122 protein-coding genes and 7 tRNA genes (1 of these 129 cut by a window edge) are annotated in these 111,121 nt (G+C 56.7%); 84 read left to right on the forward strand and 45 right to left on the reverse strand.

Annotation, left to right across the window (positions count from 1 at the left end; translation table 11 throughout):
• Positions 1-323: 323 nt before the first annotated feature.
• The 4 genes from JHC09_RS13530 to JHC09_RS13545 form a co-directional block, all read right to left on the reverse strand.
• Positions 324-806, reverse strand: a complete 483-nt coding sequence (locus tag JHC09_RS13530; RefSeq protein ID WP_199532342.1) for a GNAT family N-acetyltransferase — start codon at positions 804-806, stop codon at positions 324-326.
• 1 nt (position 807) lies between these two features.
• Entirely contained in the window at positions 808-2,121 is a 1,314-nt protein-coding gene (locus JHC09_RS13535) for an MFS transporter (protein WP_199532343.1), read from the reverse strand.
• 84 nt (positions 2,122-2,205) lie between these two features.
• On the reverse strand, positions 2,206-3,378 hold the full coding sequence (locus JHC09_RS13540; protein ID WP_199532344.1) for an FAD-dependent monooxygenase: 1,173 nt from the start codon (positions 3,376-3,378) through the stop codon (positions 2,206-2,208).
• An 8-nt stretch (positions 3,379-3,386) separates the two neighbouring features.
• Complete coding sequence (locus JHC09_RS13545) at positions 3,387-3,632, reverse strand: zinc-finger domain-containing protein (protein ID WP_199532494.1); 246 nt, start codon at positions 3,630-3,632, stop codon at positions 3,387-3,389.
• A gap of 144 nt (positions 3,633-3,776) precedes the next feature.
• On the opposite strand from JHC09_RS13545, the gene JHC09_RS13550 reads away from it, so the two are divergent.
• From JHC09_RS13550 to JHC09_RS13560, 3 genes are all read left to right on the forward strand, one after another.
• The gene (locus JHC09_RS13550; protein WP_199532345.1) at positions 3,777-4,544 is read left to right on the forward strand and encodes an alpha/beta hydrolase; all 768 of its coding nucleotides are present in this window, start codon (positions 3,777-3,779) and stop codon (positions 4,542-4,544) included.
• An 83-nt stretch (positions 4,545-4,627) separates the two neighbouring features.
• Entirely contained in the window at positions 4,628-5,455 is an 828-nt protein-coding gene (cysE, locus tag JHC09_RS13555) for a serine O-acetyltransferase (protein WP_169195022.1), read from the forward strand.
• Positions 5,456-5,569: 114 nt separating this feature from the next.
• On the forward strand, positions 5,570-5,782 hold the full coding sequence (locus JHC09_RS13560; RefSeq protein ID WP_169195021.1) for a DUF3126 family protein: 213 nt from the start codon (positions 5,570-5,572) through the stop codon (positions 5,780-5,782).
• A gap of 3 nt (positions 5,783-5,785) precedes the next feature.
• On the opposite strand, the gene JHC09_RS13565 is transcribed toward JHC09_RS13560, so the two are convergent.
• Positions 5,786-6,379: a hypothetical protein gene (locus JHC09_RS13565; protein ID WP_199532346.1), complete on the reverse strand. Its 594-nt coding sequence runs from the start codon at positions 6,377-6,379 to the stop codon at positions 5,786-5,788.
• 176 nt (positions 6,380-6,555) lie between these two features.
• Here JHC09_RS13565 and JHC09_RS13570 point away from each other — a divergent pair, with 176 nt between their 5' ends.
• Entirely contained in the window at positions 6,556-6,876 is a 321-nt protein-coding gene (locus tag JHC09_RS13570; RefSeq protein ID WP_169195019.1) for a hypothetical protein, read from the forward strand.
• 68 nt (positions 6,877-6,944) lie between these two features.
• Here the strand turns inward: JHC09_RS13570 and JHC09_RS13575 are convergent, their stop codons facing one another.
• From JHC09_RS13575 to JHC09_RS13585, 3 genes are all read right to left on the reverse strand, one after another.
• Complete coding sequence (locus JHC09_RS13575) at positions 6,945-7,562, reverse strand: transglutaminase-like cysteine peptidase (RefSeq protein WP_199532347.1); 618 nt, start codon at positions 7,560-7,562, stop codon at positions 6,945-6,947.
• Between the two features lie 128 nt (positions 7,563-7,690).
• A complete protein-coding gene (locus JHC09_RS13580) occupies positions 7,691-8,323 on the reverse strand; it encodes a PilZ domain-containing protein (RefSeq protein ID WP_169195017.1) in 633 nt (210 codons plus the stop codon).
• A 103-nt stretch (positions 8,324-8,426) separates the two neighbouring features.
• Positions 8,427-9,080, reverse strand: a complete 654-nt coding sequence (locus tag JHC09_RS13585; protein WP_169195016.1) for a PAS domain-containing protein — start codon at positions 9,078-9,080, stop codon at positions 8,427-8,429.
• 179 nt (positions 9,081-9,259) lie between these two features.
• On the opposite strand from JHC09_RS13585, the gene JHC09_RS13590 reads away from it, so the two are divergent.
• Complete coding sequence (locus JHC09_RS13590; RefSeq protein ID WP_199532348.1) at positions 9,260-9,994, forward strand: rhomboid family intramembrane serine protease; 735 nt, start codon at positions 9,260-9,262, stop codon at positions 9,992-9,994.
• Positions 9,995-10,103: 109 nt separating this feature from the next.
• Here the strand turns inward: JHC09_RS13590 and hisI are convergent, their stop codons facing one another.
• Positions 10,104-10,556, reverse strand: coding sequence for a phosphoribosyl-AMP cyclohydrolase (hisI, locus tag JHC09_RS13595; protein ID WP_199532351.1), 453 nt, complete (start codon positions 10,554-10,556; stop codon positions 10,104-10,106).
• Positions 10,557-10,783: 227 nt separating this feature from the next.
• The gene (folE, locus tag JHC09_RS13600; protein WP_199532353.1) at positions 10,784-11,404 is read right to left on the reverse strand and encodes a GTP cyclohydrolase I FolE; all 621 of its coding nucleotides are present in this window, start codon (positions 11,402-11,404) and stop codon (positions 10,784-10,786) included.
• Positions 11,405-11,522: 118 nt separating this feature from the next.
• Here folE and JHC09_RS13605 point away from each other — a divergent pair, with 118 nt between their 5' ends.
• Together JHC09_RS13605 and yidD are read left to right on the forward strand one after the other, a co-directional pair.
• Positions 11,523-11,999 carry an iron-sulfur cluster assembly scaffold protein gene (locus tag JHC09_RS13605; protein ID WP_248309026.1) on the forward strand — a complete coding sequence of 159 codons (477 nt, stop codon included), beginning with the start codon at positions 11,523-11,525 and terminating at the stop codon, positions 11,997-11,999.
• Entirely contained in the window at positions 11,999-12,307 is a 309-nt protein-coding gene (gene yidD, locus JHC09_RS13610) for a membrane protein insertion efficiency factor YidD (protein WP_199532355.1), read from the forward strand. The genes JHC09_RS13605 and yidD overlap by 1 nt, the downstream gene beginning before the upstream one ends.
• Before the next feature lie 24 nt (positions 12,308-12,331).
• Here the strand turns inward: yidD and JHC09_RS13615 are convergent, their stop codons facing one another.
• Positions 12,332-12,640, reverse strand: a complete 309-nt coding sequence (locus tag JHC09_RS13615) for a hypothetical protein (RefSeq protein WP_199532357.1) — start codon at positions 12,638-12,640, stop codon at positions 12,332-12,334.
• Between the two features lie 110 nt (positions 12,641-12,750).
• Here JHC09_RS13615 and thrS point away from each other — a divergent pair, with 110 nt between their 5' ends.
• The 5 genes from thrS (at position 12,751) to JHC09_RS13640 (ending at position 18,319) form a co-directional block, all read left to right on the forward strand.
• The gene (gene thrS, locus JHC09_RS13620) at positions 12,751-14,745 is read left to right on the forward strand and encodes a threonine--tRNA ligase (protein WP_199532364.1); all 1,995 of its coding nucleotides are present in this window, start codon (positions 12,751-12,753) and stop codon (positions 14,743-14,745) included.
• Positions 14,745-14,969, forward strand: a complete 225-nt coding sequence (locus JHC09_RS13625; RefSeq protein WP_199532366.1) for a hypothetical protein — start codon at positions 14,745-14,747, stop codon at positions 14,967-14,969. Before thrS ends, JHC09_RS13625 begins: the two co-directional genes overlap by 1 nt.
• Before the next feature lie 136 nt (positions 14,970-15,105).
• Complete coding sequence (arfB, locus tag JHC09_RS13630; RefSeq protein WP_199532368.1) at positions 15,106-15,537, forward strand: alternative ribosome rescue aminoacyl-tRNA hydrolase ArfB; 432 nt, start codon at positions 15,106-15,108, stop codon at positions 15,535-15,537.
• Positions 15,538-15,548: 11 nt separating this feature from the next.
• Positions 15,549-16,865 (forward strand): UDP-glucose/GDP-mannose dehydrogenase family protein, encoded by a 1,317-nt coding sequence (locus JHC09_RS13635; protein WP_199532370.1) that lies wholly within the window; start codon positions 15,549-15,551, stop codon positions 16,863-16,865.
• A gap of 44 nt (positions 16,866-16,909) precedes the next feature.
• Positions 16,910-18,319 carry a phosphomannomutase gene (locus JHC09_RS13640; RefSeq protein ID WP_199532372.1) on the forward strand — a complete coding sequence of 470 codons (1,410 nt, stop codon included), beginning with the start codon at positions 16,910-16,912 and terminating at the stop codon, positions 18,317-18,319.
• Positions 18,320-18,357: 38 nt separating this feature from the next.
• Here JHC09_RS13640 and JHC09_RS13645 read toward each other — a convergent pair whose 3' ends face one another.
• Together JHC09_RS13645 and JHC09_RS13650 are read right to left on the reverse strand one after the other, a co-directional pair.
• A complete protein-coding gene (locus JHC09_RS13645) occupies positions 18,358-20,127 on the reverse strand; it encodes a hypothetical protein (RefSeq protein WP_199532374.1) in 1,770 nt (589 codons plus the stop codon).
• Positions 20,128-20,229: 102 nt separating this feature from the next.
• Positions 20,230-21,201, reverse strand: coding sequence for a hypothetical protein (locus JHC09_RS13650; RefSeq protein ID WP_199532376.1), 972 nt, complete (start codon positions 21,199-21,201; stop codon positions 20,230-20,232).
• A 187-nt stretch (positions 21,202-21,388) separates the two neighbouring features.
• Here JHC09_RS13650 and JHC09_RS13655 point away from each other — a divergent pair, with 187 nt between their 5' ends.
• The 3 genes from JHC09_RS13655 (at position 21,389) to JHC09_RS13665 (ending at position 24,184) form a co-directional block, all read left to right on the forward strand.
• Positions 21,389-21,967, forward strand: coding sequence for a nitroreductase (locus tag JHC09_RS13655; RefSeq protein ID WP_199532378.1), 579 nt, complete (start codon positions 21,389-21,391; stop codon positions 21,965-21,967).
• Positions 21,968-22,067: 100 nt separating this feature from the next.
• On the forward strand, positions 22,068-22,868 hold the full coding sequence (locus JHC09_RS13660; RefSeq protein ID WP_199532381.1) for a transglycosylase SLT domain-containing protein: 801 nt from the start codon (positions 22,068-22,070) through the stop codon (positions 22,866-22,868).
• 119 nt (positions 22,869-22,987) lie between these two features.
• Positions 22,988-24,184 carry a DUF2336 domain-containing protein gene (locus JHC09_RS13665; RefSeq protein WP_199532382.1) on the forward strand — a complete coding sequence of 399 codons (1,197 nt, stop codon included), beginning with the start codon at positions 22,988-22,990 and terminating at the stop codon, positions 24,182-24,184.
• Here the strand turns inward: JHC09_RS13665 and JHC09_RS13670 are convergent.
• Both JHC09_RS13670 and JHC09_RS13675 read right to left on the reverse strand, forming a co-directional pair.
• Positions 24,181-24,957 (reverse strand): NAD kinase, encoded by a 777-nt coding sequence (locus JHC09_RS13670; RefSeq protein WP_248305947.1) that lies wholly within the window; start codon positions 24,955-24,957, stop codon positions 24,181-24,183. The two genes, JHC09_RS13665 and JHC09_RS13670, sit on opposite strands and share 4 nt — an antisense overlap.
• Positions 24,958-25,081: 124 nt before the next feature.
• Entirely contained in the window at positions 25,082-26,860 is a 1,779-nt protein-coding gene (locus tag JHC09_RS13675; protein ID WP_199532384.1) for a Wzz/FepE/Etk N-terminal domain-containing protein, read from the reverse strand.
• A 356-nt stretch (positions 26,861-27,216) separates the two neighbouring features.
• On the opposite strand from JHC09_RS13675, the gene JHC09_RS13680 reads away from it, so the two are divergent.
• Complete coding sequence (locus JHC09_RS13680; protein WP_199532386.1) at positions 27,217-27,690, forward strand: oxidoreductase; 474 nt, start codon at positions 27,217-27,219, stop codon at positions 27,688-27,690.
• A 32-nt stretch (positions 27,691-27,722) separates the two neighbouring features.
• A complete protein-coding gene (locus tag JHC09_RS13685; RefSeq protein ID WP_199532388.1) occupies positions 27,723-30,053 on the forward strand; it encodes an EAL domain-containing protein in 2,331 nt (776 codons plus the stop codon).
• 218 nt (positions 30,054-30,271) lie between these two features.
• On the opposite strand, the gene JHC09_RS13690 is transcribed toward JHC09_RS13685, so the two are convergent.
• A tRNA-Thr gene (locus JHC09_RS13690) sits at positions 30,272-30,347 on the reverse strand.
• A gap of 307 nt (positions 30,348-30,654) precedes the next feature.
• On the opposite strand from JHC09_RS13690, the gene cysD reads away from it, so the two are divergent.
• Both cysD and cysN read left to right on the forward strand, forming a co-directional pair.
• Positions 30,655-31,563 (forward strand): sulfate adenylyltransferase subunit CysD, encoded by a 909-nt coding sequence (cysD, locus tag JHC09_RS13695; protein ID WP_199532394.1) that lies wholly within the window; start codon positions 30,655-30,657, stop codon positions 31,561-31,563.
• Positions 31,563-33,449, forward strand: a complete 1,887-nt coding sequence (gene cysN, locus JHC09_RS13700) for a sulfate adenylyltransferase subunit CysN (protein ID WP_199532396.1) — start codon at positions 31,563-31,565, stop codon at positions 33,447-33,449. The genes cysD and cysN overlap by 1 nt, the downstream gene beginning before the upstream one ends.
• A 32-nt stretch (positions 33,450-33,481) precedes the next feature.
• Here the strand turns inward: cysN and JHC09_RS13705 are convergent, their stop codons facing one another.
• Both JHC09_RS13705 and JHC09_RS13710 read right to left on the reverse strand, forming a co-directional pair.
• A complete protein-coding gene (locus tag JHC09_RS13705; protein WP_199532398.1) occupies positions 33,482-34,909 on the reverse strand; it encodes a mannose-1-phosphate guanylyltransferase/mannose-6-phosphate isomerase in 1,428 nt (475 codons plus the stop codon).
• A 64-nt stretch (positions 34,910-34,973) separates the two neighbouring features.
• Entirely contained in the window at positions 34,974-36,215 is a 1,242-nt protein-coding gene (locus JHC09_RS13710; protein WP_199532400.1) for an ROK family protein, read from the reverse strand.
• Positions 36,216-36,435: 220 nt separating this feature from the next.
• Between JHC09_RS13710 and xylF the strand changes: the two genes are divergently transcribed.
• From xylF to JHC09_RS13745, 7 genes are all read left to right on the forward strand, one after another.
• Positions 36,436-37,467 carry a D-xylose ABC transporter substrate-binding protein gene (gene xylF / locus JHC09_RS13715; RefSeq protein ID WP_199532402.1) on the forward strand — a complete coding sequence of 344 codons (1,032 nt, stop codon included), beginning with the start codon at positions 36,436-36,438 and terminating at the stop codon, positions 37,465-37,467.
• Positions 37,468-37,566: 99 nt separating this feature from the next.
• Positions 37,567-38,886: a sugar ABC transporter permease gene (locus tag JHC09_RS13720; protein WP_199532403.1), complete on the forward strand. Its 1,320-nt coding sequence runs from the start codon at positions 37,567-37,569 to the stop codon at positions 38,884-38,886.
• An 11-nt stretch (positions 38,887-38,897) separates the two neighbouring features.
• Positions 38,898-39,680, forward strand: coding sequence for an ATP-binding cassette domain-containing protein (locus JHC09_RS13725; RefSeq protein ID WP_199532404.1), 783 nt, complete (start codon positions 38,898-38,900; stop codon positions 39,678-39,680).
• 64 nt (positions 39,681-39,744) lie between these two features.
• Positions 39,745-40,410 carry a DUF1345 domain-containing protein gene (locus tag JHC09_RS13730; RefSeq protein ID WP_169194988.1) on the forward strand — a complete coding sequence of 222 codons (666 nt, stop codon included), beginning with the start codon at positions 39,745-39,747 and terminating at the stop codon, positions 40,408-40,410.
• Between the two features lie 169 nt (positions 40,411-40,579).
• Positions 40,580-41,707, forward strand: a complete 1,128-nt coding sequence (locus tag JHC09_RS13735; protein ID WP_199532405.1) for an S-(hydroxymethyl)glutathione dehydrogenase/class III alcohol dehydrogenase — start codon at positions 40,580-40,582, stop codon at positions 41,705-41,707.
• A gap of 120 nt (positions 41,708-41,827) precedes the next feature.
• Entirely contained in the window at positions 41,828-42,292 is a 465-nt protein-coding gene (locus JHC09_RS13740) for a YaiI/YqxD family protein (protein WP_199532407.1), read from the forward strand.
• 116 nt (positions 42,293-42,408) lie between these two features.
• Positions 42,409-43,257 carry a polysaccharide deacetylase family protein gene (locus JHC09_RS13745; RefSeq protein ID WP_199532409.1) on the forward strand — a complete coding sequence of 283 codons (849 nt, stop codon included), beginning with the start codon at positions 42,409-42,411 and terminating at the stop codon, positions 43,255-43,257.
• A gap of 66 nt (positions 43,258-43,323) precedes the next feature.
• Here JHC09_RS13745 and JHC09_RS13750 read toward each other — a convergent pair whose 3' ends face one another.
• The 5 genes from JHC09_RS13750 to JHC09_RS13770 form a co-directional block, all read right to left on the reverse strand.
• Positions 43,324-44,559, reverse strand: a complete 1,236-nt coding sequence (locus JHC09_RS13750) for an FAD-binding protein (RefSeq protein ID WP_199532415.1) — start codon at positions 44,557-44,559, stop codon at positions 43,324-43,326.
• A 24-nt stretch (positions 44,560-44,583) separates the two neighbouring features.
• Positions 44,584-44,973, reverse strand: coding sequence for a hypothetical protein (locus JHC09_RS13755; protein WP_182393922.1), 390 nt, complete (start codon positions 44,971-44,973; stop codon positions 44,584-44,586).
• Positions 44,973-45,725 carry a 23S rRNA (guanosine(2251)-2'-O)-methyltransferase RlmB gene (gene rlmB / locus JHC09_RS13760; RefSeq protein WP_199532417.1) on the reverse strand — a complete coding sequence of 251 codons (753 nt, stop codon included), beginning with the start codon at positions 45,723-45,725 and terminating at the stop codon, positions 44,973-44,975. The genes JHC09_RS13755 and rlmB overlap by 1 nt, the downstream gene beginning before the upstream one ends.
• A gap of 116 nt (positions 45,726-45,841) precedes the next feature.
• Positions 45,842-45,926, reverse strand: a tRNA-Tyr gene (locus tag JHC09_RS13765).
• A 109-nt stretch (positions 45,927-46,035) separates the two neighbouring features.
• Positions 46,036-46,120 (reverse strand) — tRNA-Tyr (locus JHC09_RS13770).
• Between the two features lie 193 nt (positions 46,121-46,313).
• Here JHC09_RS13770 and JHC09_RS13775 point away from each other — a divergent pair.
• Positions 46,314-46,387 (forward strand) — tRNA-Gly (locus JHC09_RS13775).
• Positions 46,388-46,803: 416 nt separating this feature from the next.
• Here the strand turns inward: JHC09_RS13775 and JHC09_RS13780 are convergent.
• Complete coding sequence (locus JHC09_RS13780) at positions 46,804-48,171, reverse strand: GGDEF domain-containing protein (protein WP_199532419.1); 1,368 nt, start codon at positions 48,169-48,171, stop codon at positions 46,804-46,806.
• Between the two features lie 65 nt (positions 48,172-48,236).
• On the reverse strand, positions 48,237-48,749 hold the full coding sequence (locus JHC09_RS13785) for a hypothetical protein (RefSeq protein WP_199532420.1): 513 nt from the start codon (positions 48,747-48,749) through the stop codon (positions 48,237-48,239).
• 155 nt (positions 48,750-48,904) lie between these two features.
• Between JHC09_RS13785 and JHC09_RS13790 the strand changes: the two genes are divergently transcribed.
• Together JHC09_RS13790 and JHC09_RS13795 are read left to right on the forward strand one after the other, a co-directional pair.
• Positions 48,905-48,980 (forward strand) — tRNA-Trp (locus JHC09_RS13790).
• A 128-nt stretch (positions 48,981-49,108) separates the two neighbouring features.
• The gene (locus JHC09_RS13795; RefSeq protein ID WP_199532422.1) at positions 49,109-49,927 is read left to right on the forward strand and encodes a glycosyltransferase family 25 protein; all 819 of its coding nucleotides are present in this window, start codon (positions 49,109-49,111) and stop codon (positions 49,925-49,927) included.
• A 3-nt stretch (positions 49,928-49,930) separates the two neighbouring features.
• Here the strand turns inward: JHC09_RS13795 and JHC09_RS13800 are convergent, their stop codons facing one another.
• On the reverse strand, positions 49,931-50,197 hold the full coding sequence (locus JHC09_RS13800; RefSeq protein WP_169194916.1) for a hypothetical protein: 267 nt from the start codon (positions 50,195-50,197) through the stop codon (positions 49,931-49,933).
• 266 nt (positions 50,198-50,463) lie between these two features.
• On the opposite strand from JHC09_RS13800, the gene secE reads away from it, so the two are divergent.
• The 8 genes from secE to rpoC all read left to right on the forward strand — a co-directional run bounded on the left by secE (position 50,464) and on the right by rpoC (position 62,509).
• Positions 50,464-50,658: a preprotein translocase subunit SecE gene (gene secE, locus JHC09_RS13805; RefSeq protein WP_169194915.1), complete on the forward strand. Its 195-nt coding sequence runs from the start codon at positions 50,464-50,466 to the stop codon at positions 50,656-50,658.
• Positions 50,659-50,697: 39 nt separating this feature from the next.
• Positions 50,698-51,228, forward strand: a complete 531-nt coding sequence (nusG, locus tag JHC09_RS13810; protein ID WP_169194914.1) for a transcription termination/antitermination protein NusG — start codon at positions 50,698-50,700, stop codon at positions 51,226-51,228.
• A 98-nt stretch (positions 51,229-51,326) separates the two neighbouring features.
• Positions 51,327-51,755: a 50S ribosomal protein L11 gene (rplK, locus tag JHC09_RS13815; protein WP_169194913.1), complete on the forward strand. Its 429-nt coding sequence runs from the start codon at positions 51,327-51,329 to the stop codon at positions 51,753-51,755.
• A 5-nt stretch (positions 51,756-51,760) separates the two neighbouring features.
• Positions 51,761-52,456: a 50S ribosomal protein L1 gene (rplA, locus tag JHC09_RS13820; protein WP_169194912.1), complete on the forward strand. Its 696-nt coding sequence runs from the start codon at positions 51,761-51,763 to the stop codon at positions 52,454-52,456.
• A 292-nt stretch (positions 52,457-52,748) separates the two neighbouring features.
• Complete coding sequence (rplJ, locus tag JHC09_RS13825; RefSeq protein WP_169194911.1) at positions 52,749-53,270, forward strand: 50S ribosomal protein L10; 522 nt, start codon at positions 52,749-52,751, stop codon at positions 53,268-53,270.
• Positions 53,271-53,328: 58 nt separating this feature from the next.
• On the forward strand, positions 53,329-53,700 hold the full coding sequence (gene rplL, locus JHC09_RS13830) for a 50S ribosomal protein L7/L12 (protein WP_169194910.1): 372 nt from the start codon (positions 53,329-53,331) through the stop codon (positions 53,698-53,700).
• 411 nt (positions 53,701-54,111) lie between these two features.
• The gene (rpoB, locus tag JHC09_RS13835; protein WP_169194909.1) at positions 54,112-58,251 is read left to right on the forward strand and encodes a DNA-directed RNA polymerase subunit beta; all 4,140 of its coding nucleotides are present in this window, start codon (positions 54,112-54,114) and stop codon (positions 58,249-58,251) included.
• A gap of 76 nt (positions 58,252-58,327) precedes the next feature.
• A complete protein-coding gene (gene rpoC / locus JHC09_RS13840) occupies positions 58,328-62,509 on the forward strand; it encodes a DNA-directed RNA polymerase subunit beta' (RefSeq protein WP_199532424.1) in 4,182 nt (1,393 codons plus the stop codon).
• A 64-nt stretch (positions 62,510-62,573) separates the two neighbouring features.
• On the opposite strand, the gene JHC09_RS13845 is transcribed toward rpoC, so the two are convergent.
• Positions 62,574-63,683 carry an NAD(P)-binding domain-containing protein gene (locus JHC09_RS13845; protein ID WP_199532426.1) on the reverse strand — a complete coding sequence of 370 codons (1,110 nt, stop codon included), beginning with the start codon at positions 63,681-63,683 and terminating at the stop codon, positions 62,574-62,576.
• 555 nt (positions 63,684-64,238) lie between these two features.
• Between JHC09_RS13845 and rpsL the strand changes: the two genes are divergently transcribed.
• The 31 genes from rpsL to rplQ all read left to right on the forward strand — a co-directional run bounded on the left by rpsL (position 64,239) and on the right by rplQ (position 82,623).
• Complete coding sequence (gene rpsL / locus JHC09_RS13850; protein WP_035080811.1) at positions 64,239-64,610, forward strand: 30S ribosomal protein S12; 372 nt, start codon at positions 64,239-64,241, stop codon at positions 64,608-64,610.
• A 14-nt stretch (positions 64,611-64,624) separates the two neighbouring features.
• Positions 64,625-65,095: a 30S ribosomal protein S7 gene (gene rpsG / locus JHC09_RS13855; protein WP_169194906.1), complete on the forward strand. Its 471-nt coding sequence runs from the start codon at positions 64,625-64,627 to the stop codon at positions 65,093-65,095.
• Between the two features lie 12 nt (positions 65,096-65,107).
• Positions 65,108-67,198: an elongation factor G gene (gene fusA, locus JHC09_RS13860; protein WP_199532428.1), complete on the forward strand. Its 2,091-nt coding sequence runs from the start codon at positions 65,108-65,110 to the stop codon at positions 67,196-67,198.
• 67 nt (positions 67,199-67,265) lie between these two features.
• Positions 67,266-68,456 (forward strand): elongation factor Tu, encoded by a 1,191-nt coding sequence (gene tuf / locus JHC09_RS13865; RefSeq protein ID WP_169194904.1) that lies wholly within the window; start codon positions 67,266-67,268, stop codon positions 68,454-68,456.
• 67 nt (positions 68,457-68,523) lie between these two features.
• Entirely contained in the window at positions 68,524-68,832 is a 309-nt protein-coding gene (gene rpsJ / locus JHC09_RS13870; RefSeq protein WP_169194903.1) for a 30S ribosomal protein S10, read from the forward strand.
• An 84-nt stretch (positions 68,833-68,916) separates the two neighbouring features.
• Complete coding sequence (gene rplC, locus JHC09_RS13875) at positions 68,917-69,612, forward strand: 50S ribosomal protein L3 (protein WP_169194902.1); 696 nt, start codon at positions 68,917-68,919, stop codon at positions 69,610-69,612.
• A complete protein-coding gene (rplD, locus tag JHC09_RS13880; protein WP_169194901.1) occupies positions 69,613-70,233 on the forward strand; it encodes a 50S ribosomal protein L4 in 621 nt (206 codons plus the stop codon).
• Positions 70,230-70,523 carry a 50S ribosomal protein L23 gene (locus JHC09_RS13885; protein ID WP_169194900.1) on the forward strand — a complete coding sequence of 98 codons (294 nt, stop codon included), beginning with the start codon at positions 70,230-70,232 and terminating at the stop codon, positions 70,521-70,523. Before rplD ends, JHC09_RS13885 begins: the two co-directional genes overlap by 4 nt.
• Before the next feature lie 16 nt (positions 70,524-70,539).
• Positions 70,540-71,379, forward strand: a complete 840-nt coding sequence (rplB, locus tag JHC09_RS13890) for a 50S ribosomal protein L2 (RefSeq protein ID WP_169194899.1) — start codon at positions 70,540-70,542, stop codon at positions 71,377-71,379.
• A 4-nt stretch (positions 71,380-71,383) separates the two neighbouring features.
• On the forward strand, positions 71,384-71,662 hold the full coding sequence (rpsS, locus tag JHC09_RS13895; RefSeq protein WP_169194898.1) for a 30S ribosomal protein S19: 279 nt from the start codon (positions 71,384-71,386) through the stop codon (positions 71,660-71,662).
• Between the two features lies 1 nt (position 71,663).
• Positions 71,664-72,044 carry a 50S ribosomal protein L22 gene (rplV, locus tag JHC09_RS13900; protein ID WP_169194897.1) on the forward strand — a complete coding sequence of 127 codons (381 nt, stop codon included), beginning with the start codon at positions 71,664-71,666 and terminating at the stop codon, positions 72,042-72,044.
• Positions 72,044-72,775 (forward strand): 30S ribosomal protein S3, encoded by a 732-nt coding sequence (rpsC, locus tag JHC09_RS13905; RefSeq protein ID WP_169194896.1) that lies wholly within the window; start codon positions 72,044-72,046, stop codon positions 72,773-72,775. The genes rplV and rpsC overlap by 1 nt, the downstream gene beginning before the upstream one ends.
• Before the next feature lie 15 nt (positions 72,776-72,790).
• Positions 72,791-73,204: a 50S ribosomal protein L16 gene (gene rplP, locus JHC09_RS13910; RefSeq protein ID WP_169194895.1), complete on the forward strand. Its 414-nt coding sequence runs from the start codon at positions 72,791-72,793 to the stop codon at positions 73,202-73,204.
• 12 nt (positions 73,205-73,216) lie between these two features.
• Entirely contained in the window at positions 73,217-73,411 is a 195-nt protein-coding gene (gene rpmC, locus JHC09_RS13915) for a 50S ribosomal protein L29 (RefSeq protein ID WP_169194894.1), read from the forward strand.
• A gap of 12 nt (positions 73,412-73,423) precedes the next feature.
• Positions 73,424-73,678, forward strand: a complete 255-nt coding sequence (gene rpsQ, locus JHC09_RS13920) for a 30S ribosomal protein S17 (protein WP_169194893.1) — start codon at positions 73,424-73,426, stop codon at positions 73,676-73,678.
• A 62-nt stretch (positions 73,679-73,740) separates the two neighbouring features.
• Positions 73,741-74,109, forward strand: a complete 369-nt coding sequence (rplN, locus tag JHC09_RS13925) for a 50S ribosomal protein L14 (RefSeq protein WP_169194892.1) — start codon at positions 73,741-73,743, stop codon at positions 74,107-74,109.
• Positions 74,109-74,420 carry a 50S ribosomal protein L24 gene (gene rplX / locus JHC09_RS13930; protein WP_169194891.1) on the forward strand — a complete coding sequence of 104 codons (312 nt, stop codon included), beginning with the start codon at positions 74,109-74,111 and terminating at the stop codon, positions 74,418-74,420. Before rplN ends, rplX begins: the two co-directional genes overlap by 1 nt.
• Complete coding sequence (gene rplE, locus JHC09_RS13935) at positions 74,413-74,970, forward strand: 50S ribosomal protein L5 (protein WP_169194890.1); 558 nt, start codon at positions 74,413-74,415, stop codon at positions 74,968-74,970. The genes rplX and rplE overlap by 8 nt, the downstream gene beginning before the upstream one ends.
• Before the next feature lie 30 nt (positions 74,971-75,000).
• Positions 75,001-75,306, forward strand: coding sequence for a 30S ribosomal protein S14 (gene rpsN / locus JHC09_RS13940; RefSeq protein ID WP_169194889.1), 306 nt, complete (start codon positions 75,001-75,003; stop codon positions 75,304-75,306).
• 12 nt (positions 75,307-75,318) lie between these two features.
• Complete coding sequence (gene rpsH / locus JHC09_RS13945) at positions 75,319-75,717, forward strand: 30S ribosomal protein S8 (RefSeq protein ID WP_169194888.1); 399 nt, start codon at positions 75,319-75,321, stop codon at positions 75,715-75,717.
• A 47-nt stretch (positions 75,718-75,764) separates the two neighbouring features.
• Complete coding sequence (rplF, locus tag JHC09_RS13950; RefSeq protein ID WP_169194887.1) at positions 75,765-76,298, forward strand: 50S ribosomal protein L6; 534 nt, start codon at positions 75,765-75,767, stop codon at positions 76,296-76,298.
• 12 nt (positions 76,299-76,310) lie between these two features.
• On the forward strand, positions 76,311-76,673 hold the full coding sequence (gene rplR, locus JHC09_RS13955; RefSeq protein WP_169194886.1) for a 50S ribosomal protein L18: 363 nt from the start codon (positions 76,311-76,313) through the stop codon (positions 76,671-76,673).
• Between the two features lie 21 nt (positions 76,674-76,694).
• On the forward strand, positions 76,695-77,228 hold the full coding sequence (gene rpsE / locus JHC09_RS13960; protein ID WP_169194885.1) for a 30S ribosomal protein S5: 534 nt from the start codon (positions 76,695-76,697) through the stop codon (positions 77,226-77,228).
• A 21-nt stretch (positions 77,229-77,249) separates the two neighbouring features.
• Positions 77,250-77,438 carry a 50S ribosomal protein L30 gene (rpmD, locus tag JHC09_RS13965; RefSeq protein WP_169194884.1) on the forward strand — a complete coding sequence of 63 codons (189 nt, stop codon included), beginning with the start codon at positions 77,250-77,252 and terminating at the stop codon, positions 77,436-77,438.
• 18 nt (positions 77,439-77,456) lie between these two features.
• Positions 77,457-77,957 (forward strand): 50S ribosomal protein L15, encoded by a 501-nt coding sequence (gene rplO / locus JHC09_RS13970; RefSeq protein ID WP_169194883.1) that lies wholly within the window; start codon positions 77,457-77,459, stop codon positions 77,955-77,957.
• A gap of 128 nt (positions 77,958-78,085) precedes the next feature.
• Positions 78,086-79,420: a preprotein translocase subunit SecY gene (gene secY, locus JHC09_RS13975; RefSeq protein WP_169194882.1), complete on the forward strand. Its 1,335-nt coding sequence runs from the start codon at positions 78,086-78,088 to the stop codon at positions 79,418-79,420.
• Positions 79,417-79,986 carry an adenylate kinase gene (locus JHC09_RS13980; RefSeq protein ID WP_169194881.1) on the forward strand — a complete coding sequence of 190 codons (570 nt, stop codon included), beginning with the start codon at positions 79,417-79,419 and terminating at the stop codon, positions 79,984-79,986. Before secY ends, JHC09_RS13980 begins: the two co-directional genes overlap by 4 nt.
• A 177-nt stretch (positions 79,987-80,163) precedes the next feature.
• Positions 80,164-80,532 (forward strand): 30S ribosomal protein S13, encoded by a 369-nt coding sequence (gene rpsM / locus JHC09_RS13985; protein ID WP_169194880.1) that lies wholly within the window; start codon positions 80,164-80,166, stop codon positions 80,530-80,532.
• A gap of 128 nt (positions 80,533-80,660) precedes the next feature.
• Positions 80,661-81,053 (forward strand): 30S ribosomal protein S11, encoded by a 393-nt coding sequence (gene rpsK, locus JHC09_RS13990; RefSeq protein ID WP_169194879.1) that lies wholly within the window; start codon positions 80,661-80,663, stop codon positions 81,051-81,053.
• A gap of 98 nt (positions 81,054-81,151) precedes the next feature.
• Complete coding sequence (locus JHC09_RS13995; protein ID WP_169194878.1) at positions 81,152-82,171, forward strand: DNA-directed RNA polymerase subunit alpha; 1,020 nt, start codon at positions 81,152-81,154, stop codon at positions 82,169-82,171.
• Between the two features lie 32 nt (positions 82,172-82,203).
• On the forward strand, positions 82,204-82,623 hold the full coding sequence (rplQ, locus tag JHC09_RS14000) for a 50S ribosomal protein L17 (protein WP_169194877.1): 420 nt from the start codon (positions 82,204-82,206) through the stop codon (positions 82,621-82,623).
• A 176-nt stretch (positions 82,624-82,799) separates the two neighbouring features.
• On the opposite strand, the gene JHC09_RS14005 is transcribed toward rplQ, so the two are convergent.
• From JHC09_RS14005 to JHC09_RS14020, 4 genes are all read right to left on the reverse strand, one after another.
• Entirely contained in the window at positions 82,800-83,246 is a 447-nt protein-coding gene (locus JHC09_RS14005) for an isopentenyl transferase family protein (RefSeq protein WP_199532430.1), read from the reverse strand.
• Between the two features lie 209 nt (positions 83,247-83,455).
• Positions 83,456-83,611, reverse strand: a complete 156-nt coding sequence (locus JHC09_RS14010; RefSeq protein WP_199532432.1) for a hypothetical protein — start codon at positions 83,609-83,611, stop codon at positions 83,456-83,458.
• A gap of 91 nt (positions 83,612-83,702) precedes the next feature.
• A complete protein-coding gene (locus tag JHC09_RS14015) occupies positions 83,703-84,248 on the reverse strand; it encodes an AAA family ATPase (RefSeq protein ID WP_199532434.1) in 546 nt (181 codons plus the stop codon).
• A gap of 70 nt (positions 84,249-84,318) precedes the next feature.
• Positions 84,319-85,500 (reverse strand): type III PLP-dependent enzyme, encoded by a 1,182-nt coding sequence (locus tag JHC09_RS14020; RefSeq protein WP_169194875.1) that lies wholly within the window; start codon positions 85,498-85,500, stop codon positions 84,319-84,321.
• Positions 85,501-85,756: 256 nt separating this feature from the next.
• On the opposite strand from JHC09_RS14020, the gene JHC09_RS14025 reads away from it, so the two are divergent.
• From JHC09_RS14025 to JHC09_RS14050, 6 genes are read left to right on the forward strand one after another with little or no spacing between them, the layout of a single operon-like run.
• Positions 85,757-87,214 (forward strand): Do family serine endopeptidase, encoded by a 1,458-nt coding sequence (locus JHC09_RS14025; RefSeq protein WP_248309027.1) that lies wholly within the window; start codon positions 85,757-85,759, stop codon positions 87,212-87,214.
• Between the two features lie 34 nt (positions 87,215-87,248).
• On the forward strand, positions 87,249-88,571 hold the full coding sequence (locus JHC09_RS14030; RefSeq protein ID WP_169194874.1) for a replication-associated recombination protein A: 1,323 nt from the start codon (positions 87,249-87,251) through the stop codon (positions 88,569-88,571).
• Entirely contained in the window at positions 88,568-88,954 is a 387-nt protein-coding gene (gene crcB / locus JHC09_RS14035) for a fluoride efflux transporter CrcB (RefSeq protein WP_199532436.1), read from the forward strand. The genes JHC09_RS14030 and crcB overlap by 4 nt, the downstream gene beginning before the upstream one ends.
• Positions 88,951-89,940, forward strand: coding sequence for an RluA family pseudouridine synthase (locus JHC09_RS14040; RefSeq protein ID WP_169194873.1), 990 nt, complete (start codon positions 88,951-88,953; stop codon positions 89,938-89,940). The genes crcB and JHC09_RS14040 overlap by 4 nt, the downstream gene beginning before the upstream one ends.
• Before the next feature lie 8 nt (positions 89,941-89,948).
• On the forward strand, positions 89,949-90,602 hold the full coding sequence (locus tag JHC09_RS14045) for an HAD-IA family hydrolase (RefSeq protein ID WP_199532437.1): 654 nt from the start codon (positions 89,949-89,951) through the stop codon (positions 90,600-90,602).
• A gap of 1 nt (position 90,603) precedes the next feature.
• On the forward strand, positions 90,604-91,380 hold the full coding sequence (locus JHC09_RS14050) for an ATP12 family protein (RefSeq protein WP_199532439.1): 777 nt from the start codon (positions 90,604-90,606) through the stop codon (positions 91,378-91,380).
• On the opposite strand, the gene folK is transcribed toward JHC09_RS14050, so the two are convergent.
• From folK to rimO, 8 genes are all read right to left on the reverse strand, one after another.
• On the reverse strand, positions 91,377-91,811 hold the full coding sequence (folK, locus tag JHC09_RS14055) for a 2-amino-4-hydroxy-6-hydroxymethyldihydropteridine diphosphokinase (RefSeq protein WP_199532441.1): 435 nt from the start codon (positions 91,809-91,811) through the stop codon (positions 91,377-91,379). The two genes, JHC09_RS14050 and folK, sit on opposite strands and share 4 nt — an antisense overlap.
• The gene (gene folB / locus JHC09_RS14060; protein ID WP_199532442.1) at positions 91,811-92,194 is read right to left on the reverse strand and encodes a dihydroneopterin aldolase; all 384 of its coding nucleotides are present in this window, start codon (positions 92,192-92,194) and stop codon (positions 91,811-91,813) included. Before folB ends, folK begins: the two co-directional genes overlap by 1 nt.
• Positions 92,191-93,048, reverse strand: coding sequence for a dihydropteroate synthase (gene folP, locus JHC09_RS14065; RefSeq protein ID WP_199532444.1), 858 nt, complete (start codon positions 93,046-93,048; stop codon positions 92,191-92,193). Before folP ends, folB begins: the two co-directional genes overlap by 4 nt.
• 84 nt (positions 93,049-93,132) lie before the next feature.
• On the reverse strand, positions 93,133-93,921 hold the full coding sequence (gene cysW / locus JHC09_RS14070; protein WP_248309028.1) for a sulfate ABC transporter permease subunit CysW: 789 nt from the start codon (positions 93,919-93,921) through the stop codon (positions 93,133-93,135).
• A gap of 28 nt (positions 93,922-93,949) precedes the next feature.
• Entirely contained in the window at positions 93,950-94,786 is an 837-nt protein-coding gene (cysT, locus tag JHC09_RS14075; protein ID WP_199532448.1) for a sulfate ABC transporter permease subunit CysT, read from the reverse strand.
• 71 nt (positions 94,787-94,857) lie between these two features.
• Positions 94,858-95,841 (reverse strand): sulfate ABC transporter substrate-binding protein, encoded by a 984-nt coding sequence (locus JHC09_RS14080; RefSeq protein ID WP_199532450.1) that lies wholly within the window; start codon positions 95,839-95,841, stop codon positions 94,858-94,860.
• Positions 95,842-96,036: 195 nt separating this feature from the next.
• A complete protein-coding gene (locus JHC09_RS14085) occupies positions 96,037-96,288 on the reverse strand; it encodes a GlsB/YeaQ/YmgE family stress response membrane protein (protein ID WP_169194864.1) in 252 nt (83 codons plus the stop codon).
• 154 nt (positions 96,289-96,442) lie between these two features.
• Positions 96,443-97,768: a 30S ribosomal protein S12 methylthiotransferase RimO gene (gene rimO / locus JHC09_RS14090; protein ID WP_199532452.1), complete on the reverse strand. Its 1,326-nt coding sequence runs from the start codon at positions 97,766-97,768 to the stop codon at positions 96,443-96,445.
• A 242-nt stretch (positions 97,769-98,010) separates the two neighbouring features.
• Between rimO and JHC09_RS14095 the strand changes: the two genes are divergently transcribed.
• On the forward strand, positions 98,011-98,388 hold the full coding sequence (locus JHC09_RS14095) for a DoxX family protein (protein ID WP_169194862.1): 378 nt from the start codon (positions 98,011-98,013) through the stop codon (positions 98,386-98,388).
• 146 nt (positions 98,389-98,534) lie between these two features.
• Here the strand turns inward: JHC09_RS14095 and JHC09_RS14100 are convergent, their stop codons facing one another.
• Both JHC09_RS14100 and lipB read right to left on the reverse strand, forming a co-directional pair.
• On the reverse strand, positions 98,535-99,044 hold the full coding sequence (locus JHC09_RS14100) for a DUF4282 domain-containing protein (RefSeq protein ID WP_169194861.1): 510 nt from the start codon (positions 99,042-99,044) through the stop codon (positions 98,535-98,537).
• Between the two features lie 63 nt (positions 99,045-99,107).
• On the reverse strand, positions 99,108-99,821 hold the full coding sequence (gene lipB / locus JHC09_RS14105) for a lipoyl(octanoyl) transferase LipB (RefSeq protein WP_199532454.1): 714 nt from the start codon (positions 99,819-99,821) through the stop codon (positions 99,108-99,110).
• 67 nt (positions 99,822-99,888) lie between these two features.
• Between lipB and JHC09_RS14110 the strand changes: the two genes are divergently transcribed.
• The 3 genes from JHC09_RS14110 (at position 99,889) to JHC09_RS14120 (ending at position 100,619) form a co-directional block, all read left to right on the forward strand.
• Entirely contained in the window at positions 99,889-100,122 is a 234-nt protein-coding gene (locus JHC09_RS14110; protein ID WP_169194859.1) for a FliM/FliN family flagellar motor switch protein, read from the forward strand.
• 115 nt (positions 100,123-100,237) lie between these two features.
• Positions 100,238-100,324 (forward strand) — tRNA-Leu (locus tag JHC09_RS14115).
• A gap of 208 nt (positions 100,325-100,532) precedes the next feature.
• Positions 100,533-100,619: transfer RNA gene (locus tag JHC09_RS14120), tRNA-Leu, on the forward strand.
• Between the two features lie 72 nt (positions 100,620-100,691).
• Here the strand turns inward: JHC09_RS14120 and JHC09_RS14125 are convergent.
• Positions 100,692-101,582, reverse strand: coding sequence for a LysR family transcriptional regulator ArgP (locus JHC09_RS14125; RefSeq protein WP_199532455.1), 891 nt, complete (start codon positions 101,580-101,582; stop codon positions 100,692-100,694).
• A 97-nt stretch (positions 101,583-101,679) separates the two neighbouring features.
• Between JHC09_RS14125 and JHC09_RS14130 the strand changes: the two genes are divergently transcribed.
• Positions 101,680-102,294 carry a LysE/ArgO family amino acid transporter gene (locus JHC09_RS14130; protein ID WP_182395996.1) on the forward strand — a complete coding sequence of 205 codons (615 nt, stop codon included), beginning with the start codon at positions 101,680-101,682 and terminating at the stop codon, positions 102,292-102,294.
• Here the strand turns inward: JHC09_RS14130 and JHC09_RS14135 are convergent.
• Both JHC09_RS14135 and JHC09_RS14140 read right to left on the reverse strand, forming a co-directional pair.
• A complete protein-coding gene (locus tag JHC09_RS14135) occupies positions 102,233-102,826 on the reverse strand; it encodes a hypothetical protein (RefSeq protein ID WP_199532456.1) in 594 nt (197 codons plus the stop codon). The genes JHC09_RS14130 and JHC09_RS14135 overlap by 62 nt on opposite strands.
• A gap of 48 nt (positions 102,827-102,874) precedes the next feature.
• On the reverse strand, positions 102,875-103,222 hold the full coding sequence (locus tag JHC09_RS14140) for a hypothetical protein (RefSeq protein WP_199532458.1): 348 nt from the start codon (positions 103,220-103,222) through the stop codon (positions 102,875-102,877).
• Between the two features lie 118 nt (positions 103,223-103,340).
• On the opposite strand from JHC09_RS14140, the gene mgtE reads away from it, so the two are divergent.
• From mgtE to JHC09_RS14155, 3 genes are all read left to right on the forward strand, one after another.
• A complete protein-coding gene (gene mgtE, locus JHC09_RS14145) occupies positions 103,341-104,756 on the forward strand; it encodes a magnesium transporter (RefSeq protein ID WP_248305943.1) in 1,416 nt (471 codons plus the stop codon).
• 324 nt (positions 104,757-105,080) lie between these two features.
• Positions 105,081-105,758, forward strand: coding sequence for a glutathione S-transferase family protein (locus tag JHC09_RS14150; protein WP_199532460.1), 678 nt, complete (start codon positions 105,081-105,083; stop codon positions 105,756-105,758).
• Positions 105,755-106,189, forward strand: a complete 435-nt coding sequence (locus JHC09_RS14155; RefSeq protein ID WP_199532462.1) for a DUF1489 domain-containing protein — start codon at positions 105,755-105,757, stop codon at positions 106,187-106,189. Before JHC09_RS14150 ends, JHC09_RS14155 begins: the two co-directional genes overlap by 4 nt.
• Before the next feature lie 177 nt (positions 106,190-106,366).
• On the opposite strand, the gene uvrA is transcribed toward JHC09_RS14155, so the two are convergent.
• Positions 106,367-109,261 carry an excinuclease ABC subunit UvrA gene (gene uvrA, locus JHC09_RS14160; protein WP_199532468.1) on the reverse strand — a complete coding sequence of 965 codons (2,895 nt, stop codon included), beginning with the start codon at positions 109,259-109,261 and terminating at the stop codon, positions 106,367-106,369.
• Positions 109,262-109,715: 454 nt separating this feature from the next.
• Between uvrA and ssb the strand changes: the two genes are divergently transcribed.
• Positions 109,716-110,258: a single-stranded DNA-binding protein gene (ssb, locus tag JHC09_RS14165; protein WP_182393905.1), complete on the forward strand. Its 543-nt coding sequence runs from the start codon at positions 109,716-109,718 to the stop codon at positions 110,256-110,258.
• A gap of 197 nt (positions 110,259-110,455) precedes the next feature.
• On the forward strand, positions 110,456-111,121 hold the 5' portion of the coding sequence (locus JHC09_RS14170) for an MBL fold metallo-hydrolase (RefSeq protein ID WP_199532469.1). Its footprint extends 87 nt past the window's final position; the window shows 666 of its 753 coding nt (coding positions 1-666); its start codon is at positions 110,456-110,458; the stop codon falls past the right edge of the window.

The following is a 111,121-nucleotide window of genomic DNA, read 5'->3' on the forward strand; positions in this document are numbered from 1 at the left end:
GCTGGGGAGGCCGAAAGGACGCGCCCAATGGCCCGAATGCCGGTGCCGTTGAGATACATCTGAACGGCCTGCGCTTTTGTCTGAGCGCTGAATTTAGGGGCGCGATCAGTAAAGTACCGACCACACTCCTTACAGCTAAATCGCTGGTAACCCGCCTTGAGACCGCGCTTGACCGTGGCAGTGCTAGAACAATCTGGACAATCCATCTCAAACCCTCCGGCAAATCACCCCCAAGCAGTCAAACTAGAATCCCAAATGAGCAAGTTGTAAACAGTCCCCTACCAGGGGGAGGGAGGCGAAGGGCCATGGCGCATCGTTTTGGCTTAAAGCTCGCGGAACATCACATAGCTATCGACGTAGCCGTGTTGTGGGTGGTTGAAGGCTTTTGGAAGCGTGCCGACGATAGCGAAGCCGAGCGACTGCCAGAGGGCGACGGCGCGGGTGTTGGTCGACACGACGTGGTTGAACTGCATCGCCCTAAAACCGAGCTCCTTGGCCAGCTCTAGGCTGTGGAGGCACATTGCCTTGGCGATACCTCGCCCCTGCGCCGCCGGCGAGACCATATAGCCGCAATTGGCTACGTGAGCACCGTTGCCGCGCTGATTGGCCATTATGTAGTAGGTGCCGACCACCCGACCGTTCTCTTCGGCGACGTAGACGCTGTGGCTGGGCAAGAACCAATAGGCGAGCGTCCCTTCATCATCGAGGTCGGTGTCGATGGTATAGGTCTCGCCTGAAGCGAGGACTGGCTTGACGATGGAGAGAACCGCCTCGCGGTCCTCTAGGGTTGCGGGGCGGATCTGCATATCAATCGTTTTCGTCTAATGGTGGCACACGAACCTGGCCGGGTGGGGCGATTTCGGGTGCATGAGGGTGGTTTGCAATAGAGGGGCGACGTCCCAGCTCAAAGCGCCATGCGGCCACGGCGAAAATGATCAGGGCGATAGCGACGGCCACGCTGGCAGCGATAAATGGTGCGCCGGGGAAGTAACCCGCCGAGCCTGGGGTCGTGGTGTAATAGGAAAAGATCTGCGTGGCGGCGAGAGGGCCGATAATGGTCGCGAGCGAGCTCGCGGCATTGACCGCACCTTGCAGTTCACCTTGCGAATTGTCCGGCACCTGACGCGACAACACGCCGTTGATGGCTGGTGGGGCGAGGCCCGAGACGCAACCAACGCCGATGGCGATATAGAGCATGTATACATCGGTGCTCATACCGACCGCAGCGAAGGCCGCAATGGCAGCGATAAGGCCGATCATGGCGACAGCTGGCTCGCCCATGCCGCGCGACATGGGGCCCGCCAGCACAGCTTGGGCAATCGCGAAGCCAAGGCCGAAAGCGCCGAGCGTGCGGCCAATGTTGGACGAGCTAAAATTGAACATTTCCACGGTGAAATAGGAGAAAACCGTGGGTAGAGACTGCGCCGAGAGCTGGAAGAAGAAGAGTACGGCCAAGAGCCAGAGCACTGACGGGTACTTCTTAAGAGAATGGACGGCGCCGAGCGGGTTGGCGCGACGAATGTCGAAGCGGCGGCGGCGGGTCTTTGGCAAGCTTTCTGGCAGCACGAAGAGGCCAAAGAGGAAGTTTGCAAACGCGAGAGCGGCTGCGGCGTAGAAGGGTACGCGCGGGCCGAGTTCACCCAATTCACCGCCGATAACGGGGCCAATGATGAAACCTAGGCCAAAGGCCGCACCAATCAGGCCGAAGCTCTGCGTGCGTTTCTCGGGCGGGGTAATATCGGCCATATAGGCGGTGGCTGTCGCAAGGGCTGCGCCAGCGATGCCAGCAATGATGCGGCCGATGAAAAGATACCAAACGAAGGGGGCAATCGACATCATGAGATAGTCGAAGGTAAGGCCCAATAGGGAGAAGAGCAGAACCGGGCGACGACCGAATCTATCTGATAGATTGCCCAGAACAGGCGAAAAGACGAACTGCATGAAGGCGTAGGCGAAGACCAGATAGCCGCCAATAACTGCCGCGTTTGCAACGCTGCCGCCTGTCAATTCCTCTAATAATTCGGGTAATACCGGGGTGATAATGCCCACACCGATCATGTCGATCAGGATGGTTATGAGGATACAGGAGAGGGTCAGTTTTGAGCGTGTCGCTGCTTGCATGCGGTACTTGAAACCTTCCTGTAGTCACCCGCTAGGGCATGTCGCAAATGACACGCACGCCAGCGGGAAAGCAAGAGGCGCCTGTTAGTGTGGCGGCGCCTCAGCATCATAGCTGTATATCCAGCCCAAGCGCTTGAGATGAGCGCGAGTGCCTTGTTTGGCCATCACCACATTACGCGCCCAGCTGAACGGCCAGGCCATGTGAAAAATGCGTCCGTTTTGCGCGGAGAGCGCTGCAACAGCGTGAAGTCGCTTCTGGCGCCGTTTTGCATAATGAGAGAAAGCCGCTTCAGGCTGTTCTGTTCCCATTAAAAGTGGCGCAAGCACGGCGGCGTCTTCAATTCCCATCGCTGCGCCTTGTGCCTGGAAGGGCACTAGGGCGTGGGCGGCGTCACCAATGAGGCCAATACGACCTCGGCTCCACACATTGGTGGAGACGGTGTTTAGAGCCCAAGGGGTCCATTGATCGCGCGCGGCGCTAAGGATCGCGCTCACTTTAGCACCGGGCTTTTTGAGGGTTGGTTGACCCAAGGCCTTGATGTCTTCGCCGGGCGTAAAGAGCGCTAGGTTGAACTGTTTGCGATGCGGCAGAGGGTAACACACGAGGTGGAAGCCTCGCGCGAAAAATACGGAAACCCGGTTTGGCGATATGATGCCGTCGAGCTTTTCCATGGGAATAAGTGCACGCCACGCGATGCGCTTACCAAATACGGCCTGCGGACCGCGAATGGCGCTCAGGCGCGTTTGGGAATGCACACCATCGGCACCGATCAGGGCTTCGCCGCGGAGGGCGCGCTTTTCGCGTCCTGCGGTGAAGTGCACGGTGACGCCGCCGACGTCGTCTTGCATCTGCCAATCGGTAACGCCGAAGTGGATTTCAATGTTAGCAAAGCGGCGGCAGGCAGCGTGCAGAACTCCGGCAAGATCGGCCCGATGCAGAATGGCGTAAGACGAACCAAATTTTTCGCGCATCAACGGGCCAAGCTCCATCGTTGCGATGGGGCCCTTGCTGGAGAGGGTGTAGGAATCGAGGGCTTCAGGCTCAAAACTGACTTCGGAAAGCGCCTCGGCTAGGCCAAGACGATCCAAGATAAGACGAGCGTTCGGGCTGAGCTGAATTCCTGCACCAAACTCTTCAATGTCGGTTTGGCGTTCGATGATGCTCACTTTGGCCCCGAATTTAGCGAGGCCAAGGGCGAGCGTCATGCCAGCGATGCCGGCACCTATGATGATAAAATGACGGCCCGTGGCGGCCATGGCATTACTCAGGCGGCGTTGACCAAGAAGATAGACGAGGCCGGATTGGCCTGGCCTGCACCGAGCTCATGTTTGAACACATAGAGCGTCGAGCAATATGGGCAGACGATCTCTTCATCCTTACCCATGTCTAGGTATACGTGTGGATGATCGAAAGGTGGCAGCGCGCCAACACACTGGAATTCCTTCGAGCCAATCTCGATGCGGGCAAGGCCGGAGGTGTTGTGGAAATGCGGGGTTACGCCGTGCGCCATAATACCAACCTGAATGGTTTGATGAATTGGCGCGACCATAGCCAAACAGCAATGCCAAGAAAAGGAGAAAGCGTGTTTTGCTTTTTGCCTTGCATTTACCGCTGTGAGCCGCAAAACCCACTTAAGTTCTTATGAGGAATGTTGATGCCAACTTTCACCCATTCGGGTTTGACCCTTGCTTATGACGTTTATGGAGAGGGCGCGCCAGTGCTCTGCGTGCATGGGTTTGCCTCGAGTGGCAAGGTCAATTGGCTCGATACAGGTTGGGTCGAGACATTGGTGGAGGCCGGGTATCAAGCCATTACGCTCGACAATCGGGGTCACGGAGGATCCGACAAACCGCATGATCCAGACCTCTATTATCCGAGTTTGATGGCCGAGGACGCACTGGCGCTCTTAGACCATCTTGGGATCAGCCGAGTTGCGGTGTTGGGTTATTCCATGGGCGCTCGCATTGCCGCGTTCATGGCCTATCAAGCCCCAGAAACGGTGGCATCGGTAATCTTCGGTGGGATGGGGCTCAACCTCATCAGCGGGTTGAGTGATGGGAATGATATTATTGCCGGGCTGCGCGCGCCGAGCCTCGCGAGTCTAACCCATCCGACGGCACGGCAGTTTCGGATTTTCGCCGATCATACGGGGTCGGACCGAGAAGCGTTGGCCGCCTGCATGGAAACATCGCGCGAGGCTATGGCGCGCGCTGATGTTCGTCGCATTGACGTGCCGGTGTTGGTCGCCGTTGGCGAGGCCGACGAAATGGCTGGGAGCCCACAGCCCCTCGCAGAATTACTCCCACAGGGTGAGTCGGTGGTGATCCCCAAGCGGGACCATATGCGGGCCACAGGCGATAAGGTGTTTAAGTCTGCAGCGCTTGAGTTTCTCAGTAGAACATACTCGGGCGGTGCTGTTTGATGAACCAATCTCGCTGCTTTGACTTTGAATAGAGAACAATCTGGCTTATATCGTCGGGAAGCGATGAAACGGAGTGCGGCGCCATGAACGGCAATGCTCAACAGTCGATCCAGATCAAATCAGTCGATCCCGTCTGGGAAGCGGTGCGTGCGAGCGCGCAGCAGATCGTTGATTCTGAACCCGCACTGGCGAATATGGCGCTTAGCAATATTCTCAATCATGCGCGGTTCGAAGACGCGCTGGCGCACCGTCTGGCATTGCGCTTGGGGGACGAGGATGTGTCGGCGGACATGATCCGCCAGGCGTTCGAAGAAACTTTGCGGGATGCGCCACATATTGGTGAAGCCGCACGCACTGATCTCGTCGCGACAATGGAACGTGATCCTGCCTGTGATCGTGCTGTAGAGCCGCTGCTCTATTTTAAGGGCTACCAGGCGATCCAAACGCACCGTTTCGCTCATGCAATGCTCAATGCTGGACGGCGCGATTTTGCGCTCTATTTGCAGAGCCGATCCAGCCAAGTGTTTCAGGTTGATATCAACCCGGCCGTGAAGATGGGTAAGGGTATTATGCTCGACCATGGCACTGGCTTGGTGATTGGTGAGACGGCTGTCGTCGGCGACAATGTCTCCATGCTTCAGAATGTTACGCTCGGTGGGACCGGTAAATCCGATCAGGATCGTCACCCAAAAATCGGCAATGGTGTTTTGATCGGCGCTGGTGCCAAGGTGCTTGGCAATATCCGCGTGGGGGATTGCTCGCGCGTGGGGGCAGGCTCTGTTGTGCTCAAGGAAGTGCCGCCGCGCGTGACCGTCGCAGGTGTTCCCGCAAAGGTGATTGGCGAGGCGGGTTGCGCCCAGCCAGCGCTGGTAATGGACCAGGTTGTGCTGGTTTACGACAAAACCTCGTAGGGCGCGTGCAAGAGCTTCACACGGCTTGTTCCCGCTAAAATGGTTGGCATAGGGGTTGCCAGCGAGCGGCTAGGGTCTAGATTGCGCGCTTAACCCAAGTACAGGACATTTGCTGTGAACCAGCCAGAAATCATCAAACTGCAGGGCTTCCTGCAGCGCACCTTTGGCAACAAGAACATCGACGTTCGTCCACGCCACAAGCTGAACGACTCTGTCGAAGTGTTCATCGGCGATGAATCCATCGGCCTCATCCACGCCGACGACGAAGACGGCGATAAGTCCTACATGTTCTCCATGTCGATCCTCGATATCGATCTGGAAGACTAAATTTTAGAGTGCGCCGATTTGCTCCAGCCATGGGGCCATTTGGCTATCAAACTCTCGCCAGTGGGTCAGTGCTGCCTCGTTAAAGCTAACGATGGCGGCCAACCCGCTGGATAGATGTATAGTGCGTACGCATCGACTAGGCCGCGCCGGCGTTGGCGCTGTTGAGCATTTGGCCACAAATGGCCTAGACGCCAAGGCGTCGTACCAAACCACTTCCCCCGCATATCCGTCTGCTTGTTTCAGCGTTTTGCCGACAAGGCCCGGAACGGTCTGCAGCAGTGCGCCCTGAAATTGATGCACGTAAACTGTATCCAGTAGTGCGCTGCTCGCCCGGGCGCGGGTGAGAGGGAGTAGTGTGACATCAATGAGTGTAGCGCTCTTGGTGCGTTCGAAATTTAGCGCAAACTTCAAATCGACCTGCTGAACGAATCCCTCGCGAGTGTCCTGAGCTGTGCGGAACCATGTCTGGGGTATAGCGAGCTCGCGACCTCCAACGGTCTGGATAATGCGGGAGCTGTCCGCGCGATCTGGTGTCTGCGGCGCGTCATTTCTGCCCATTTGATCAAGGGCATAGGCCAAGCCTAGTGCGGCGACCAAAATGATCAATCCTATCGCTGCAAGATTGTAAGCGACCCCCGCATGGGATGGTCCAGACCTAGTCGATGCTGTGTGCATGAGCGGTGTTAACCAAATTATCCAGCAGGAGGTGACAGTTCATAGAGTAGATCATATGCTTAACAAATCATTAATACAGCCAGGTATGGGCGAAGAAGATGAGCAGGGAACTACTACTCGCCGCCTTTATTATGGGCGTTGGACTGAGCGTGGCGGGGGCAGGGACGTATCTTTATCAGTGGCTGACGCGGGAAGAAGCGGCGCTGCGGGTAGATGGTAATACCTTGGGCCAGTCGTTTCTTCGGTTTGTTGTTAGCGTCGTGTGTGGGCCCTACATCATGCTCCAGTATGGCTGGAAGCAGGAAGATGACGGCACGCTCTCGATGCCATCGATGTTGATTTCCTCACTCGTGGCTTTTGGCTGGTCTTTCGTGACCGGCCTCCTGATCATGAGCGTTTACGTCTTGGTGCTGTACTAAGCGCTTCGCTGGTTAAACGAAAAGGGCCCCGCATTGCGGGGCCCTTTTCGTATGCCTTGGCAGGCGAATTAGCTGTTGGAGGCAACCACAATGGTGCGGGCGTCAATCATATCTACCCAATGTCCGGAGTGGGTTTGTGACTGGCGCTTGAGGAAGGTGTACGGGGTGTCGCTCCAAAGCTTGATGGAGCCTTCTTGGTTGTCCAGCACCATGTCGCCTCGATCGGTGCGTGCCATCAGTACGGCGTGACCATTGCCGTTAGGCTCACGCACAACAGCAATCATCAGCGTCGATGGGTTCCAACCAGCTTCAATGAGGTCCCGACGCTTGGCCAGCGCGAAGTCTTCGCAATCGCCGTAGCCGTTCGGATAGGTCCAGAATTCATCAACCTGATAGAGGTCGCGATCTTCCACCGGTACGACAGTTTGATTGTAGTGGGAGTTTACTGCGACCAGCTCTTCCCAGCGCTGCGCGTCAAGCGGCATGGCGGCGATTGGGCTTGGGTTGGAGCGGCATTCAGCAGGGCGCGACTTGCAGAACTCCAAATGTCCAACCGGGATGGAGCTGTTCTTTTCGGCAGTCTGGATAAAGGCAACGTGGGTAAGGTCCAACGCAGACACGGGTGCGGACATCAAAGCGATGGCGCTCAGAACTCCAGCGATAAGCGTCTTTGCTGTGGTGGCCATGTCCCCGATCTCCCAGTTGGAGATCATTCTAGGTAACGGCCATTAGCTCGATAAGAAAACTACCACGTAGTTTTTATGTGAGTTTTATCCACCGCATTCATGCTTCATTAACCATAATTATCAGTGGACTAGCTCATGCGCAGGTTTTGCTGGACGACATTGAGCATTTCCTGGGAGGCGACGAACTCGACCGCAACGCCGTTTTGGAGATGACGAACAACCCGTGCGCGCATGCGTCCGAGGGCGATGGGTGTGCCCATTGCAGGACGAACGTCCAATTCGATGGCTGCGCCCGAGAGCGAGATGTCGATGATCTTGCAATTGTAACGGCGACCGTCGTCCAAGACGACGGTGGAATGGCGAATGTCCGGTACGACACGTTCGTGGCGTCGGTCTTCGGGCAGGTTGAGAAGATCCTTGCTCGCCAGCCATGTCAGCTGCGCAGCCATTTTATCGCGCTTGCGCGGGGAGGCGTCGATGCTCATGCAAAATCCGCCATCGACCTGCGCTTCCAGCGTGCCCTCTATGCGGCCCAAGTGATCGAGATAGGCAATGATCCTCTCGCCGATAACACCCGCGACCGGAGCGATGACAACAGCATCACCAGGAGACATTGCAAGAACCTGACAGGGGAACTCACGGCGGTCGGCCAGCATGTAGCGCCCTAGAATAGAGACGTTAACGCGTTGAAAACGTTGCTCAGTTCTTGGTGGGGGCGCTGCAAAACTGTCTCGAGCGGAGATGTTGCCATCATCAAGCATCGACAACCTGCTCCTAGGTCAAAGTATTCTCAATGAAAACTTAGAGCAGCTTGGTTAACTTAGTATGGATTGTTAGTTCCGAAGGTGCTTTAAAAGGCGGTCTTTAGTTTCGACCGCCGTCAATCACTGCCAAGTGTGCATAGCGGCGGGCAGTTATGCCGTAAACTGTTGTGGGCAGTGCGGTTGATGCCGCTGTATGGGTGTAAGGGACGTCGTTGACGACGCTCGATACTTCCTGCGCCATGGGTTCGTCCGCTGGCATATCATCCGGCCACAAGAGGCGGAGGCCAGTGATGCGCTGTTCGATGACAGGCTGTACGCCAAGCCAGTAGGGCTCATCAAAAGCCGTCATAGCACCCAGAATGCGGGCGTGGGTGGAGCCGTTATGACGCAATGGCATCAAAATGGCCTCAAAGGTCACCTTGGTCTGCAGGGCGGTGGTCCCTTGGAAGGTGACAAGCGCGACGGCGTGATCTTCGGTGACAGCGCGAATGAGTGTTTCAATCGCGTCGTGATCGCGGTCATGCCAAAGGGCATTGAATGAGCGGCCTTTGAGCTCGCGGCAGTAGCTGGTGCACAGGTGTGATCCGGCAAGGCGGAACGAGAACTCTTCGTTGTCGTCGACCTCAAGGATAAACGTGTTGGCAAGTGCCTCACGGATGCGAGTCGGATCAATATCTCGACGGTCGGGAGCGCTGCGCGAACCCCGAATCGTGTTCCAATAGGTATAGAGCGTCTTGGTGCTCGGCATCTTCATGGTTCAGCGTTCCGCATCGTTGGCGTCCGGGTAGCTCCAACAGCCACTCTTCAGCCCGCTGAACATTGCAAAATGTAGATCAAATTGCCCGCTTAAAGATTGATTAAGGTTAATGCCGGGGCAGGCATTGTGGAAAAGTTAACAAGAACGATCGCTGTTACGCGGCGAGGGGGCAGGGCATGACGGGCCACGATCAACACTCTCAAAGCGAACAAAAACAAGGGCGTGAGCCCATTTTCTTGCTGCCCACGACGGTCGCCGTGCTTGCCGGCGTGATGATTGTTGTCCACATCGCTTCGACCCTGGTTCTTAACCAGTCCGGGCTTTTGCAACTCTACTACTGGTTCGCCTATTTGCCCGCGCGTTTCATCGCTGCAGGCGAGGATTTGATCTATGCCGCGCCACTGTTGTGGACCCCGATCACCCATGCCTTTTTGCACGGGGGCTGGGATCACCTTGTGCTCAATACGGCTTGGCTCTTGATTTTCGGAACACCTGTGGCGCGCCGTTACGGTGGCATGGGCATGATTGCGATTTTTGTCGTCTCTGCGATCGCAGGGGCGGCGCTGTTCACCGTGGTGACGCTCTATGACGGGGTCTTTTTGATTGGGGCTTCGGGGGGCGTTGCGGGTCTGACCGGTGCGGCGATCCGATTTATGTTCCAGCCAGTCGTTGTGGCGAACGACCCTGAAACAGGGGAGAGGATCATCTTGGGGCGTCGGCTGGCCTCAATCAAAGAAGTGATGTTGCACCCGCGCGCGCGGTTTTTCACTTTGCTTTGGTTGATCCTGAACGCCGCTGTGCCGCTCCTACCATTGTTTTTAGGCGTGAACCTGACCATTGCCTGGCAGGCTCATCTGGGCGGGTTTCTTGCAGGCTTCTTTATGGTGCAGCTGTTCGAGCGCCGGGCGTAATTTTAACCCAAGGCTTTTGCGCTATTCGAGCATAGCTCTGATGGCCCTCGCTCCTAAAATCTTCCAAGTGGAGGGATTTTAGGAGCCGAGCTGTCAAGGCGGAGCCGTACTATTTCCCGTAGACGGCTTTAGGGTCGAAGAGACGCGGAATACCGGTGTCGGCAAGTTTGGCTTCGCCATTATCGACTGTTACCTGCCGATAGAAGCAGGTCTTGCGACCGGTGTGGCAGGCGGCGCCACGTCCGGTTTGGTGAACGCTCATGACAATGCAGTCTTGATCGCAATCGGTGCGAAGGGAAACGACCTGCTGGAGTTCTCCGGAGGTCTCGCCTTTCTTCCAGATCGACTGACGGGAGCGCGAGTAATAATGCGCAATGCCGGTTTCGATGGTCAGGCTGAGCGTTTCTGCATTCATATAGGCGACCATGAGGACGTCTTTGGTCTCGTCATCGACCGTCACCACGGTGAGCAAGCCATGCGCGTCAAAGCGCGGCGCAAACTCTGTGCCGTCTTCAAGGGCGTGGTGATCGAGAGATTTGGGATCGACGAAAGTAAAGCTCATGGTCTGCGCCCTGTGAGGGAAGAGCTAAACGCTCTAGCGCGGTCGGCAGACGATGTCACGTTCTATGGGGGGTGCTCTCAAGAGCACCTGCACTGCTGAGCCAATCTTTGTAATCACCGGACTTGGCCCGGTGATCTTGTCCGTATCAGCATCGTACTGAATTGCCGGGGTGCCCCCGGCAATGAGAGCGTGAAGAAACTGGGGGCCTAATGGCCCCCACATAATCTTTAGCGCGTGACCATGGCAAAGAAGCGGTCCTGCTCAACGCGGTCTTCAGCGAAAACGCCGGTGAAGCGGTGAGTGACGGTCGAGACATCGTGGGCCTTTACGCCGCGCATGGTCATGCACATGTGCTCCGCTTCGAGCATAACAGCTGCGCCGCGCGGGTTCAGGTTTTCGTTGATCGCGTCGATGATCTGAGCGGTCATCGTTTCCTGCGTCTGCAGGCGGCGCGCGAAAACTTCCACCAGACGAGCAAGCTTAGAGAGGCCAACAACGCCATCGTGCGGCAGGTATGCGATATGGGCCTTGCCGTAGAAGGGGACCATGTGGTGTTCGCAGTGTGCGTAGAACGGGATGCCCTTCACGAGGACAAGATCGTCGTATCCACCGACCTCTTTGAAGGTCTTAGAGAGAACGGACTTTTCGTCCTGCGCATAGCCAGAAAACAGCTCGCCATAGGCTTTGGTGACGCGAGCAGGAGTTTCGAGTAGGCCTTCACGCGTTGGGTCGTCGCCAGCCCATGCGATCAAAGTGCGGACTGCCGCCTCTGCTTCTTCGCGCGTTGGGCGCGTGGTCGCCGAGCGTGTGTCATCATTCGCCTTGAGCGCGTTAATTTGAGCGTCCATAATTGGGCATCCCCAGCAATACGTTCGTAAATCGCCCAAGGGCGCATTACGGTGTGTGAGTTTATTAATTACCGCACTGACACCGCATTTATCCCACCTATATAAGGTGCAGACGCTATTGGAACAAGAAACTGCCTCGCTGATGGAATTGAACGATCTTTATTCAGAAAAGATCCTTGATCTGGCGGCAAACGCGCCAAATCCGGGGCGATTGGCAGCGCCCGATGGCACAGCTCGGAAGGTGGCGAAGGTCTGTGGGTCTTTAATCGAAGTGGACCTATCCATACAGAATGGCGTGATCACTGGTTATGGCCATAAAGTCTCCGCCTGCGCTCTTGGGCAGACTTCAGCATCGGTTGTGGCCAGAGAGATCGTTGGAACTTCGGTGGCGGAGTTCTCAGTATTGCGCGATGTGATGTTGGCTATGCTGACCGTTGACGGGCCTGTGCCAGCTGGGAAGTGGGCTGACTTGGCATATCTTGAGCCGGTACGTGCATTCCCCCATCGGCACGCTTCCACCATGTTGGTATTTGAGGCAGTGTTGGCTGCGGTTGAGAATGCTGAGTCAAAACAAGCTCATGGCGCGCAAAGCTGATGCATCGATTCATCGACATTATGTGGCGCGTGATCGATCTGCCGTTCAAGTTTGCGGCGGTTTTTCTCATTACGCTTTATCGCTATACGGTCTCGGCATTTACCGGCCGGACGTGTCGGCACCTTCCAACATGCTCGGAGTTTACCCGGGATAGTATTTGGCGCTTCGGCTTTTGGCCGGGAGGCTGGATGGGGGCGGCGCGGCTGTGGCGTTGTCGCCCGGGCGGCTCGCATGGTTATGATCCAGTGCCGGAGGCGTTGCCTGAGGGGCAGTGGTATGCGCCCTGGCGCTATGGGCGCTGGAAATAGGGACGGAAGTGATGTTGCGGCGAGCTACCCTTTAGGGTGGGTGAGCGGGTCGCGAAACTCGTTTATAATACGATCCGTCCGGGCTTCGATCCTGCTTTCCACATTGGCCATGCGGCCTGCTATCTCAGATTTGATGGTAAGCTCTAAATCTGCCTGCATGTCGGTCAGGTGTCGGTCTAGCCGACGACTCTGATCGGAAACGGCGAGCACAAGCGAGCGAACGTCGCCCACTTCTTGGCGCAGGCTGCGCTGTTCGTCGATGACGCGTTCAAGTTGACGCGCAATGAACTGCAGGTCGACCGGGTGCTCTTTCATAGGGTGAATATAGTTCACTTATGCACGATTGCCTATACTGGGCTGGCAGAAACGAAAAACCGTGCTATTCAGGCCGCCTTGCAGCCCAGTGGAGGCTGCTTCAAACCAAAAATTTCTGGAGACTTCAAATGTCGATCAAGGTGACATTCCCCGATGGTGCAGCTCGCGAATTTCCGCGCGGCACTACCGGCACCGAGATCGTGGAAGGGATCTCCAAGTCGCTGGCAAAGAAGACTGTCGCGATGAAGTGGAACGGCGCTCTTGCCGATCTCTCTGACGCGCTCGACGCTGACGGCAAGATCGAGTTTGTGACGCGCGAATCCGGTTCGGCGGACGTGCTCGAACTCATCCGCCACGACGCCGCTCACGTGCTGGCTGAAGCTGTGCAGGAACTTTGGCCTGATACTCAGGTGACTATTGGTCCGGTGATTGAGAACGGCTTCTACTACGATTTCTATCGTCCGGCAGGTCCGTTCACTGAAGACGATCTGCGCGTCATCGAAAAGAAGATGGCTGAGATCGTCGATCGTGGCGCGGCCTTCACCAAGGAAATCTGGACCCGCGATCAGGCCAAGGATTTCTTCCGCGCTAAGGGCGAGCATTTTAAGGTTGAACTGGTTGACGCTATTCCGGCTGATCAGTCGCTGAAGATGTATAAGCAGGGTCAGTGGATCGACCTCTGTCGCGGTCCGCACATGCGTTCGGTCAAGGATGTTGGTACGGCCTTCAAGCTGACCAAGGTGGCTGGCGCTTACTGGCGTGGTGACAGCAATCGTGAAGTGTTGAGCCGTATCTACGGCACCGCTTTTGCGACCAAGGAAGACCTCGAAGCTTACGTCACCATGATGGAAGAAGCCGAGAAGCGCGACCACCGTAAGATCGGCCGCGACCTTGACCTATTCCACTTCCAGGAAGAAGCGCAGGGTTCGGTGTTCTGGCACCCACGTGGCTTTGTCATCTACAACCAGATGGAAGCCTATATCCGCCGCCGTCTGGACAAGTCGGGCTATGTTGAGGTGAAGACGCCTCAGCTGATGCACGCCAAGTTCTGGGAGCAGTCCGGCCACTGGGGCAAGTATCGCGAAAACATGTTCGTTGTGCCCGATCAGGTACCGAACACTGAAGACGATCAGCCGATTTTTGAATCCGGTGCTGACCTGTTGGCGCTCAAGCCAATGAATTGCCCAGCGCACGTTCAGATCTTCAACCAGGGTATTAAGTCCTACCGTGATCTGCCGCTGCGCATGGCGGAATTTGGTTGCTGCCACCGCAATGAAGCGCATGGCGCGCTGCATGGTCTGATGCGTGTGCGTCAGATGACGCAGGACGACGCGCACATCTTCTGCCGTGAAGACCAGATCCAGAGCGAAACCGAGCACTTCGTTCACCTGCTGTACTCCGTCTACAAGGACATGGAGTTCAGCAATGTTGTCATTAAGCTAGCAACGCGTCCGGAAAAGTTCGGTGGCACCATCGAGCGTTGGGATGCGGCTGAAAAGGCGCTGGGCGATGCTCTGCGCGCCACGGGCTATGACTTTGAAATCGCTGAAGGCGAAGGCGCATTCTACGCGCCCAAGCTCGAGTTCCACCTCAAGGACGCCATCGGTCGCTCCTGGCAGGTTGGTACGCTGCAGCTCGACTATGTTCTGCCCGAACGCCTCAACGCTACCTATGTGGCAGAGGATGGTTCGCGTCAGTATGCCGTGATGCTGCACCGCGCGATCCTTGGTTCTCTCGAGCGCTTCATCGGTATTCTGATCGAAAACTACGCTGGCAAGATGCCAATGTGGCTGGCCCCGACCCAGGTTGTGGTCGCGACCATTGTGTCGGAAGCGGACGACTACGCTGAGAAGCTGGTCCGTCAGCTGCGCGATGCCGGCATTCGTGCCGAAATCGACGCTCGTAACGAAAAGATCAACTACAAGGTCCGCGAGCACTCGGTGAACAAGGTGCCGCTGATGTTTGTGGTTGGCCGTCGTGAAGCGGAAGAAGGCAATGTTTCGGTGCGCCGTCTTGGTACTGAAGGTCAGCAGGTCCGTCCGTTCATGGAAGCGTTGGTTGATCTGATGGCTGAGGCTACCGCGCCGGATTTGAAGGCTGCTGCTGCGGCGAAGGCTGAATAATGCCACTTCGTCCGTCTAATCGCGAAATGAAAGCTCTCTACCATATGGGGGAGAGCAATGTGATGGGCCCCGACGACTTCAAGGATGTCGGCGAAAAGACATTCGCCGTTATGCTCAAGAAGGAGTGGATTGAAGAGGTCGAGCCGGGCAAGTTCCGGACCACCGAAAAGGGCCGTATCATCCACGACGAGGAAGTGTATTTCTCAGGTCGTTGGAAGCGGTAGGTTTTCGCGGGGTTTATAACCCACTCCCGACCTCCCCCTAGTAGGGGGAGGCGTAGAACGGTTTGATGGCGTGGTCTTGCCAATCGGCAGGATGTGTTCCTCCCCCGCAAGCGGGGGAGGCTAGGAGGGGGTAATCATGGCTGAGCCTATTCAGATTACCCGCACCCTTCGGATTGATCCTTCGGAAATTGACGAGACTTTTGTTCGCGGCTCGGGGCCGGGCGGGCAAAATGTCAATAAGGTGGCGAGCGCCGTACAGCTGCGCTTTGATCTTCTCAATTCCCCGTCCTTGCCTGACCCGGTGAAACGCAGGGTCGCCGATCTGGCGGGCAGTCGCCTGACCAAAGATGGCGTCATCGTCATCACCTCTAATTCCCACCGCGATCAACCGCTGAACCGAGCAGAAGCAGTGGCACGGCTGGTTGCGCTTATCCGCGAGGGCGCTTATCCGCCGAAACCGCGTATCGCCACCCGACCGACCCTTGCGTCCAAGAGGCGACGCGTGGAAGGTAAAGCTGTGCGGTCAGGCATTAAGCAGATGCGCGGACGGCCGAATGTTGACGATTGAGGGACTAGTCAATGAAGATCACGGTCATCGGTTCGGGCTATGTGGGATTGGTGTCCGGCGTGTGCTTTGCAGACTTCGGCCATTCGGTAACTTGCGTCGATAAAGACGCGGCCAAGATTGCCGCGTTACAAAGCGGCATTATCCCGATTTACGAACCCGGTCTCGATCAGATTGTCCTTGCCAATGTGGAAGCAGGACGCTTGCAGTTCACGACAGCGCTGGCCAATGCTGTAGCCGAAGTGGACGTGATTTTTATCGCGGTTGGCACTCCGGCGCGCCGTGGTGACGGACATGCTGACTTGACCTATGTCTACGATGTCGCTCGGGAAATCGCGCCGCTGATCACACGCTTCACGGTGGTTGTCACCAAGTCCACCGTGCCCGTGGGTACGGGTGACGAAGTCGAGCGGTTGATCCGCTCGGTCAATCCCGAGGCCGATGTTGCTGTCGTTTCCAATCCAGAATTCCTGCGTGAGGGTGCGGCGATTGCCGATTTTAAACACCCCGACCGTGTTGTCGTCGGCTTGCAAGATGAACGCGCGCGTTCTGTGATGGCAGAGGTTTATCGGCCGCTCAATCTCAACTCGTCGCCGCTCCTGTTCACGTCTCGTCGTTCGGCTGAGTTGATCAAGTATGGGGCCAATGCCTTTTTGGCGATGAAGATCACCTTTATCAACGAAATGGCCTCGCTGTGCGAAGTGGCCGGCGGGGATGTGCAAGAAGTTGCAAGGGGCATGGGGCTGGATCGTCGGATTGGCGAGAAGTTCCTCAATGCCGGACCGGGCTTTGGCGGATCGTGCTTCCCCAAAGATACGCAGGCCCTGGTGCAAATGGGCCGAGAGCATGCGAGCCCGATGCGGTTGGTTGAGGCGACTGTCGACGTCAATGTGGCGCGCAAGGGTGCTATGGCGAAACGCGTTATTGCGGCCTGTGGTGGTTCGGTGGCAGGGCGCACCATTGGTGTATTGGGCCTGACCTTTAAACCTGAAACAGACGACATGCGCGATGCGCCTTCCCTCGACATTATTGCAGGACTGGAAGCGGCTGGTGCTCATGTGCGGGCCTATGATCCCAAGGGGATGGCTGCGGCACGACCTCTCCTGCCTAACGTCACACTTGTCGATACGGCATATGAGGTTGCAGACGGCGCGTCCGCGGTTGTTTTGGTCACCGAGTGGAACGAATTTCGTGCGCTAGACCTTGCACAGTTGAAATCTCGTATGTCGGACGGTCTGTTGGTTGATCTGCGGAATGTTTATCGCGAAGCGGACGTGACCAAGCATGGTTTGGGCTATCTCGGCCTTGGTAAACCCCGCCGGCTGCCATAAGTCTCTGTATCTGCATCCATAACTGATTTGAGCAGGAACTCTCTATGACCTCGCCAGCCAATAGCTTGAAGTTCGGAACCAGTGGGCTACGGGGGCTGGTAACGGATCTGCAGGGCAATGCTGCAAGGCGGTATACGGCCGCCTTCCTGCGTTACCTCAAAGAGGCGGGGACTGCGACGAGTGGGAAAGTCTATCTGGCGCGCGACTTCCGCACGTCCAGCCCAGACATTTTGGCGGACTGCGCCGCTGCTGTCACCGCTGCGGGGATGACGCCGGTCGATTGTGGAGCGGTTCCAACGCCAGCGCTGGCGCTGCATGCGATGAGCGATGCTTCGCCAGCGATCATGGTGACTGGTAGTCATATTCCGGCGGATCGAAACGGGCTCAAATTCTACGTTCCGACCGGCGAGATTTCGAAGGCAGACGAGGCGGGTATTCTCGCGGCGCTGCAGGACGATGATATCGACGGCGCTGGCTATGGTGCTGCAAATGAGTTTGGCGCGGCGACAGAGCGCTATATTGCTCGGTTTGAGCCTATTCTGCCGATAGGTGCCCTCAACGGGCTGCGTGTGGGTGTCTATGAACACTCGACAGTTGCGCGCGATATTCTCCACCGGGTCTTGCGCCATCATGGGGCGGAAACGCTGAGCCTTGGACGCAGGACCGACTTTGTCCCGGTGGATACGGAAGCCTTTGGCGACGCCATTTTTGCGCCCCTTAAGGCGTGGCTTGATGAACATGAGCTCGATGCCATTGTGTCGGCAGACGGAGACGGGGATCGTCCTCTTCTTATGGACAATACCGGCACGTTCGTACGCGGTGACGTCTTGGGCCTGCTTACGGCCAAGTTTTGCGCGGCCAAAACTGTTGTGACCCCAGTGACCTCGAACTCTGCCATTGAGCGGACAGGCTTGTTTGAAAGCGTTGTTCGGACGCGAGTGGGCTCGCCTTATGTGGTGGCCGAACTTGAGGGCGCCGAAGGGCCTGCAATCGGCTTTGAGGCCAACGGCGGGACATTTGTGGGGCAGGGCGTGCTTGTGAACGGTAAGCGCTTAGCGCCTCTTGAAACACGTGATGCCGTTCTGCCTATTCTTGCTGTGCTTGGGTTGGCCGCAGCTGCGAAACAATCCGTGGCAGAAATCGTCGCTGATCTGCCATTGCAGCATGCTGTTGCCGATCGGTTACAAGACGTGCCCAGCGAGAAGAGCGGCGCGTTTCTGAAGCGCCTAGGCGAAGATCGCGCCTATGCGGAGCAGGTTTTCGCGCCGCATGGTATCTCCGGGTTTTCTGATATTGACGGACTACAGTTCCGCACAAGTTCTGCCGACATGGTGCATTTCCGGGCCTCGGGGAATGCTCCGGAACTGCGTGTTTATGTTGAGGGTTCGACGAGAGAGCGGGCAGACGAACTGCTTGCGTGGGGGCTGCAAATCGCGGCGCAAGCTGTAGCGTAACCAAAAAAAAGGGGCCGGTTGACCGGCCCCTTTTTGTCTTATTGCGCGTTGGCAGTGACGTTGATCTTGGCCAGAATGGCCATTGGATCGTCTTCCGCCGCTTCAAATTCCTCAAGCGAAATGCCGTTTTCTGATCTGGCCGAGATGCCAATTTTCAGCGTCTTGGCTGTGCCAGCAACGAATTTGCTGACAGCATCGCCGAGATCCGCTGCGTCTGCGAGGTCGGCGAGATAGGCGATAATCGTACCCTTCACCAAATCCGCGTAAACCGGGCGCATGGCGTTGGCGTCGGCGCCCATTTCGCCGCTGACGGCTGCGAGAACCACTTCGCCAATGCCGTTGTCGACCGTGGAGAGATTGAGGGTGCTGAGGGCGAGAGCACGGCTGGCGGCGAGTGCCTTGATGTAGTCGACGTCAAAGAGCGTTGGCGAGGCGTTGACGAGCAGGCCATCAAGTTTCACGGAACCCATATCCTTGAGGTCGAAGGAAATCTCTTCAAGGGTGATCGCTTCGTCCGCTTCGCTCCATTCTCCGGCAACACGGAAGCTGCCGTTGATTTCGGTGAGACCGGCCAAGAGCATCATCGATAGAAGTTCGTCGCTCTCGTTCTCAGGAATGTTGACGATGATATTGTTGGCAGAGACGTCGGCTTTCGACGGAATTCCGTTGATGTAATTGGCCAGCGTGAGGTCGAAATCTGCGACGGTGAGCTTAAAGGGTTCGTCGTCCACGAAGTCGAGTTCCAAGCCCGTAAACGACAGGCCTGCAAAGTTCGGCGACAGTAGGCGCTGGTTGGTGTCCATCCATTCTTCGGTGATCGGCTGCGGAGCCGCTTCGATCGCTGCGATGATGTCGGTGAAGTCAGAAGGCTTGGAGGAGATTTCAGTGATCGAGAGGTGGTTCTCGTCTTCGAAGGTGCCGCGAATGTTTTGTGCCGTCACGGCCGGGGAGAAGCCCGGCTCGATCGCGGCGATCGAAATCGTTTCGATATCGACGCGGTCGTTGAACTTGTTTTCGTCGTCACCGGACACTTCGCGGCAGTAGAAATCTTCGATTTCCGACGGGCCGGATTTTACAGAGGTTACCAGATGCGCGTAGCTGGTGAGCAGGGGCGCCAATAGCGCTAGATCGTCGCTTCCGTCCCAAATGTCGCTATCGGCATGCTTGATGAAATTGGCGACGGCTTCTCCTACTGGGCGCATCTGCACGTCTGCACCCGATATGGAGCCTATGGCGCATTCGGTGTCGTCGGCATTCAGGCTTGCTCCGGCGATACTGAAGTTGCCGTAAAGCGGATAAAATGTGTCTTCCGCTGCTACGCTTGGCGTGGTGGTGTGGGCGATATTAGCGAGGCTAATATTATCGAAAGTTAGGCTGTCGACCTGGATCGCGCCGTGCTTGTTTGAGGTTGCAATCGCGCCAATGGTCATCGTCTCCGCGGTACCAGCGCGCACATTGGTCAGGACGACATCGCTATAGGTGATCGTGGTCGACTTTGCCTTTTTGGTCTTAGGCGCGATTGTGACTAGGATCTCGGGGATCGTCAGAGAATCTGCGTTCCACTCACGCAGCTCGTTTTCATGACCGATGAGTGCATCACTAATTGCCGCACGAAGGCTGTCATCGTCTAGGGAGGAGTTGACCGCCACAAGAGACGTCAGGGCAATGGTCGTGTCGGCGGACTTGTCGGTGGGTGCCGTTGTCTCGGTGGACTGGTCTTGCGCTAATGTGGGTTGCACTGAAACGCAAAGCGCAAGTGTTGCTAAGGAAACGGCCACATATTTGGGCGCCGTTTTCAGCTTGGGCATGCCATATCTCCTCACAGTGGATCAGCTCGATCCTATCTCTGATTGGACTATATGACACTAAAGACAAAAATGCGGCCTGAGAGGCCGCATTCTTTCGCATAGTTAAATCGAGGTAAGGACTTCGATCTCGTTCGAGTTTCCGGGGATGATCTGGAAATCTCGATTGAACACCCGATCGCCTAATTTGGCGAGGACGCTGTAATCTCCCTCAGCGAGAACGGTGCTCGGAAAGGCTCCGCGATCTGTAAAGAGCGTGGCGCCGGTGGCGTCTTTAACGGTCCACTCGACGTCGGCAATAGCCTCGCCACCTGTTTCAGAAACGAGCTTGAAGCCGACCTCGCTTGCGTGATGGTAGAGCGTAGCGTCTGTCATCTGACCGGGCTCAACGCGCAGGTCTGCACGCACTTCGGCGTTGATCGTGCCGAAATGGGAGACAATCTGATAGGTTCCCGCATTGAGGGTGACGATCTCGTTCGCGCGGATACCGTCAGCGATCAGCGCGCGATTGGCGCCGTCTCCAGTGGTGTAAATTTCAAATGTCAAAAGCTGCGGCGATATGGGGATGTCACCGGTAACGGCAGAATGCAGACGCAGTCCGCCAACATTCAGAATGACGTCCTTCTGCATACCACCGGGCAGGATTGTTATGGATTCGCTGTATTGAGCACGTCCATAGGCGACATGAAGCATGTATTCGCCGGGACGGAGTTCGATGCGAGCATTGGCGGTGTCCGCCTTGGCGACCAATGCCATCTCGCCGCTTTCATCGGGGTTGCCCTCAAAAACGCGCCAGATAAGGCCTTCGGTGATCGGGGTGCCGCCTTCAATTATCCGAGCGCTAAGCGTCACGGGCTGAGGGATGTCGGCCGCAGCTTCAATTGCGGCCTGTGCCTCAACTGCAGCGCGTTCCTGCTCGGGGCTCAGTTCCTCCGGCTGCGCGTTCCGGTCCGGGCGTGGACGCGGTAGGGGCGGGATTTCGGCGCTAGCTTGGGCATAGCTGGCGACGGGAGCCATAGCTGTTGGAACGGCAGTCAGCAGGACGGCCAATATCGCTAGGAGTGGAGCAAAACGCATAAGGTCTCCCAAGGAACGCAGGGCAGGCGACTCTCAGGTCGCCTCTAACCAATCATTGCGGAAAAGCTGTGTCATACCCTAAGCCATTTTGGAACAGGGCGCAGCGCTTTGCCCAAGATTGCCGCAGGAAAGACTTGGCGCGCAGGCAGTGGGGGACTATTGCACGAGCATTGGGAAAGGAACCATCATGGCCGTCAACACTGCGCTGCGCGATTATCTCCTCACTCGTCGTTCGGTCGGCCTTGGGTTTCTGAATGAACCTGGCCCAAGCCAAGCTGAGCTGGAGACTATTCTGACCATCGCAACGCGCGTCCCTGATCACGGTAAGATCACGCCTTGGAGGCTGGTCGTTTACGCGGGTGAGGCCCGTGCGCTTGTCGGCGAGCGTTTGGCTGCGATCGCTCAGAAGCGCTTTCCCACCTATGACGACGCTTCATTGGACGTCGAGCGGAAGCGTTTCCTGCCTGCGCCGCTCACCATTGGTGTGATCTCGCGTCCGCAAGAGCACCCCAAGGTGCCAGAACTCGAACAGGTGCTCTCTGCGGGGAATGTTGCCTTCAATCTCATTCACGCAGCGTATGCCCATGGCTATGCAGCGTCGTGGATCACCCGCTGGTTTGCCTTCGATCAGGAGGCCGCGAGCATGCTTGGCGCGAAAGAGGGCGAGCAATTTGTTGGCTTCGTTCACATCGGAACGCCGAGTGTTACCCCTGAAGAGCGCCCGCGTCCGGATTTGACATCGGTCGTTTCGTATTACGAGGGCTAAAACCCGCACAGTTTTGCGGCGTGTCCTTAAGTTAACGAAATATTGCTGTGTGTCTTGTGGTAGGCTTGGGAAAGCTGATTCACAGGACACGCGCGATCGAATGGGCATCAAACCCGTTTCAATTCCCCAGAATTTGGTCAACGCGCTTACTGCTGCGGGGGAAAAAAGCGGTGTGGATTTCAGCTACTTGCTGCAGACCGCAGTACGTGAGAGCAGTCTCAATCCTAGTGCCAAGGCCACAACATCGTCTGCTGTTGGTCTATTCCAGTTTTTGGAAGGGACTTGGCTGCAGGTGATGAAAACCGACGGCCCGCGGCTTGGCTATCAGCGGTACGCCGACGAAATCACACGCACGTCGGATGGCGATTACTTCGTTAGAGATCCCCGGAAGAAAGCCGAGATTCTTGCTTTGCGCGAGAACCCACAAATTGCAGCTGATCTGGCCGCAGCCTTCACGCGTTCAAATGGCGATTTTCTGAAGACCGCGTTTGGGCGTATGCCTAGCGCTGGCGAACTCTATATCGCGCATTTTCTGGGTGCACAGGGCGCGGAGCGCATGTTCCAGGCAGGATTGCAAAATCCCGAGCAAGTTGCGGTCAACCTGTTCCCGAAGCAGGCGAATGCCAACCAAACGATATTTTATGACGGCTCAGGTAAACCACGTACTATTCGTGAAGTTTATCAGGTGCTTGTAGCAAAGCATAATGCCGAGCCCAATGCTGGTTTTGCAGCACAGCAGATCAGTTCGTCCACGCCAACGAAACCGATTGAGCCTGCGGTTCCTTCGCGGTTTTCTCCGGCGAATATGTCTTTCACTGGCCTGTTTCGGACAGAGCCAGAAGCAACGACCGATGAGGGAAACGGCAACGCCGCATTCTTCACGCAGCTCTACAGCCAGTAAGTTTTAGCGATCAGGCAAAGCGCATAAGTATTTTATAGTATCCGCGCTGCCGTCGTTTATGGTGAACGCTTCCTTAAACTTCTGACAGTACTTTCATTTCCTAGTGCTGGAGGAAGTGTATGGTCGGATACCAAGCCTTTGCTGAGCTGTGTCAATCGGCAGACAGTGATGCGCGTGGTCATGCCGCTCATCTGGCCGCTTTGGCCTATCTCGACCATCGTGGGCATGCCGAAGAACACGCCGCGCTTTATGCGGCCCTGATTGGCTTCCTCGATGATCCATCGGTTAAAGTTCGGGCGGCATTGGCCTATGGGCTGCTGCACGCTGACACTGCACCGCGTCCTGTCATCTTGTCGTTGTTGGGCGATAGCCCGGTTATCTCGCGGGCAGTGCTGCAGTATTCGCCCGTTCTAGTCGATGCGGATCTTGCTCCGTTAATCCGGCGAGGCGAAATTTCTGACCTGGTTGCGATTGCGCAGCGTCGGTCTATTAGCGCCCGGTTAGCGGGAATGATGTTAGAGGCCGAACAGCGCGAAGTCTCTTTGTTGCTGTTGCGGCGGTTAGAGGTCGCTGCGCCTGCTGAGGTGCTTCTGGCGTTGGCGATGCGCCATTCTGGTGATCCGCAGGTCCGCGGTGCATTGTTGGCGAGACAAGACTTGCCGGCACAAGGGCGACTAATTCTCATTCGCGCTGTGGCTGAGGGGCTGAAGTCTTGTCGGGTCGTGAAGGGCTCGTTGACGAGTGGGCGTCTCAATAAGATTCTTCGCGACAGTCTGGATACGGCTATTTCAGTGATCGGCGAGGCCAATGACGGCGACACGCGTTATGTGGATGACCTTGCCGTTAGCGAGAACCTCAACACGCGCACTCTGCTCCACGCGCTGGTCAATGGCCGCGTGCTCTTCTTCTCTGATTGTATAGGGCATTTGGCAGGCGTGCGGACTGAGAAGGTGTTCTCCGTGCTCAACTCCGGTGGACGTGCAACGGTCGCGGCACTGTTTGCGCGGGCTGGGCTGGCACCATCTGTCGTCGGGCTGATGGTGCGGTTCATTCAACACGCCCGCATGACCGATCTTTCTGACGATGTGTCGGCGCGCCACTATGTGGTTACCGCGCTGACTGAAGAGCTGTTGGCCGAATATTCGAACGACATCCCATTCGAGCTTGAAGAAGCATTCGGGTATCTGAGTGAGCAAAATATCACCTTAGCGCGACAGGCCGCGCGAGGTGTGGTTTCAGCTTTTGCAGAACACCGCATAGGTGCGTTCGCGCTATCCGCGCCAGCCGAGGAGCGCATTGCGCTGCCGGCGGCCTAGAAGCGGAACTGTTCCGTTAGGACCCGCTCTTCCAGACTGGTGCCGGGATCGAACATCAACGCGACGGCGTGTGTTCGATCTTCGCGTACGCTCACAGATGCAACATTATGAAATTCCACATTGTCTGCCACAGCGCTTACAGGTCGCTTGTCGCTTTCACGCGTGAGGAACGTGACTTCTGCGCGGTTCGACAAAATGGCCCCGCGCCAGCGTCGTGGGCGGAACGGCGAGATTGGGGTAAGGGCCAGCAGCGGAGCCTCAATGGGCAGGATCGGACCATGCGCAGAGAGGTTATATGCGGTGGACCCGGCCGGCGTTGCGAGGAGGGCGCCATCGCAAATCAATTCTTCCAGACGCACTTCGCCATCGACCAAAATCTGCAGCTTCGCGGCTTGGTAGGTTGAGCGGAACAGGGACACTTCATTGATGGCGAGTGCCGAACGCGTCTCGCCGGACTGATCCGTGACGGTCATCGACAGTGGATAGATATGCGTCCGCTGCGCGTCGTTGAGGCGTTCGAGAAGGTTCTCTTCGTTGTATGGGTTCATCATGAACCCAACCGAGCCGAAGTTCATGCCATAGACTGGGATGTTCTGGCCCATCACCTGGTGCAATGTCTGCAACATCAAGCCATCGCCGCCGAGAGCAACAACGACGTCAGCGTCAGCCAGTTCATGGGCGCCATAAGCGAGGCGTAGCCTTGCAGCGGCTTCATCAGCAGCTGAGGTGTTGTTCGATACGAAACATATCCGCGACAAAGATAGGTCGGACAAGTGCGGCTCCATTGAAGTCGCTCTTGCCTAGCATGCTAGGGTGCGGCGGACCATCCTGCACAAGGCGTAGACCTCCCCCAATTCAGTACTTGCTGAAAGAGCAGGCCGCGAGTGTTCTGTTCGATCAGATTTCAGCACCGTAGCGCCGAAAGTGAAGCTTAGGCTTTTGCCTGCGTTCTTTTTGTTGAGCGAGAACAGGGATGACGAGCAGCGATAGGTTGCCTGCACTGCGGAGAGCTCGCAGTGTCTTCTTGACCGTGTGCTGAGGCGTGGTTGCCCAATGGGAAACGAGCAGCGCGACTTGAACTAAGGGCGTCACATAGAGGGTATCAGCGAGCTCACCCATGGCGGCGGTGTCGATAATGACGATGTCGAAGTGGCTGCGCGCCTTTGTAATCAAATGTTCAAAGCCTCTTCCACCAAGCAAGTCAGTCGGTGAAATGTCTTCCCTTTCTGCCCCGACGACGACCCTGAGCGGGCTCAAAGGATCCGTTGTGACGAGGGTGTCGAAATTTGTGTCAGTGATTGGCCTAACAAGGTGGTCGACAAGAGCCAGCGACGGCCCGATTTTGAGGTTGCGATGAACGCCGGGATCACGGAGATCCCCATCGATCAGTAGGGTACTGGCGCCGGAACGAGCAAAACACCGCGCTAGCGCAACAGCCAACGTGGTCTTTCCCTCACCAATGGTTGTCGAGCACACCATAATGACCAAGCCACCATCGGTTACAGACTTTGATGGTGAGACTGCGAAGCCGATTGAGGCCCGCAATCTGCGTACGGCTTCGGAGTAGGCAGAACTCGGGTCATCGACGATCAATTCTGCAACAGAATCTGCGTCTGTTCGAGATCGGGCACGGGGCAACACGCTGGCCTCGTCCAGTTTAAGCGCGCTGGCCATTTGCTCGTCGGTCATAAAGCCACCGATCAGGTGCTCATATAGCAGTGCCAGTGCGATACCGGCCATCAGGCCTGCTATCGCCGATAGAGTGAGTGTAAGGCCGTAATTTGGGCTGGAAGGGTAGAGCGGCACAATGGCTGCCGATATGATTTGGCTGTCCGCTACTTGGAGATCGGTTTGTGCGGTTAGATCCCGCAACCGCTCGAGAAGTGAATGGTATTGTGCGGTGGCGACATCGGCATTGCGTAAGAGCTCGTTTTGGCTCTCAACGATGTCTGGCCTGAAAATGGGGCGATGAAATGCTGCTTGGTTTGCTTGGTGGGCGGGTAGGGGCTGGCTCATCTCGAAGCTGCGATCTCGCTCAGCAGCTGCATCGGCGATATCGATTTTTGCATCTTCTATGTGGCGAGCAAGGATCGCCCGATGATTTTCGAGGTTGGAAATCTTGTGGCGAAGCTGCGCGCCGATATAAGTTTCGGCAAGGCTATTGGCGACATTTGCAGCACGCTCGGGACTGGCAGAATGCGCCGTAATGGCAATGATGTAGGTCTCGCCACGTCGTTTCACAGTGGTTGATGTGCGCATTTTTGTGAGCGCGCTATGCAATGCTTCTGCGGTGCTTGGTTTGGTGTGGCTCACCAGGCCCAGAGTCGCGAGCGCCCTTTGCGCCAGTCCTGCTGAGGCCGGAGTATCCGCTAACATTGCCCCTATTGGTGTCCGTCGGATTGTTTCGAGGAGTACGGCGTCTGACCGGATGAATTCGACTTCACTATCGATCCTTGCACTGGCTTCGCCACCCGCGTCTGAGATCGAGATTGGATCTAATAAATTTTTGTCGCTCGGATCGAATAGGATAAGCGCTGTGGCAGTGTATGTCGGCGTGGATAGGAGTAGGTAGGTTGTGGCGATTGTAGTAAATAGAATTGCCACTCCTGTAATTAGGAGTGATCTTCGGTGTATTGATGATAGTATTTGCCGAATATCTATTTCGGCTCGTTCCATTTGGACCTTCTTTGTTGCTCTCCGTGTTTTATATTATCAAGTGGAAATTGTTTTGGATATGGGATTTCCAGCTGCGGTGGCCGGAGTTGGGAATAATTTATAGCGCATCAATTATTTGCGCCTGACTGCCACCTTTTTCTGGGTGGCGCGTTGATCGCGTAGGGTGCAAGATCGTTATCAAGAATTTTTAGAAGTTTGCGGTTCTTGCTCGCTTAGAAATGGTCCGCGGTTTTTCAGTGTGCTGATATTATCAAGAGCCGAGGATTGATCGTATTACGTGTTTAAACGTAAGAGTGCTCAGAGACTTCTGTGAAAAATTGGATGTCATAAATTCCAGCCCATACGGGATGAACGCGATGCGACGCAGAACTGTAATTTTACAAATTCTTGTAGCTGGTGCTCTGAGCCTTCAGCCGGCGTTAGCCACTGATCTACCAACTCTCACGCTGTCTGCTGGTTCCACAACAGTCGTGTATGATCGCGATGCGCTAGAGGCTATGCCTCAGACGGAGATCAACACGACAAGCCCGTGGACTGAAGGCGTTGTCCATTACGAGGGTGTGGCGCTGAGCCATCTTCTCGAAGTGAGTGCGGCCGATGGCGCCATGGCTATTGTGACAGCTCTAAACGATTACAGCGTGGACATTCCCACAAGTGATTTTGCCGAGTTCGGTCCGATCCTAGCCATCAAAAGGGATGGCGAATATATGCCAGTATCAGATAAGGGACCGTTCTTCATCGTCTATCCCTTTGATGAAAATCCGGAATTGCGCCAGCAACCCTATCACGGACGGGCCGTGTGGCAGGTGAAGGCCATTGCCATCCCGTAGCCTGACGCTCATGAAAGGGCACGGGACGTAAAATGCACCCATTGCGGATAATATTGGCGGTTCTGGTCGTCGGTTTTGTGACTGCCGCCAGTTACATTTCGTTCCTTCTGTATGATCGATATGCTGCGCTGGACCAAGCCGGTCTCTGGAACGTCACGTGGATGTTTACGCAAGCTCCAAGCGAATTTTCTCGCCTAGAGCATAGGGTGAGCGGGTATGCGGCTGGATTGCCTGGAGTAGACGAGAATGAAGTCCGCCTAAGGTTTGACATTGTCGTCAGTCGGTTAAGTACCCTCAACGGAAGGGAAGCCTCCGTATTTCTCGGTCAGTCACCACTGAGCGTCGCGACATTGCAAGAGCTCGGGGCGGCATTGGTTCAGGTTGAGCCAATGCTGGATGACCTCGGGGAGCCAGGAAAACCTGCTGAAATCCTGAGTGTACTGGAGCCAATATTTCCAAAATTGGCGCGGCTGTCCGTCGATGCAAACACGTGGAACTCTGCAAATCTCAATCGTGATCGGCGCGCCCTATTCGATCTTCAATGGGCATTCACAGGCGTAGCATTCGGCTTGATTGGAGGCGGCTGCTTGCTCGTTGGCATGTTGCTGTTCCACAATCGGCTCTTGGGTCGCGCGCAGGATGTGTTGCGTCAGAAAGAGCAATCGCTTGTCATCCAAAACGCTCGTTTTGATGCTGCGCTACAGGCGATGTCAGTGGGGCTGTGTCTGCTCGATCATGAAGACACTCTGATTGTCTATAACGCTCGTTTTCTCGAGCTCTTTTCGCTCGATGCTTCACGCGACTGGGAAGGGACCCATATCAGCGACGCTCTGGAGGGTCATTTATCGGGCGGCGACATATTTGCCGATACGGCGGCAGACGGCGAAAGCAGCGACGACATCACCATTCTCAGTAGCCGGGTTCAGCATATGCCGAATGGTGTTGTGCTTCGCGTCTCGCGCGAAAAGACCATTGAGGGTGGCTGGGTCTGTACATTTGAGGATATTACCGAGCGCCAACGCGCGCAGGATCGCGTCGTCCAGATGGCACGGCACGATGCACTGACAGGCATGGCCAATCGCCTCTATTTCTGGGAGCGCACTGCGCAAGCTCTGCGGCAAAACAAGGACGCGGGCCGCGGTTTGGCTGTGCTGTACTTGGATCTCGATCGCTTCAAAGAGGTTAACGATACGCTTGGGCACCAGGTTGGCGACGAGCTGCTGCGCGATGTTGCTGCTCGGATTATGTCCACGGTCGATCCTCGTGACATCGTTGCGCGCCTAGGTGGCGACGAATTTGCCATTTTGCATGTCAGTAAGGGCGATGCCGAAGAGAGTTGCCGGCGCCTGGCGGCGCGGCTGCTGACCGTCATTGGTGAGCCTTACCTCATTTTTGGGCACGAAGTGTCTGTGAGCACCAGCATCGGCATTGCACTCGCATTCGACACCGACCTGCATCCAGATACTCTTATGAAGAACGCCGATTTGGCGCTCTATAATGTCAAAGCAGAAGGGCGTGCAGCCTATCGCTTCTTCTCGATGCGGATGCTTGAGGATCTGCAACATAGGCGCAACCTCGACATCGACATGCGTCAGGGGATCGAGCTTGGACAATTCGAGGTCCACTATCAGCCACTAGTTCTGCTAAAGACGGGCAAGATCGTTGCTGGTGAAGCATTGCTGCGCTGGCGTCACCCGGAGAGGGGCCTCGTGCCTCCGGGCGAGTTCATTCACATTGCCGAAGAGACCGGTTTCATCAATAAGCTTGGCGAGTGGGTCTTGCAGCGCGCGTGTCGCGATGCGCTTCAATGGCCTGACGACATTAGCGTGTCCGTGAATCTCTCGCCTATGCAGTTCCGGGACAGCAATCTCGTCAAGAGCGTTGCTGCTGCCCTTGTCCAGAGCGGGCTCAATCCATCACGTCTTGAGCTTGAAATCACTGAATCTGTATTGCTGCAGAAGAATGACGCAAATCTCGAGGCGCTGCGCCAACTCAAGAGTTTGGGCCTGACGATTGCCCTAGACGACTTTGGGACGGGATATTCGTCGCTGAGTTATCTACAGCGCTTCCCATTTGATAAGATCAAGATCGACCAAAGTTTTGTGCGAGATGTCGATCGCTGGCCGGACAGTCTTCCAATTTTGCAGTCCATCGCGAGCTTGGGGAAGAATCTAGGGATGAAGACGACAGCTGAAGGCGTGGAAACCGCAGCTCAGCTCGAGATTATTACCAATGCCGGTTTCATTGAAGCGCAGGGCTATTATTTCAGCCGACCTGTGCCATTCACTGACTTCGTTGCGCTGATTGAGGTACCTGAGACTGATACTGCTTCGCGGATAACAGCATTCCCGAGGCCCGCGTAGGCTGCGAAATATCAAAAGCGGTGCGACGCGTCTCACGCAAAGCATGTGGGGGTCTGTGCGTGGTCAGGCCTGCGTCCGCACTTGCGACGGAGGCAGCGGCGTTACGCGCAGCTGTGCCCCCCGCCGAGTGGCCTACTGGAGCCAGGTACCATCGCGTCGCGAGTCTATGAGACTGCGAGTGGATACCGGGCATTGGGTTTTGCTTTGGGGAGATTAACTGGTGCCGGCAACAGGGTTCGAACCCGTGACCCCCTGATTACAAATCAGGTGCTCTACCAACTGAGCTATACCGGCACACAGGCAGCGAATTAGCACCTCGCTTTGGTGAGGGCAATAGCATGTGCGCATTGTCCTCGTTTTTGCTGGGTAGAACTTTTTTTTCGTTCGCCGGGCCTATCGCGCATCAAGAGTAATCTAACTGTGGCGCCGTCCGCACTGGATTGTTGTGGCTTGAGTAAGTGTTGCACAAATTTGCTCCAACTCATTGTAATGAAAGGGTTTGGGCGAGTTGATGGCTTGTCTATGGAGGTGTTTCGGCACTAGTTTCCGGCCAAGTTTACTGCCTTGGAGTGGGCAGTAATTAGTTTGGAGTGGATGCGACGTGACGACGACACGACTAACCCATCTGCAGGCCTTGGAAGCCGAAAGTATTGAGATCCTGCGGGAGGTTGCGGCGAGCTTTGAGCGTCCCGTGATGATGTATTCCATCGGAAAGGATTCTAGCGTGCTGCTGCATTTGGCGCGCAAGGCTTTCTATCCAAGCAAGATTCCTTTCCCGCTCCTACACGTCGATACGACTTTCAAATTCCGCGAAATGATCGCGTTTCGAGATCAGACGGCTGAGGACCATGGCTTTGATCTCATCCGCCACACCAATCATGATGGCGTCCGGGATGGGATCAATCCCTTCGATCACGGTTCGTCGCGCTACACTGACATTATGAAAACCGCGGCGCTGCGTCAGGCGCTCACTGCCGGGCAGTATGATGCGGCGATTGGCGGGGCGCGGCGCGATGAAGAAAAATCGCGGGCCAAGGAGCGTGTGTTCTCGCATCGAAATGCTTCCCATGCTTGGGATCCGAAGAACCAGCGACCGGAGCTGTGGCGGACGTTTAATACGCGGCTCAATCCCGGTGAGAGCATGCGCGTCTTCCCCATCTCCAATTGGACCGAATTGGACGTGTGGACCTATATCTACGCTGAGAACATTCCGATCGTGCCGCTTTATTTTGCCAAGCCGCGACCAGTGGTGGAACGCTCCGGAACGCTGATCATGGTCGATGATGAGCGTCTGCCATTGTTGCCTGGTGAGACGCCGAAAGAAGAAGTGGTGCGGTTCCGGACGCTCGGTTGCTATCCGCTCACCGGCGCAATTCGATCTTCGGCTTCCGACCTCCCCAGCATCATCATGGAAATGCAAGCAAGCCGGACATCGGAGCGTGAAGGTCGGCTGATCGACAGCGACTCTGTGGGGTCGATGGAGAAGAAAAAGCAGGAAGGGTACTTCTGATGTCTGCGGTTATGGCTCTTGCGGAGAATGATCTCGATATCTGGCTCGGTCAGCAGAAGGAAAAGTCGCTGCTGCGCTTCCTCACCTGTGGGAGCGTTGATGACGGTAAATCGACACTGATTGGGCGGTTGCTCTATGACAGCCAGCAGATCTTGGACGATCAGTTGGCGAGCTTAAAGAAAGAGTCGCGCAATCGCAGCGTTGGTGATGAGGGAATTGATTTTTCGCTGCTGGTCGATGGGCTGAGTGCCGAGCGGGAGCAAGGCATTACTATTGACGTGGCCTATCGGTTTTTCTCGACCGACAAGCGCAAGTTCATTGTCGCCGATACGCCGGGGCACGAACAATATACCCGCAATATGGCGACGGGGGCTTCGAACGCGGATCTGGCGCTGGTGCTGATCGATGCGCGCAAGGGCGTGCTGACTCAGACGCGCCGCCATAGTTTTATTCTCTCGCTCATCGGCGTGAAGCACGTGGTGCTTGTGGTCAATAAGATCGACTTGGTTGATTACGACCAAGGGGTGTTTGATCGGATTGTTGCAGAGTATGCGGCCTTCGCCGAAACGCTCGGCTTCAAGACGCTTGCGGCAATTCCTGTTTCGGCGCTGCGTGGGGATAATATCGTGGCCCCGAGTGGGCAGACGCCTTGGTATTCGGGCCTGCCGCTGGTGCCGTATCTGGAGGCGATTAATGTTTCGTCGGACCGGAGTGCGGACGAGTTTCGATTTCCCGTCCAATGGGTGAACCGGCCTAATCTCGACTTTCGCGGGTTCTCCGGCACGATAGCGACGGGCAGTATCGCGGTAGGCGATGAGGTTTTGGTGGCCTCATCGCGTAAACCAGCAGTAATCAACCGGATTGTCACTATGGATGGCGACCTGTCTCAGGCAGGCGCCGGACAGGCGGTGACCCTGGTGCTGGATCGTGAAGTAGAGGTGTCGCGTGGCGAGGTCTTGTCTCGGCCCGGGGAAACACCGGAGTTTTCTAATCAGTTTCAGGCGCGGCTGGTCTGGATGCATGAAGAACCCGCTTTTTCGGGGCGTTCCTATTTGCTGAAAATCGGTGGGCAGCTGGTCCCTGCGACGATTACCGACATAAAATACCGCACCAACGTCAATACGCTGGAGCATGCCGCAGCGACCAAGGTTGATCTCAACGAAGTCGCGACGGTGACGTTGGCGACGGATAAGGCGATTGCGTTTGATCCGTATGGGACCAACGCGGTGACGGGCGGGTTTATTCTGATTGATCGTTTGAGCAATGCGACGCTGGCCGCGGGGACGATCGACTTTGGCCTTCGCCGAGCCCAAAACCTGACGTATCAAAGTTTTGACGTTAACCGGGAGGTGCGGGCGCGTCTAAAGGGCCAGGAGCCGCGGATCATCTGGTTCACCGGGCTATCCGGCTCTGGAAAGTCGTCCATTGCCAATTTGCTGGAGAAACGCCTGACGGCCGAAGGCCGACACGCCTATATCTTGGACGGTGACAATGTTCGCCACGGGCTCAACAAGGACCTTGGGTTCACTGAGGCGGCGCGAGTAGAAAACATCCGACGTGTGTCGGAAGTGGCTAAGCTTATGGCGGACGCCGGGCTGATTGTACTCGTGTCGTTTATCTCACCCTTTGAGAATGAACGGCGGTTGGCGCGTGAGATAGCGGGCGATATCGAGTTTACCGAAGTCTATGTCGATACGCCGATTGAGGTCTGTGAGGCACGGGACCCGAAGGGTCTCTACAAGAAGGCGCGGGCTGGGGAGATCAAGAATTTTACCGGCATAGACTCGCCATTTGAAGTGCCGAGGCAGCCAGAATTGGTATTGCACGGAGCGGAAGGGGAGACAGTCGAGCTGGCGGATCAGCTTCACAGCTTCCTCAAGCTCTAAAATAAGGGGCACCTCCTGGGCGCCCCTTATTTTTAGCTACGACCGAATTCGTCTTCGAGGCGGATGATGTCATCCTCGCCTAAATAAGAGCCCGTTTGAACTTCGATCAACTCCAATAGAATCTTGCCGGGGTTCGCCAGGCGATGGACGCAACCGAGGGGCAAGTAGATCGACTGGTTTTCCGAAATTTCCGTGACTGTGCCGTCGATGGTGACGAGCGCAGTTCCGCGCACCACAATCCAATGTTCAGCGCGGTGGTGATGCTTCTGCAAGCTCAGCTTTTTACCCGGCTTAACGAACAGGCGCTTCACTTGGAAACGGTCGCCGCTAAGGATCGACGAATATCCACCCCAAGGCCGGTATGCCGTTCGGTGGATTTCAGTGAGCGGAGCAGTGGCCTCGTCCTTGCGGAGGCGTTTAACGATGTCGCCGACCTTTTGCGCCTCGGATAGTTTTCCGACATAGACGGCGTCGTTTGTCGCGATTACAGCGACATTGTCGAGGCCGTTGACCGCAACGTGGGCGTGGTCGGAAATAACGAGGGACTGCGATACGTTTTCGAGCGTCGCTTTTCCTTGCACAAGGTTTCCAGACGCGTCACGAGAACTGTTCTTCCAGACGGCGTCCCAGCTGCCGAGATCTGACCATGCGAAATCTACGGCTATGACCGCCGCTTTTTTGGTTTTCTCGAAGATAGCGTAGTCTATGGAAATGTTCGGCGCTTGGGCGAAGCTAGCCTCATCGAGACGAACAAAATCGAGATCGCTCTTGGCAGAAGCCACGGCGTCTGTGGCCGCTCTATAGGTCTCAGGAGCTAGCGCTTCACACTCCTCAAGGATTGCTTGAGCGGCCAGCATGAACATTCCGGAGTTCCAAAGATATCCGCCTGTTGCCAGCATTACCGTTGCACGATCTAGGTTTGGCTTTTCAACAAAGCGGTCAACCGGCTGCGCTTCCGCACCGACACTCGCTGCTGATTGGATATAGCCATAGCCCGCTTCAGGATGTGTGGGGGCAATGCCAAAGGTGACGAGCTTGCCCGCACGCGCAGCATTGGCCGCGCGCGTCACGGCGCTATAGTAGTCGGCCGATGCGTCGATGTCGTGATCTGATGCCAGAATGTGAAGGATTGCATCCTCACCGAACTTCTGTCGTGCATAAACGGCGGCGCTCGCGATAGCGACAGCTGTGTTTCGGGCCACTGGTTCGAGCAAAATTGCGGCAAGCGACTGATCACATTCCGCGGCCTGCTCGGCCACGATGAAGCGATACTCGCTATTGGTGATGACAATCGGCGCTGCGTACACGTCGGGGCGAGCAACGCGCTCAAGCGTGAGTTGATAGAGGCTTTTCTCTCCGGTGAGCGGCAGAAACTGCTTTGGGCGTGCCGCGCGGGACATCGGCCATAGACGTGTGCCCTGACCGCCAGCGAGAATGACAGGAATAACAGGATGGTTCACCAGTTTCGCCTCAGTTTTTTCTGCGCTATGGCAGTGATTTGTTCGTTTTAGTCGCAAGCCTGAACTATTTGCCCACTATTTTATCGGGAGTCGAGAGTGTGGCAAAGTCGAGGTGATCGATGTCGCGGAGCGTTTTCATTTGCAGACCGCGGAAGATGGGTTCTTTTTCGTCCATGTGGACGATCAGCTCAGGAATGCCATTTATGCGGCAGACGAGGGCGCTTTGTAGGGCGTTTTCTATCTCATGTTGCATCAAGGGCAAGGCGCGTGCGCCCGGGCCGACGATGACGATGTGGCTAGGGTCGTGCATGGAAAGCATGCGAGCGAGCCCGTAGCCAATGGCGCGACCGGCGACGGCAAATGCGTGTATGGCTTCACGATCACCGTGTTGCGCCCGAGAAATCAGCGCCTCGTATTGAGCCGTAGGCACAGAGTGGGCCGGGGGCGTAGTGTCGGGGACCGAGAAAGCCGAGCGCAGTACGCCATAGTCGGCGGCATAGGCCTCAATGCACCCACGGGCACCACAGCGGCAAAGGGCACCGCCAGGGCTGTGGTTCATATGGCCGAACTCGGTGGCGCCGTTACTGCTTTGTCCTGTGGCATGGGGATCTAGGCTGAGCCCCATGGCAACGGTGGAGCCGATGAATACCGTTGCGATGCTTGCGTCCTGTAGACGCTCATCAACCCAACGTGTGCCTTCGGCCAGCAGGCTACCGCGCTTGTGTAGCGACACTGGCAGGCCGGTTAAGCCAGTGAGTTCAGTGGTGATATCAATGCCAGTGAAGTGCTTTATCGGTGACCATTTAAGTCCAGTCCCATCGCGGACCAGAATACCTTGGACCGATATGGCTATCCGGCGTAGCGCGGCATAGGCGCTTGGATTGCGTTTTTCGAGTGCGGCCAACCGTTCTGCGATAAACTGTACTGGCGGGGCGTCCTTGAAACTGGCGGGGCCAAGTTCGGTCTCGATCCGATCAACGAGTACGCCACTATAGTCAACGAGCGACAGGCGGCAGCGATTGACGTCAATCTCAAAGAGCGCGCCATAGGCTGCATCGCGCTTAAAACCGACTAGTGTCGAAGGGCGACCACGCGAGCGGCTGTCATTGCTGCTCGGGCTGACCAATTCGGTAACAATCTTCTGCGCTAGCAGATCCTGCATGATGGCGGTGACGCTGGCGTGGCTGAGGCCAGTAGTGGTCGCTAGGACCGTGCGGGATTGAGGGCCGCGATCGCGCAGTGCGCCAAGCAGCAGGCTGCGGTTCTGTCGACGCAGGCTATCGCTATCGCTGACGGTCCGCGCCACGCACAGTTCTCCCTGTTTATTCTTTCTGACATACCCCGATTCGTTGTTTGACCGGGGAAAGGTGTCGTCCTCCGATTCCAGATTGACACGTCACGTTGTCGCATGCGACAGGTTTTTTCGAGCAGTAAAAATATTGCTCATGGCGCAGGGAGCGGCGCCTGGTTGGGGTTATGCCGCCAGCCTGCAGACGGGCAGAAAACTGCCCATTGGGAGGACAGATATGAACAAGTTTGCAGCAATTTTGCTTGCATCAACTGTGCTTGCCGGACCGGCCATTGCGCAGGATCAGATCACTGTCGGCGTGTCTTGGAATAACTTCCAAGAAGAACGCTGGAAAACCGACGAAGCCGCTATCAAAGGTATCTTGGATGCCGCTGGTGCGAAGTACATCTCTGCTGACGCGCAGTCGTCGGCTTCGAAGCAGCTCACTGACATCGAAAGCCTGATCAGCCAAGGCGCAGACGCAATCATCGTTTTGGCTCAGGACAGCGAAGCTGTTGGTCCTGCGGTGGCTGCAGCTGTGGCGGAAGGTATTCCGGTTGTTGGTTATGACCGTTTGGTCGAAAATCCAGACGCTTTCTACCTCACCTTCGATAACAAGGAAGTGGGGCGCCTGCAGGCTTCAGGTGTTGCCGCTGTTGTTGCGGAAGGCAATTTTGTCTTCATCAAGGGCAATTCGGCTGACCCCAACGCGGACTTCCTGTTCGAAGGCCAGATGGAAGTGCTCAAGGCCGGTATCGACGCTGGCAAGATCAAGAACGTTGGCGAAGCCTATACCGACAACTGGAACCCAGAAGTTGCTCAGGCGAACATGGAACAGTTCCTGACCGCCAATAACAACGAAGTCGACGCTGTTGTCGCCTCGAACGACGGTACCGCCGGTGGCGCTATTGCAGCTTTGGCTGCGCAGGGTCTCGCTGGTTCTGTGCCAGTGTCCGGGCAGGACGGCGATCATGCTGCGCTCAATCGTATCGCGCTCGGCACTCAGACCGTTTCGGTTTGGAAAGACGCACGTGAGCTGGGCAAAAAAGCCGCTGAAGTGGCGCTCGAGTTGGCTGGCGGCAAGGCCCTGAATGAAGTGACTGGCGTTGTGCCGTTCTCCGGCGGTCCGAAGGGCGTCGAAATGAACGCGTTCTTCATCGCGCCGGTCGCCATCACCAAGGACAATCTCAACGTTGTGATCGACGCTGGCTGGGTCTCTAAGGACGTCGTTTGTCAGGGTGTGACTGCCGGTTCGGTAGCTGCGTGCTGATCTGCTGACATTTGGAAATTGAGGGCGAGGTGCAGTCGCCTTCAATCACCGTCGTGTTGCGCCCCGGTCCGCCGGGGCGCATCTTAATGGGGGAAGTTGATGGCCGTTTTACCAGCCACATCGAATATTTCACATCCGAGTAGAAATGTGCAGAACCCGCTTCAGCGGTTCTTGCTGGCTACGGAGATCGATACGCGTCTGCTGGGCATGGTCGGCGCTTTGGCGATCATTTGGATCGGCTTTCATATTTTCTCAGGTGGTCTGTTTCTGACCCCGCGCAATCTTTGGAATCTCTCAGTCCAAACTGCGTCTGTGGCAGTGATGGTCACTGGCATGGTGCTGGTGATTGTGACGCGCAATATTGACCTGTCCGTCGGCTCCATACTTGGTGTGGTCGGCATGATTATGGGCGTGACGCAAACCCAGTTGCTTCCGATCAATCTCGGACTAGGGCTTGGCCATCCGATGATTTGGTCGCTGTCTCTAGCTATTGGGCTAGCCTGCGGTGTCGGCATCGGCGCAGTACAGGGCGCTATTATCGCTTATCTGCGTGTGCCCGCCTTTATTGTCACATTGGGTGGCTATCTCGTCTGGCGGGGCGCTGCATGGTGGGTCACAGCGGGGCGCACTGTGGCCCCGATGGATTCCACTTTCCAGCTCATCGGCGGCGGCCCTTCTGGGTCCGTCGGGGCGTTTTGGAGCTGGGTGATCGGTCTTGCAGCCTGTGCGGCGATTGTCGGTGGGCTTTATCTTGGGCGCCGTCAGCGCCATCGGTTCCAATTCCCGCAGCGGCCAATTTGGGCTGAGGTTGCCTTGGCAGTCATCGGTTGTGGCCTAACGATTGGTGCAGTTTTGGTGGCTAATGGCTATCCTTGGCCGACACGCATCGCCGCCAATTATGCGCAGGCGAATGGCATTACTGTACCAGAAGGCGGGTTGTTCATTTCCCATGGCATCGCCATTCCAGTGCTGATCGCTTTGGGTGTGGGCGTGGTGATGACATTTCTGGCCACTCGCACGCGCTTTGGTCGCTACGTCTATGCCATGGGCGGCAATCCGGAAGCGGCGGAACTCGCTGGGATTAATACCCGTTGGGTGACGGTGAAAATTTTCATGCTGATGGGTGGCCTGTGCGCCATTGCAGCGGCCATCTCGTCGGCCCGACTGAACGCTGCAACCAATGCTCTTGGCACGCTCGATGAGCTCTATGTCATTGCGGCTGCAGTAATTGGCGGAACGTCGCTCGCAGGTGGGGTGGGCACGATTGCCGGTGCTTTGTTGGGTGCATTGGTAATGCAGTCGTTACAGTCCGGCATGGTGCTTATGGGCATGGATAGCCCACTGCAATCCATCGTTGTTGGTATCGTTTTGGTGTTCGCAGTGTGGCTCGACACGCTGTACCGCCAGAACAAGCTTTAGGAGTTGCGATCATGTTGGATGCAAAAACTCCACTGGTCGAAATGACCGATATCTCTATCTCCTTCGGCGGTATTCGCGCTGTTGATCAGGCCTCTGTGACGCTCCACGAAGGCGAAGTTGTTGGGCTACTTGGTCACAACGGGGCGGGCAAGTCGACGCTGATCAAGATCTTGTCCGGCGCCTATAAGCGCGACAGCGGCGAGATTAAGATCAAAGGCCAAAGCGCTAGCATCAACAATCCTCGCGATGCAAAGGCTTATGGGATCGAAACGATCTACCAGCAGCTAGCGGTGGCAGATAACGTTGATGCTGCGGCCAATCTTTTCCTCGGTCGTGAGATTACCACTCCGCTCGGTACGCTTGACGATGCGGCGATGGAGTCCAAAGCACGTGAAGTGATGGGGCGGCTCAATCCGAATTTCCGTCGCTTTAAAGAGCCAGTGAAGGCGCTGTCCGGTGGTCAGCGTCAATCGGTGGCCATTGCTCGCGCTATTCTGTTTAACGCCCGCATTCTGATCATGGACGAGCCGACAGCCGCCCTTGGTCCGCAAGAAACGGCACAGGTGGGGGAGCTGATTAAACAGCTGAAATCGGACGGGATCGGGATTTTCCTCATTAGTCATGACATTCACGACGTATTCGATTTGGCGGATCGTCTGGTGGTCATGAAGAATGGTCAGGTGGTCGGGGAAGCACGGACTGAAGATGTGACCAAGGACGAAGTCCTGGGCATGATCATCATGGGCAAGGTGCCCCCCGGAGCGACGCCGGGGCCGGGAGCCTTAAAGAGCTAAGCGCGTTATACAAGGGCGTCGACACAGGTCGGCGCCCTCTCATTTTGTGGGACTGTATTTGCCAATGCCACAGCGCGCGGCCAAACCCTTTATTGAGCGGATCATGCCGCGCCATATGGCGTTCAGTGTGAGCCTTTTGGTTGGCATAGGTGTTCTTGTTGTTACGCTTTTTCTGATGCCGTCATTTGCCTTTAGCTTGGCGGCGATCGCCATGTTCTCAGTGTTTCTGCTGCTGACCTTGTTGCGCATTCCGCATCTCACGGGGCACTATTTGCGGACGCACGCGAGCGCTGAGGATACCCCTGTTGCTGGTATCTTCTTGGTTACGCTTATCGTCGTTGTCGCGTCAGTCGTGTCGATTTTTCTGGCGCTGCACGGTGGCGACGAGCCGGACATTTGGGGTGTCGCGGCGAGCGTGAGTTCTGTCGTTTTGGGGTGGTTCACCATCCACACTATGGCGGCGCTGCATTATGCCTATGAATATTATCGGCCGAATGATGATGGAGAAGGTGAGCGGCATATGCAGGTGCCCGGCGATGATGAGCCGGACATTTCAACCTTTCTCTATTTCTCGTATGTGCTGGCTACGGCCTTCGCGGTCTCGGACATAAAGGTGACGTCCAACGGGATGCGGCGGATGGTGATGCGTCATTCTGTTTTTTCTTATTTCTTCAACACCACGCTGTTTGCCGCCACAGTCAATATCGTCATCGCCCTCGGAAAAATCTAAGCAGCACGTGCCTTGTGCTGAATGTGCGTAACGTTTTGGTTGCGGACGTTTGTGGTATTTGCCTGTTGGTCTGGGAGCGCTTTTGTTCTGCTTGAACTTGTTGCTGGGGGCGGTCGCTGCTAGCTATGCGGTTCTTATATGTGCCGAACGATTTTTGGAGGCCCTTCACATGAAGACGCGTGCAGCCGTTGCCTTTGCCGCTGGCAAACCCTTGGAAATTGTCGAAGTTGACCTTGAAGGCCCTAAGGCCGGTGAAGTTCTCATCGAAATTAAGGCGACTGGCCTTTGCCATACTGATGATTTCACGCTGAGCGGCGCTGATCCAGAAGGCATTTTCCCGTCGATCCTTGGCCATGAAGGTGCAGGCGTTGTTGTTGACGTTGGTCCGGGTGTGACCTCGCTCAAGAAGGGCGACCACGTCATCCCGCTTTACACGCCAGAATGCCGTGAGTGCTATGCTTGCCGTTCGGGTAAGACCAATCTCTGCACCTCGATCCGTTCGACACAGGGTCAGGGCTTGATGCCAGATGGTACCTCGCGCTTCTCCTTCGAAGGCAAGCCGATCTATCACTACATGGGGTGTTCGACGTTCTCGAACTACACCGTCATGCCAGAAATCGCGGTGGCGAAAATCGACTCCTCGGCGGCCTTCGATAAGGTTTGCTACGTCGGTTGCGGTGTAACCACGGGCATTGGTGCGGTGATCAATACCGCTAAGGTTGAGATCGGCGCGACGGCTGTTGTGTTCGGTCTCGGCGGTATCGGCCTCAATGTGATCCAGGGTCTGCGTCTTGCTGGTGCGGATATGATCATTGGCGTCGATATCAACAATTCCAAGCAGGAATGGGGTGAGCGCTTCGGCATGACCCACTTCGTCAATCCGCTTGAGATTGGCGAAGATGTTGTTCCCTACATCACCAATTTGACCAAGCGCCGTGGCGATCTCATCGGTGGCGCTGACTACACGTTTGACTGCACGGGTAACACCAAGGTTATGCGACAGGCGCTCGAGTGCAGCCATCGTGGTTGGGGTAAGTCGGTCGTTATCGGTGTGGCTGGCGCAGGTCAGGAAATTTCCACCCGTCCATTCCAGCTGGTCACAGGCCGTACATGGATGGGCACTGCCTTTGGTGGTGCAAAGGGCCGCACGGATGTGCCGAAGATTGTTGATTGGTACCTCGACGGCAAGATCGAGATCGATCCGATGATTACCCACACGCTGCGTCTCGAAGACATCAACAAGGGCTTTGAGTTGATGCATAAGGGCGAAAGCATTCGCTCTGTGGTCGTCTACTAAGGCGGCGTGATGCAATTGGAAGGCCGGGAGCTAAACCTCCCGGCCTTCCTGCTTTAAAGAAGAGTGAATCCAACGCGTTGCGCTGCAAATGCGTAATGAATGTGTTTCGGGTGATGTGATTTGGCTAATCCAAAAATCTTCGTTGATGCTGATGCGTGTCCAGTCAAGGAAGAGGCGAAGCGTGTCGCTGAGCGCCTTGAATTGGTCGTGGTCTATGTTTCGAACGGCGGAGTGCGTCCGTCGCGTGATCCGATGGTGCAGGTGGTTATCGTGCCCTCTGGCGCTGATGCGGCAGATGATTGGATTGTCGAAAATGCCACCTCGAATGACATCGTTTTGACCGCCGATATTCCTCTGGCCAGTCGCGCAATCGACAAGGGTTGTCATGTGCTGGGCTTCACCGGCAAAGAGTTCACCCCAGCGTCTATTGGCATGGCATTGGCGATGCGCGATTTGCGGGCGCATTTGCGCGAAACCGGGGAGATGCAGAGCTTTAATGCAAGCTTCCGGGCAGCCGACCGCTCTGCTTTTTTGAGTGCTCTCGACACTTTAGCGCGTAAAGCGAAGTCGCGGTCGATACAATAATTCTGCGCGCTGAGTAGAACAATATTAACCATAATCGCCAAGTGTAGGGCTAAGTTGAAAGCTTTGCGTCGGGTGTTGTGGTGCGGTTGCTGGGTGCGCTTTGTGTTACCGGAATTATGGCAAGTGCGCTTGCTGGCTGCGCCAAGCCGCCTAAGCAGACGGACCTGATCTCACGGTCGATCCCTACTGTGGAAACCACGGCCAGTGTGAGTGCTTATCTTCCAGCTGATATTCGTTTGGAGCAGGCCATGCCGCCGCGTATTTTTGCCGCCAGCAACATTGCGGGGCGTGTGCTGACCGTTGCGGCGACCACCGACATCATTCTGAACCCCGGTGAAGTGATCATCACCTTTGATGATGGTCCACGCCCGGGCAAGACACCGGCCATTCTTGACACGCTAGACCAGTTCGGCGTGAAAGCAACATTCTTGATGCTTGGTGCCTCAGCGCAGGCGCATCCGGAGATTGCGCGGATGGTTGCAAAGCGCGGCCATAGTGTCGGTAGCCACACCTTTGAGCATGTCGATTTGACGACGTTGAGCCGCCAGGCTGCCTACGCGGAAATTGCGAGGGGCGAGCAGGCGGTGTCTGATGCGCTGCGTGGCGCGGGCAATGGTCTAGCCCCATTCTTCCGCTTCCCGTATCTGGCCCAAGACGGGTTCCTGCGCACAGCTCTGATGGGTGGCGATATGGTCGTTCTAGACGTCGATATCGACTCCAAGGACTACTACAAGGATACGCCAGCGGTCGTGGCTCAGCGGACACTCGATCGCCTCGATGCCCGGGGCAGTGGTGTGATCCTGTTCCATGATATTCACCAGCGCACGGTAGATATGCTGCCGGGGTTCCTGTCGGAACTGGCGGCGCGTGGGTACTCCGTGGTCCATCTTGAGCCGAGCAAGCCTGGCGTATTTGGGCGTCCGGTGATCACCGCGGACCGCGAAACGAACGCCAATCAGATTTAGCCGCTATCGCCCAAGGCGCAAAGAAATTGCCCGGCAAGAGATGCTCTTGCCGGGCTTTTTGCTGTCTTAGAAGAGGAGCTTAGTCAGGTAGGAATTACGGAACTTTCCGTCTGGATCGAAGCGATTGGCGAGCTGCTTAAACTCGGCAAGCTTCTGGTAGCGCGATTGCACCACGGTTGGGGCCATGTTGAACACTTTTGCCCAGTGCGGGCGTGGCTCGAACGGCGCAAGAGTTGCCTCGATGATGTCTACGGCGGTTGAGACGGCTGCGGCGTCCGGCTTCCATGTGAAGTGGAAACCGACAGTGTTGCGGCCGTAGGCGCCGCTCATCCAGAGCGTGTCTGCCGCCATGGTGCGGATTTCGGACACGTAAAGCGTGTGGTTGAATTGCTCTTGGATGGCGTAAAGCGCGGCAAAGGCGGCGACCGCGTTTTTCCGGTCGACGTAAAACTCCGACTGCAGTTCATTGCCTGCAGATGGTGTGGCGGAGGCGGGGAAGTGGAAGATCCGCTCGCCCCATGATCCGGCGATGCCGCCTTGTTGGGTGCAGGTTGTTCCGTCAAATTCGGCAATAGGATGCAGTGCTTGCGATGCTAGCGAAGCTCCGAAAGCGCGCTGCGCAGGTGTGTAGGTGGCGCTCAGCGCCTTCTGCCAGAGCTGGTCGACATTGGTGCTGTTCCAGCGCGTGAACATGCTTACGCTATAGGCGGAGCTGGTGATCGCATCGAACTCGGCCAGCGCGGTGCGTACGGGCAGGCCGGTGAACACGGTCTGAGCAATGTCATAGGATGGAACTGTGTCGAGGGTGATATCGACGACCACGCCGAGCGCGCCAAGATTGGCAACTGCGCCATCAAAATTCGCATCGCCCCGCTGGAGCTTTACCATCTCACCGTCTGCGCGAACAAAGGTGAGGGCGCTGACGGCTGCGGATAGGTTTTGATTGGCGTCGCCAGAGCCGTGCGTAGACGTGGCTGTGGCGCCCGCAATGGTGATGTGGGGCAGGGATGCCCCAGTGGCGAGGCCAAGGCCGCTCTCTGCCAGCGCTGGCAGGATTTGCGCGTAGGTGGTGCCGCCGCTGGTCGTGATGGTTTTGGTGGTTGGGTCAACTCGAATGGCGCGAGGCATATCTGCCAGCGTGATCAGTGTGCCGGTTGTGTCGGCAATCGTATTGAACGAGTGACCAGAGCCGACGACGCGCAGTTTGTCTGCGCGTCGTATGATGTCTTGGATCTCTTCCACGCGTGTTGGCCGTTCAATCTTGGCCGCGTTGAAAGTGATGTTTCCTGCCCAGTTCTTCATGGCTCTCCCCCTGCCATTTAGAATTTACTCTTCGTCGTCTTCCACGTCTGTGAGGTAGACAGAAATTTCGATGTCAATTCCGTGGCTTGCGATCGCTGCCGCTGCATGCGCAGGCAGGCGGGCCGACATGGCTTCGCCTTCTGGCGGATAGTCGAAAGCGATATCAAGCACGGCCTTGCCGATACGACGATCATCCAGCATGGCGGCAATAGCCGCGCCGGAGGTCTCTGCCAGATCGAGAATCGCGCGAACCGGATTGGTCACATCCAAGTCGATCTGCGCGTAGTGGCTGGTGTCAGCGTCTTCAGGCTCAAAGCGTGTGGACGATTGTTTCAGCGCCGCGTCGAGATCTTTTTGCGAAACCGCTACGCCAGACAGGCGTAGGGCTGCTGCGAATGGCTCAAAAGTGCTCATTAAGCGCGACCGGCTGTAGCTGCGAACAGAGCAATAGCTGCGGCGTTGGACACGTTCAGCGACTTGATTGGGCCCGGCATGTCGAGGCGGACCATTTCATCGCAGAGTTCGCGTGTGCGCTGGCGCAGGCCCTTGCCTTCGGCGCCCATGACAACCGCAAGCGGGGTGTCGTCGGTGCGTGGCTTCAGCTGTGTTTCTGCATCAGAATCAAAGCCAAGCACGGTTAGGCCGCGTTCTTTGAGGGTTTCGAGCGTGTCGGCCAGATTGCGGACTTCGATCATCGGCACTAGGTCGAGTGCGCCTGAGGCAGCTTTGGCCATGACGCCAGTTTCGCGTGGCGAATGGCGTGCCGTGGTGATGACCGCGTCTGCGCCAAAAGCACAGGCTGTACGCAGAATCGCGCCGACATTGTGTGGGTCGGTCAGCTGATCGAGCACGACGACGAGGCGTAGGTTCTTGATATCATTGAGGCCGAAGCGGCTGACGGGGTCAACTTCAAGCGCCACGCCTTGGTGGACGGCTTCGCCACCGAGAAGGCGGTCGAGGTCCTTTGGGGTGGTTTCAGTGACCTTCACATTGCCGATCTCACCCGTCTCTTTGAGTCGGTTGAGGGCGTTAGGCGTTGCAAGCAAAGCCTTTTTAATGCGGCCGGGATTCTCCAATGCGGCGCGCACGGTGTGCAGGCCATAAAGGTATACCGGGCCGGTATCTGGATCGTATTTTGGCTTAGGCGGAAATTTATTGCGGCTCATGGCTGAGCGGTATCGCTTCGCAGGCCAAGGAGCAAGCGCAGACTGGTGGGCGGGATGGTTTCCGCTAACACATTTGCGAAGATGGATGAGAAACAGTGCGCTTTCGCGCGTCCCGATGGTGGAGGGGACTGGATTCGAACCAGTGTAGCCTGAGGCGTCAGATTTACAGTCTGATGGATTTAACCACTCTCCCACCCCTCCACATAACGGGTAGGCATCGTGCGAGGATCTCGCTCCGAACTTTTTCCTAATCAGCTAAGTCTTTGGAACTTAGGCCCTAACAAGAGAACTTGCGTTCTCTGAGAGGGGGTGGTGGAGGGAACTGGATTCGAACCAGTGTAGCCTGAGGCGTCAGATTTACAGTCTGATGGATTTAACCACTCTCCCATCCCTCCACATTTCTGAGATGGAAGCGAACCGCTTTCGCGCTTCGTTGTGTGGCTTATCGTCAAAAGTGGTTTTGGTGTCAACAGGCTAGGAATAGAGGCTGTGGAAGAAATTCTAATTGCAGGAAATTCTGGGCATTGTGTTTGAGAACTCTTGCGCTGATTGGGTCCTTCGCGCTAATCGAATGCCACATGCCTTCGGGCGGGTATAGCTCAATGGTAGAGCAGCAGCCTTCCAAGCTGAATACACGGGTTCGATTCCCGTTACCCGCTCCAATCCTCCCCAAAAACTGGCGTTTTATTGGCTTTTGGCTGGCACTTTTTGGCCGCTGGATGGGCGCAGCGTGGGCTTTTTGGGGCGAGCCGAAGCTAGGTGCCCTATGCCCAGGCTCGGTGCGTCGTTCCAATAGATGGAGAATTTGCCGCCTTAGCTGGTGTTGCAGCCGTCGTGAATGACTCTGCAAATATCATTGTCAGGGACGATCAGTGCGGCGCTGCGCAGTCCTGAATATGAGTGGCCATTTGAAAGGCGCGACTAACGAGAAAACCGTAATGGCCAAGGCCATGCAAATGAGTGGGTTCGGAAATCCAAAAGATGGAGAGCCGGACACGGACAGATGCGGTTATCTGGTGCGTACACGCCTTTCTAGAGGTCTTTGTGCCCAATGGGATTGATCAGCTTTTTAGGCTGATCAAGGATTAGGCGCGGATGGCGCAAGACTTATACGATTGCGGCCAGAGTTTTTGGCAGTGTAGAGTGCGCGGTCGGCACTGTTGATAAGATATTCGTAATCCGGATGCCCCCCGTGGGTCGCGACGCCAATCGAGACACTGGTGAGCAGGGGGCCATGACCCGGGACATTGACCGCATGGGACTGAATGTCGTTGCGAATACGCTCGGCGATCAGTGCGGCTTCCTCGGCGCCAGTTTCCACCAGCACAATCAAGAATTCTTCCCCACCGTAGCGGAACACAAAATCGCTCGAGCGAACGGAGCTCAATAGGGTCTCGGCGGTGTGGCTGAGGACCAAGTCGCCGATAGAGTGGCTGTATTGGTCGTTGATCGTCTTGAAATGGTCGATGTCGACCATGAGCACTGAGAGCGGTGTTTGGTCTTGCTGCGCCATCGACAGTTCTCGGCTCAGGACCGAGGGCAAGAAGCGTCGGTTGAGCGTGCGCGTTAGCGGATCGCGGCCGTTTTCAACCGAAGAGGCGGACTGGAAAAGGTCATTGATGAGGTATTTGATCTCGTCCACGCGCCGCTGAAGATCTGCGACGGTGTTGGGATCGGCAGCGTTGAGGCGGGGCAGGGCGATTTTATCGACGGCCAGCATCAATTCTTCAATTGTCGGCAGGATGGGCGAGCCGTGGAACAGCACGCCGGCTCTGTGACGAATCCAGAGGCCGAATGTGGAGGAGCTCAGGGTGCCTGCTGCCTCGCTGCCACGGTTGCCGAACAGGCCAAAGAGGACAGTCTGGCTCCATTCCATCAATGCGGCGCGCTGCGTTTCACGCTCCAGATTGATGTCCTGACCAAGTGAAAACAGGCGGAATGCCTCGTCGTTGCGAACGTGGCGCTTGGTGTCTTTGAAATAGGCCGCGCTCATGAGGCGCATGGCATAGTCGATAAGATCATCGACCATCATGATGGCGTTGGTGGCTGTGCGTTCGGGATAACCCGCCTCGATCAACTTGAAGCCGATTTCCGTTTTAAGAACGCTACCGCCAGCGAGGACCAGTTGTACTGGAATTTTCAGGCGGGCATGGATTTCGCCGATCTTGATCTGGCGCGCATTGAAGGCAGTCAAATCGCCTGTCGGCTGTGCCGACATCAAATCGAGCATCCACGCGCGCAGCGATGGGCTAAGCCTTTGCTGAACAACGCCGTGCGACAGGAACGCTGACGCGACCTCGTCCTCCAGGAAGATGTCGTAGAAGATGGAAACAAGGCGATCTGTGTTCGCCTTGATAATTGTCGTGAGCGCGGCGCGTGCAGCATCTTGATCTTCGGTGGTTGTCACTTCCCAGAAAAATCGGGTGCGACGCGTCGTGGTGCTCAAAATTCAATTCCTCGGAACTTCTTCGTGGTCCCGATACTTCTTTGGCACCATTCCGGCAAGTATGCTTATTGTCTTGAAACTGAACCAGAATAAAGCACTGTGGTTGGCACGCCATAGGTGTTCCAAGTGGCGCAGGAGGCCAGTTGGGCAATAGCGCGGCCTGAGCCCTTGAGGCTCAGATTGGTCGTGCCGATAGCGAGTGCGTTCTGGCGTGCGCCGGTGCCATGCACATAAAGATCGAAGCGGTTGCCACGGGCGAGTTCAGTCAGAAGGCGTGGATTGAGGCCCGGGAGAATGACAGCGCGGTTGGCGCGATCAAAATAGCCCTCGGTCTTTTGCCAGGGCTGGCCTTTGACTTGCCAAGTGACGGCTGTCGTATGGGGGAGCGTGGGGGAGCGCATAAAGCCGCTATAGCTGCCATCGACATTGGCAATGATACCGACGCGCATTGAGCCGGTTTTTAGTTCCGCAATGCAGGTTTGGTCGCTGTAGGAGCGAGAGAATGACCAGGAAGGCGAGCCTGCCAGCACTGGGGTGGCGAGGGAAAACATCAACAAAGACAATCCGATGGCACGCATTAGAGTTCTCCACAACACGCTGTAACGCCCGGCAGGCTTGGGTTTCTGGGCTAATATGTGCCTCAATCCTATTGAGTTTTCCTCAACAGATTGTGCAAGACGCGTTGAGCCCCTTGCATCCCGCGAAGCCTTTCAGTAAACACCTCCTTGCCTGAAGGGGTTTAGCTCAGTTGGTAGAGCATCGGTCTCCAAAACCGAGGGTCGTGGGTTCGAGTCCCCCAGCCCCTGCCAGGCACTAAATTGACTGTCGAGTGATCCAGTCTTTTTATCTCACCAACATCGTTCAATGATTTGAAGCGCCATTGCGCTTGCCTCGCTTTGATCGCTGTCTTATCGACGGGCGACAGCGGAGTTTTAGCGTGGTTTCCATCTATTATATCAATTTGGCCTCTCGTCCGGATCGTCGGGAGTTCATGGAGCATCAACTGGCCAGCCTTGGCCTGGTTGGAACGCGCATTGAAGCGGCGACGCCTGATGATCTGACGGCTGAGGAGCTGGCGCTCTATTGTAATAGTGAGAAGCCAAAATATCTGCGGCCGCGTGAGTTGGCGTGCACGATGAGCCATGAGCGCGCTTGGGCGGCAATGCTGGCCAATGGCGATGAGCGCGCGCTGATCTTGGAAGATGATGCTGAGTTGTCCAGCATGCTGCCGGGCTTGCTCGCTGAGTTGGATGGAATCGACATTGATATTTTGCGCCTTGAGGCGACGGGGCGTCGTTTGCGTCTTCTGCCTAAGGTGCAAACGACGTCTGGTGGTGTTGATCTCCATCCCTTCCGGTCCACCCCTATGGGTGCGGCGGGCTATATAGTGAATGCGCGTGCGGCAAAGGCTCTGCTCGGGCATCCGGCGTTTCGTGTGTTGCAGACGGATTTGGTTCTCTACAATCCGTTTGAGGCTCCGGCGAAGTCATTGTCTCGTTTGCAGACACTGCCGGGGATGGTGTGCCAGTTGGGGCAGGAGCATCCGGTTATGCGTTCGGTGGGCAAGAGTGACATCGCCCATGTCGAAGAGCGGCACGCGTTTAAATTCAAGCATCCCGTCCAATTTCGCTGGATACGATTCCGCGATGGTGTGATCGATGGTTATCGCAACGCGCGCGATCATTTTGCCAATCGGAAAAACGGATTGTTCCGCAAGGCGATTCCCTTTGCCGGTGCGGACGGGCAAGGGCGGTAAAAACTATTCCGCCGCCATGCGCTGATTGCTTTGGTGGCGGGATTTGAGTTTGTTCAGTTGCCGGGCGGCATGACCCAAGAGGGCTGTGCGGACGATTTCCGACGAGGCGTTGGCGCAATCGGCTTTAACGGGCAGGTCGAGCCCATATTCGGTGTCGTTGCCCATAAACGACTCGCGGATACGAACACGCACCTTCCCGGTGACACGCCCGGCAATGACTCGGTGCGGTGATGCGTGCAACAACTGGCAACTGATTACGTCAAATGACATCGGTCTCTCCCCCCAGAGTGTCGAAATGCCGACTACCAACAGAAATTAATTCAATTTCAACCAATCGCCCGCCGCAAGGGGCTTTGGCAGGGTTTTGCACTTATGGTTTACGCGCGGTTGAGGGCCTGGCTTATGGTGTTGGCCAATTCTTGATGATGCCCCTGTTGCATTTGCTGGATAAAAGCTCTAGACAACCGATCTCTAGCCGTGCGGGGGATTCCTGCGCGGCGTTTGGTTTTGCACCAAGTTTGACGAGTTGTATGCCCATGGCCCGCACGAACCCAGTCCAGTTTTTCCAGCAGGTTCGCTCGGAAGTTAGTAAGGTCACGTGGCCTGGTCGGAACGAAGTTGTGATCTCTACGATCATGGTTCTGATCATGGTTATCTTGGCTAGCTTGTTCTTCCTGCTGGCCGACCAGGTCATCTCCTGGCTCGTCTCTATGTTGCTGTCGATCCGTTAAGCGGTTCATTCATTAGCTATTTGGGAGCGGTGACGCTTTATGGCCAAGCGCTGGTACATCGTTCAGGCTTACTCGAATTTTGAGCGCAAAGTGGCGGAAGATATCCGTCAAAAGGTTGCGCAGAAGAAGCTCGAGCACCTGTTTGAAGACGTGATCGTGCCGACTGAGAAGGTCGTTGAGATCCGCCGTGGTCGCAAGGTTGACACCGAGCGCAAGTTCTTCCCGGGCTATGTTCTGGTGAAGATGGATATGACCGATGAGGCATTCCATCTGATTAAGAACACGCCGAAGGTGACAGGCTTCCTCGGTTCTGATAATCGCCCTTCGCCGATTTCGGAAAAGGAAGCGATGTCGATCCTGCAGCAAGTGCAGGAAGGCGTCGAACATCCGAAGTCTTCTATCATTTTCGAAGTTGGTCAGAACGTCCGTGTTACGGATGGTCCGTTTGCCAGCTTTAGCGGCGTCGTTGAGGAAGTGGACGAAGAACGTTCGCGCCTCAAGGTCGAAGTTTCGATTTTTGGGCGTCCTACTCCGGTAGAGCTCGAATACGGTCAGGTCGAAAAGGTCTGATCCAAACCCGTGGGAGTGCCGAGTGGTTGCCAGCCGCTCATTAAGGTTCCGACCACGGCGTCATCGCTCACTCCGGTGAGCTTTTGAAAGGACGATACATGGCAAAGAAAATCGTTGGCTACGTAAAGCTGCAGGTTGCTGCCGGTTCGGCAACACCTTCCCCACCGATTGGCCCGGCACTCGGCCAGCGCGGTCTGAACATCATGGAATTCTGCAAGGCCTTCAACGCGGCTACGCAGGAAATGGAAAAGGGTTCCCCGATTCCAGTCGTGATCACCGCCTATGCTGACAAGAGCTTCACTTTCGAGATGAAGCAGCCGCCAGTAACCTACTTCATCAAGAAGGCCGTTGGCCTCAAGGCTGGCTCCAAGCTTCCAGGCAAGGAATCGGCTGGCAAGATCACTGAAGCTCAGCTTCGTGAAATTGCTGAGAAGAAGATGAAGGATCTTAACGCTGACAACATCGAAGCTGCTGTTTCGATGATTGCTGGCTCTGCCCGTTCCATGGGCATTCAGGTCGAGGGCTAATCACTATGGCAAAGATCGCTAAGAAGGTCGCTGCTGGCCGTGAAGGTATCGACCGTACCAAGCTGTATGGTCTCGAAGAAGCCATCACGCTGGTTAAGTCCAAGGCTTCGGCTAAGTTTGACGAAACCGTCGAAATCGCAATGAACCTCGGTGTTGACCCACGTCACGCTGACCAGATGGTTCGTGGCGTTGTTACCCTGCCAAACGGCACCGGTAAGACTGTTCGCGTTGCTGTTTTCGCACGTGGCGCTAAGGCTGACGAAGCTAAGGCTGCTGGTGCAGACATCGTTGGCGCAGAAGACCTCCTGGAAATCATCCAGGGCGGTAAGCTCGACTTCGACCGTTGTATCGCTACCCCAGACATGATGCCACTCGTTGGTCGTCTTGGTAAGATCCTCGGCCCACGCAACTTGATGCCAAACCCTAAGGTTGGCACCGTGACCATGGACGTTAAGGGTGCTGTCGGCGCTGCCAAGGGCGGTGCTGTTGAGTACCGCGTTGAAAAGGCCGGTATCATCCACGCAGGTATTGGTAAGGTCTCGTTCTCGGAAGAAGCACTTCTCCAGAACATCAAGGCTTTCACCGACGCAGTTGTGAAGTCCAAGCCAGCTGGCGCTAAGGGCACCTACGTCAAGAAGGTTGCAGTTTCCTCGACCATGGGCCCAGGCGTCCATGTTGAGCCAGCTTCGGCCATCAAGTAATAAGAATTCTGAGCGGTACGCCGCCCAGTATCGTCCCTCCTGGGGACGTTAAGTCCTGTCCGAGACTGCCGGTGCTGACCAATTTGGGTCCGCTTAATATCGAAAGATGCCAGCATAGATGGGGTGAGAACAATATTCGGTCCGAAAGGGCAGGGTGTGTTCGAACCAGGCCAGTTGCCCTGCCGGGCAGCGCGGTTGACAGGCGTTTAACCGTTGCTCCTCCCTTTTGGGGGAGGGCAGCAATTGGCAATGGCTCAGCATTTATCTGCTGAGCTTTATGTGGAGACTAGCCGTGGACAGAACGGAAAAGCGTGAGCTTGTCGCATCGCTTCAGTCAGCCCTTTCGGGCGCTGGGTCGATCGTACTCGCGCAGAACACCGGTCTGACCGTAGCTAATCTGGAGTCGCTTCGCCGTGAGGTGAAGACTGCAGGTGGCTACGTGAAGGTCGCGAAGAACCGTCTTGCCAAGCTTGCTCTTAAAGAAACCGATCACGCGGACATTTCGGCCCTGTTCACAGGTCCGATCGTCATCGCTTATGCGGAAGATCCCATGGTTGCGCCAAAGCTGGCGCAGAAGTTCGCTGACAAGAACGCAAAGTTTGTCGTTCTTGGTGGCGTGATGGGCCCGACCGCTCTTGACGCGAATAACGTCAAGGCGCTGGCGACTATGCCTTCGCTCAACGAACTGCGCGCAACGCTCGCTGGTATGCTCAAGCAGCCAGCAACCCGTATCGCGTCGGTTATCGTGGCGCCGGCTGGTGGTATCGCGCGCGTGTTGGCCGCTCATGCGGAAAAGAGCAACGAAGCAGCGTAACCCCATTGTCCCTTATGGGACTGGTTTGAACTAACACCTAATAAAGAGAGATTCTCAAATGGCTGATCTCGCCAAAATCGTAGACGAACTTTCCGCTTTGACCGTTCTGGAAGCTTCCGAGCTTTCCAAGCTTCTCGAAGAAAAGTGGGGCGTTTCTGCTGCTGCTCCAGTTGCTGTTGCTGCCGCTGGCGGCGCTCCAGCTGCTGCTGCTGAAGAAAAGACCGAATTCGACGTCATCCTGGCATCGTTCGGCGACAACAAGATCAACGTGATCAAGGAAGTTCGCGCGATCACCGGTCTCGGTCTCGGCGAAGCTAAGGCACTCGTTGAAGGCGCTCCAAAGGCCCTCAAGGAAGGCGTGTCGAAGGCTGAAGCTGAAGACATCAAGAAGAAGCTTGAAGAAGCTGGCGCAAAGGTCGAACTCAAGTAATCTGAGTTTACCCCTTGTATTTGGCGGGGTGGCGCTATATGTGCCATCTCGCCTTTGTCGTTTCTAATAGGGACGATTCGCTGAGCCGATTGGATGGGTTTCAGCGCTAATTTGCGGAAATATATGACGAATTTGGATGTCTCAGGCGCGTTTTAAGCCTTTGAAGACCTCGCCGTGGATTTCTCCACGAGCGGGGAATTGGCGTTTGTAACGAGCAATTGATCTACTTTTCGGGTCGAAAGTGGATTTTGAGATGTCTGCGGCCCAAAATTTTTTGACTACCAAGGCATATATCCCGAGCGCCGACGGCTGATAGTCGGGTCTTTGGATATCTGCCTCCGAGACAAGCGAGGGCGTCTACCGGAACGTTGCGATCCGGATTGGTGCCCCAAAACATAAACAGGAGCGTTCATGGCTACCACGTTCAACGGCCGCCGTAAGGTACGCAAGTCCTTCGGCTCGATCCGCGAAGTCACGGAGATGCCAAACCTGATCGAAGTCCAAAAGGCTTCTTATGATCAGTTTCTTCTCGTTGATGAGCCTAAGGCTGGTCGTCCAGACGAAGGCCTTCAGTCGGTCTTTCGTTCGGTCTTCCCGATCACCGATTTTGCCAATACGGCAAGCCTTGAATTCGTTCGTTACGAATTCGAGCAGCCAAAGTATGACATTGATGAGTGCCGTGCGCGCGATATCACTTTCGCTGCCCCGCTCAAGGTCACGCTGCGTCTGATCGTTTTTGAAGTCGACGAAGAAACCAATGCTCGTTCCGTTAAGGACATCAAGGAGCAGGACGTTTACATGGGCGATATGCCGTTCATGACGTCCAACGGTACCTTTATCGTCAACGGTACTGAACGCGTTATCGTTTCGCAGATGCACCGTTCGCCGGGCGTGTTCTTCGATCACGATAAGGGCAAGACCCACTCGTCTGGCAAGCTGCTGTTTGCTGGCCGTATCATTCCATACCGCGGTTCCTGGCTCGACATCGAATTCGACGCCAAGGATATCGTCTACGCACGTATCGACCGTCGTCGTAAGATCCCGGTTACTTCGCTGCTCAAGGCGCTTGGCATGGATGCCGAGGAAATCCTCGACACCTATTACACCAAGCTTGAGTACGAAAAGACCGAGAGCGGCTGGCGCGTTCCTTACGATGCGGAAAAGTGGAAGGGCGCAAAGCCAACCCACGACCTCATCGACGCGGCAACTGGCGACGTCGTGCACGAAGGCGGCAAGAAGCTGTCTGCACGTCAGGCTAAGAAGCTGGCTGAAAACGGTCTGACCCACTTGCTGGCGACCGACGAAGACCTCTACGGCATGTATCTGGCCGAGGACATCGTCAACCTTAAGACCGGTGAAATCTACGCTGAAGCTGGCGACGAGCTGGACGAGAAGCTTCTCGTTAAGCTGGTTGACCTCGGCTATCACGATCTGCCGATCCTCGACATCGACCACATCACCATCGGTGCTTACATCCGTAACACCCTTGCCGTGGACAAGAACGAGTCGCGTGAAGACGCGCTGTTCGACATCTACCGCGTGATGCGTCCGGGTGAACCACCAACCGTCGAAACTGCAGAAGCGATGTTCCAGTCGCTGTTCTTCGATAGCGAGCGCTACGACCTTTCGGCCGTTGGTCGCGTCAAGATGAACATGCGTCTTGAGCTCGATGCTCCAGACACCATGCGCACCCTGCGCAAGGAAGACATTGTTGAAGTTGTTCGTACGCTGGTTGATCTGCGCGATGGTCGCGGTGAAATCGACGACATCGACAACCTCGGCAACCGTCGCGTTCGCTCTGTTGGCGAATTGATGGAAAACTCCTACCGCCTCGGTCTGCTGCGTATGGAACGCGCGATCAAGGAGCGTATGAGCTCTGTCGAAATCGACACTGTCATGCCGCAGGATCTGATCAACGCTAAGCCGGCTGCTGCTGCAGTTCGTGAATTCTTCGGCTCCTCGCAGCTGTCGCAGTTCATGGATCAGACCAATCCGCTTTCGGAAATCACCCACAAGCGTCGTCTTTCGGCACTTGGACCTGGTGGTCTGACCCGTGAACGCGCAGGCTTTGAAGTCCGTGACGTTCACCCGACCCACTACGGCCGTATCTGCCCGATTGAAACGCCGGAAGGCCCGAACATCGGTCTGATCAACTCGCTCTCGACCTTCGCGCGCGTCAATAAGTACGGTTTCATCGAAACCCCTTACCGCAAGATCGTTGACGGCAAGCTGACCGAAGACGTTGTCTACCTCTCCGCTATGGAAGAGGCTAAGCACTACGTCGCGCAGGCGAATGCTGAGTTCAATCCAGACGGCACGCTGATGCATGATCTGGTTGTGGCTCGCCACGCCGGTGACAACGGCCTGACCCCGAAGGAAAACGTCGACCTTATGGACGTTTCCCCGAAGCAGATGGTTTCGGTTGCGGCATCGCTTATTCCGTTCCTTGAAAACGACGACGCTAACCGCGCTCTGATGGGCTCGAACATGCAGCGTCAGGCTGTGCCTCTGCTGCGCGCAGAAGCACCGTTTGTCGGTACCGGCATGGAGCCAATCGTTGCTCGTGACTCGGGCGCTGCTATCGTTGCCAAGCGTACCGGTATCGTCGACCAGGTTGACGCGACCCGTATCGTTATCCGTGCAACGGAAGAAACCGATGCGTCGCGTTCGGGCGTCGACATCTACAATCTGATGAAGTTCCAGCGTTCGAACCAGTCGACCTGTATCAATCAGCGTCCGCTGGTTGTCGTTGGCGACCACATTAACTCTGGCGACATCATTGCAGACGGTCCTTCGACCGAACTCGGTGATCTGGCTCTCGGCCGTAACGTGCTCGTCGCGTTCATGCCGTGGAACGGCTATAACTACGAAGACTCCATCCTGCTGTCTGAAAAGATTGCGATGCAGGACGTCTTCACTTCGATCCACATCGAAGAATATGAAGTTATGGCTCGCGACACCAAGCTTGGCCCAGAAGAAATCACGCGCGACATTCCGAACGTTTCGGAAGAAGCGCTGAAGAGCCTCGACGAAGCGGGTATCGTTCACATCGGTGCTGAAGTTCAGCCGGGCGACATTCTGGTTGGCAAGATCACCCCGAAGGGTGAATCGCCAATGACGCCAGAAGAAAAGCTCCTGCGCGCTATCTTCGGTGAAAAGGCTTCTGACGTTCGCGATACGTCGCTGCGCGTGCCACCAGGCGACGCCGGTACTGTCGTGGAAGTCCGCGTCTTTAACCGTCATGGTATCGACAAGGACGAGCGCGCGATGGCTATCGAGCGCGAAGAAATCGAACGTCTGGCTAAGGACCGTGACGACGAACAGTCGATCCTCGACCGTAACGTCTATGCGCGTCTCAAGGAAATGCTGTTCGGTAAGGCCGCAACTGCTGGTCCAAAGGGCTATGTAGTTGGTACGCGCCTGAACGACTCCATCTTCGAAGCGCAGCCGCGCGCGAAGTGGTGGCAGTTCGCGGTTGATGACGACAAGGTCATGACCGAGATGGAAGCGCTTCATGCTCAGTATGAAGAAAGCCGCCGTCTGCTCGAACAGCGCTTCATCGACAAGGTCGACAAGCTCCAGCGTGGCGACGAACTGCCTCCTGGCGTGATGAAGATGGTCAAGGTCTTTATCGCGACCAAGCGTAAGATCCAGCCAGGCGACAAGATGGCCGGTCGTCACGGGAACAAGGGCGTGGTTTCGCGCATCGTTCCAGTCGAAGACATGCCATACCTTGAAGATGGTACCTCGGTTGATATCGTGCTGAACCCACTCGGTGTTCCGTCGCGTATGAACGTGGGTCAGATTCTCGAAACGCACCTTGGTTGGGCGTGTGCCGGTCTTGGTAAGCGCATCGACAAGATGGTTCGCGAATATCACTCCAAGGGCGATCTCCAGCCACTGCGCAGCGAAATCAAGGAACTGTTCTCGAACGACGAACAGCTTCGCGATCTCGATGACGACGGTCTGGTTCGTCTCGGCGAGCACCTCTCGAAGGGTGTTTCCATCGCAACGCCAGTGTTTGACGGCGCGAAGGAACACAACATCGTTGAGATGCTGGAGCGTGCAGGTCTGAAGGCCTCTGGCCAGTCGACCGTCTTTGACGGCCGTACCGGTGAACAGTTCGACCGTCAGGTTACTGTTGGCTACATCTACATGCTGAAGCTCGACCACTTGGTCGACAACAAGATCCACGCGCGCTCGATTGGGCCGTACTCCCTCGTCACCCAGCAGCCGCTTGGTGGTAAGGCACAGTTCGGTGGTCAGCGCTTCGGTGAGATGGAAGTTTGGGCTCTTGAAGCGTATGGCGCCGCCTACACGCTGCAGGAAATGCTCACCATCAAGTCGGACGACGTGGCGGGTCGTACCAAGGTCTACGAAGCCATTGTCCGTGGTGACGATACCTTCGAAGCGGGCATTCCGGAAAGCTTCAACGTTCTGGTTAAGGAAATCCGGTCCCTCGGTCTCAATGTCGAACTCGACATGCGGGACAAGGACCTGGAAAACCAGGCAGAAGCGGAGCTCGCGCCTCCTCAGGAAGCGGCGGAATAATCCGGCACTTCCAATCCTAATCACCTTCCGTTCAGGCGCGTTAAAACGCTGCCTGGGCGGATAGAGGAGAGAACTGATGAACCATCATTCCCACGTTATGGACCCGTTCAACCCAGGGCTCCCCGTGCAGACATTTGATCAGATGAAAATCTCGATCGCGTCGCCGGAAAAAATCCTGTCCTGGTCGTACGGCGAAATCAAAAAGCCAGAAACCATCAACTATCGTACGTTCAAGCCTGAACGCGATGGTCTGTTCTGTGCGCGTATCTTTGGCCCCGTAAAGGACTACGAATGCTTGTGCGGCAAGTACAAGCGTATGAAGTTCAAGGGCGTCATCTGCGAGAAGTGCGGTGTTGAAGTTACCCTGAGCCGCGTTCGTCGCGAGCGCATGGGCCACATCGAGCTGGCAGCTCCAGTTGCGCACATCTGGTTCCTGAAGTCGCTTCCAAGCCGTATCGCGCTTCTGCTCGATATGACTCTGAAAGACATCGAACGTATTCTGTACTTCGAAAACTATGTCGTTCTCGATCCGGGTCTGACCCCGTTCACGCTGAACGAACTTCTTACAGAAGAACAGTACCTCGACGCACAGGACGAGTACGGTGCTGACAGCTTCACCGCCAAGATCGGCGCGGAAGCTATCCGTGACATTCTGCTGGCGCTTGATCTGGAAAAGATCGCTGGTGATCTGCGTGTAGAAATCGCGGAATCCACCACCGAACTGAAGCCAAAGAAGCTCGCAAAGCGTCTTAAGATCGTTGAGCAGTTCATTGTTTCTGGCAACAAGCCAGAATGGATGATCATGACCGTTATTCCGGTGATCCCACCGGAACTGCGTCCGCTTGTGCCATTGGATGGTGGTCGTTTCGCGACTTCGGATCTGAACGATCTGTATCGTCGCGTGATCAACCGTAACAACCGCCTCAAGCGCCTGATCGAGCTGCGTGCGCCGGACATCATTATCCGTAACGAAAAGCGTATGCTTCAGGAAGCTGTTGACGCGCTGTTCGATAACGGCCGTCGCGGTCGTACCATCACCGGTGCGAACAAGCGTCCGCTCAAGTCGCTCTCTGACATGCTCAAGGGCAAGCAGGGCCGCTTCCGTCAGAACTTGCTCGGTAAGCGCGTCGACTATTCGGGTCGTTCGGTTATTACCGTTGGTCCATACCTCAAGCTGCACCAGTGCGGTCTTCCAAAGAAGATGGCTCTGGAACTGTTCAAGCCGTTCATCTACTCGCGCCTTGAAGCCAAGGGCTTTAGCTCGACCGTCAAGCAGGCCAAGAAGCTTGTTGAGAAGGAAAAGCCAGAAGTCTGGGATATCCTGGAAGAAGTGATCCGCGAGCACCCGGTTCTGCTGAACCGCGCTCCGACCCTTCACCGTCTGGGCATTCAGGCATTCGAGCCGATCCTGATCGAAGGGAAGGCAATCCGTCTGCACCCACTCGTTTGCTCGGCGTTTAACGCTGACTTTGACGGCGACCAGATGGCTGTGCACGTTCCGCTGTCGCTCGAAGCGCAGCTGGAAGCACGCGTTCTGATGATGTCGACCAACAACATTCTGCACCCTGCGAATGGTCAGCCGATCATCGTGCCGTCGCAGGACATTGTTCTGGGCCTCTACTATCTCTCGCTCGCTAACGACGGTGAGCCAGGTGAAGGCATGGCGTTCGGCTCTTATGCTGAACTCGAACACGCGCTCGACAATGACGTTGTCACGCTCCACACCAAGATTAAGGCCCGCGTGCCTGCTTGGGACGAGAACGGCAAGGAAATCACCGAGATCGTGGACACGACCCCGGGCCGTATGCTCATCGGTCAGATCCTGCCGAAGCACCCAACCGTTCCGTACTCGACTGCAAACCAGTTGATGACGAAGAAAATGATCTCGAAGATGATCGACACCGTGTATCGCGGTTGCGGTCAGAAGGAGACCGTCATTTTCTGTGACCGCGTCATGCAGCTTGGTTTCAAGAACGCATGTGACGCCGGTATTTCGTTCGGTAAGGATGACATGGTTATCCCGGCCGCGAAGTACACCATGGTTGATGAAACCCGTAAGCTGGTCGAAGAATTCGAACAGCAGTACAACGACGGTCTCATCACCCAGGGCGAAAAGTACAACAAGGTTGTCGACGCCTGGGCGAAGTGTGGTGACAAGGTTGCCGAAGAGATGATGAAGGGCATTGCTGCCGTTCAGATCGATAAGGAAACCGGTCGTCAGAAGCCGATCAACTCGGTTTACATGATGAGCCACTCGGGTGCTCGTGGTTCACCAGCACAGATGAAGCAGCTTGCTGGTATGCGCGGCCTTATGGCTCGTCCAGACGGCTCGATCATTGAGACGCCGATCACCGCGAACTTCAAGGAAGGCCTCAACGTTCTTGAGTACTTCAACTCCTCGCACGGTGCTCGTAAGGGTCTTGCTGATACCGCGTTGAAGACCGCGAACTCGGGTTACTTGACCCGTCGTCTCGTGGACGTTGCTCAGGATGCGATCATTGTGGTCGACGACTGCGGCACCGAAAAGGGTCTGACCATGGAGCCCATCGTGGACGCCGGTCAGGTCGTTGCTTCGATCGGTCAGCGTATCCTTGGTCGTACGACTGCGGATGACGTGTTCCACCCGCTCACCGGTGACCTCATTGCTCCGAAGGGCATTCTGCTCGACGAAAAGCACATCGAGATCATCGAAGACGCGCGTATTCAGTCGATCCGTATCCGTTCGCCACTGACTTGCGAAATGCGTCAGGGTTGCTGCGCGGCCTGCTATGGTCGTGACCTTGCACGCGGCACGCCGGTCAACATGGGTGAAGCTGTCGGCGTTATCGCTGCACAGTCGATCGGTGAACCAGGCACTCAGCTGACCATGCGTACGTTCCACATTGGTGGTACGGCACAGGTTGTTGACAGCTCGTTCCTCGAGTCCGGCGCTGAAGGTAAGATCGAAGTTCGTAACTCCAACCTCGCTAACGTCGCAGACGGCAAGCAGGTGGTTATGGCTCGTAACGTTGCTCTCGTTATCGTTGATGGCGAAGGCAAGGAACGCGCAGTCCATAAGGTTGCTTACGGCTCCAAGCTCCTCGTAAAGGCTGGCGACAATGTTCGTCGCGGCCAGCGTCTGGCTGAATGGGATCCGTACACCCGTCCGATCCTGGCTGAAGTTGAAGGCGAAGCGCAGTTTGAAGACCTGAACGACGGCGTTTCCGTTGCGGAAAACACCGACGAAGCAACAGGCTTCACCAAGCGCGTTGTTATCGACTGGCGCGGCAATCAGCGCGGTGAAGGCCTCAAGCCTGCACTCGTGATTAACCGTGGTGGTTCGGTCGCTAAGGTTGAACGTGGTGGTGACGCTCGTTACCTGCTTTCCGTTGATGCTGTTATCAACGTTGAGCCGGGTGAAAAGGTCTCGCCAGGTGACATTCTTGCTCGTATCCCGCTCGAAAGCGCGAAGACCAAGGACATCACCGGCGGTCTGCCACGCGTTGCTGAACTCTTTGAAGCTCGTCGTCCAAAGGACCACGCTATCATCGCCGAAATCGATGGTACGATCCGCTTTGGCCGCGACTACAAGAACAAGCGCCGCATCATCATCGAGCCAAACGAAGACGGTGCAGAAGCCGTTGAGTACCTGATCCCGAAGGGCAAGCCATTCCACCTCCAGGAAGGCGACACCATCGAAAAGGGCGAATACATCCTGGACGGCAACCCAGCTCCACACGACATCCTTGCGATCAAGGGCGTTGAAGAACTGGCTCGTTACCTCGTGAACGAAATTCAGGAAGTGTATCGTCTGCAGGGCGTTCTGATTAACGACAAGCACATCGAAGTGATTGTTCGTCAGATGCTGCAGAAGGTCGAAATCGTCACCCCAGGCGACTCCGGTCTGCTGAAGGATGAACAGCTCGACAAGCTCGACTTCGATGAACTCAACGACGCGCTCGTTGCCGATGGCAAGAAGCCAGCGACTGCTAACCCAGTTCTGCTCGGTATCACCAAGGCATCGCTGCAGACCCGTTCGTTCATCTCGGCCGCTTCCTTCCAGGAAACGACCCGCGTGCTGACCGAAGCTGCCGTTTCCGGCAAGGCCGACCTTCTCGAAGGCCTGAAGGAAAACGTGATCGTTGGCCGTCTGATCCCAGCCGGTACCGGCGCAGGCCAGACCAAGGCGAAGCTGATTGCGCAGAAGCGCGACGAGCTGATCCTGGAAGAACGCCGTCGTCAGGCAGAGACAGCAGCAATTGCTGCTCCGCGCCGCTAAGCGACAAGACATTGAATAGGAAAGGGGCCCTTCGGGGCCCCTTTTTTGTCTCTGCCGATTGAACTCAGGGGGTGGGAGGCTGCAAGCCGAGGTAGTCGATGAGCTCGCGCGTGGCCGCGGCGCCAGCGCGGTTGGCCCCTACGGTTGACGCCGAAGGGCCATAGCCAACCAAATGAATACGGGGATCTTTGGCCACTTGGGTGGCGAGACGGCCGGTCATGATAATGCCGCCGGATTGTTCGCGCAGGTTCAGCGGCGCGAGATGATCGAGCGCTGACTGGAATCCGGTGCACCATAAGATGGTATCGACAGCGCGCTCTTGTCCGTCCGCCCAACGGACGCCGGTGGAGGTAATCTCAGAGAACATGGGGAGGCGGTTGAGTACGCCGCGCCGCTGCATGGCTTCGACGGCGGGGGTGACGGGTAAGCCAGTCACCGATACGACGGCCTTGGGAGGAAGACCCTGACGCACGCGGTCCTCGACCATGGCGACGGCGGCGCGGCCCGCGGCTTCATCAAACGGTCCTGTACGGAAGCGCGGCGGTGTGCGGGTGACCCATGTGGTTTGAGTGACTTGCGATATCTCGTCGAGCAGCTGGATCGCTGAAATGCCGCCGCCAACGATGAGAACATGCTGGCCGATAAAGCGCTCGGCGGTTTGATAGTCCTTGGTGTGGAGCTGGGTGCCAAGGAAGGTGTCTGCACCGGGGTAGGCTGGGATATAGGGCTTTTCCCAAGTGCCTGTGGCGTTGATGATGCCCCGGGCGGAGAGCAGGCCCTTATCGGTTTCGACACGAAAGCGCTCGCCACGGTCGCAGACCACTTGCACCCGTATGGGGCGCACAACCTCAAGATCAAAACGGGCTTCATAGGCCGTGTAATATGCGGGTACGGCTTGTGCAGCTTGAACCGTTGGGCCACTGGCGAAAGCGCCGAACTGCATGCCCGGCAAGTCGTGAACCCGATTGACCGTCGAGAGGGTGAGTGAGGGCCAACGGTGTTGCCAAGCGCCGCCAGGGTTGGGGTTGGCGTCTAAGACATAGAAGTCGCGACGCGCCACATAGCCCATGCGGGTGAGATGATAAGCAGCACTGAGTCCAGCCTGCCCAGCGCCGATGATGACAATGTTTGTTTTTAGGGCCGTATTCGGGCTGCGGGGCAGCGGAGCGATCATAGCGACATTTGAGCGCAAATGATTTGAGAACGCGAGTGGGTTGATCCATTTTGCGTGTCAACTTTCACCTCGAGGTAACGCCTCAAGCAGGTGTGAACAGAGGCCAGAAGTGCCGGAATTGTGGATTTGTTAACCGTGGCGAAAAATTCGTTAATGTAATTTCGTGTTTGCCGCCGAACGGTTTTTACTTAATCCGTCAGGTTTTCGAAAAAGCTCTTGACCCGCCGAACCCCCGGAAACGCATAGCTTCCCTTCGAGTTGTTCAAGAAAGAATCCTTGACGGAGCGAGTCATCGGCTCTAAACAGCCCCTACCTTAGCGGTCGGTCGTGATTGTCACACCGGGTCCCTGCCACCTAGAGCGGGAATCCAGGGCAATCAAACACACTGTCGGGTATTAGACGAAGTAAATCCTTGTGCGCATGACTGCTGCCTGTAATAGGGCGGGTGGTCCTCTGCAACTGAGGCGCTGCCGCATCCTTAATGGGGTGAGGTGGGCGTCGCTTTGGTTTGCTTGTGTTGACCGTTTATAAATTTGGACCAATGGAAAGAGCGCAATGCCCACCATTAATCAGCTGATCCGCAAGCCACGCGCCAGCAAGCCAAAGCGGAACAAAGTTCCCGCCATGGAAGCGAACCCGCAGAAGCGTGGCGTTTGCTCCCGTGTGTACACGACGACCCCAAAGAAGCCGAACTCGGCACTGCGTAAGGTTGCCAAGGTACGTCTCACCAACCAGCGCGAAGTGATCTCCTACATTCCGGGCGAAGGTCACAACCTGCAGGAGCACTCTGTTGTTCTGATCCGTGGCGGCCGCGTACGCGACTTGCCAGGTGTTCGTTACCACGTGCTTCGCGGTGTTCTTGATACGCAGAGTGTCAAGGATCGTAAGCAACGCCGTTCGAAGTACGGCGCGAAGCGTCCGAAGTAAGGAGTATTTGAGTCATGTCCCGTCGCCACCGTGCAGAGAAGCGTGACGTTATTCCGGACCCAAAGTTCGGTGATCTCGTCGTCTCCAAGTTCATGAATTACCTGATGCTCGACGGCAAGAAGTCCGCCGCCGAATCCATCGTCTACGGTGCTTTTGACATCGTAGAAACCAAGACCAAGCAGGATCCAGTCACCGTGTTCCACGGCGCTCTGGACAACATCCGTCCGGCTGTTGAAGTTCGTTCGCGTCGCGTTGGCGGTGCTACGTACCAGGTTCCTGTCGAAGTTCGTGCTGACCGTCAGCAGGCTCTGGCCATTCGTTGGCTCATCGAGTCCGCTCGTAAGCGCGGCGAAAACACCATGCGTGAGCGTCTTTCCGGCGAACTCATGGATGCTATGAACGGCCGTGGTCAGGCCGTTAAGAAGCGCGAAGACACGCACCGTATGGCTGACGCCAACCGTGCATTCTCGCACTACCGCTGGTAGTAGGAACCGATTATGGCACGTACCACTCCGATCAATCTGTACCGTAACTTCGGCATCATGGCTCACATCGATGCTGGCAAGACCACTACGACTGAACGCATCCTGTATTACACTGGCAAGAACCATAAGATGGGTGAAACCCACGATGGCGCTTCGACCATGGACTGGATGGAGCAGGAGCAGGAACGCGGCATCACCATCACTTCCGCAGCGACCACGACTTCGTGGACCTCGCGTGATGGCGTGCAGCACCGCTTCAACATCATCGACACCCCCGGCCACGTTGACTTCACCATTGAAGTAGAACGTTCGCTGCGCGTGCTCGACGGTGCTGTTGCTCTGCTCGATGCGAACGCTGGTGTTGAACCTCAGACTGAAACCGTTTGGCGCCAGGCTGACAAGTACAACGTTCCACGTCTCATCTTCGTCAACAAGATGGACAAGATCGGCGCTGACTTCTACCGCTGCCTCGAAATGATCGGTTCGCGTCTCGGTGCCAAGGGCGTCGCGGCTCAGCTGCCAATCGGCGCTGAAACCGAGTTCAAGGGCGTTGTCGATCTCATCGAGATGAAGGCACTCGTCTGGCAGAACGAAGAACTCGGCGCTGCCTGGGACGTTCTTGAGATCCCAGCGGATCTGAAGGACAAGGCTGTCGAATACCGCGAAAAGCTGATCGAAGCTGCCGTCGAAATGGACGATGCAGCAATGGAAGCGTATCTGAACGGTGAAACACCGGACAACGATACCATCCGTCGTCTGCTTCGCCGTGGCGTTATCGATGCGAAGTTCTTCCTCGTTTTTGCTGGCTCTGCCTTCAAGAACAAGGGCGTTCAGCCGCTCCTCGATGGCGTTATCGACTTCCTGCCAGCTCCGACCGACGTTCCTGCTATCCAGGGTATCGACGCGAAGACTGAAGAGCCAATCGAACGTCACGCTGACGACAACGAGCCGCTCTCCATGCTGGCGTTCAAGATCGCCAACGACCCGCACATGGGTTCGCTGACTTTCTGCCGCATCTATTCGGGTCACCTCGAAGCTGGCATTCAGCTGGAAAACACCGTGAAGGGCAAGCGCGAACGCGTTGGCCGCATGTTCCAGATGCACGCAAACAGCCGCGAGCAGATCACTGAAGCTTACGCAGGCGATATCGTTGCTATCGTTGGTCTCAAGGACACCACCACTGGTGATACCCTGACCCCAGCGAACGCACAGGTTATCCTTGAACGTATGATCTTCCCGGATCCGGTTATCGACATCTCCGTCGAACCAAAGTCCAAGGCCGACCAGGAAAAGATGGGCCTCGCCCTGAACCGCCTGGCTGCTGAAGATCCATCGTTCCGCGTTAAGACCGACGAAGAATCGGGCCAGACGATCATTTCGGGTATGGGTGAACTTCACCTTGATATTCTCGTCGATCGTATGAAGCGTGAATTCAAGGTCGAAGCGAACATCGGTCAGCCGCAGGTTGCGTATCGTGAAACGATCACGCGCAAGTCGGACAAGGACTACAGCCACAAGAAGCAGTCTGGTGGTTCGGGTCAGTTCGCTCGTATCAAGTTCACTGTTGAACCCGGTGAAGTTGGCAAGGGCTTCGAGTTCGTGAACTCGATCGTCGGTGGTGCTATTCCTCGCGAATACATCCCAGGCGTTCAGAAGGGCATGGAATCGGTCATGGGCGCAGGCCCGCTGATCGGCTTCCCAGTGGTTGACGTTAAGGTCACTCTGGTCGACGGCGCGTACCACGACGTTGACTCGTCTGTTCTCGCGTTCGAAATCGCTGGCCGTGCAGGTCTGCGTGAAGCGCTTCGTGAAGCTGGTCCGAAGATCCTCGAACCAATCATGAAGGTTGAAGTTGTCACGCCAGACGACTACATGGGTGACGTCATCGGCGACCTTAACTCGCGTCGTGGTCAGATCCAGGGTACTGAAAGCCGTGGTGTCGTCCAGGTCGTGAATGCGTTCGTACCGCTCGCAAACATGTTCGGCTATGTGAACTCGCTGCGCTCTATGAGCCAGGGTCGTGCACAGTACAGCATGGTCTTCGATCACTACGAACAGGTTCCGCAGGCGGTTGCCGACGAAGTCCAGGCGAAGTACGCCTAAAACCAGCGCAAGCTAACTAATCTCAACTTTAAGTCGGCGATTGCGCTGACAATTTTGGAGAAAATCGATGGGTAAGGAAAAATTTTCCCGCTCCAAGCCGCATTGCAACATCGGCACCATTGGTCACGTTGACCACGGCAAGACCTCGCTGACCGCAGCGATCACCAAGGTTTTGGCTGAATCCGGCGGCGCAGCGTTCAAGGACTATGCGTCGATCGACAGCGCGCCAGAAGAAAAGGCACGCGGTATCACCATCAACACTTCGCACGTTGAATACGAAACCGCGAACCGCCACTACGCACACGTCGACTGCCCAGGCCACGCTGACTATGTTAAGAACATGATCACCGGCGCTGCTCAGATGGACGGCGCGATCCTGGTTGTGTCGGCTGCTGACGGCCCAATGCCACAGACTCGCGAACACATCCTGCTCGCTCGCCAGGTTGGCGTTCCAGCACTGGTCGTGTTCCTGAACAAGTGCGACATGGTTGACGACGCTGAACTGCTCGAACTCGTTGAAATGGAAGTTCGTGAACTTCTGTCTTCGTACGAATTCCCAGGCGACGACATCCCAGTCATCAAGGGCTCGGCTCTCGCAGCTCTCGAAGACAGCAACAAGGCTCTCGGCCATGACGCTGTTCTCGAACTGATGGCCGCTGTTGACGCGTACATCCCACAGCCAGAACGTCCAGTTGACCAGCCGTTCCTGCTCCCGATCGAAGACGTGTTCTCGATCTCGGGTCGCGGTACTGTTGTGACCGGTCGTGTTGAACGTGGTATCGTCAAGGTTGGCGAAGAAGTCGAAATCGTCGGCATCAAGGCAACCCAGAAGACCACCGTTACCGGCGTTGAAATGTTCCGCAAGCTGCTCGACTCCGGTCAGGCAGGCGACAACGTTGGCGCGCTGATCCGTGGTATCGACCGCACTCAGGTTGAGCGCGGCCAGGTTCTCTGCAAGCCAGGTTCCGTACAGCCACACACCGACTTCACTGCTGAGGTTTACATCCTCACCAAGGAAGAAGGCGGTCGCCACACCCCGTTCTTCGGTAACTACCGTCCTCAGTTCTACTTCCGTACAACCGACGTGACCGGCATCGTTACCCTTCCAGAAGGCACCGAAATGGTGATGCCTGGGGATAACCTGAATATCAACGTTCAGCTTATCGTTCCGATCGCTATGGAAGAGAAGCTCCGCTTCGCTATCCGTGAAGGCGGCCGTACTGTTGGTTCGGGCGTCGTAGCTACGATCCTGAAGTAAGAACAATTTGACACTCGCGGCGCGTGCTTTGTTGCGCGCCGCGATCCTTTTTGTCAGGATTTAAAAGATGAACGGTCAGAATATTCGCATTCGCCTCAAGGCGTTTGACCATCGCGTGCTCGATACGTCGACTCGTGAAATCGTCAACACCGCCAAGCGTACGGGTGCTCAGGTTCGCGGTCCAATCCCGCTGCCGACCCACATCGACAAGTTCACCGTGAACCGCTCGCCGCACATCGATAAGAAGTCGCGTGAGCAGTTTGAGATTCGTACCCACAAGCGTTTGCTTGACATTGTGGATCCGACCCCTCAAACGGTCGATGCGTTGATGAAGCTTGACCTCGCCGCCGGCGTCGACGTCGAAATCAAGCTCTAAAGCATACAAGTTTCCGCGCCTGCCGTTAAAAGGGTCCTCTGAAACCATGACCCGGCAGCGCGCCAATTGAAAAGGTAAGAACCTATGCGTTCTGGATTGATCGCACAGAAGCTGGGCATGACCCGCATCTTTGCAGAGGACGGATCCCACGTCCCTGTAACGGTGCTGAGCCTGCAAAACTGCCAGGTGGTAGCTCAGCGGACCGCCGAGAAGGATGGCTACGTAGCCCTGCAGCTCGGCGCCGGCCAGGCAAAGGCCAAGAACGTCAGCAAGGCCGAACGTGGCCAGTATGCTGTCGCTAAGGTTGAGCCGAAGCGTCGCGTCGCGGAATTCCGCGTTGACGCTGATAACCTCATCGAGGTTGGTGCAACTCTTAAGGCCGATCACTTTGCCGAAGGTCAGCTGGTCGACGTGACCGGTACCTCTATCGGTAAGGGCTTTGCCGGCGGTATGAAGCGCTGGAATTTTGGCGGTCTTCGTGCGTCGCACGGTGTGTCTGTCTCTCACCGCTCGATCGGTTCGACCGGTCAGCGTCAGGACCCAGGCCGTACCTTCAAGAATAAGAAGATGCCGGGCCACATGGGCGACCGTCGCATCACCACTCAGAACCTCACTGTTGTGAAGACCGACGTAGAACGTGGTCTGATCATGGTTCAGGGTTCTGTTCCGGGCTCCAAGGGTGCTTGGATCATGGTCAAGGACGCCGTCAAGAAGCCGGCTCCCGCGAACGTTGCCCTTCCGGGTTCGTTCGAAGCCGCTGCTGCGGGGGAATCGAAGTAAATGGAACTCCAGGTAACCACTCTCGACGGTAAGTCCGCAGGCAAGGTTGAACTTCAGGACGCCGTGTTCGGCCTTGAAGTCCGTGCTGACCTTCTTCACCGTATGGTTCGCTACCAGCAGCTTAAGGCTATGGCTGGCACCCACGACGTCAAGAACCGCTCTGAAGGTGCACTGACCGGTAAGAAGTTTGTAAAGCAGAAGGGTTCTGGCGGCGCTCGTCACGGCGACCGTAAGGCTCCTCAGTTCCGTGGTGGCGGCCGTGCATTCGGTCCAACTCCGCGTAGCCATGCTATCGATCTTCCAAAGAAGGTCCGTGCTTTGGCTCTCAAGCATGCTCTCTCGGCTAAGGCTGCTGCAGGCTCGCTGATCGTTCTCGACAGCGTTGCACAGGCTCAGGCAAAGACTGCTGCTCTGCGCACCACTTTCGGCAAGCTGGAATGGCTTAACGCTCTGATCATCGACGGTGCAACCGTTGACCAGAACTTTGCTCTTGCTGCTCGCAACATCCCAAATATCGACGTGCTGCCGGTGCAGGGGATCAACGTTGTTTCGATCCTGAAGCGTGACAAGCTCGTCCTCACCAAGGCAGCGCTTGAAGCGCTCGAAGCGAGGTTCGCATGAACAAGCTTGCCGCTTACGACATTATCCGCAACCCAGTCGTGACGGAAAAGTCGACCATGGCTTCTGAAGCCAACCAGGTCGTTTTCGATGTTGCTATTGACGCGAACAAGACTGAGATCAAGGCAGCTGTTGAACAGCTTTTCTCGGTCAAGGTGAAGGCTGTTAACACTTTGGTCCGCAAGGGCAAGGTAAAGCGCTTCCGTGGTCGTGTTGGTGTTCGCAACGACGTCAAGAAGGCAGTTGTGACCCTGGCCGAAGGTCAGTCGATCGACATCTCGACCGGCCTCTAAGGGATAAGAGACAAAAATGGCTCTAAAGACTTACAATCCCACCTCTGAAGGCCGTCGTACGCTTGTTACGACTGATCGTTCGGAACTGTGGAAGGGTGCACCGGTCAAGGCTTTGACCGAAGGCCTCAGCAAATCCGGTGGTCGTAATAACACCGGCCGCATCACTGCTTTCCACCGTGGTGGTGGTCACAAGCGCTCGTACCGTTTGATCGATTTCAAGCGCGTTAAGTTCGACGCAGTCGGGACCGTAGAACGTCTCGAATACGATCCGAACCGTACCGCTTGGATCGCTCTGATCAAGTACGAAGACGGCGAACTGGCTTACATCGTTGCTCCACAGCGTCTTGCTGCTGGCGACAAGGTTGTATCGTCCATGAACGCAGTCGACGTGAAGCCAGGCAATGCAATGCCGCTCGAGCGCATGCCGGTCGGCACCATTGTGCACAACATCGAACTGAAGCCTCGCAAGGGTGGTCAGGTCGCTCGTTCTGCTGGCGCCTATGCTCAGTACGTTGGCCGTGACTCCGGTTGGGCGATCCTTCGCCTGAACTCGGGTGAACAGCGTCGCGTTCACGGCACTTGCCTTGCGACCGTTGGTGCTGTGTCCAACCAGGACCACGCTAACACCTCGCTCGGTAAGGCAGGTCGCAACCGTTGGCTCGGCCGCAAGCCAGTCAACCGTGGTGTTACCATGAACCCGGTCGACCACCCACATGGTGGTGGTGAAGGCCGTACCTCTGGTGGCCGTCACCCGGTTTCTCCGTGGGGCAAGCCAACTAAGGGCAAGCGTACGCGTACCAACAAGGCAACGGACCAGTTTATCGTTCGTAGCCGTCACGTGAAGAAGGGCAGGTAACAACATGACCCGTTCGATTTGGAAGGGGCCGTTCGTAGACGGTTACCTGCTCAAGAAGGCCGAGAAGGCCGCGTCATCTGGTCGCCACGAAGTGGTGAAGATTTGGTCGCGTCGCTCGACGATCCTGCCGCAGTTCGTGGGTATCACGTTCGGCGTTCACAATGGTCAGAAGCACGTCCCAGTCCTCGTGACTGAAGACATGATTGGCCACAAGTTCGGTGAATTCGCGCCGACCCGTACCTACTACGGTCACGCGGCCGACAAGAAGGCCAAGAGGAAGTAAGATGAGCAAGCCAAAGACTGAGCGCGCTCTCAAGGATAACGAGGCTAAGGCTGTACTGCGCATGCTGCGTATCAGCCCTCAGAAGCTGAACCTCGTCGCGCAGTTGATCCGTGGTAAGAAGGTAGAGCGTGCTCTGTCCGACCTCGAGTTCAGCCACAAGCGTATCGCCGGCCAGGTGAAGAAGGTGCTGGAAAGCGCCATCGCCAACGCTGAAAACAACCACGGTCTCGACAGCGACGCTCTCGTTGTTGCCGAAGCCTTCGTCGGTAACTCGCTGGTTATGAAGCGCTTCCACGCTCGTGGTCGCGGCAAGTCGGCTCGTGTTGAGAAGCCATTCTCGCACCTGACGATCGTCGTCCGTCAAGTTGAGGAGGCCGCATAATGGGTCAGAAGATCAATCCAATCGGCTTCCGTCTCGGTATCAATCGCACTTGGGACAGCCGCTGGTACGCAAACCGTGGTGAGTACGGCACGCTTCTTCAGGAAGACCTGAAGATTCGTTCCATGCTCATGGAAGAGCTCAAGGCAGCTGCGGTTTCCAAGATCGTTATCGAACGCCCGCACCGTAAGTGCCGCGTGTCGATCCACACTGCCCGTCCAGGCATTGTGATCGGCAAGAAGGGCGCAGACATCGACAAGATCCGCGCCAAGGTGAAGAAGTTCACCGATAGCGAAGTGCACATCAACATCGTTGAAGTGCGCAAGCCGGAAACCGACGCGACTCTGGTTGCTCAGGGCATTGCCCAGCAGCTCGAACGCCGTGTGGCATTCCGTCGCGCTATGAAGCGTGCGGTTCAGACAGCGATCCGTATGGGCGCTGGTGGTATCCGCGTTAACGTTGGTGGTCGTCTTGGTGGCGCCGACATCGCTCGTACCGAATGGTACCGCGAAGGTCGCGTTCCACTGCACACCCTCCGTGCTGACATCGACTACGGTACTGCAGAAGCCGCAACCACTTACGGCATCATCGGTATCAAGGTCTGGGTCTTCAAGGGCGAAGTCCTTGAGCATGATCCGTCGGCTCACGAGCGTCGCGCTACCGAAGGTGGCGAAGGTGCTGGTCAGCGTTCTCCACGCCATGAGCGTGGCGACCGCGATCGCGAACGCGCATAAGAAGGTTAGTTCATTATGCTGCAACCAAAGAGAACTAAGTTCCGCAAGGCCCACAAGGGCCGTATCCATGGCGAAGCCAAGGGCGGTACCACCCTCGCATTCGGTCAGTACGCACTGAAGGCCACTGAGCCAGAACGTGTTACTGCTCGTCAGATCGAAGCTGCGCGTCGTGCGATCACTCGCGAAATGAAGCGTCAGGGTCGTGTTTGGATCCGTATTTTCCCGGATCTGCCTGTTTCCAAGAAGCCTACCGAAGTCCGTATGGGTAAGGGTAAGGGCTCCGTGGAGTACTGGGCTGCACGTGTAAAACCTGGTCGTATCGTTTTTGAGATTGACGGCGTACCAGAAGACGTTGCAAAGGAGGCACTTCGCCTCGGTGCAATGAAGCTGCCGATCACCACGCGTATCGTTACGCGTATTGCTGACTAAGGAACACGAGTGATGAATTCCAGTGATGTGCGGGCCAAAACCGCAGACGAACTGAAAGACCAGCTCGTCGACCTTAAGAAAGAACAGTTCAACCTGCGTTTCCAGCGTGCTACCCAGCAACTGGAAAAGCCGGCTCGGGTGAAGGAAGTCCGTCGCGATATCGCGCGGATCAAAACCATCCTCGCCGAAAAGAACGCAGCTAAGTAAGGAATAAAACCCATGCCAAAGCGCGTTTTGCAGGGGACTGTGGTCTCCGACGCCAATGACAAGACCATCGTGGTTCGTGTCGAGCGCCGTTTCACGCACCCGGTTATGAAAAAGACCGTGCGTCGTTCCAAGAAGTACCATGCTCACGACGAAAATAACGTCGCGAAAATCGGTCAGATCGTTTGGATCGAAGAAACTGCGCCGATCAGCAAGAACAAGCGTTGGGCTCTGGTCCAGGATAACGCTTCTTCTTCCGTGTCTGCGTAAGAGAAACAATAGGTCGGCGCACCGTTTAGCGGTGCTGCCGACAAACTAGAAGGCATCCAGTCATGATCCAGATGCAGTCCAACCTCGACGTCGCCGATAATTCCGGCGCCAAGCGAGTAATGTGCATCAAGGTGCTGGGCGGTTCGCATCGCAAGTACGCCTCGGTCGGCGACATTATTGTCGTTTCGGTCAAGGACGCTATTCCGCGTGGCCGCGTTAAGAAGGGCCAGGTAATGAAGGCTGTGGTCGTTCGCACCGCAACCGACATCCGTCGCCCAGATGGCACCGTCATCCGTTTCGACAAGAACGCCGCAGTTCTTCTGAACAATCAGAAAGAACCAATCGGCACCCGTATCTTCGGACCAGTTCCGCGTGAACTTCGCGCTAAGAACCAAATGAAGATCATCTCGCTCGCCCCAGAGGTGCTGTAATGGCCGCCAAGATTAAGAAGGGCGACAAGGTAGTCGTCCTTGCAGGTAAGGATAAGGGTAAGACCGGTTCGGTCTTGCAGATCTTCCCGACCGAAAACCGTGCGCTCGTACAGGGTATCAACCTTGTACGTCGCCACCAGAAGCAGACTGCTACGCAGGACTCCGGTATCTTCTCGAAAGAAGCACCGATCCACCTGTCGAACCTTGCAGTTGCAGACGCGAATGGTAAGCCAACCCGTGTTGGTTTCCAGATCACCGATGGCGTGAAGACCCGCGTTGCTAAGACCACCGGAGATGCGATCAATGGCTGAGACCGTTTACGTTCCGCGCCTGCGCACCCAGTATGACGAATCGATCAAGCCCGAGCTGCTCAAGCAGTTCGAGTACAAGAACGTCATGCAGCTTCCGCGCCTGGAAAAGATCGTCCTGAACATGGGCGTTGGTGAAGCCGTTGCTGACACCAAGAAGGTGAAGTCCGCTGCTGAGCAGATGGAACTCATCGCTGGTCAGAAGCCAATCATCACCTACGCTCGCAAGTCGATTGCAGGCTTCAAGGTACGTGAAAACATGCCGCTGGGCGTGAAGGTTACCCTTCGTGGCGTCCGCATGTATGAATTCATGGACCGCCTGGTAAACATCGCGTTGCCTCGCGTTCGCGACTTCCGTGGCCTCAACCCGAACGCCTTTGATGGCCGTGGCAACTACGCCATGGGTATCAAGGAACACATCATCTTCCCAGAAATTAACTATGATCAGATCGATCAGGTTTGGGGTATGGATATCGTGGTTTGCACCACAGCCCGTACAGATGATGAAGCGCGTGCGCTTCTTAAGGCTTTCAACTTCCCATTCCGCGCGTAAGCGGATAGGGAAGGGATAGAGGATCAGGATATGGCAAAGACCAGTTCCATTGAAAAGAACAAGAAGCGCGCAGTTCTGGCCGCTCAGTATGCCGATAAGCGCGCTGCGCTGAAGGCAACTGTGATGAACCAGGAAACGCCGATTGAAGAACGCTTCAAGGCAAGCTTGAAGCTCGCTGAACTTCCACGCAACTCGGCTCAGATCCGCGTTCGCAACCGTTGTGAAGTGTCGGGCCGTCCGCGCGCTTACTACCGCAAGCTCAAGATGAGCCGTATTGCCCTGCGTCAGCTGGGCAACCTGGGTCTCATCCCGGGTCTGGTAAAGTCGAGCTGGTAAGGAGAAACTAAGATGAGCTTTTCCGATCCAATCGGCGATATGCTGACCCGTATCCGGAACGCACAAATGCGTCGCCGGAACACCGTAACGACCCCAGCGTCGACCCTCCGTGGTCGTGTGCTGGACGTTCTTCAGTCCGAGGGCTTTATTCGCGGCTACTCGGAAACCAAGTTCGAAAACGGCGCTGCCGAATACGAAATTGAACTGAAGTATTCTGACAATGAAGGCGTTATCCGCACCATCGAACGCGTGTCGCGTCCGGGCCGTCGCGTTTACGCCTCCGTCAAGAATATTCCACAGGTTGCTAATGGCCTCGGCGTGTCGATCCTCTCCACCCCTAAGGGTGTGATGGCCGACCACGAAGCTAAGGCTGCCAATGTGGGTGGCGAGGTACTCTGCCGCGTCTTCTAAGCCATTTGGCTTAGAAGTACGGTAAGACGATTACTCAAGGAAAGAATATGTCACGTACTGGCAAGAAACCGGTGGCCCCGGTTAGCGGTGTTACGGTAACGATCGATGGTCGTACCGTGTCCGCAAAGGGCCCGAAGGGCGAACTGAGCCTCCAGCTCATGGATATCGTCAACGTAGAGCAGGGCGACGACGGTATCTCCGTTGTTCCTGCAAATGATAGCCGTTTTGCTCGCGCTGCCTGGGGCACCACACGCGCGCTGATCCAGAACATGGTCACCGGTGTGAGCGCAGGCTTCGAAAAGAAGTTGGCAATTCAAGGCGTGGGTTACCGCGCCGCGATGCAGGGCAAGGACGTTAAGCTCTCGCTCGGTTTCAGCCACGAAGTGATTTATAACGCTCCTGAAGGCATCACGCTTGCGGTGCCGGTTCCGACGGAAATCGTCGTAACTGGCATCGATAAGCAGGCTGTTGGCCAGGTTGCGGCTGAGATCCGCAGCTGGCGTCCCCCTGAGCCCTACAAGGGCAAGGGCGTGCGTTACGCTGGCGAGCAGGTCTTCCGCAAAGAAGGCAAGAAGAAGTAAGGAGCGCCACCTATGGCTATTTCTGCAAAGGGTGCGGACCGCCGCAAGGCTCGTGTCCGCAAGGCGCTCAAGGCTCGTGCCTTCGGTCGCCCACGTCTGTCGGTTTTCCGTTCAGGCAAGAATATGTACGCACAGATCATCGACGACGCAGCTGGCCGCACACTCGCTGCCGCTTCGACGCTCGACAAGGACGTTCGTGCAACCATCACCAACGGTGGTACAGCCGAAGCCGCTGCTGCAATTGGCAAGCTGATTGCTGAGCGCGGTTCGAAGGCTGGCGTGACCGAAGTGGTGTTCGACCGCGGCGCCTACATCTATCACGGCCGTGTTAAGGCCCTTGCAGACGCTGCCCGTGAGGGCGGTCTGCAGTTCTAATACGGCGAGGAAGAGAAGATTATGAGCAGAGACGTTCAAGAACGCGAAAGCGAGTTCGTCGATCGCCTGGTCCACATCAACCGTGTGGCTAAGGTAGTGAAGGGCGGCCGTCGCTTCGGTTTCGCTGCCCTCGTCGTAGTTGGTGACCAGAAGGGTCGCGTTGGGTTCGGTCACGGTAAGGCCCGTGAAGTTCCTGAAGCAATCCGTAAGGCAACCGAACAGGCTAAGCGCCAGATGATCCGCGTGCCGCTCCGCGACGCACGTACGCTCCATCACGATGTTACCGGTCGCCACGGCGCTGGTAAGGTGATCCTGCGTGCAGCCGTTCCGGGTACTGGTATCATCGCCGGTGGTCCAATGCGTGCGGTTTTCGAAACGCTTGGTATCAACGACATCGTTGCTAAGTCGCAGGGTACGGCTAACCCGTACAACATGGTTCGTGCTACTTTCGATGCGCTCAAGCGCGTTGATAGCCCACGTTCCGTGGCTGCCCGTCGCGGCCTTAAGGTTTCGGAACTGCAAGCTCGCCGCGGCGAAGCTTCGGTCGAAGCGTAAGACCGGCCAGGAGACACAACTATGGCCAATCAAAAGACCATTATCGTGAAGCAGGTTGGTTCGCCAATCCGCCGCGAAAAGAGCCAGCGCGCGACCCTTATCGGTCTCGGGCTGAACAAGATGAACAAGCAGCGCGAGCTCATTGATACGCCGGAAGTACGTGGCATGATCAATAAGGTCGGGCACCTCGTCCGCGTCGTCGGCGAGTAAGAGAAGGTCGGTAGAACAATGACTCGTTTGAACGAACTTCGCGACAACCCAGGTGCAAACAAGGTCCGCGTTCGCGTGGGCCGTGGCATCGGTTCGGGCGTTGGTAAGACCGGCGGCCGTGGCGGCAAGGGCCAGACTGCACGTTCTGGTGTTGCGATCAACGGCTTTGAAGGCGGCCAGATGCCCCTTCACATGCGTATGCCAAAGCGTGGCTTCAATGCTTGGAATCCATCGGATTTCAACGAAGTCCGCATTGACCGCATCCAGGCCTACATCGACTCTGGCAAGCTTGATGCCAAGGCAGTTATCGACTCGGCAGCTCTGATTGCTGCTGGCGTTATCCGCCGCGCTAAGGACGGTGTCCGTCTGATCGGCGCAGAAGGCTTCAAGGCTTCCAAGGCTACCTTCAAGGTGGATTATGCAACCAAGGGCGCTGCCGCAGCTATCGAAGCTGCTGGTGGCAAGATTGAGCTGATCCCAGTGAAGGAAACCTGGAAGAAGCCAGCACGCACTGTCTAATCCAGTCAGTGAGCGCACCCGGTCGTGAGGCCGGGTGCGCTTTTTTGGTTTGTTGCGTCTGGGCGGCAATTTAGTATGCTCCTTAGGCGCTCCGAGCGCACTTGGCATTCAAGCCATAGGAGCGGTATATGGCGTCCGCAGCCGAACAGCTGGCACGTAATTTAAGTTTCTCGACCTTTTCGAAGGCCAAGGCCCTGCAGCAGCGCATCTGGTTCACACTGGGAGCGCTGCTTATTTATCGTTTGGGCACCTTCATTCCTGTTCCAGGTATTGACCCTGACGCTTTCCGCGCGACTTTTGAACAGTCGCAGCAGGGCATCATCGGCATGTTCAACATGTTCTCCGGTGGTGCTGTTGAGCGTATGGCAATTTTCGCCCTCAACCTGATTCCTTACATCACTGCTTCGATCGTTGTGCAGGTGGTTGCGACCGCTTCGCCGCGTCTCGAAGCGCTGAAGAAGGAAGGGGAGGCGGGTCGCCGCAAGATGAACCAGTACACCCGCTATTTGGCGGTGTTGTTCTGCGCTGTTCAGGCATACGGCCTTGCCGTTGGCCTGGAAGGCAGTCAGGGCGTGGTTCTCAATCCAGGCTGGTTCTTCCGCATCTCGACCGTGATCACCCTCGTTGGTGGCACCATGTTCCTGATGTGGCTGGGCGAGCAGATGACCTCGCGCGGTGTCGGTAACGGCATTTCGCTGATCATCTTTGCTGGTATCGTGGCAAACTTGCCTTCGACTATCGCTCAGACCCTCGAGTTGAGCCGTACAGGCGCTCTGCCAGCCTTCGCAGGCATCGGCATGCTGCTTCTGGCTCTCGTCGTGATCGCAATCATCGTGTTCTTTGAACGCGCTCAGCGCCGCTTGCTGATCCAGTATCCCAAGCGTCAGGTTGGCAATAAGCTGTTCCAGGGCGATACCTCGCACCTGCCGCTTAAGCTCAACACCGCTGGTGTGATTCCCGTGATCTTCGGTTCTTCGCTGCTGCTTCTGCCGACGACAATCGCGTCGTTCGCGGCTCAGGGCGACGCTCCAGGGTGGCTGACAACCGTCACTGCGCTACTAGGCCGCGGGCAACCGCTGTATATGGCGCTATTTGCCTTCTTGATCATCTTCTTCGCTTTCTTCTACACGGCGATAGTGTTCAACCCCACCGAGACGGCTGACAACCTCAAGCGTTCTGGTGGCTTCATTCCGGGCATTCGTCCGGGTGAACGGACTGCGGCTCACATCGACTATGTGTTGACCCGCATTACCGTGGCTGGCGCACTGTACTTAACCTTCGTGGCCCTCTTGCCAGAAGTGTTCTTCAGCCAGCTGGCCGTCAGCCAGTTCATCGGCGGAACATCGCTTCTGATCATGGTCACGGTGACTTTGGATACGGTTACCCAGATCCAGAGCCATTTGGTTGCCCAGCAATACGAAGGGCTTTTGAAAAAGTCCCGTCTCGGAGGTAAGCGTCGATGAGATTGATTCTTCTGGGGCCGCCGGGAGCAGGGAAGGGGACACAGGCTAAGATTCTCGTAGAATCTTACGGTATCCCTCAGCTCTCTACTGGCGACATCCTGCGCGCGGCTATTGCCGCGCAAACCCCTCTTGGCCTCGAAGCTAAAGCAGTGGTTGACCGTGGTGATCTCGTCTCTGATGCGATTGTGAACGGTATTGTTTCCGAGCGTATCGATGCAGAGGACTGCAAGTCGGGGTTCGTCCTCGATGGCTTCCCGCGCACGATTGCTCAGGCTGAGGCGCTTGATCAGATGCTGGCAGACAAGGGTATTGCTCTTGATGCTGTTGTTGAGATCAAGGCAGAGGCTGACGAACTGGTAAAGCGTGTTATCAATCGCGCTAAGGAATCGGGCGGCGCCCGTGCAGACGACAACGAAGAGGTTCTTCGCAATCGTCTGGGCGTCTATGCTGAACAGACAGCCCCTTTGGTGAAGTATTACACCGCTAAGGGTCTGCTGAAGGCTGTCGATGGTATGGAACCGGTTGACCAGGTCACCGGAGCCATTAAAACGGCACTCGGTAAGTAATTCCTAAGGCCGGGCAGGGCAGTTGACTCTGGCCGGTCTTATCCTTAAAGAACCGCATCAGTCTCATGGATCAATGGGCTGGATTCGGTTCCTCGCAATCGTTGGGGGTCGAAATCCGGTCCCTTGTTGTTTAAAGGCACCCGCCGTGACGGCGCGTGTGAATGAAGGAGAGCAGACGTGGCTCGTATTGCTGGCGTCAATATCCCGACCAACAAGCGCGTTGTTATCGCGCTGCAGTATATTCACGGTATTGGCGCTAAGTTCGCTACCGATATCTGCACGTCGGTTAATATCCCGGCTGAACGCCGTGTTAATGAGCTGAGCGACGCTGAAGTAATTCAGATTCGTGAAGCTATCGATCGCGAGTACATCGTGGAAGGCGACCTTCGCCGTTCCGTAGCGATGAACATCAAGCGTCTTATGGACCTTGGTAACTACCGTGGTCTGCGTCACCGTCGTGGCCTTCCGGTCCGTGGTCAGCGCACCCACACCAACGCTCGTACCCGTAAGGGTCCAGCGAAGCCGATCGCAGGCAAGAAGAAGTAATTACCGCGTCCGCATAAGCGGAACGGTGTTGGAATTTGGAGGGGCGGGCAAACCTGGGAGGTTTGGGCCGCTACTTCCATGGTGGAGCTGCTGGTATTACGGCAGCGCCGATACCCAAGAGGACCTTTATGGCAAAAGCTGAAGTCGCGCGCGTCCGTCGCAAAGAGCGCAAGAACATCACCTCTGGCGTCGCTCACGTGAACGCCTCGTTCAATAACACGATGGTTACCATCGCTGACATGCAGGGTAACACGATTTCGTGGTCCTCCTCGGGCGTGATGGGTTTCAAGGGTTCGCGTAAGTCGACCCCATATGCTGCTCAGGTAGCTGCAGAAGACGCTGCAAAGAAGGCTCAGGAACACGGCATGAAGACCCTTGAGGTCGAAGTTCGTGGTCCAGGTTCAGGCCGTGAATCGGCCCTGCGCGCTCTGCAGGCTGCAGGCTTCAACGTAACGTCGATCCGCGACGTAACGTCGATCCCGCACAACGGCTGCCGTCCGCGTAAGCGTCGTCGCGTCTAATTACACCATTGGAAAGCTGCCGGCCTTTTCGGGTCGGCAGTTCTATTGTGTTTGCGGCGGAGCGGCTCTAGCGGCCGCTAATTTGAAAGGACCATACCGTGACGATCCAGAGGAACTGGCAGGAACTGATCAAGCCGACCAAGCTGGACATTGTTTCGGGCAGCGACAACGCGCGCGTGGCCTCGGTAGTTGCCGAGCCGCTTGAGCGCGGTTACGGCCTCACCCTTGGCAATGCTCTGCGTCGCGTGCTGCTGTCGTCTCTTCAGGGTGCGGCTGTTACCGCCATCCAGATCGACGGCATCCTGCACGAATTCTCGTCCTTGCCGGGCGTGCGTGAGGACATCACTGACCTCGTGCTCAACGTCAAGGAAATCGCCCTGAAGATGGGTGGTGAAGGCCCTAAGCGCCTCACTCTCACACGTCAGGGCCCGGGTGCTGTTACCGCAGGTGACATCAAGGTATCCGGTGATATCGAAGTGCTGAACCCAGAGCTGGTTATTTGCCACCTCGACGACGGTGCTGAGATCAACATCGAGTTCACCGTTAACACCGGCAAGGGCTATGTCCCAGCCGACAAGAATCGTCCTGAAGACGCTCCAATTGGGTATATCCCAGTTGACGCTCTCTTCTCGCCGGTTCGCCGTGTGAGCTATAAGGTTGATGCTACCCGTGCGGGCGAAAGCCTCGACAAGGACAAGCTGACCCTGCAGGTCGAAACCAATGGTGCAGTGTCGCCGGAAGATGCAGTGGCTTATGCCGCGCGCATTCTCCAGGACCAGCTCTCGGTCTTCGTCAACTTCGAAGAGCCAAGCAAGGAAAAGGCCCAGGACACTGTTCCGGAACTCGCCTTCAACCCTGCATTGCTCAAGAAGGTCGACGAGCTCGAGCTGTCGGTTCGTTCGGCAAACTGCCTCAAGAACGACAACATCGTTTATATCGGCGACCTCATCCAGAAGACGGAAGCCGAAATGCTTCGTACGCCGAACTTCGGTCGTAAGTCGCTCAATGAAATCAAGGAAGTCCTGGCACAGATGGGGCTTCATCTCGGGATGGACGTGCCAAATTGGCCGCCCGAGAATATCGATGACCTCGCTAAGCGCTACGAAGATCATTATTGATCCGGCGCTGCCACGATTTTTAGGAGACCACCATGCGCCACGGTAATTCCGGCCGCAAGTTTAGCCGCACTTCTTCTCACCGTAAGGCCATGTTCGCAAACATGGCTGCTGCGCTGATCAAGCACGAACAGATCGTCACCACCCTTCCAAAGGCGAAGGATCTGCGTCCGATCGTAGAAAAGCTGATCACCCTCGGCAAGCGCGGTGACCTGCACGCTCGTCGTCAGGCAATCGCTCAGATCCGTGACGAAGGTCAGGTTCAGAAGCTCTTCTCGACCCTCGGCCCACGTTATGCTGAGCGTCAGGGCGGTTACATCCGCATTCTGAAGGCTGGCTTCCGCTACGGCGACAATGCTCCGCTCGCAGTCATCGAATTCGTTGACCGCGACGTCAATGCAAAGGGCCTGGACTCCGGTCCATCCTTCGCATCTGATGAATCGGAAGCAGCATAATTCATTGAGCCTTAGGCTCAGCGAATAAGCTCTTTGAAACCGACCTCAGGAAACTGGGGTCGGTTTTTTGTTGTCCGGATTTAAGCATGCGGGTTTTTGAGGTTCCAGGCGGCGTAGAGCGCCGCTGTTTCTTGCGGGTTGCGCGTAAAGACATAGGGCTTGCCGCTCAGTTTCACCTAGTCCCGGACGGCGACGGTGCGGTCACGGGTTGTCCATAACCATCGAAACATTTCGAGCGTCAGTTTGTCCTGATTGCCTTCGAGACCGCCGGGGCGGTCCTTCTGGAACATCGTGCGCCAAATGTAGCGGCTGACGCGCTTCTGCAGGTTTGCATCCAAAACGATGATGCCTGTGGTGCGGGGGAGGCGGACCGGGAAGTGAGCGGAGTAGCTGCCGTCCATGACCCAGCCGTCGAGAGCGGCCGCTTCGTCATAGAGCGCTTTGAAGTCGGCGTCGGGGCGTTGCTCATACATGGTGTTGGGCAAATGCCGATAGCGGTCGAGGTGGATGGCTGGCACGCCGAGCTTGTTTGCGAGCGCGATGGTGAAGGTCGATTTGCCCGCGTTGGTGGGGCCAAGGATCATGATGCGGTTTCCGAAATTGGATAGGGGCGGGATGTGCATCGGTGCTCTCGCGACTTTTGAGCGGATAGGGTAGCGGGACAGTGGGATGAGTGCCACTGGTGAGAGTGGAGTTCCATAAGGCGGCACCAGTTAAGTGCAGAGCGTTCGGGTCAAGCCCGAGGGTGGCGGCTGGTGGGATACGACGTGCAAAGCGAAACGCCCTCGGTTTCCCAAGGGCGTTTTTGTAATTTGGCGAAGGATAAAAATCCTTATTCGGCGGGAGCCATGTCCTTGCCGGTGTATATTTCGTCGACGCAGTATTGGTCGCGGCGATCGAAGCCGTTGAACGGGGTGAGGGAAGCCTGGGTGTAGGCGCCCATCAGACCGAATTCGATCCAATCGTCTTCATCGATATCCGCCGACAAGGTGTGAAGACCTGCTGTGGCGGGGGGAGGTGGCTGAGCGTGGAGAAAGCCGTGTTAAGCGCCGCCGCAAGCGCGATCAGTCCCGGGATGATCAAGTCGGGGGGCGCGAAAGGCGCCAGGCGATATAGAGTGTGTCGAGTTCAGTCTGGTCATGGATTATGATGTTGGGGCCGCAATGGTGGTGGGCCAGCTGACGGTATTTCTCGCCATTGTTGCGCGAGGCCCATAGCCAGTGCAGCATTTTCCAAGTGACGGAATCGCGCTGGCCTTCAAGACCGCCCGGCCGGCGTCGCTGGAAGAGCGAGCGCCAGAGGTAGCGGCGCATGCGCACCGACAGGCGTTCGTCCAGCACAATGATGCCCGTCACACGGGCAAGACGCGGCGCCATCAGTTTTGAATAGCCGCCGTCCATGACCCATTCGTCCCGCGCGACCGCCGCGTCATGCAGCGACTTGAATTCGACGTCGTCGCGCTCAATCCAGTTTGTGTGGGGTAGGTGGCGCAATTGGTCGAGGTGTACGGGGGGAATGCCGGTGCGGAGCGCGATAGCTTCGGTGAGGGTCGATTTTCCCGCATTGGTCGGACCGAGGACCATGATGCGGCGGCCAAGGCTTTCTAGGGGTGGGAAATCGGGCATTTGATATCCTCGTACAAAAAAAGCCGCCCCGGCGTGAACCAGAGCGGCCTATCAAAGGGGATAGTCGGGCTTACTCGGCGGGAGCCATGTCCTTACCGGTGTAGATTTCGTCGACCCAGTATTGGTCGCGGCGATCGAAGCCATTGAACGGAGTGAGGGAAGCCTGAGTGTAGGCGCCCATCAGACCGAATTCGATCCAATCGTCTTCATCGATATCCGCCGGCAAGGTGAAGACCTGTGGGAGGACGTCATAGCTATCGCAGGTTGGGCCCCAGATGGTGAACTCGGAGAATTCGCCATTGTTGTCGTGGACACGCGGACCGCGCCAGACGCGCAGTGGTGGGGTGAAGTGCATGAACTTCACTTCCATCAGCGAGCCATAGGCACCGTCGTTGACGTACACAGCCTGGCCGCCGCGCTGATGTTTTACGCGCAGCAGGAGCGAGGTCGAGGAGGTGACGAGCGCGCGGCCGGGTTCGATGATCAGTTCAGGCTTGGTCTTGCCGAAGTGATCGGAGACGGCCTGGCTGATGGTGTCGAAGTAGTGGCTCATCGGAGGCGCTTCGCTGGTCGGGTAGGGGGCTGGGTAGCCGCCGCCGATGTTGAGGCGCTTGAGTTCGATGCCAGCTTCTTCAACGATACGCGAAGCTGCCGCAATGTGGCGCTCATAGGCGTAAGCGTCTTCACACTGGCTGCCGACGTGGAAGCACAGGCTTGGCGTGTAGCCCATCTTTTCGACGGCCTGCACGATTTCGGCTGCGCCCTGTTCCATGACGCCGAACTTAATGCCGAAGTCATAGGATTTCAGGGCCTTACCGGCCTTGAAGCGGGTTGTGACTTCAACGTCGCGGCTTGGGCCGACGACGGAGGCGAGCTGGTCGAGCTGCTGTGGGTGGTCGATGGTGAAAGAGCGAACGCCGAACTCTTCATAAGCGCGGGCGATTTCGCGCTTGTTCTTGATCGGGTTGTTGTAGTGCATGACGGCACCCGGCGCGTAATCGCGCACGAGTTCCATTTCGGTGTTCGAGGCAACGTCGAACGCCTTCAGGCCTTCAGCATGCAGCTGGGCAATGATGTGTGGGGAAGGGTTGCACTTAACGGCATAGGTGAGAAGGCCGTCAAAGCCCTTCTTGAAGACCTTTACGGCCTTGTGGAACTCCCGCTCCGAGAAAAGAAATGAGGGATAATCCGGTGCCTCAGCCGCAATCAGTGCGGAGGTGTTGGCGTACACGGTCTTCGGCTCGTCGGTCATTGGACAACAGGCCTTTCGGGGCTGGAGTTATGAAAGGGTCACAACGTTTCCGAGGGTGGTAAAGCTCCCGGTTTCCTCGATGGAAACTTATGAAATGAGCGCTGCATATAGGACCGCTTGCCCCCGGGCGCAAACGATAATTTCGTCCTCGAAACAACAATGTTTAAAGGTCATTTTCATGACAGAATTACGAGGCCTTTTAGGGGGATAGATTAGCTCAGGTTTGACCTTGAGTTTTGATTCCGAGGAATCCGGTATGTCATTGCGCAATCTCATGTTTTCGTCAGTCGCTGTGGTCGGTGTTGCGGTCGCGGCAAGCCTTGGTTTTGCGGGTTTGCACAATGGTGCGACCAGTGTGGCGCAAGAAAGTGGGGCCACACTTCGGGCGGTGCCGCAGTCGCAAGCAGCAGTGCAGTTGTCGTTTGCGCCGATTGTTCAGGCTGCATCACCCTCGGTGGTGAACGTTTATGCGACGCGCATTGAGCAGCAATTGGCTTCGCCTTTTGCGTCCGATCCGTTTTTCTCGCGCTTCTTCGGACAGAATTTCTTCGAGACACGGCCCCGCGAATCTCAATCGCTCGGTTCGGGTGTGATCGTGGGCGAGGGCGGGGTCATCCTGACAAATGTTCACGTCATAAAGGGCGCGACCGATGTGCGGATTTCGCTCAGCGATGGGCGCGAGTTCGCGGTTGATGTTGTGGTTCAGGATGAACAGACGGACCTTGCTGTGTTGAAGGTTCGGGATACGGCTGGGGTGGAATTCCCAGCGCTCGAGTTTGCAGACAGCGATGATCTGCTGGTTGGTGATTTGGTGCTGGCCATCGGGAACCCGTTTGGCGTTGGGCAGACGGTGACGAGCGGCATTGTTTCTGGCTTGGCGCGGACCGGCGTTGATGTGTCGGACTATGAGTTCTTCATCCAGACGGATGCGGCGATTAATCCGGGGAACTCCGGCGGGGCGCTTGTCGATATGGATGGGCGTCTGGTGGGGATCAATACGGCGATCTACACGCGCTCGGGTGGTTCGGTGGGTATCGGCTTTGCCATTCCAGCGAATATGGCGCGCGTGGTGGCTGACGCGGGGGCTGTGGGTGGGGAGATTATCCGGCCCTGGTTCGGTGCAAAACTGCAGAAGGTGACCGCCGATATTGCGCAGAGCCTGGCTATGGATACGCCGTATGGTGCGATGATTACGGAGACGGCGCCGAGCGGTCCGGCGGCGCGCGCGGACTTCCGCCCGGGCGATGTTATCCTGTCTATCGACGGGTTGCGCGTTGAGGACCCGGCAGCATTCAATTTCCGGCTGGCCACGCGCCCCCTCGGCGAGACTGTGCCGCTGGAGCGGTTGCGTGGCGGGGTGAATGAGACGGTGAACTTCTTGGTTGAGAGTGCGCCGCAGACCGATGCCAATAGCGTGGCAACGATCGACGCCAATAGCCGCTTCTCAGGCATTACTGTGCGTCAGCTCGACCCGGCTTTGGCGGAAGCCAAGGGGCTGGCCTATGACGCGCAGGGGATCATGGTGACCGAGGTGGTTCGTGGATCGCCTGCCGACGCTATGGGCCTGCAAGTTGACGATATCATTCTGGAACTCAATGAGGTGCAGATGACGGACGCCGCTAGCTTTGCGCAAATGGCATCGCAGCGGACGCGGACATGGCAGATTATTCTTCAGCGTGATGGTCGGGTCAGCCGTTTCATTGTGAGCGGCTAGTGAAAGCTTGAAGGGAACCTGCTAATGGTCGGGCATGTCTGATCTATTCGCTGCAGATCCTGCTGATACTGATAGAGCCCGGCCTCTCGCCGACCAGTTGCGCCCGCAAAACCTCGATGAGGTCATAGGACAAACGCATCTGTTGGGTGAGGGCGGCACGCTTCGGCGTATGTTAGCCTCGGGGCGACTTGGCTCGCTGATTTTGTGGGGGCCTCCCGGCACGGGCAAGACCACTGTGGCGCGTCTCTTGGCCGATCAGATCGGCTATAAGTTCGTGCAGATTTCCGCGATCTTTTCGGGGGTCGCGGACCTTAAAAAGGTTTTTGAGACGGCGCGATTTGAACGGCAGACGGGGCACCGCACGCTGTTGTTTGTCGATGAGATTCACCGCTTCAACAGGGCCCAGCAGGATAGTTTTCTGCCGGTGATGGAAGACGGCACGGTGGTGCTGGTTGGGGCGACGACAGAAAACCCCTCGTTCGAGCTCAATGCGGCGGTGAACTCGCGGAGCCAAGTGCTTCGGTTCCAGTCGCTTGATGCGGGCGATTTGGAAAAGCTGCTGCAGCGGGCTGAAACGCATCTTGGGATTGCGCTGCCGCTGACGCCAGAAGCGCGTGAGACGCTGCTGACGCTCGCTGATGGCGATGGACGCGCTATGCTCGGGCTGGTGGAGGAACTGCTCGCTTCGGCACAGGACGGCGAAGTGCTCGACCCAACGAGCATGCTGACGGTCGTGCAGCGGCGTGCGCCGGTCTATGACAAGGCCCAGGACGGGCATTACAATCTGATCTCGGCGCTGCACAAAACCATTCGGGGCTCGGACCCGGATGCGGCGCTGTATTATTTCAATCGCATGCTGGAGGCGGGGGAGGACCCGCTATTCCTCGCGCGGCGGCTTATTCGGATGGCCTCGGAGGATATTGGCCTAGCGGACCCGCAGGCGCTTGTTCATGCTGTGGCGGCGAGAGACGCCTATCAGATGCTCGGTTCGCCCGAGGGTGAGCTGTCTCTGGCCAATTGCGTGGTCTATTTGGCGCTCGCGCCCAAGTCGAACGCCATCTACACCGCTTACAAAGCTTCGCGCGCGCTTGCGAAAACCTCGGGATCGCCAACGCCGCCGATGGTGATACTCAATGCCCCGACCAAGATGATGAAGGGCGAGGGCTATGGGGAAGGGTATATTTATGACCACGACACGCCAGAGGCGTTCTCGGGGCAGGAATATTTCCCGGAAAAGATTGGTCGGCAGAGGTTCTACGAGCCGGTTGAACGCGGGTTTGAGCGCGATTTGAAAAAGCGCGTCGACTATTTTGACCGTTTGCGCGCGGCTAAACGTGAACGTGATAAGAAATCATGATCCAGAACTTTGCGCTCGTCGGGATCGGTGGAGCGTTGGGCGCTATGGCCCGCGATGGCCTAGCGCTTGGTGTTGGACGATTTTGGTTCGGCACATTCCCGGTGGCAACACTTGTCGCTAATGTTTTGGGATCATTGGCGATGGGCGTGCTGGTTGGGCTGCTCGCGCGATTCTTGCCGCCCCATGCCGAAGACATCAGATTGTTTCTCGCTGTCGGCGTTTTGGGCGGTTTTACGACGTTTTCGTCGTTCTCTCTGGATACAATTTCGTTGATTGAGCGCGGCGCGCTGGCGCAGGCGGTGATCTATGTCGCCTTGTCGGTTGTGGTTTGCCTCATAGGGCTATATCTCGGGCTTCTAATGACCAAAGGTGGAACAGCATGAGCGGCGTACAACATCGTGAAGTAACAGCAGACGACGATGGTATGCGTCTGGACCGGTGGTTCGCTCGGCATTTCCCCCAGTTGGGTTTCGCGCGGCTGCAAAAGATCATTCGTAATGGCGAAGTGAAGGTCGACAAAAAGAAAGTCGAGACCAGCACGCGCCTTTCCGAAGGTCAGACAGTGCGTATTCCGCCGATCGATGATCCGGATACCGTTCGTGCCTTCAAGGTGAATGAAGACGATGTGCGGTTCCTCGAAGACATCATCATTTATGAAGATGATGACATCTACGTCTTCAACAAGCCTGCAGGCCTTGCCGTGCAGGGCGGTACCAACACCACTCGTCACCTCGATGGTCTGCTGAAGAACCTGCCGAACAAGCTCGGTGAAGCGCCGCGCCTCGTGCACCGTCTCGACCGTGATACCTCCGGGTGTCTCGTTGTCGCCAAGACGGCTCAGGCGGCCAAGCACTTTGGTGCCGTGTTCCGCTCGCGTTCGGCCCGTAAGATTTACTGGGCGCTGGTTGCGGGCAATCCGACCCCACGTCAGGGCGAAATCTCGTGCTTCCTCGCCAAGCAGGCGACAGAGGACGGGGAACAGATGGTTGTGGTGCGCAATGGCGCTCCGGGCGCAGTTCACTCCTCGACCTATTTCTCGACCACCGAAACGGCAAGCCGCCGCTTTGCCTGGGTAACTCTGAAGCCAGTGACGGGCCGTACCCACCAGTTGCGTGTCCACATGGCGCAGAACGGTACGCCGATCATCGGCGATCCGCGCTATTTCAATATTGAGAACTGGCAAGAAGCGCCGGGGCTCGGCGAAGGCCTGCACCTGCATGCGCGTCGCCTAGCGATCCCACTGCGTAACGGCAAGAAGCTCGATATTTCGGCGCCTCTGCCGGACCATATGCGTCAGAGCTGGGAAGCGCTTGGCTTCGATGCTGACCGCTATGACGTGCAGAAGAATGATCCGGAGACGGACATTTGAGGCTCGTCATGTTCGACATGGACGGGACGTTGATCGACACCCAGTCCTTGATTTCTGAACATATGACGCAAACCTTCGTGGGCGCGGGGCTAACGCCTCCGACGCCCGCGCAGTCGCGTCGTGTGATTGGCCTGTCGCTCCCCAATGCTATCGCTACCCTTATGGGGACGGACGATATGGTATTGGCTGAGCAGATGGCCGAAGACTATCGCAGCCGCTATCGGGCGATGCTGACGACCGGCGCGGAGCGCGAGGGGTTTTATCCCGGCGCGCGCGAAACGCTGGACCTTTTGCATGCGCAGCAGGAAACGCTGCTTGGCATTGCCACTGGTAAGGGCTTGCGTGGTGTGCATCGCATTACGCAGATGCATGGTATCGAACACTATTTTTCGACGCTGCAGACGCCGGACAATAACCCATCCAAGCCGCATCCCAGCATGATGTTGACCGCTATGGCGGAAACGGGCGCTCAGCCGCATCAGACTGTGATCATCGGCGACACCACATTCGATATCGAAATGGGCAAGGCCGCAGGCACCAAGGCTATTGGCGTGCTGTGGGGCTATCATGAGCCGGATGATCTGATCCGAGCTGGCGCGGACATTCTTATCGAGAGATACGAAGACCTGCCGGCCGCTATCGACCAAGTATTGGAGAACTGACATGCGCGACCAGCTTGAAGAAGCCCACAAGCACATGGAAGACGGCTACGGTCGCGCACAGCATTTGCAGCAGACCGAACTGCCGAAGCGCTTCTACAAGGAAGTGGACGTGGCGCGGGTTGAGGACGGCTTTGTCGTCACGCTTGACGGCAAGCAGACCAAAACGCCGGGCCACAAAAAGCCGATTATCGTGCCGGTTCAGTCCATGGCTCAGGCGATGGCCGAGGAGTGGGCGGCGCAGGGCGAGTTTATCGACCCGGCGACCATGCCGGCAGTTCGCCTGATCAATTCGGCGATCGAGAGCGGCGACGAAATGGCTCCGGCCTTCCGCGCTGAAGTGGTCAAGTTCGCGGCTGGTGATTTGCTACTTTATCGTGCCGATGCGCCACAGGAATTGGTGGAAGAGCAGGACAAGCTCTGGGACGGTGCGCTGGTGAAGCTGGCACGGCACTTCGACGTTGCCTTCCAGCCGACTGTTGGCATTCTGCATCAGGATCAGCCCAAGGCGACGCTTGAAAAGCTCGATGCGGGTCTTGAAGGGCAGGGGCTGCTGACGCTGACTGCGCTGGTGTCGATCACCGGCATCACCGGCTCGGGTCTACTGGCTATCGCTTACCTTCATCAGCTGCTGACAGCCAATGATGTGTGGGACGCGGCGCATGTCGACGAAGACCACCAGAATCGCCTTTGGGGCGAAGATGATGAAGCGATGGAACGCCGGGCCAAGCGCCGCGTCGAGTTTGACGTGGCTATCGCTGTGGTGGACGCGCTGCGTTAACGCGCGCGTTCCACAATCCACTGCGCCGTTTCTGGTGAAATCTCCGTGAGCGGGTCGAGAACAAAGTCCCGCTCATGGGCAAAACGATGCGGCAAGATGAGCTTGGTCGTATCCATCACCACGCGCTCGTAAGCCACCACATCAATATCAATGAGCCGTGGGCCCCAGACTTCGTGGCGCACGCGCCCCATGTCGCGCTCGATGTCGAGGCAAGCGTGGAGGAGGTCGACGGGCGATAGGTCCGTTTCGACTTCTGCGGCCATATTGGCGAAGTCGGGCTGGTCGGTCTTGCCCCAAGCCTTCGTGCGTATGACGCTCGATTGCTTGGTGATGGTGATGTGGTCGTGCGCATCGAGTAGCGCGATGGCTTGCTCGAGTTGGGCGGCTGGGTCGCCGATATTGGCGCCAAGGCTGAGCCAGGCTTTTGCCATTAGTTTGGTCTCACGCGATGAATTTCAATTGCCGCTTCGCCCGACACCATAGCGATGGGGGCCGAGGGTTTGCGCAGGCGCAGAATGATCCAGTTGATGTCAGGAAACTCGGCGAAGAGCGCATTGGTGATAGTGTGGGCGACGGCTTCAATCAGGTTGAAGCGCTTGGCTTCAAAGGCGGCTTTCACCACGTCATAGATCGAGGCGTAGCTGACGGTTGAGGTGATGGTGTCGGTTTCGCCGGACGGGCTGAGATCGACGCCGCACTGCAAATCGATGAAGAAGCGTTGGCCCAGCTTGGCTTCTTCCTCAAAAAGGCCGTGATAGCCGAAAAAGCCTAGATCATTGAGGATGATACGGTCGCCGGTGAATGGGGTGGTCATGGAGCGGTCTCCTCGGGGCCGTAGAGCGTAGCTTGGGCGATGCGCAGCGCATCAGAATTGGCGCGAACATCGTGGACGCGGAAGATATGGCCCCCGCGCTCGTAACCTGCAACCGTGGTGGCCAAAGTTCCTGCCAAGCGCTCGCTCGGTTCGTTGCCCAGTACCTTGCCGATCATCGACTTTCGCGAAGTGCCGACGAGCGTTGCGAGGTCTGGGAAAGCGCGAATCAATTCAGGGAGTTGGCGCAGGATGCTGTAATTTTGATTCAGGGTCTTGGAGAAGCCTAAGCCTGGATCCAAAATGAGGTTTTCGCGCGCCAGTCCCGCATCGGCAGCGATCTTCAAGGTTTGGTTGAAGAAGGCGATCATGGCGGGGATGACGTCCGTTTCGGCGGTCCAGTTGCGGTCCCAATGCATGGCAATAGTCGGCACGCCGTAGAGGGCGGCGACGTCGGCCATATAGGGATCAGCCTGCAGCCCGTTCACATCGTTGATGATGTCAGCGCCGGCCTGAATGGCCTGATCGGCGACGAGGGGCTTCATCGTGTCGATGGAGATGGGCGTGGTGATCCCAGCGGCGCGAATGGCGTCAATCGCAGGGATGACGCGATCGAGCTCTTCCTGAACCGAGACGGGCGCGTGGCCGGGGCGCGTGCTTTCGCCGCCAATGTCGATGATGTCCACGCCTTCGGCAACCATGGTCTGCGCGTGGGCGAGGGCAGTCTCGACACTGTCGTGGGTGCCGCCATCGGAAAAACTATCCGGGGTGACATTGAGAATGCCCATGACAAGTGCGCGCGGCCCAGCAATGAGCTTCTGGCCGCTGCGCAGCGTGTAGGCGTGGTGCGTGTGCATCGAATGCTCCGCGTGAAATGACCCTCATCCCATAGCGTAGAAACGCGGCGGGGTCATGGTTCGCGCCGCGGAAGCTGTGGAGCGCTATTTGCCTTCGCGGGTTTCGACGAGGGTTTTTAGGATCAAGGTCAGCACGGCGATGAAGGTCAGCGTCGAGGCGGCGGCGAAGGAGCCGGTGATGTTAAAATCGTTGAACAAGAGATTGATCTGCAGGGGCAGGGTGTTCGTTTGGCCACGGATGGCGCCGGAGACCACGGAGACCGCACCATACTCGCCCATGACGCGGGCGTTGGTCAGGATTGCGCCATAGATCAGCGCCCAGCGGATGTTGGGCAGGGTGACGAACCAGAACATCTGCCAGCCGTTGGCGCCAAGAGATAGGGCCGCTTCTTCATCCTCCGTGCCCTGCTGGCTCATCAGTGGAATCAACTCACGCGCCACAAAGGGGGCCGTGACGAAGAGACTGACAAGAACAATGGCGAGGGGCGTGAACATGATTTGGATGTTCGCGGCCTTGAGGGCGGGGCCGAAGAGGCCCTGTCCGCCGTAAAGGAAGAGATAGGCGACACCGGCGACGATGGGGCTCATGGCCGCTGGGAGCTCAATAAAGCTGATGAGCAATTGGCGGCCACGGAAACGGAAGCGCGTGACGAGCCATGCCAAAGATGTGCCGACGACAATGTTGACCGGAACTGCGATGAGCGCGACGAGCACGGTCAGCCAGATGGCGTGGAGCGTACCGGGTTCAATGATATTGGCGAGGTAGACGGCAATTCCTTCGCGCAGGGCGAAGGTGAAGATCAGCGCGACCGGCACGACCAAGATGAGTGCGGCGAAGGCAAAGGCCAGTGCAATCAACGCGTTGGCGGTCATGCTTTGCTTTTTGATTCCGGACAATGTCTTACCCATTCCTCTCGGCATAGCGCGTTTGCCAAGCAGCGAGGGCGTTGGTGGCGACGAGCGTGAGGAAGGCGACGAGAAGCAGGACAGTCGCGAGGGCCGCTGCGCCTTCGTAATTGTACTCGTCGAGGCGGATATAGATCAGCAGCGATACGATTTCGGTCATGCCCGGTAGATTGCCTGCAATGAAGACGACCGCTCCGAACTCACCGAGCGAGCGAGCGAAGGAGAGCACACAGCCGGAGATGAAGGCGGGGAGGATGGTGGGCCAGATAACGCGGGTGAAAATCTGCCAGCGGCTTGCGCCCAGGGTTTGCGCTGCTGCCTCATAGCTTTCGTCGAGATCTTCCAGCACCGGCTGAACAGAGCGAACAACGAAAGGAATGGAGGTGAAGGTCATGGCGGCGATGATGCCGAGCTGGGTGTAGTTGACCTTGATGTTGTTGGGCTCGAGGAATTGCCCGTACCAACCGGTTCCCGAGAAAAGCGTCACCAAGACCAGGCCCGCGACAGCTGTCGGCAGGGCAAAGGGGAGGTCGACCAGAGCGTCGAGAATACGGCGACCGGGGAAACGATAGCGGGTGAGAACCCACGCAAAGAGCATGCCGACGATGCCATTGATGATGGTGGCGTAGAAGGCAGAGCTGAAGGTGATGCGATAGGCGGCCAAGGCGCGGTTTGAGGAGATAATGCGCCAGAACTCGCCCCAACCCATGCCCGTCACTTTGAGCAAGATGGCGGCGATGGGCAGGAGGACGATGAGGGAGATGTAAAAAACAGATACGCCCATGGTGAGGCCGAAGCCGGGCAGCAAGTGCTTAGAATGCGGTTTTGCCATGGGGTGTTCTCATAGACTTGGCGGCGCAACAAAAGCTGCGCCGCCGGATAGAATAGGTATGGCAGAAGGGGTTATTGGTTCAGGAAGACCTTGTCGAGCAGGCCGCCGTCGGCGAAGTGTTCCTCGGCAGCCTTTTGCCAGCCGCCGAACTCTTCTTCGACGGTCACGAGGCGAACTTCTGGGAAGCGATCTGCGTGCTTGGCTAAGACTTCTTCGTTGGTTGGGCGATGGAAGTTTGCGGCTGCAACTTCCTGACCTTCTGGCGAGAAGAGGAAGTCGAGATAGGCCTTGGCCACATCGCGGCTGCCACGGGCGTCCACGACCTTATCGACAATCGCAACCGGGAACTCGGAGAGGAAGGATACAGACGGCGTGACCGGCTGGTACTTGTCCGTGCCAAATTCGTTGGCGACTGCGAGTGCTTCGGCCTCAAAGGTGATCAGAACGTCGCCAAGCTGGCGCTCAGTGAAGGCGGTGGTTGCAGCGCGGCCACCGGTTTCAAAAACGGGTACGTTGTTGAAGAGCTTGGTGAGGAACTCTTCGACCTTTGCGGTGTCGCCTGCGTATTCCTCGGTCGCCCAAGCGCGGGCTGCGAGATAGGTGTAGCGACCGTTGCCTGAGGTTTTGGGGTTCGGGAAGATGATCTGCACGCCCTCGGTCACCAGATCACCCCAATCGTTGAGGTTCTTTGGGTTGCCAGCGCGGACGAGGAAGGACGGGAAGGAATAGAAGGGGGTGGCGTTGTTCGGGAACTCAGTTGCCCAATCGGCCGAGACGAATTCGCCGTCCACGAGGCGTTGAATGTCCGTAACCTGATTGAAGGTCACGACGTCGGCCGCCAGACCTTCGAGAATGGCGCGGGCCTGAGCGGAGGAGCCAGCATGGGACTGGTTGACCGTGACGGTCGCGCCGGAGGCTGTGTAGGCCTCATTGATGGCGGCGAAGAGCTCGCGCGCAATATCGTATGAGGCGTTCAAGATGTCGGTGGGCTGAGCGTAGACCGGCGCAGCAGAAACGGTCAGTGCAGCCAAAGTGGAAACAAGGAGCTTATTCATAACGGCGCAAGTCCATCGGTTTGAGCAATTGAGATGGAGATGAAACGGCTTGCGGTGCGTCGTAAAGGTCCAAAAGACTGAACTGGATGAGTAATTTACGCGATGAAACTTAGTCGCAAATCCATTGCGCCTGACTTCAAGGCCGCGCGAATTTTATTCTAAAGGTGCTGGCCGCCAGTGGCGACCAGCGCAAGTTCATTTCGCCACGGCGCGTCCGATGCCGATAATTATGCAGGCGCCAATAAAGCCCGCGACGAGATAACCAATCCAGCCACCGAAGGAAATTCCCAGCAGGCCAAACAGAACGCTGGCGATAATGGCACCAACGATGCCGAGCAGGATGTTCTTGAGAACGCCGCCACCGGCATTCATGAACATGCTGGCAAGCCATCCGGCGATGCCGCCAATAATGATCGCACCAATAATTCCAACACCGTCAAAACCCATGTTTTCGCCTCCTCGCGAAGTGAGTCTGTACGGGCTTAGCGTGGCACACTACGGAGAAAAGGCAAGAACTGCCTAAAATTGCTGCAATAAACAAAAATGCCGACACATATTGTGCCGGCATTTTGAATTTTTATTACTGCTGATAGCTGTTTGACTATTTTGCAGCAGGGACTGCGAAGAGATCGTATTCGTCATTGTCGGTCACGGTGACCGAAACAATGTCGCCGATCTTGATGCCGTCAGCATTGTCGACATAGACTTGGCCGTCGATCTCCGGAGCATCCCACTTAGAGCGCGCGATAACGCGGTTCTGCTCGGGCTGAACGTCGTCAACGATCACGTCGATGGTGCGGCCGACCTTCTTGCTCAGCTGGTGGTAGGAAATGTCCTGTGCCACTTCCATGAGCTGGGCGAAGCGCTCTTCCTTTACTTCTTCCGGAACAATGCCCGGCAGATCGTTGGCAGGAGCACCTGTCACTGGTTCGTACTTGAAGCAGCCAGCACGATCGATTTCGGCTTCTTCGATCCAGTCGAGAAGGAATTCAAAATCTTCTTCGGTTTCACCAGGGTGACCCACGATGAAGTTCGAGCGGATGGTCAAATCTGGGCAGATTTCGCGCCACTTCTTGATCCGGTCGAGGGTCTTTTCGTGGTTCGCTGGGCGCTTCATAGCGCGCAGAACGTTTGGCGAAGCGTGCTGGAACGGAATGTCGAGGTAGGGCAGAACGAGGCCTTCGGCCATCAGCTCAATCACCTGATCGACATGTGGGTATGGGTAGACATAGTGCATGCGAACCCATGCGCCGAGCTCGCCGAGTTCCTTGGCGAGGTCATAGAACTTCGCCTTCACGTCGCGGCCACGGTACTTGGATGTCGCGTATTTCAGGTCGACGCCGTAAGCCGAGGTGTCCTGCGAGATAACCAGCAGTTCCTTGACGCCAGCGCGGATGAGGCCCTCGGCTTCGCCGAGAATGCCGGCCGCAGGGCGCGAGACGAGATCGCCGCGAATCTGAGGGATGATGCAGAAGGAGCAACGATTGTTGCAGCCTTCCGAAATCTTCAGATAGGCATAGTGGCGAGGCGTGAGCTTGAGACCGCTCTCCGGGACCAGATCGACGAAGCGATTTGGAACTGGGGGCAGGTGCTCATGAACCGCCGAAACCACGTTTTCGTACTGGTGCGGGCCGGTGATGGCGAGCACGTTCGGATGGGTTTCACGGATGAGGCCTTCTTCAACGCCGAGGCAGCCGGTGACGATCACGCGGCCGTTTTCGTTGAGAGCTTCACCAATCGCTTCCAAGCTTTCCTGCTTGGCGCTATCGAGAAAGCCGCAAGTGTTGACGAGAACAATGTCCGCGCCTGCATAGTCGCGGCTAAACGAATAGCCCTGCGCCCGAAGCGTGGTCATGATGCGCTCGCTGTCCACAAGCGCCTTGGGGCAGCCGAGGCTGACGAGTCCGATTTTTGGCGCCTGAGTCATGCGCGTGCAGAATTCCGCTAAGTAAGAGAATGGCGCGTCATACAGAATTCTGCACGGTTACGCAATGTGACTGGCCGTCACTTACCGATGATCAGCTGTGCAGCGAAAGCGGATCACGGGCTCGTGAATGGAATTAATGCGTGAACAGTGCGTCTGTAACAGTGTGGTTTATTAGAACAGCGTTGTTCGATTACCTTTTAGCGACTGGCGCGCCGAGTTGGCGCAGCATTATTGGAGTTCCCATGTTCGACCGTCTCTCCGCATACGCGCCGCAGGCCCTCGCTGTGCTGCGCATTATGGCCGCATTGCTGTTTCTCGCTCACGGCACACAGAAGCTCATGGCGTTTCCTGCTGGCGGTTTCCAGCCAGGCGCTGATACAATTTTCTTCTGGGCAGGCGTTATCGAGATCGTCACCGGTATCCTGATCGCTATTGGTTTCTTCACCCGTCCAGCGGCATTCATCGCTTCGGGTACCATGGCTTTCGCTTACTTCATGGGCCACGCGCCGCAGAACTTCTTCCCGGTCAACAACGGTGGTGACGCGGCAATCCTGTTCTGCTTCGTGTTCCTTTACCTTGTATTTGCAGGTCCTGGCGCTTGGAGCGTTAACAAGAAATAAGTGCCTCCCTCGGTGCTGATAGAGACCCTCGGCTTCGGCCGGGGGTCTTTTTTTGTCTGCTGTTGGGAGCGTGTGGCGGTGCGACCAATAAAAAAAGAGAGCCTGTGGGGGTCTCTTTGTAAGGCGCGGGAGGGGGGGCGCTAAGGTTAGCTTCCGTGTGTCTGGCCGGGTTTGGTGGAGGGCGAACGAACAGCGTCTTCCGGGTTCAGCGGGGTCGATGCTGGCGGCGTATAGGGCGCGGGCTCGGTGGCTGGCGTCATATATTCAGCAGCTTCAGCATAATCGCGGTCGTCTTCGCCTTCTTCGGCAAGATCGCGAATAGCGTCGCGGACTTCATCGAGCAGGGATGCCGAGTACCGCGAGCGCTGGACCGTGTCGCCAGCGGTTTCGTGATTCTTGAACCAGACGAGAAGAGCTTCACAAAGGATGCGCAGCGCCACGAAGGCCAATAGACCAAAGACGGCGATTTCCAGAATGCCCCACAGGCCGTTCCCAAAGCCCTGCGAGAAGCGGAAGAAGAAGTGGCTCACAATCCAGAGCAGAATACCGGCTAGGCCAAGGGCGTAGAAAATCGGCATGAGCTTGGGCGACAGAATCGCGTCCAGCCGGAACAGGGTCTGACGGGTGAGTAGGCGTTTAATATCGTCCAATTTCATAAGTCAGCTCCTCGATTCGCGGACGGTCTAAAGGTGTTCGTCCAAGTGCCCTATGGCAAGGTTTTACGCCACTGTTGTTGCGCCGAAAATAGCTTCAAACCGGGTGCGTAGAACCGAATCTACTTCGGGCATGCTCACCAGAAGCCCCAAGTCCTCAAAACTAGTGACGCCTTGGTCGGTGATTCCGCATGGCACAATGCCGTTATAGTGGCTGAGATCAGGCGAAACGTTGAGCGCGATGCCGTGGAACGTCACCCATTTGCGCACGCGAACACCGATGGCTGAGATTTTATCTTCACGCCCTAAACCTTTTTCAGGTCGCTGCACCCATACGCCGACCCGCCCTTCGCGACGCTCGCCCTTAACATTGTGGCTTTCAAGCGTGTCGATGACCCATTGCTCTAGCCCCTGGACGAGGCAGCGAATGTCGCGCCCGCGTTGGGTGAGGTCGAGCATGATATAGGCAACGCGCTGGCCGGGGCCATGATAGGTGTACTGACCGCCTCGGCCCGCGGGATAGACCGGGAACCGCGCGGTGAGCAGATCCTCAGGGCGTGCGGAGGTGCCAGAGGTGTAAAGGGGAGGGTGCTCCAAGAGCCAGACGGCCTCAGAAGCCTCGCCTGATGCAATCGCTGCTACGCGCTCATCCATCATGCGCAGAGCCTCTGGATAATCCAGTGGCGCATCGAAGATGGTCCATTCGACAGCCTGATCATCCGAGCGAAGGAGCTTTGACTTGATCTGACACGCTTCGTTGTTGGTTGTTAACACTTTCATAACCATGCTGGGCCGAATTTAAGGTAGAAGCTGCGCGACACTAACAGATCGAGCCTAAGACCTATCTATGAGCACTCTGGACAATATTGAAGTGGACATCACCGTGGAACTCGGCGCGTCCACGTTGCCGATCCACCATTTGCTGCGCATGGGTCGCGGTGCTGTGATCGAACTCGACACCACTGAACATGATCCCCTGCGCATTTATGCCAATAATACGCTCGTGGCTAAAGGCGAGGTGAATGTCGAAGACGGGCGCCTTCGCGTTTTCGTCAAGGAAAAGACTTTTAAAGCAGGGTAGTGGGAAACTTCCACAGGCTGAGGATTTTCGAATTTAAACGCTTGTGGTCCCCAGAACCGTTTGCTACATCCCCCCTCGTTGAAGCGCAGATGCGGTTCAACTTCTACCAGAATGTGCGGTCGTGGCGGAATTGGTAGACGCGCAGCGTTGAGGTCGCTGTGCCCGAAAGGGCGTGGAAGTTCGAGTCTTCTCGACCGCACCATTATTCAAAAACCCCGGCGATCTTCGGATCGGCGGGGTTTTGAGTTTTCATGGCTCTGATTTTCCTATCTTTTTCCATTTTCGACTTCCGTTGTGGAAAGATTGAAATAGGTCGTGATCAGAGGCTCGGGGTGCTTGTTAAGGCCAAAAGCCTTTGCTAAACCCCTCCTCGTTGAAGCGCAGATGCGGTTCAACTTCTACCAGAATGTGCGGTCGTGGCGGAATTGGTAGACGCGCAGCGTTGAGGTCGCTGTGCCCGAGAGGGCGTGGAAGTTCGAGTCTTCTCGACCGCACCATTATTCAAAAACCCCGGCGATCTTCGGATCGGCGGGGTTTTGAGTTTTTGGGCATATCAACAATCACAATGATTAGGTGACGAGCCCTGACGCTGCCGCGCGCTGAACCGCTGCAGTGAGGCCTGCGAACTGTTTGGCGGCGAGGCGACCAACTTGCCAATAGAGATCGACGTCGAGCGTTGCTCCGGGGATCAGTTCTACCAAGCGACCACTGGTCAGATGATCGTGCACCAACGCGGTGGGGTTAAGGCACCAGCCCATGTGGGCGAGCGAGGCTTCCACAAAACCATGGCTGGACGGGATGAAGTGCGTCGGCCCCGAGACCGTTGTGCCGAAATTAGTCACCAGCCAATCCCGTTGCAGCTGATCCTTCTGATTGAAGGTCACGACTGGGGCATGCGCGAGGGCTGCTGCAGTTGCGCCCTGTGAAAAATGACGCTGATAAAACTGCGGGCTCGCCGTGGCGTGGTAGCGGAGCTTGCCCAGCCTGATGACATCGCAACCGATGATCGGCTCCGCTTTTGATGTCACTGCGGCGAGCACGCGGCCTCGGCGCAGCCAATCATGCGTGAAATCCTGATCGTCTATGGTGATGTTCAGGACGTTGGAGCTGGTCGCCGAAAATGCGGCGGCAGCGGGGATGAACCAGGTCGCAAGGCTATCGGTATTCACGGCGATGTCCAGCGTGAGCTGCTTGGCTGTGTGCCCAAGTGAGGGCAGGTGGGTCAGGAGGTCGTTTTCGAGGGAGCCAACCAATTCCATATGGCGGCAGAGCCAAGCGCCCTTTTCAGTCGCAATGCAGGGTGTGCCGCGTTCGATGAGTACAGCGCCCAGACGCTCTTCGAGCTGGCGCACCCGTTGGGATACGGCTGACTGCGTGATGTTGAGCTTTTGCGCGGCGCGCTCGAAACTGCCAGTTTGCACCACCATGGCAACGGCGTGTGCTGCAGGATAGTCAATCATGGCATTAGCATTCCTAATGGCGATGCAATTTCTTTCACTGGCCTAATTGATTGGACGGTCGTTAGGCAAGGGCCAGGTGCTCACTGAAGGAATCGCAATGGACGTGTTCGGCATAGGCTTGGCGACTGGCCTCACTTTGATTTTGGCCATCGGCGCGCAGAACGCCTTCGTGTTGCGGCAAGGCTTGCGCGGGGAGCATGTGCTCGCGGTGGTGCTGACCTGTGCCATATCGGATGCACTGCTTATCGCGCTCGGGGTGACGAGCTTTGGTCATGTGGCCGCGATTTTGCCGTGGCTGGAGACCGGCATGCGCTTTGCGGGCGCGGCCTTTCTCATCTGGTACGGGCTGAAAAGCTTGCGGTCAGCGTTGCAATCGACTGGGGCACTGGTGGTGGACGAGCAAAAGCCAAGTGCTAGCCTAGGCGCGACGTTGCTGACCTGTTTGGCGCTCACCTGGCTCAACCCACATGTTTACCTTGATACGGTGGTGTTGCTTGGATCGATCTCGACCCAGTTCCCCGGCGCACAGGTGCTGTTTGCTGCAGGGGCCATCACCGGGTCTTTTGTGTTCTTCTTTGCCCTCGGATTTGGCGCAAGATTGCTGCGTCCTGCGTTCGCCAATCCTGCGTCATGGCGTTGGCTAGAGGGTGCTATTGCCGTGGTGATGTGGCTGATTGCGTTGAAACTTCTGTGGCCGGAAGCGCAGGACTGATCGGGGGCCAGTCAGGGATTTTCAATTTTGGCGTGCGGAAGCCCATGGCTGCCCACGCGGCTGCCAGGCGCGCATAGAATTTTGTGGTGTGCCACTTGCTGGCTGGAATCGAGAGATCGAACTTCGTCTGCGCCGGTGCATCGGCAATTTGCGTGCGCAGGTCAGGGCGTTGACGCTCGGCCATGGGCCACATGCTGGTGTAGATGCTCAGCCAGTGGCCACCCGTGAATTCGACGAAGACAGGCGAATTGCAGCAAGCCGTGAGAACGCGCCGTGTCGGGGCTGTTGCTGATAGGCGATAGGCGTGTAGGCCATCGAGTCCATGGGGGAAGCGCACGCGATCCTTGCGATAGAGCGTGTAGTTGGTGCCCCCATTATCTTCGGTTAGCGCGCGTGCTGGGCCAAAGTTCGCCAACTCCCGTGCAGCCTTTCGGCAGGAGGCGCAGTGGCACTGTGCGCTCAACAGCGGACTGCCAACAACTTCCATGTGAAATTGCCCGCATTGGCACACGAGTGTGGTCGTAACGTCCATTCCTACTCCAGAGGTGGGACTGATCTCAAAGTAGTCATAGTGTTTTTGTTATTCGCGCGAAAGTGGCCTGCGACAGGAGGCCAGCGCATCACTTAGGCGAAGTGCTAGTTCTTGATCTGTTATTGTTGTCATGCGGATGAAAACGCCGTCTTGGCCGACGAGCTCGTCGGTTTCAAAATATATGTCGGGCGAGATGTCGAGCAGGAGAACCTTTTGGTCTGCAGGGCATTTTAGCCACAGTAGGCCGGTTTCACGCAGCTCGGCGATGATCTGGTCGTGGTAAGCGATGCAGGGCCCCGCTATGCCCTCTTTGACCATAATCTCATCATTCAGAGCAGCTTGAGCTAGGGTGTAAACCCGAGCAAAGTCAGTGCGGGCGGCGATTGGCTCAGACATTTTCATAGCCTCGACATTAGAGAAGAGAAAAGCTTTTGCAGGTCACTGGCGCGGCGCAGATTGAACAGGTACAGCTTGCCACGCCCCTGAAACCCCCAGGACACGAAAAGGGCTCCCTATGAGCGACGAATCCACAATCATGTCCGGTGAAGACCTGGGCCGTGTCGACAGCACCTTCCGTGATGCGGAAGGACGGATCAGCCTTGCCTGGGTGGGCGAGGTTCGGGCGCTGCTCGAACGCGAGCAGCTTGAGGCGCTGGTCGCGCTCCTAGAGCCGCTGCACGCGGGGGACGTAGGCGACCTGCTCGAACAGCTGGAAGCTGAAGAGCGTATCCATCTGGTTCGACTTCTCGGTGATTTGTTCGACTTCTCGGCCCTGACCGAGGTCGACGAAAGCATCCGTGTCGAGATCATGGACGCGATTCCGAATACGGAAATCGCCCGCGCCGTGGCCGAGCTCGACCATGACGACGCGGTGTATCTGCTCGAAGATCTGGAGCAAAAAGACCAAGACGAAATTCTGCGGGCTATGCCCACGTTCGAACGGCTGGCGTTGAAGCGAAGCCTTGATTTTCCTGAAGATTCGGCCGGTCGCCGGATGCAGACGGAATTCATCGCCATTCCGCCATTTTGGACGGTGGGGCAGGCGATCGACTATCTGCGCGCCGAGCCCGAACTGCCTGAAGAGTTCTATCAGCTCTACGTGGTTGATGCGGGCTATAAGGTGCTTGGCGTTTTGCCGCTTGATCGGTTCTTGCGGACGCAGCGTGCGGCCAAGGTCGATACGATCATGAACACGCAGCTGACGCTCATAAAAGCGGAAGACGACCAAGAAGAAGCCGCGCGCATTTTCGAACGCTATGACTATGTCGAGGTTGGCGTGGTCGATAATGGCGACCGTCTTGTGGGCGTGTTGACCATCGACGATATCGTCGACGTTATTCAGGAAGAAGCCGAAGAAGACATTCGCCTGATGGCAGGCGTGGGCGACGAAGACGTTTCGGACACCACGGTCGACACGGTGAAGAGCCGTACGCCATGGCTGGTGGTGAATCTGTTCACAGCGCTGTTCGTGTCGCTCGTCATTGGGCTCTTCGACGCCACGATTGAGCAGATGGTAGCGCTCGCCGCGCTGATGCCGATAGTTGCTTCTATGGGCGGGAACGCCGGGGCGCAGACGATGACTGTTACGGTGCGTGCGCTGGCCATGCGCGAGCTGGATGGTGGGCGATTGCGTCGCCTTATTCGCCGCGAAATGGTGGTGGGCGTCGCCAATGGTGTGCTCTTCGCCATTCTGATAGGGCTTGTGACTTGGTTCCGCTATAGCAATCCAGAATTGGGTGTGGTGATCGCCTTGGCCATGGTGATCAACATGATCGTGGCGGGTACATTCGGCGTGCTCATTCCTTTAACGCTGGATCGCTTGAAAGCGGATCCGGCGATTGCATCGGCAGTATTTGTGACGACGATTACCGATGTGGTTGGCTTCTTTGCATTTTTGGGGATTGCCGGCCTGTGGTTCGGTCTATTCTAACAAATAGTCACGCGAACGCACCCGCGTGACTGTTGCAGAAAGGTCGCTTGCATCCCATCTCTATTGTCATTAGCGTTTCGTTTACCATCTGCCGCGCGGTGGCGGCTTGGTGTGGACGACTGACAAGGAGCGATCTCATGCGCAGTCAACCGAAGCCTAATCTATGGATGACCATGAGTTGGGCACTGGTGTGCCTTGTGTCCATGGCACTGGTTTTTTCGATTGTAGCTGGCGTTGCTTAAACGCCGGGACTAGTCTCTCCCAAGAGTTCAGGAAGGGCGCCTGGCCACCGGGCGCCCTGCTTTTTTGGTTGAGGAGACTGCGGTGAAGCTATTGATCGGGAATCGCAATTATTCGACGTGGTCTTTGCGTCCTTGGCTCGTACTCAAGCATTTTGACATCGCTTTCGAGGATGAAGTTCTACAACTTTCCGGCCCGAATTTCCGCGATGTCTTGGCCCAACATTCACCCACCGGGCGTGTGCCGCTGCTGATCGATGGGGAGCTGTTGATCCCAGAATCAATCGCCATCATCGAGTATCTCGCCGAGACATTTCCTGAGCATGCAATCTGGCCGCGTGATCGGGCGGAGCGCGCATTGGCCCGTGCCGCAGCAGCCGAAATGCATGGTGGGTTCTCGGCATTGCGCAATCACGCCCCGATGAACCTACGGGCTTCGCACCCGGGCAGGGTGGATGCGGATGTGGTGCGTACCGATTTGTCGCGCATCGAAGCGCTGTGGGGGAATTTGCTGCAGAAATCGGGCGGGCCCTATCTCTTTGGCGCGTTCTCGGCGGCTGATGCGATGTTTGCCCCTGTCGCGACGCGCATTCGCACCTATGAATTGCCAGTGTCGGATTTGGCTGGTCGCTATGTCGAGGCGATTTATGCGCTGCCCGCCTTTCAGACATGGCGCAATTTGGCGTTACAGGAACCCTGGATCGTTGACGATGATGAGATCGACGTTATTCAGGGGCGTGTCGCTCCGGGAAATTTGGCATGATTCATATGGTTAAACTCTGCGTTGGGATTTCCAGCGTGGAGGAACTCGAAAGCTACCGCCATGAGCGCGCTCATTGGTGGGGCGCCGATTATGGCGAGGACGTGCACGTTCACCGGACGCGTATGACGCCCAAGCGCGGCGACGAGATGGAAGGCAAGGCTTCGATCTATTGGGTCATCGCAGGCTCTATCGGTTGCCGTCAGAAGATCCTGCGGTTTGGCTCGCACACCAGCGAGGAGGGGATCAACTATTGCGATTTGATCCTTGATCCCGAAATTATCCGGACCGTGCCCTATCCCAAGCGTCCCTTCCAAGGCTGGCGCTATCTTCGTCCAGAGGACGCTCCGCCTGATCTGGGTGTTGGCGCCAATGACGATGGCGATAACTCAATGGAGATCGCTGCGGAATTGGCCCGGATGGGACTGATCTGACGGGGCGCTAAGCCCCACCCTCAATTTTTCCCCGCAAGGGGAAGGGGGCGCAGGGGTAATGGTTCTGCACCACAGGGTGAGCGCAGGCTTTCGCTTTGCGGGGCTGGTTGTGCTCGGTTTGTGGTGGGGAAGCGTATATAAAACAGGGGCCTAGTGGCCCCTGTTGAGAGTTTGAATCTATTCGGCTGCGCGGGTCGCGTATTGAGGTCGTCGTTCGATGACCTCCTTGAGGTACTTGCCCGTGTAGGATCGCTTATTCGCCGCAACGGTCTCCGGCGTGCCTGCGGCGACGACTTCACCACCACCATCGCCGCCCTCAGGGCCTAGATCGATCACCCAATCCGCAGTCTTGATGACTTCCAAATTGTGTTCAATGACGACAACGGTATTGCCGCCATCGACCAATTCCTGAAGCACTTCCAAGAGCTTGGCGACGTCGTGGAAATGAAGGCCCGTGGTCGGCTCGTCGAGCATGTAGAGCGTGCGGCCAGTGGCGCGTTTGGACAGTTCCTTCGACAGTTTCACGCGTTGCGCTTCGCCGCCCGAGAGGGTCGTTGCCGGTTGGCCAACTTTGACGTAGCCAAGGCCGACGCGTTGCAGGGTGGCGAACTTGTCGCGAATGACTGGAACGGCTGCGAAGAACTCGACGGCTTCCTCAATGGTCATGTCGAGAACGTCGGAGATCGACTTGCCCTTGAACTGGACCTCCAGCGTTTCGCGGTTGTAGCGCTTGCCCTTGCAAACGTCGCAGGTGACGTAGACGTCGGGCAGGAAGTGCATCTCGATCTTGAGAACGCCGTCGCCTTCGCATTTCTCGCAACGGCCGCCCTTAACGTTGAAGCTGAAGCGGCCCGGGCCGTAGCCACGTGCCTTGGCTTCGGGGAGGCCCGCGAACCACTCGCGCAGCGGCGTGAAAGCACCGGTGTAAGTGGCAGGGTTCGAGCGCGGCGTGCGGCCAATCGGGGATTGGTCGATATCGATAACCTTGTCGAGGTATTCGAGACCGGTGAGACTTTGGTGCGGGGCGGGGACCACGCGTGCACCATTCAGGCGACGCGCAATCGCACTGTACATGGTGTCGATCATCAGCGTCGACTTGCCGCCACCGGAAACCCCGGTGATGGCGACGAACATTCCCAAAGGAATGTCGACATCGACATTCTTGAGATTGTTGCCTGTGGCACCCCTAAGCGAGAGCGATTTGCCCGTTTTACCTTCGCGGCGTTCGGCAGGGATAGCGATCCCCATGCGGCCGGAGAGGTATTTGCCGGTCAGGGAATCCGGGTGGTCTAGAATGTCCTGCGGCGTGCCTTCGGCAACAATATTGCCGCCGTTGACGCCAGCGCCGGGACCAATGTCGAGAACATAATCGGCGGTGAGGATCGCGTCCTCGTCGTGTTCAACGACGATGACGGTATTGCCGAGATCGCGGAGGCGTTGCAGGGTTTCGAGAAGGCGGGCGTTGTCGCGCTGGTGCAAGCCGATCGACGGCTCGTCCAGAACATAGAGCACGCCGGTCAAGCCCGAGCCAATCTGGCTGGCAAGACGAATACGCTGGCTTTCGCCGCCCGACAGTGTTCCGGAATTGCGAGACATGGAGAGATAGTCGAGGCCCACGTCGATCAGGAAATTGATGCGCTCGCGGATTTCCTTGAGGATGCGCTCGCCAATCTGCTTTTGGGTCGGACTCAGCTTGTCGGTGAGCTCATTGAACCACTCAGCGGCATTGCGGATGGACTTTTCGGTCACTTGACCAATGTGCAGACCATCAATTTTGACTGCCAAGGATTCTGGCTTGAGGCGATAGCCGCCGCAGGACAGACACGGCTTCGCCGACATGTATTTTTCGATTTCCTCGCGCGTGCCGGCGCTTTCGGTTTCCTTGTAGCGACGCTGCAAATTGCCGATTACGCCCTCAAACGCTTTTGACGTTTTGTATTGGCGCAGGCCATCGTCATAGACGAAGTCGATAGCAGTGCGGCCGGTGCCGAAGAGAACGGCGTGCTGAACCTCAAACGGCAGGTCTTTCCACGGCGTGGTCATTGACGCGCCGTAGTGGGATGCAACGGCCGCGAGGGTTTGCTGGTAATAGGGGGCGCTGGTCTTGGCCCAGGGCAAAATGGCGCCGTCCTTAAGCGAAAGCTCGGTATCGGGGACGATCTGATCGCCATCGATGCCTTGCTCGGTGCCGATGCCGTCACAAACCGGGCAAGCGCCGAAGGGATTGTTGAAGGAGAACAGGCGCGGCTCGATCTCGGCGATGGTGAAGCCGGAAACAGGGCAGGCGAATTTCTCGGAGAAGGTCAGGCGACGCGGATTGCCCTTGTCGTCCTTCTCATCGGCGAACTCGGCAAAGGCAATGCCTTCTGCAAGACCAAGCGCTGTTTCAAAACTTTCGGCGAGGCGGCCGGAGATATCGGGAGAAACGACAAGGCGATCAATCACGACTTCAATGTCATGCTTGAACTTTTTGTCGAGGGCCGGAGCGTCTTCGATCTCGTGGTATTCGCCATCGATTTTGACGCGCTGGAAGCCACGGCGCATCAGCTCAGCGAGTTCCTTCTTGAACTCCCCCTTGCGGCCACGAGCGATCGGCGCGAGCAGATAAAGGCGTGTGCCTTCCGGGAGCTCAAGCAGGCGGTCCACCATCTGGGTGACGGTTTGGCTTTCAATCGGAAGACCGGTCGCAGGTGAATAGGGAATGCCAACGCGGGCGTAGAGCAGGCGCAGATAATCGTAGATTTCGGTGACCGTACCGACCGTCGAGCGCGGATTGCGCGAGGTGGTCTTTTGTTCGATCGAAATCGCTGGAGACAGGCCTTCGATGTGTTCCACATCGGGCTTCTGCATCATCTCGAGGAACTGGCGGGCGTAGGCAGAGAGGGACTCCACATAGCGGCGCTGGCCCTCAGCATAGATGGTATCGAAGGCGAGAGAGGATTTGCCCGAGCCGGAAAGGCCGGTCATCACAATGAGGCTGTCACGCGGGAGCTTGACGTCAATGCCCTTGAGATTGTGTTCGCGCGCCCCGCGGACGATGATTTCGCGGTTTTGGCTCGGCGGGTTCTTCATCTGGTCGTCCATGCTTCAAATGGCGCAGCGGCTGCTGCACCATGGGAGTTATACGGATTTGGCGAAAGCCATCACATAGGCTCGCGTCGGGTTGCGCGCAAGAAATGCTAACGCGATCGTCAACGCAAAGGTTTTCGAGTCCGGTTCAAATGTTTTGTGAACGTAAAGGGAACATTTTATTTGAGCAAGCCCCGAATACTGCGCGACTTCGGAAGTCTGCTTGCATCAAGCCTGCTGACAGACCGTGTCAGCAGGGGCTTGACCGGCGGGCCTTGGTGTGGAACATTTTGAGAACATTAGTCAGTTGTTAAGAACCTGAAATGCGCGCCTGTACCGGGAGGCGGACTGGTTTAAGGTGGCTGACTTAGGTGAGTGTCCCGCACCGGGGATGGCCTCACCTCCTTGGAGCGTCCCGTAACGGTGCAGACCGGGACTGAATTCGGAAGGATTTGCCATGGCTGGCAGTGTGAACAAGGTTATTCTCGTGGGCAATCTGGGCAATGAGCCCGAAGTCCGCAACCTGCCGAATGGCGGTAAAGTTGTGAACCTTTCTATCGCGACTTCTGAACGCTGGAAGGACCGCAACAGCGGTGAACAGCGCGAGAAGACTGAATGGCATCGCGTGGTGATCTTCTCGGAAGGTCTGGCGCGTGTTGCTGAGCAGTATTTGCGCAAGGGTTCGAAGGTTTACATCGAAGGTCAGTTGCAGACCCGCAAGTGGCAGGACCAGTCCGGTCAGGACAAGTATTCTACTGAGATCGTGCTGCAGAACTTCAACTCGTCCATGGTGCTGCTAGACGGCCGTGGCGAGGGTGAAGGCGGCGGTGGCGGCGGCGGTTTCCGTGGTCAGCAGGACGACGGTGGTTTCCGTGGCGTTAGCAACCAGGGCGGTGGCGGCGGCGGTGGCTACGGCAACCAGGGTGGCGCTTCGCGTCGTCCTTCGTCCAATGCGCCAGTGTTTGAGCCAGGCGGCATGGATGACGATATCCCGTTCTGATGTCGCTTTAGCAGGCATAGAATTTTTGAAGGGCTGCTCGCGAGAGCGGCCCTTTTGCTTTTGCGACTGGCCAGAAGATGAGATTTGGGTTGGTGCGAGGGGGGATGCGCGTTAGAGTTTTGCAATATTGATGCAAAGCATAGGTTTGGTAGAGCGCTTTACACTCGGCAAACGTGGGAATTTTCTTGGAGGAAGAAATGGTACAACGACGTTCAGTTTTGTTTGGCATGGCACTGCTGCCTTTGGGTGCGGCCACGAGTGGAGGGTTGGTTATGGCGCAGGAGGCAAGCGCAGACACAATTCCAACCAGCGGGGGCGATCTGCTCATTCACCCAGTAAACCACGCCAGCCTCGTGTTGGAGTGGGGTGGCAAAGCGATCTATGTCGACCCTGTTGGCGGGGCTGAGCTCTATGCGAACTTGCCGCCAGCCGATGCTATCGTGATCACACATGGTCACCAGGACCACTTCCATCTGCAAACGCTCATGGCCATCGCTGGGGATGCCAAGCTGATTACCAATCAGGAAGTGTTTGACCTTTTGCCTCCAGCACTGAAAGCCAATGCAACTGCTCTGGCCAATGGAGCAGAGGGTAGTCTGCTCGATATTCCAGTGCGTGCTATTGCGGCGCACAACATCACGGCAGACAGGATGAATTATCATCCCGTGGGCGTCGGCAATGGCTACGTACTGAGCTTTGGCGATGTGACTGTCTATGTGGCTGGCGATACAGAGCCAACCGACGACATGCTGGCGCTAACGGATATCACCGTGGCCTTCGTGCCAATGAACCTGCCGTATACGATGACGCCTGACCAAGCGCTTGACGCGATCAATACATTCAAGCCCAAGATTGTTTATCCC

The sequence above is a fragment of the Devosia sp. MC532 genome (genome assembly GCF_016461625.1).
In the GTDB taxonomy this organism is placed as follows: Bacteria; Pseudomonadota; Alphaproteobacteria; order Rhizobiales; family Devosiaceae; genus Devosia.

Coding starts and splice junctions, on each gene's coding strand:
- JHC09_RS13725 (WP_199532404.1), top strand. CDS start 38,898: ATGTTGGATGCAAAAACTCCACTGGTCGAAATGACCGATATCTCTATC.
- JHC09_RS13645 (WP_199532374.1), bottom strand. CDS start 20,127: ATGCCCAAGCTGAAAACGGCGCCCAAATATGTGGCCGTTTCCTTAGCA.
- JHC09_RS13545 (WP_199532494.1), bottom strand. CDS start 3,632: ATGGCGCACGGCGTAACCCCGCATTTCCACAACACCTCCGGCCTTGCC.
- JHC09_RS13735 (WP_199532405.1), top strand. CDS start 40,580: ATGAAGACGCGTGCAGCCGTTGCCTTTGCCGCTGGCAAACCCTTGGAA.
- JHC09_RS13530 (WP_199532342.1), bottom strand. CDS start 806: ATGCAGATCCGCCCCGCAACCCTAGAGGACCGCGAGGCGGTTCTCTCC.
- JHC09_RS13660 (WP_199532381.1), top strand. CDS start 22,068: ATGGGCATCAAACCCGTTTCAATTCCCCAGAATTTGGTCAACGCGCTT.
- rplD (WP_169194901.1), top strand. CDS start 69,613: ATGGAACTCCAGGTAACCACTCTCGACGGTAAGTCCGCAGGCAAGGTT.
- cysN (WP_199532396.1), top strand. CDS start 31,563: ATGTCTGCGGTTATGGCTCTTGCGGAGAATGATCTCGATATCTGGCTC.
- fusA (WP_199532428.1), top strand. CDS start 65,108: ATGGCACGTACCACTCCGATCAATCTGTACCGTAACTTCGGCATCATG.
- JHC09_RS13590 (WP_199532348.1), top strand. CDS start 9,260: ATGACGGGCCACGATCAACACTCTCAAAGCGAACAAAAACAAGGGCGT.
- rpsK (WP_169194879.1), top strand. CDS start 80,661: ATGGCAAAAGCTGAAGTCGCGCGCGTCCGTCGCAAAGAGCGCAAGAAC.
- rpsJ (WP_169194903.1), top strand. CDS start 68,524: ATGAACGGTCAGAATATTCGCATTCGCCTCAAGGCGTTTGACCATCGC.
- JHC09_RS14125 (WP_199532455.1), bottom strand. CDS start 101,582: ATGATTGACTATCCTGCAGCACACGCCGTTGCCATGGTGGTGCAAACT.
- rpsQ (WP_169194893.1), top strand. CDS start 73,424: ATGCCAAAGCGCGTTTTGCAGGGGACTGTGGTCTCCGACGCCAATGAC.
- JHC09_RS13585 (WP_169195016.1), bottom strand. CDS start 9,080: ATGAAGATGCCGAGCACCAAGACGCTCTATACCTATTGGAACACGATT.
- JHC09_RS13570 (WP_169195019.1), top strand. CDS start 6,556: ATGAGCAGGGAACTACTACTCGCCGCCTTTATTATGGGCGTTGGACTG.
- cysT (WP_199532448.1), bottom strand. CDS start 94,786: ATGGCAAAACCGCATTCTAAGCACTTGCTGCCCGGCTTCGGCCTCACC.
- JHC09_RS13655 (WP_199532378.1), top strand. CDS start 21,389: ATGGCCGTCAACACTGCGCTGCGCGATTATCTCCTCACTCGTCGTTCG.
- rpsE (WP_169194885.1), top strand. CDS start 76,695: ATGAGCAGAGACGTTCAAGAACGCGAAAGCGAGTTCGTCGATCGCCTG.
- uvrA (WP_199532468.1), bottom strand. CDS start 109,261: ATGAAGAACCCGCCGAGCCAAAACCGCGAAATCATCGTCCGCGGGGCG.
- rplL (WP_169194910.1), top strand. CDS start 53,329: ATGGCTGATCTCGCCAAAATCGTAGACGAACTTTCCGCTTTGACCGTT.
- JHC09_RS14020 (WP_169194875.1), bottom strand. CDS start 85,500: ATGACCGACGAGCCGAAGACCGTGTACGCCAACACCTCCGCACTGATT.
- lipB (WP_199532454.1), bottom strand. CDS start 99,821: ATGAAAGTGTTAACAACCAACAACGAAGCGTGTCAGATCAAGTCAAAG.
- JHC09_RS14050 (WP_199532439.1), top strand. CDS start 90,604: ATGCGCGACCAGCTTGAAGAAGCCCACAAGCACATGGAAGACGGCTAC.
- JHC09_RS14140 (WP_199532458.1), bottom strand. CDS start 103,222: ATGTCTGAGCCAATCGCCGCCCGCACTGACTTTGCTCGGGTTTACACC.
- JHC09_RS13730 (WP_169194988.1), top strand. CDS start 39,745: ATGCCACAGCGCGCGGCCAAACCCTTTATTGAGCGGATCATGCCGCGC.
- JHC09_RS13680 (WP_199532386.1), top strand. CDS start 27,217: ATGCGACGCAGAACTGTAATTTTACAAATTCTTGTAGCTGGTGCTCTG.
- JHC09_RS13580 (WP_169195017.1), bottom strand. CDS start 8,323: ATGCTTGATGATGGCAACATCTCCGCTCGAGACAGTTTTGCAGCGCCC.
- JHC09_RS14110 (WP_169194859.1), top strand. CDS start 99,889: ATGAGCACTCTGGACAATATTGAAGTGGACATCACCGTGGAACTCGGC.
- rplF (WP_169194887.1), top strand. CDS start 75,765: ATGTCACGTACTGGCAAGAAACCGGTGGCCCCGGTTAGCGGTGTTACG.
- rpoC (WP_199532424.1), top strand. CDS start 58,328: ATGAACCATCATTCCCACGTTATGGACCCGTTCAACCCAGGGCTCCCC.
- JHC09_RS13785 (WP_199532420.1), bottom strand. CDS start 48,749: ATGCGTGCCATCGGATTGTCTTTGTTGATGTTTTCCCTCGCCACCCCA.
- rplK (WP_169194913.1), top strand. CDS start 51,327: ATGGCAAAGAAAATCGTTGGCTACGTAAAGCTGCAGGTTGCTGCCGGT.
- JHC09_RS13685 (WP_199532388.1), top strand. CDS start 27,723: ATGCACCCATTGCGGATAATATTGGCGGTTCTGGTCGTCGGTTTTGTG.
- rplX (WP_169194891.1), top strand. CDS start 74,109: ATGGCCGCCAAGATTAAGAAGGGCGACAAGGTAGTCGTCCTTGCAGGT.
- rpsH (WP_169194888.1), top strand. CDS start 75,319: ATGAGCTTTTCCGATCCAATCGGCGATATGCTGACCCGTATCCGGAAC.
- JHC09_RS13885 (WP_169194900.1), top strand. CDS start 70,230: ATGAACAAGCTTGCCGCTTACGACATTATCCGCAACCCAGTCGTGACG.
- xylF (WP_199532402.1), top strand. CDS start 36,436: ATGAACAAGTTTGCAGCAATTTTGCTTGCATCAACTGTGCTTGCCGGA.
- JHC09_RS13750 (WP_199532415.1), bottom strand. CDS start 44,559: ATGAAGAACTGGGCAGGAAACATCACTTTCAACGCGGCCAAGATTGAA.
- rplA (WP_169194912.1), top strand. CDS start 51,761: ATGGCAAAGATCGCTAAGAAGGTCGCTGCTGGCCGTGAAGGTATCGAC.
- JHC09_RS13635 (WP_199532370.1), top strand. CDS start 15,549: ATGAAGATCACGGTCATCGGTTCGGGCTATGTGGGATTGGTGTCCGGC.
- JHC09_RS13575 (WP_199532347.1), bottom strand. CDS start 7,562: ATGGCCACCACAGCAAAGACGCTTATCGCTGGAGTTCTGAGCGCCATC.
- rplE (WP_169194890.1), top strand. CDS start 74,413: ATGGCTGAGACCGTTTACGTTCCGCGCCTGCGCACCCAGTATGACGAA.
- JHC09_RS13550 (WP_199532345.1), top strand. CDS start 3,777: ATGCCAACTTTCACCCATTCGGGTTTGACCCTTGCTTATGACGTTTAT.
- thrS (WP_199532364.1), top strand. CDS start 12,751: ATGTCGATCAAGGTGACATTCCCCGATGGTGCAGCTCGCGAATTTCCG.
- rpsG (WP_169194906.1), top strand. CDS start 64,625: ATGTCCCGTCGCCACCGTGCAGAGAAGCGTGACGTTATTCCGGACCCA.
- JHC09_RS14045 (WP_199532437.1), top strand. CDS start 89,949: ATGTTCGACATGGACGGGACGTTGATCGACACCCAGTCCTTGATTTCT.
- JHC09_RS14100 (WP_169194861.1), bottom strand. CDS start 99,044: ATGAAATTGGACGATATTAAACGCCTACTCACCCGTCAGACCCTGTTC.
- JHC09_RS14015 (WP_199532434.1), bottom strand. CDS start 84,248: ATGCCCGATTTCCCACCCCTAGAAAGCCTTGGCCGCCGCATCATGGTC.
- JHC09_RS13540 (WP_199532344.1), bottom strand. CDS start 3,378: ATGGCCGCCACGGGCCGTCATTTTATCATCATAGGTGCCGGCATCGCT.
- folP (WP_199532444.1), bottom strand. CDS start 93,048: ATGCACACGCACCACGCCTACACGCTGCGCAGCGGCCAGAAGCTCATT.
- arfB (WP_199532368.1), top strand. CDS start 15,106: ATGGCTGAGCCTATTCAGATTACCCGCACCCTTCGGATTGATCCTTCG.
- rpmC (WP_169194894.1), top strand. CDS start 73,217: ATGAATTCCAGTGATGTGCGGGCCAAAACCGCAGACGAACTGAAAGAC.
- secY (WP_169194882.1), top strand. CDS start 78,086: ATGGCGTCCGCAGCCGAACAGCTGGCACGTAATTTAAGTTTCTCGACC.
- rplB (WP_169194899.1), top strand. CDS start 70,540: ATGGCTCTAAAGACTTACAATCCCACCTCTGAAGGCCGTCGTACGCTT.
- JHC09_RS14040 (WP_169194873.1), top strand. CDS start 88,951: ATGAGCGGCGTACAACATCGTGAAGTAACAGCAGACGACGATGGTATG.
- rplP (WP_169194895.1), top strand. CDS start 72,791: ATGCTGCAACCAAAGAGAACTAAGTTCCGCAAGGCCCACAAGGGCCGT.
- JHC09_RS13755 (WP_182393922.1), bottom strand. CDS start 44,973: ATGAGCACTTTTGAGCCATTCGCAGCAGCCCTACGCCTGTCTGGCGTA.
- cysW (WP_248309028.1), bottom strand. CDS start 93,921: ATGACCGCCAACGCGTTGATTGCACTGGCCTTTGCCTTCGCCGCACTC.
- JHC09_RS13625 (WP_199532366.1), top strand. CDS start 14,745: ATGCCACTTCGTCCGTCTAATCGCGAAATGAAAGCTCTCTACCATATG.
- folE (WP_199532353.1), bottom strand. CDS start 11,404: ATGGACGCTCAAATTAACGCGCTCAAGGCGAATGATGACACACGCTCG.
- hisI (WP_199532351.1), bottom strand. CDS start 10,556: ATGAGCTTTACTTTCGTCGATCCCAAATCTCTCGATCACCACGCCCTT.
- rplV (WP_169194897.1), top strand. CDS start 71,664: ATGAGCAAGCCAAAGACTGAGCGCGCTCTCAAGGATAACGAGGCTAAG.
- rpsC (WP_169194896.1), top strand. CDS start 72,044: ATGGGTCAGAAGATCAATCCAATCGGCTTCCGTCTCGGTATCAATCGC.
- rpsN (WP_169194889.1), top strand. CDS start 75,001: ATGGCAAAGACCAGTTCCATTGAAAAGAACAAGAAGCGCGCAGTTCTG.
- rplO (WP_169194883.1), top strand. CDS start 77,457: ATGACTCGTTTGAACGAACTTCGCGACAACCCAGGTGCAAACAAGGTC.
- ssb (WP_182393905.1), top strand. CDS start 109,716: ATGGCTGGCAGTGTGAACAAGGTTATTCTCGTGGGCAATCTGGGCAAT.
- JHC09_RS14005 (WP_199532430.1), bottom strand. CDS start 83,246: ATGCACATCCCGCCCCTATCCAATTTCGGAAACCGCATCATGATCCTT.
- folK (WP_199532441.1), bottom strand. CDS start 91,811: ATGGCAAAAGCCTGGCTCAGCCTTGGCGCCAATATCGGCGACCCAGCC.
- rplQ (WP_169194877.1), top strand. CDS start 82,204: ATGCGCCACGGTAATTCCGGCCGCAAGTTTAGCCGCACTTCTTCTCAC.
- cysE (WP_169195022.1), top strand. CDS start 4,628: ATGAACGGCAATGCTCAACAGTCGATCCAGATCAAATCAGTCGATCCC.
- JHC09_RS13800 (WP_169194916.1), bottom strand. CDS start 50,197: ATGTCATTTGACGTAATCAGTTGCCAGTTGTTGCACGCATCACCGCAC.
- JHC09_RS13640 (WP_199532372.1), top strand. CDS start 16,910: ATGACCTCGCCAGCCAATAGCTTGAAGTTCGGAACCAGTGGGCTACGG.
- crcB (WP_199532436.1), top strand. CDS start 88,568: ATGATCCAGAACTTTGCGCTCGTCGGGATCGGTGGAGCGTTGGGCGCT.
- rplN (WP_169194892.1), top strand. CDS start 73,741: ATGATCCAGATGCAGTCCAACCTCGACGTCGCCGATAATTCCGGCGCC.
- JHC09_RS13745 (WP_199532409.1), top strand. CDS start 42,409: ATGGCAAGTGCGCTTGCTGGCTGCGCCAAGCCGCCTAAGCAGACGGAC.
- JHC09_RS14080 (WP_199532450.1), bottom strand. CDS start 95,841: ATGAATAAGCTCCTTGTTTCCACTTTGGCTGCACTGACCGTTTCTGCT.
- JHC09_RS14130 (WP_182395996.1), top strand. CDS start 101,680: ATGGACGTGTTCGGCATAGGCTTGGCGACTGGCCTCACTTTGATTTTG.
- JHC09_RS14095 (WP_169194862.1), top strand. CDS start 98,011: ATGTTCGACCGTCTCTCCGCATACGCGCCGCAGGCCCTCGCTGTGCTG.
- JHC09_RS14025 (WP_248309027.1), top strand. CDS start 85,757: ATGTCATTGCGCAATCTCATGTTTTCGTCAGTCGCTGTGGTCGGTGTT.
- JHC09_RS13720 (WP_199532403.1), top strand. CDS start 37,567: ATGGCCGTTTTACCAGCCACATCGAATATTTCACATCCGAGTAGAAAT.
- JHC09_RS13845 (WP_199532426.1), bottom strand. CDS start 63,683: ATGATCGCTCCGCTGCCCCGCAGCCCGAATACGGCCCTAAAAACAAAC.
- nusG (WP_169194914.1), top strand. CDS start 50,698: ATGGCCAAGCGCTGGTACATCGTTCAGGCTTACTCGAATTTTGAGCGC.
- JHC09_RS14030 (WP_169194874.1), top strand. CDS start 87,249: ATGTCTGATCTATTCGCTGCAGATCCTGCTGATACTGATAGAGCCCGG.
- rplR (WP_169194886.1), top strand. CDS start 76,311: ATGGCTATTTCTGCAAAGGGTGCGGACCGCCGCAAGGCTCGTGTCCGC.
- JHC09_RS13980 (WP_169194881.1), top strand. CDS start 79,417: ATGAGATTGATTCTTCTGGGGCCGCCGGGAGCAGGGAAGGGGACACAG.
- tuf (WP_169194904.1), top strand. CDS start 67,266: ATGGGTAAGGAAAAATTTTCCCGCTCCAAGCCGCATTGCAACATCGGC.
- JHC09_RS14155 (WP_199532462.1), top strand. CDS start 105,755: ATGATTCATATGGTTAAACTCTGCGTTGGGATTTCCAGCGTGGAGGAA.
- rpsL (WP_035080811.1), top strand. CDS start 64,239: ATGCCCACCATTAATCAGCTGATCCGCAAGCCACGCGCCAGCAAGCCA.
- JHC09_RS13535 (WP_199532343.1), bottom strand. CDS start 2,121: ATGCAAGCAGCGACACGCTCAAAACTGACCCTCTCCTGTATCCTCATA.
- JHC09_RS14085 (WP_169194864.1), bottom strand. CDS start 96,288: ATGGGTTTTGACGGTGTTGGAATTATTGGTGCGATCATTATTGGCGGC.
- rpmD (WP_169194884.1), top strand. CDS start 77,250: ATGGCCAATCAAAAGACCATTATCGTGAAGCAGGTTGGTTCGCCAATC.
- JHC09_RS14135 (WP_199532456.1), bottom strand. CDS start 102,826: ATGGACGTTACGACCACACTCGTGTGCCAATGCGGGCAATTTCACATG.
- rlmB (WP_199532417.1), bottom strand. CDS start 45,725: ATGAGCCGCAATAAATTTCCGCCTAAGCCAAAATACGATCCAGATACC.
- rplC (WP_169194902.1), top strand. CDS start 68,917: ATGCGTTCTGGATTGATCGCACAGAAGCTGGGCATGACCCGCATCTTT.
- mgtE (WP_248305943.1), top strand. CDS start 103,341: ATGAGCGACGAATCCACAATCATGTCCGGTGAAGACCTGGGCCGTGTC.
- secE (WP_169194915.1), top strand. CDS start 50,464: ATGGCCCGCACGAACCCAGTCCAGTTTTTCCAGCAGGTTCGCTCGGAA.
- rimO (WP_199532452.1), bottom strand. CDS start 97,768: ATGACTCAGGCGCCAAAAATCGGACTCGTCAGCCTCGGCTGCCCCAAG.
- rpoB (WP_169194909.1), top strand. CDS start 54,112: ATGGCTACCACGTTCAACGGCCGCCGTAAGGTACGCAAGTCCTTCGGC.
- JHC09_RS13675 (WP_199532384.1), bottom strand. CDS start 26,860: ATGGAACGAGCCGAAATAGATATTCGGCAAATACTATCATCAATACAC.
- rpsS (WP_169194898.1), top strand. CDS start 71,384: ATGACCCGTTCGATTTGGAAGGGGCCGTTCGTAGACGGTTACCTGCTC.
- folB (WP_199532442.1), bottom strand. CDS start 92,194: ATGACCACCCCATTCACCGGCGACCGTATCATCCTCAATGATCTAGGC.
- yidD (WP_199532355.1), top strand. CDS start 11,999: ATGCATCGATTCATCGACATTATGTGGCGCGTGATCGATCTGCCGTTC.
- JHC09_RS13665 (WP_199532382.1), top strand. CDS start 22,988: ATGGTCGGATACCAAGCCTTTGCTGAGCTGTGTCAATCGGCAGACAGT.
- JHC09_RS13650 (WP_199532376.1), bottom strand. CDS start 21,201: ATGCGTTTTGCTCCACTCCTAGCGATATTGGCCGTCCTGCTGACTGCC.